Origin of the sequence: Streptacidiphilus jeojiense, from assembly GCF_000719095.1 — a bacterium.
Lineage (GTDB): Bacteria > Actinomycetota > Actinomycetes > Streptomycetales > Streptomycetaceae > Streptacidiphilus > Streptacidiphilus jeojiensis.
This window is the reverse complement of sequence record NZ_JOEH01000013.1, coordinates 57273-170548: the sequence shown is the minus strand read 5'-3', so window position 1 is coordinate 170548 and position 113276 is coordinate 57273. Positions and strand designations below refer to the sequence as shown.

The 113276-nt window shown below is 72.0% G+C and carries 97 protein-coding genes, 1 tRNA gene and 2 pseudogenes; 36 read left to right on the top strand and 64 right to left on the bottom strand.

What is annotated here, in order from left to right; all coding sequences use genetic code 11:
• Nucleotides 1–155: 155 nt before the first annotated feature.
• On the bottom strand, nt 156–1655 hold the full coding sequence (locus IF29_RS0119065; protein ID WP_030256234.1) for a DNA-binding protein NsdB: 1500 nt from the start codon (nt 1653–1655) through the stop codon (nt 156–158).
• A 428-nt stretch (nt 1656–2083) separates the two neighbouring features.
• Between IF29_RS0119065 and IF29_RS0119060 the strand changes: the two genes are divergently transcribed.
• Entirely contained in the window at nt 2084–3184 is a 1101-nt protein-coding gene (locus IF29_RS0119060) for an aminoglycoside phosphotransferase family protein (RefSeq protein ID WP_030256231.1), read from the top strand.
• Nucleotides 3185–3242: 58 nt separating this feature from the next.
• Here IF29_RS0119060 and IF29_RS0119055 read toward each other — a convergent pair whose 3' ends face one another.
• The 8 genes and pseudogenes from IF29_RS0119055 to IF29_RS0119025 form a co-directional block, all read right to left on the bottom strand.
• On the bottom strand, nt 3243–4469 hold the full coding sequence (locus IF29_RS0119055; RefSeq protein WP_084714534.1) for an acyl-CoA dehydrogenase family protein: 1227 nt from the start codon (nt 4467–4469) through the stop codon (nt 3243–3245).
• 86 nt (nt 4470–4555) lie between these two features.
• Nucleotides 4556–4636 (bottom strand): putative leader peptide, encoded by an 81-nt coding sequence (locus IF29_RS49030; protein WP_380523336.1) that lies wholly within the window; start codon nt 4634–4636, stop codon nt 4556–4558.
• A complete protein-coding gene (locus IF29_RS0119050) occupies nt 4633–5127 on the bottom strand; it encodes a hypothetical protein (RefSeq protein ID WP_030256225.1) in 495 nt (164 codons plus the stop codon). The genes IF29_RS49030 and IF29_RS0119050 overlap by 4 nt, the downstream gene beginning before the upstream one ends.
• Before the next feature lie 466 nt (nt 5128–5593).
• On the bottom strand, nt 5594–5836 hold the full coding sequence (locus tag IF29_RS0119045; protein ID WP_030256223.1) for a DUF397 domain-containing protein: 243 nt from the start codon (nt 5834–5836) through the stop codon (nt 5594–5596).
• 165 nt (nt 5837–6001) lie between these two features.
• Nucleotides 6002–7180, bottom strand: a complete 1179-nt coding sequence (locus tag IF29_RS0119040; RefSeq protein ID WP_030256221.1) for a thiolase domain-containing protein — start codon at nt 7178–7180, stop codon at nt 6002–6004.
• Nucleotides 7177–8289 carry a thiolase domain-containing protein gene (locus IF29_RS0119035; RefSeq protein WP_232242200.1) on the bottom strand — a complete coding sequence of 371 codons (1113 nt, stop codon included), beginning with the start codon at nt 8287–8289 and terminating at the stop codon, nt 7177–7179. The genes IF29_RS0119040 and IF29_RS0119035 overlap by 4 nt, the downstream gene beginning before the upstream one ends.
• Nucleotides 8289–9346 (bottom strand): annotated as a pseudogene (locus IF29_RS49025) (Zn-ribbon domain-containing OB-fold protein). The gene IF29_RS0119035 and the pseudogene IF29_RS49025 overlap by 1 nt, the downstream one beginning before the upstream one ends.
• A 14-nt stretch (nt 9347–9360) precedes the next feature.
• Nucleotides 9361–10167 carry a crotonase/enoyl-CoA hydratase family protein gene (locus IF29_RS0119025; RefSeq protein WP_030256216.1) on the bottom strand — a complete coding sequence of 269 codons (807 nt, stop codon included), beginning with the start codon at nt 10165–10167 and terminating at the stop codon, nt 9361–9363.
• A gap of 146 nt (nt 10168–10313) precedes the next feature.
• Between IF29_RS0119025 and IF29_RS0119020 the strand changes: the two genes are divergently transcribed.
• Entirely contained in the window at nt 10314–11930 is a 1617-nt protein-coding gene (locus tag IF29_RS0119020; protein WP_030256213.1) for an acyl-CoA synthetase, read from the top strand.
• Nucleotides 11931–12023: 93 nt separating this feature from the next.
• Here the strand turns inward: IF29_RS0119020 and IF29_RS43700 are convergent, their stop codons facing one another.
• A complete protein-coding gene (locus IF29_RS43700; RefSeq protein ID WP_051725500.1) occupies nt 12024–12419 on the bottom strand; it encodes a DUF3592 domain-containing protein in 396 nt (131 codons plus the stop codon).
• A 269-nt stretch (nt 12420–12688) separates the two neighbouring features.
• Here IF29_RS43700 and IF29_RS47715 point away from each other — a divergent pair, with 269 nt between their 5' ends.
• A complete protein-coding gene (locus tag IF29_RS47715; RefSeq protein ID WP_037595754.1) occupies nt 12689–13228 on the top strand; it encodes a DUF2087 domain-containing protein in 540 nt (179 codons plus the stop codon).
• Between the two features lie 57 nt (nt 13229–13285).
• Here IF29_RS47715 and IF29_RS0119000 read toward each other — a convergent pair whose 3' ends face one another.
• The 6 genes from IF29_RS0119000 to speB all read right to left on the bottom strand — a co-directional run bounded on the left by IF29_RS0119000 (nt 13286) and on the right by speB (nt 20091).
• Entirely contained in the window at nt 13286–14845 is a 1560-nt protein-coding gene (locus IF29_RS0119000; RefSeq protein WP_030256206.1) for an acyl-CoA synthetase, read from the bottom strand.
• Complete coding sequence (locus IF29_RS0118995) at nt 14842–15978, bottom strand: nitronate monooxygenase (RefSeq protein WP_030256203.1); 1137 nt, start codon at nt 15976–15978, stop codon at nt 14842–14844. Before IF29_RS0118995 ends, IF29_RS0119000 begins: the two co-directional genes overlap by 4 nt.
• Before the next feature lie 54 nt (nt 15979–16032).
• Nucleotides 16033–17046, bottom strand: coding sequence for a serine/threonine-protein kinase (locus tag IF29_RS44440; RefSeq protein WP_063757535.1), 1014 nt, complete (start codon nt 17044–17046; stop codon nt 16033–16035).
• Nucleotides 17047–17183: 137 nt separating this feature from the next.
• Nucleotides 17184–18653, bottom strand: a complete 1470-nt coding sequence (locus IF29_RS0118985; protein ID WP_063757534.1) for a purine-cytosine permease family protein — start codon at nt 18651–18653, stop codon at nt 17184–17186.
• 47 nt (nt 18654–18700) lie between these two features.
• Nucleotides 18701–19135: a nuclear transport factor 2 family protein gene (locus IF29_RS0118980; RefSeq protein ID WP_084714530.1), complete on the bottom strand. Its 435-nt coding sequence runs from the start codon at nt 19133–19135 to the stop codon at nt 18701–18703.
• Nucleotides 19132–20091, bottom strand: coding sequence for an agmatinase (gene speB / locus IF29_RS0118975; protein ID WP_030256193.1), 960 nt, complete (start codon nt 20089–20091; stop codon nt 19132–19134). The genes IF29_RS0118980 and speB overlap by 4 nt, the downstream gene beginning before the upstream one ends.
• A gap of 98 nt (nt 20092–20189) precedes the next feature.
• Here speB and IF29_RS0118970 point away from each other — a divergent pair, with 98 nt between their 5' ends.
• On the top strand, nt 20190–21653 hold the full coding sequence (locus IF29_RS0118970) for a PucR family transcriptional regulator (RefSeq protein WP_030256192.1): 1464 nt from the start codon (nt 20190–20192) through the stop codon (nt 21651–21653).
• 25 nt (nt 21654–21678) lie between these two features.
• Here the strand turns inward: IF29_RS0118970 and IF29_RS0118965 are convergent, their stop codons facing one another.
• Nucleotides 21679–22482 carry an SDR family NAD(P)-dependent oxidoreductase gene (locus IF29_RS0118965; RefSeq protein ID WP_030256190.1) on the bottom strand — a complete coding sequence of 268 codons (804 nt, stop codon included), beginning with the start codon at nt 22480–22482 and terminating at the stop codon, nt 21679–21681.
• Nucleotides 22483–22495: 13 nt separating this feature from the next.
• Nucleotides 22496–23059: a TetR/AcrR family transcriptional regulator gene (locus IF29_RS0118960; RefSeq protein WP_198037498.1), complete on the bottom strand. Its 564-nt coding sequence runs from the start codon at nt 23057–23059 to the stop codon at nt 22496–22498.
• A 184-nt stretch (nt 23060–23243) separates the two neighbouring features.
• Between IF29_RS0118960 and IF29_RS0118955 the strand changes: the two genes are divergently transcribed.
• Nucleotides 23244–25463 (top strand): MMPL family transporter, encoded by a 2220-nt coding sequence (locus IF29_RS0118955; protein ID WP_030256187.1) that lies wholly within the window; start codon nt 23244–23246, stop codon nt 25461–25463.
• A gap of 13 nt (nt 25464–25476) precedes the next feature.
• On the opposite strand, the gene IF29_RS0118950 is transcribed toward IF29_RS0118955, so the two are convergent.
• Both IF29_RS0118950 and IF29_RS0118945 read right to left on the bottom strand, forming a co-directional pair.
• Nucleotides 25477–26655, bottom strand: a complete 1179-nt coding sequence (locus IF29_RS0118950; protein WP_030256185.1) for an acyl-CoA dehydrogenase family protein — start codon at nt 26653–26655, stop codon at nt 25477–25479.
• A 132-nt stretch (nt 26656–26787) separates the two neighbouring features.
• Nucleotides 26788–27789: a ketopantoate reductase family protein gene (locus IF29_RS0118945; protein ID WP_030256184.1), complete on the bottom strand. Its 1002-nt coding sequence runs from the start codon at nt 27787–27789 to the stop codon at nt 26788–26790.
• Between the two features lie 151 nt (nt 27790–27940).
• Between IF29_RS0118945 and IF29_RS0118940 the strand changes: the two genes are divergently transcribed.
• Entirely contained in the window at nt 27941–28456 is a 516-nt protein-coding gene (locus tag IF29_RS0118940; protein ID WP_084714526.1) for a PTS sugar transporter subunit IIA domain-containing protein, read from the top strand.
• A gap of 77 nt (nt 28457–28533) precedes the next feature.
• On the opposite strand, the pseudogene IF29_RS0118935 reads toward IF29_RS0118940, so the two are convergent.
• Nucleotides 28534–29016 (bottom strand): annotated as a pseudogene (locus IF29_RS0118935) (NUDIX hydrolase); the annotation flags it as partial.
• 124 nt (nt 29017–29140) lie between these two features.
• Here IF29_RS0118935 and IF29_RS0118930 point away from each other — a divergent pair.
• Nucleotides 29141–30214: an O-antigen ligase family protein gene (locus tag IF29_RS0118930; protein ID WP_084714522.1), complete on the top strand. Its 1074-nt coding sequence runs from the start codon at nt 29141–29143 to the stop codon at nt 30212–30214.
• A 7-nt stretch (nt 30215–30221) separates the two neighbouring features.
• On the opposite strand, the gene IF29_RS0118925 is transcribed toward IF29_RS0118930, so the two are convergent.
• The gene (locus tag IF29_RS0118925; protein ID WP_030256178.1) at nt 30222–30806 is read right to left on the bottom strand and encodes a nucleosidase; all 585 of its coding nucleotides are present in this window, start codon (nt 30804–30806) and stop codon (nt 30222–30224) included.
• Between the two features lie 84 nt (nt 30807–30890).
• Between IF29_RS0118925 and IF29_RS0118920 the strand changes: the two genes are divergently transcribed.
• Complete coding sequence (locus tag IF29_RS0118920; protein WP_030256177.1) at nt 30891–31574, top strand: O-methyltransferase; 684 nt, start codon at nt 30891–30893, stop codon at nt 31572–31574.
• A 4-nt stretch (nt 31575–31578) separates the two neighbouring features.
• Here the strand turns inward: IF29_RS0118920 and IF29_RS0118915 are convergent, their stop codons facing one another.
• Nucleotides 31579–32496, bottom strand: a complete 918-nt coding sequence (locus IF29_RS0118915) for a spermidine synthase (protein WP_051725497.1) — start codon at nt 32494–32496, stop codon at nt 31579–31581.
• Between the two features lie 174 nt (nt 32497–32670).
• Between IF29_RS0118915 and IF29_RS0118910 the strand changes: the two genes are divergently transcribed.
• Nucleotides 32671–33618, top strand: coding sequence for a polysaccharide deacetylase family protein (locus IF29_RS0118910; protein ID WP_051725496.1), 948 nt, complete (start codon nt 32671–32673; stop codon nt 33616–33618).
• Between the two features lie 75 nt (nt 33619–33693).
• Here the strand turns inward: IF29_RS0118910 and IF29_RS0118905 are convergent, their stop codons facing one another.
• The gene (locus IF29_RS0118905) at nt 33694–34440 is read right to left on the bottom strand and encodes a glutamate racemase (RefSeq protein WP_030256174.1); all 747 of its coding nucleotides are present in this window, start codon (nt 34438–34440) and stop codon (nt 33694–33696) included.
• A 79-nt stretch (nt 34441–34519) separates the two neighbouring features.
• On the opposite strand from IF29_RS0118905, the gene IF29_RS0118900 reads away from it, so the two are divergent.
• A complete protein-coding gene (locus tag IF29_RS0118900) occupies nt 34520–35683 on the top strand; it encodes a glycosyltransferase (protein WP_030256173.1) in 1164 nt (387 codons plus the stop codon).
• A gap of 160 nt (nt 35684–35843) precedes the next feature.
• Here IF29_RS0118900 and mshC read toward each other — a convergent pair whose 3' ends face one another.
• The 12 genes from mshC to IF29_RS45060 form a co-directional block, all read right to left on the bottom strand.
• Nucleotides 35844–37070 (bottom strand): cysteine--1-D-myo-inosityl 2-amino-2-deoxy-alpha-D-glucopyranoside ligase, encoded by a 1227-nt coding sequence (mshC, locus tag IF29_RS0118895; protein ID WP_030256172.1) that lies wholly within the window; start codon nt 37068–37070, stop codon nt 35844–35846.
• Nucleotides 37071–37186: 116 nt separating this feature from the next.
• Complete coding sequence (locus tag IF29_RS0118890) at nt 37187–41350, bottom strand: beta-galactosidase (RefSeq protein WP_037595746.1); 4164 nt, start codon at nt 41348–41350, stop codon at nt 37187–37189.
• Between the two features lie 116 nt (nt 41351–41466).
• Entirely contained in the window at nt 41467–42342 is an 876-nt protein-coding gene (locus IF29_RS0118885; protein ID WP_084714520.1) for an SCO1664 family protein, read from the bottom strand.
• Nucleotides 42312–42896 carry a DUF3090 domain-containing protein gene (locus tag IF29_RS0118880; protein ID WP_030256169.1) on the bottom strand — a complete coding sequence of 195 codons (585 nt, stop codon included), beginning with the start codon at nt 42894–42896 and terminating at the stop codon, nt 42312–42314. Before IF29_RS0118880 ends, IF29_RS0118885 begins: the two co-directional genes overlap by 31 nt.
• Before the next feature lie 59 nt (nt 42897–42955).
• On the bottom strand, nt 42956–43657 hold the full coding sequence (locus IF29_RS0118875; protein WP_030256167.1) for a histidine phosphatase family protein: 702 nt from the start codon (nt 43655–43657) through the stop codon (nt 42956–42958).
• Nucleotides 43658–43687: 30 nt separating this feature from the next.
• A complete protein-coding gene (locus IF29_RS0118870) occupies nt 43688–44722 on the bottom strand; it encodes a GNAT family N-acetyltransferase (RefSeq protein WP_030256165.1) in 1035 nt (344 codons plus the stop codon).
• On the bottom strand, nt 44719–46656 hold the full coding sequence (locus IF29_RS0118865; RefSeq protein WP_030256162.1) for a DUF4910 domain-containing protein: 1938 nt from the start codon (nt 46654–46656) through the stop codon (nt 44719–44721). Before IF29_RS0118865 ends, IF29_RS0118870 begins: the two co-directional genes overlap by 4 nt.
• The gene (locus tag IF29_RS43695; RefSeq protein WP_051725495.1) at nt 46640–48490 is read right to left on the bottom strand and encodes an aminotransferase class I/II-fold pyridoxal phosphate-dependent enzyme; all 1851 of its coding nucleotides are present in this window, start codon (nt 48488–48490) and stop codon (nt 46640–46642) included. The genes IF29_RS0118865 and IF29_RS43695 overlap by 17 nt, the downstream gene beginning before the upstream one ends.
• The gene (locus IF29_RS0118855; RefSeq protein ID WP_030256157.1) at nt 48487–49707 is read right to left on the bottom strand and encodes a tRNA lysidine(34) synthetase; all 1221 of its coding nucleotides are present in this window, start codon (nt 49705–49707) and stop codon (nt 48487–48489) included. The genes IF29_RS43695 and IF29_RS0118855 overlap by 4 nt, the downstream gene beginning before the upstream one ends.
• On the bottom strand, nt 49704–50849 hold the full coding sequence (locus tag IF29_RS0118850; RefSeq protein WP_030256154.1) for an alkaline phosphatase family protein: 1146 nt from the start codon (nt 50847–50849) through the stop codon (nt 49704–49706). The genes IF29_RS0118855 and IF29_RS0118850 overlap by 4 nt, the downstream gene beginning before the upstream one ends.
• A gap of 71 nt (nt 50850–50920) precedes the next feature.
• Complete coding sequence (locus IF29_RS46120) at nt 50921–51082, bottom strand: hypothetical protein (RefSeq protein ID WP_157623821.1); 162 nt, start codon at nt 51080–51082, stop codon at nt 50921–50923.
• A 170-nt stretch (nt 51083–51252) separates the two neighbouring features.
• Nucleotides 51253–53025: a metallophosphoesterase family protein gene (locus tag IF29_RS45060; RefSeq protein ID WP_084714516.1), complete on the bottom strand. Its 1773-nt coding sequence runs from the start codon at nt 53023–53025 to the stop codon at nt 51253–51255.
• Between the two features lie 241 nt (nt 53026–53266).
• Between IF29_RS45060 and IF29_RS0118830 the strand changes: the two genes are divergently transcribed.
• Genes IF29_RS0118830 through IF29_RS0118815 form a run of 4 tightly spaced genes read left to right on the top strand, consistent with a single transcriptional unit; the run spans nt 53267 to nt 56989 of the window.
• The gene (locus tag IF29_RS0118830) at nt 53267–54451 is read left to right on the top strand and encodes a hypothetical protein (protein ID WP_157623820.1); all 1185 of its coding nucleotides are present in this window, start codon (nt 53267–53269) and stop codon (nt 54449–54451) included.
• The gene (locus IF29_RS0118825; protein WP_030256144.1) at nt 54451–55425 is read left to right on the top strand and encodes an ABC transporter ATP-binding protein; all 975 of its coding nucleotides are present in this window, start codon (nt 54451–54453) and stop codon (nt 55423–55425) included. The genes IF29_RS0118830 and IF29_RS0118825 overlap by 1 nt, the downstream gene beginning before the upstream one ends.
• Nucleotides 55422–56189 carry an ABC transporter permease gene (locus IF29_RS0118820; protein WP_030256141.1) on the top strand — a complete coding sequence of 256 codons (768 nt, stop codon included), beginning with the start codon at nt 55422–55424 and terminating at the stop codon, nt 56187–56189. Before IF29_RS0118825 ends, IF29_RS0118820 begins: the two co-directional genes overlap by 4 nt.
• Nucleotides 56186–56989, top strand: coding sequence for an ABC transporter permease (locus IF29_RS0118815; RefSeq protein WP_030256138.1), 804 nt, complete (start codon nt 56186–56188; stop codon nt 56987–56989). Before IF29_RS0118820 ends, IF29_RS0118815 begins: the two co-directional genes overlap by 4 nt.
• A 79-nt stretch (nt 56990–57068) precedes the next feature.
• Here the strand turns inward: IF29_RS0118815 and IF29_RS0118810 are convergent, their stop codons facing one another.
• Nucleotides 57069–58130, bottom strand: a complete 1062-nt coding sequence (locus IF29_RS0118810; RefSeq protein ID WP_030256135.1) for an LLM class F420-dependent oxidoreductase — start codon at nt 58128–58130, stop codon at nt 57069–57071.
• A 146-nt stretch (nt 58131–58276) separates the two neighbouring features.
• Between IF29_RS0118810 and IF29_RS0118805 the strand changes: the two genes are divergently transcribed.
• On the top strand, nt 58277–59257 hold the full coding sequence (locus IF29_RS0118805) for an aldo/keto reductase (protein WP_030256132.1): 981 nt from the start codon (nt 58277–58279) through the stop codon (nt 59255–59257).
• The gene (locus tag IF29_RS0118800; RefSeq protein ID WP_051725494.1) at nt 59254–61245 is read left to right on the top strand and encodes a helix-hairpin-helix domain-containing protein; all 1992 of its coding nucleotides are present in this window, start codon (nt 59254–59256) and stop codon (nt 61243–61245) included. The genes IF29_RS0118805 and IF29_RS0118800 overlap by 4 nt, the downstream gene beginning before the upstream one ends.
• Nucleotides 61246–61390: 145 nt before the next feature.
• Here the strand turns inward: IF29_RS0118800 and IF29_RS0118795 are convergent, their stop codons facing one another.
• Complete coding sequence (locus IF29_RS0118795) at nt 61391–62011, bottom strand: hypothetical protein (protein ID WP_030256126.1); 621 nt, start codon at nt 62009–62011, stop codon at nt 61391–61393.
• 293 nt (nt 62012–62304) lie between these two features.
• On the opposite strand from IF29_RS0118795, the gene IF29_RS42155 reads away from it, so the two are divergent.
• On the top strand, nt 62305–62514 hold the full coding sequence (locus IF29_RS42155) for a DUF5703 family protein (RefSeq protein ID WP_269084274.1): 210 nt from the start codon (nt 62305–62307) through the stop codon (nt 62512–62514).
• A gap of 92 nt (nt 62515–62606) precedes the next feature.
• Here IF29_RS42155 and IF29_RS0118785 read toward each other — a convergent pair whose 3' ends face one another.
• The 3 genes from IF29_RS0118785 to IF29_RS0118775 all read right to left on the bottom strand — a co-directional run bounded on the left by IF29_RS0118785 (nt 62607) and on the right by IF29_RS0118775 (nt 65427).
• Complete coding sequence (locus IF29_RS0118785) at nt 62607–63374, bottom strand: chaplin (protein WP_380523273.1); 768 nt, start codon at nt 63372–63374, stop codon at nt 62607–62609.
• 271 nt (nt 63375–63645) lie between these two features.
• On the bottom strand, nt 63646–63888 hold the full coding sequence (locus tag IF29_RS0118780) for a chaplin (RefSeq protein ID WP_030256119.1): 243 nt from the start codon (nt 63886–63888) through the stop codon (nt 63646–63648).
• 216 nt (nt 63889–64104) lie between these two features.
• A complete protein-coding gene (locus tag IF29_RS0118775; RefSeq protein WP_030256117.1) occupies nt 64105–65427 on the bottom strand; it encodes a M20/M25/M40 family metallo-hydrolase in 1323 nt (440 codons plus the stop codon).
• A gap of 228 nt (nt 65428–65655) precedes the next feature.
• Here IF29_RS0118775 and IF29_RS0118770 point away from each other — a divergent pair.
• Nucleotides 65656–65738: transfer RNA gene (locus IF29_RS0118770), tRNA-Leu, on the top strand.
• 77 nt (nt 65739–65815) lie between these two features.
• Here IF29_RS0118770 and IF29_RS47710 read toward each other — a convergent pair.
• The 3 genes from IF29_RS47710 to IF29_RS0118755 form a co-directional block, all read right to left on the bottom strand.
• A complete protein-coding gene (locus IF29_RS47710) occupies nt 65816–66202 on the bottom strand; it encodes a hypothetical protein (RefSeq protein ID WP_030256115.1) in 387 nt (128 codons plus the stop codon).
• Nucleotides 66203–66360: 158 nt separating this feature from the next.
• Nucleotides 66361–68649: a glycoside hydrolase family 3 C-terminal domain-containing protein gene (locus IF29_RS0118760; protein WP_030256112.1), complete on the bottom strand. Its 2289-nt coding sequence runs from the start codon at nt 68647–68649 to the stop codon at nt 66361–66363.
• Nucleotides 68650–68731: 82 nt separating this feature from the next.
• On the bottom strand, nt 68732–70093 hold the full coding sequence (locus tag IF29_RS0118755) for an MFS transporter (RefSeq protein WP_051725493.1): 1362 nt from the start codon (nt 70091–70093) through the stop codon (nt 68732–68734).
• 115 nt (nt 70094–70208) lie between these two features.
• Here IF29_RS0118755 and IF29_RS0118750 point away from each other — a divergent pair, with 115 nt between their 5' ends.
• Complete coding sequence (locus tag IF29_RS0118750) at nt 70209–70886, top strand: TetR/AcrR family transcriptional regulator C-terminal domain-containing protein (RefSeq protein WP_051725492.1); 678 nt, start codon at nt 70209–70211, stop codon at nt 70884–70886.
• A gap of 31 nt (nt 70887–70917) precedes the next feature.
• Here IF29_RS0118750 and IF29_RS0118745 read toward each other — a convergent pair whose 3' ends face one another.
• From IF29_RS0118745 to IF29_RS0118715, 8 genes are all read right to left on the bottom strand, one after another.
• Nucleotides 70918–72507 carry a GMC family oxidoreductase gene (locus IF29_RS0118745; protein ID WP_030256105.1) on the bottom strand — a complete coding sequence of 530 codons (1590 nt, stop codon included), beginning with the start codon at nt 72505–72507 and terminating at the stop codon, nt 70918–70920.
• Nucleotides 72508–72585: 78 nt separating this feature from the next.
• Nucleotides 72586–74184 (bottom strand): APC family permease, encoded by a 1599-nt coding sequence (locus tag IF29_RS0118740; RefSeq protein WP_037595737.1) that lies wholly within the window; start codon nt 74182–74184, stop codon nt 72586–72588.
• 144 nt (nt 74185–74328) lie between these two features.
• Nucleotides 74329–75798 carry an aldehyde dehydrogenase family protein gene (locus tag IF29_RS0118735; protein WP_030256100.1) on the bottom strand — a complete coding sequence of 490 codons (1470 nt, stop codon included), beginning with the start codon at nt 75796–75798 and terminating at the stop codon, nt 74329–74331.
• A 332-nt stretch (nt 75799–76130) separates the two neighbouring features.
• The gene (locus IF29_RS46115; RefSeq protein ID WP_157623819.1) at nt 76131–77192 is read right to left on the bottom strand and encodes a hypothetical protein; all 1062 of its coding nucleotides are present in this window, start codon (nt 77190–77192) and stop codon (nt 76131–76133) included.
• 26 nt (nt 77193–77218) lie between these two features.
• Nucleotides 77219–78586 carry a transglutaminase-like domain-containing protein gene (locus tag IF29_RS0118730; protein ID WP_157623818.1) on the bottom strand — a complete coding sequence of 456 codons (1368 nt, stop codon included), beginning with the start codon at nt 78584–78586 and terminating at the stop codon, nt 77219–77221.
• Nucleotides 78587–79111: 525 nt separating this feature from the next.
• Nucleotides 79112–79531 carry a PIN domain nuclease gene (locus tag IF29_RS0118725; RefSeq protein WP_030256096.1) on the bottom strand — a complete coding sequence of 140 codons (420 nt, stop codon included), beginning with the start codon at nt 79529–79531 and terminating at the stop codon, nt 79112–79114.
• The gene (locus IF29_RS0118720) at nt 79531–79782 is read right to left on the bottom strand and encodes a type II toxin-antitoxin system VapB family antitoxin (RefSeq protein ID WP_030256094.1); all 252 of its coding nucleotides are present in this window, start codon (nt 79780–79782) and stop codon (nt 79531–79533) included. Before IF29_RS0118720 ends, IF29_RS0118725 begins: the two co-directional genes overlap by 1 nt.
• 250 nt (nt 79783–80032) lie before the next feature.
• On the bottom strand, nt 80033–80773 hold the full coding sequence (locus tag IF29_RS0118715; RefSeq protein ID WP_030256092.1) for a VOC family protein: 741 nt from the start codon (nt 80771–80773) through the stop codon (nt 80033–80035).
• 93 nt (nt 80774–80866) lie between these two features.
• On the opposite strand from IF29_RS0118715, the gene IF29_RS0118710 reads away from it, so the two are divergent.
• The 9 genes from IF29_RS0118710 to IF29_RS42145 all read left to right on the top strand — a co-directional run bounded on the left by IF29_RS0118710 (nt 80867) and on the right by IF29_RS42145 (nt 92544).
• Nucleotides 80867–81310: an NUDIX hydrolase gene (locus IF29_RS0118710; RefSeq protein ID WP_051725491.1), complete on the top strand. Its 444-nt coding sequence runs from the start codon at nt 80867–80869 to the stop codon at nt 81308–81310.
• Nucleotides 81311–81504: 194 nt separating this feature from the next.
• Nucleotides 81505–82047 (top strand): Uma2 family endonuclease, encoded by a 543-nt coding sequence (locus IF29_RS0118705; RefSeq protein ID WP_063757532.1) that lies wholly within the window; start codon nt 81505–81507, stop codon nt 82045–82047.
• Nucleotides 82048–82426: 379 nt separating this feature from the next.
• Nucleotides 82427–83029: a Crp/Fnr family transcriptional regulator gene (locus IF29_RS0118700; protein WP_332262549.1), complete on the top strand. Its 603-nt coding sequence runs from the start codon at nt 82427–82429 to the stop codon at nt 83027–83029.
• Between the two features lie 201 nt (nt 83030–83230).
• Complete coding sequence (locus IF29_RS0118695) at nt 83231–84067, top strand: aromatic ring-opening dioxygenase LigA (protein WP_030256081.1); 837 nt, start codon at nt 83231–83233, stop codon at nt 84065–84067.
• Between the two features lie 5 nt (nt 84068–84072).
• Nucleotides 84073–86409 (top strand): hypothetical protein, encoded by a 2337-nt coding sequence (locus tag IF29_RS0118690; protein WP_157623817.1) that lies wholly within the window; start codon nt 84073–84075, stop codon nt 86407–86409.
• Between the two features lie 68 nt (nt 86410–86477).
• Nucleotides 86478–87644: a hypothetical protein gene (locus tag IF29_RS0118685; protein ID WP_030256075.1), complete on the top strand. Its 1167-nt coding sequence runs from the start codon at nt 86478–86480 to the stop codon at nt 87642–87644.
• A 520-nt stretch (nt 87645–88164) separates the two neighbouring features.
• Nucleotides 88165–89055, top strand: a complete 891-nt coding sequence (locus IF29_RS0118680; RefSeq protein ID WP_198037496.1) for a M48 family metalloprotease — start codon at nt 88165–88167, stop codon at nt 89053–89055.
• 187 nt (nt 89056–89242) lie between these two features.
• Nucleotides 89243–89629, top strand: coding sequence for a hypothetical protein (locus IF29_RS0118675; protein WP_051725489.1), 387 nt, complete (start codon nt 89243–89245; stop codon nt 89627–89629).
• Nucleotides 89630–89838: 209 nt separating this feature from the next.
• A complete protein-coding gene (locus tag IF29_RS42145) occupies nt 89839–92544 on the top strand; it encodes an ATP-binding protein (RefSeq protein WP_157623816.1) in 2706 nt (901 codons plus the stop codon).
• 25 nt (nt 92545–92569) lie between these two features.
• Here IF29_RS42145 and kstD read toward each other — a convergent pair whose 3' ends face one another.
• The 7 genes from kstD to IF29_RS0118635 all read right to left on the bottom strand — a co-directional run bounded on the left by kstD (nt 92570) and on the right by IF29_RS0118635 (nt 99529).
• Nucleotides 92570–94381: a 3-oxosteroid 1-dehydrogenase gene (gene kstD / locus IF29_RS0118665; RefSeq protein ID WP_051725487.1), complete on the bottom strand. Its 1812-nt coding sequence runs from the start codon at nt 94379–94381 to the stop codon at nt 92570–92572.
• Between the two features lie 90 nt (nt 94382–94471).
• Nucleotides 94472–95614, bottom strand: a complete 1143-nt coding sequence (locus IF29_RS0118660; protein ID WP_030256062.1) for a phosphotransferase enzyme family protein — start codon at nt 95612–95614, stop codon at nt 94472–94474.
• Nucleotides 95611–96483, bottom strand: coding sequence for an ABC transporter ATP-binding protein (locus tag IF29_RS0118655; RefSeq protein WP_232242198.1), 873 nt, complete (start codon nt 96481–96483; stop codon nt 95611–95613). The genes IF29_RS0118660 and IF29_RS0118655 overlap by 4 nt, the downstream gene beginning before the upstream one ends.
• Nucleotides 96480–97259, bottom strand: a complete 780-nt coding sequence (locus IF29_RS0118650) for an ABC transporter permease (RefSeq protein WP_198037495.1) — start codon at nt 97257–97259, stop codon at nt 96480–96482. Before IF29_RS0118650 ends, IF29_RS0118655 begins: the two co-directional genes overlap by 4 nt.
• A complete protein-coding gene (locus IF29_RS0118645; protein WP_030256056.1) occupies nt 97256–98311 on the bottom strand; it encodes an ABC transporter substrate-binding protein in 1056 nt (351 codons plus the stop codon). Before IF29_RS0118645 ends, IF29_RS0118650 begins: the two co-directional genes overlap by 4 nt.
• A gap of 116 nt (nt 98312–98427) precedes the next feature.
• Nucleotides 98428–98559 carry a putative leader peptide gene (locus tag IF29_RS48535; protein WP_269665012.1) on the bottom strand — a complete coding sequence of 44 codons (132 nt, stop codon included), beginning with the start codon at nt 98557–98559 and terminating at the stop codon, nt 98428–98430.
• Between the two features lie 4 nt (nt 98560–98563).
• Nucleotides 98564–99529: an ABC transporter substrate-binding protein gene (locus tag IF29_RS0118635; RefSeq protein ID WP_051725486.1), complete on the bottom strand. Its 966-nt coding sequence runs from the start codon at nt 99527–99529 to the stop codon at nt 98564–98566.
• Nucleotides 99530–99936: 407 nt separating this feature from the next.
• Here IF29_RS0118635 and IF29_RS0118630 point away from each other — a divergent pair, with 407 nt between their 5' ends.
• From IF29_RS0118630 to IF29_RS0118620, 3 genes are all read left to right on the top strand, one after another.
• Nucleotides 99937–100827 carry a sulfurtransferase gene (locus IF29_RS0118630; RefSeq protein WP_030256052.1) on the top strand — a complete coding sequence of 297 codons (891 nt, stop codon included), beginning with the start codon at nt 99937–99939 and terminating at the stop codon, nt 100825–100827.
• A gap of 92 nt (nt 100828–100919) precedes the next feature.
• Nucleotides 100920–102014: an ADP-ribosylglycohydrolase family protein gene (locus tag IF29_RS0118625; protein ID WP_030256050.1), complete on the top strand. Its 1095-nt coding sequence runs from the start codon at nt 100920–100922 to the stop codon at nt 102012–102014.
• A gap of 279 nt (nt 102015–102293) precedes the next feature.
• Nucleotides 102294–104291 (top strand): multicopper oxidase family protein, encoded by a 1998-nt coding sequence (locus IF29_RS0118620; RefSeq protein WP_084714508.1) that lies wholly within the window; start codon nt 102294–102296, stop codon nt 104289–104291.
• An 18-nt stretch (nt 104292–104309) separates the two neighbouring features.
• Here the strand turns inward: IF29_RS0118620 and IF29_RS0118615 are convergent, their stop codons facing one another.
• The 4 genes from IF29_RS0118615 to IF29_RS0118600 form a co-directional block, all read right to left on the bottom strand.
• Nucleotides 104310–105452, bottom strand: a complete 1143-nt coding sequence (locus IF29_RS0118615) for a cation diffusion facilitator family transporter (RefSeq protein ID WP_084714506.1) — start codon at nt 105450–105452, stop codon at nt 104310–104312.
• Between the two features lie 96 nt (nt 105453–105548).
• Nucleotides 105549–105911: a DUF1304 domain-containing protein gene (locus IF29_RS0118610; RefSeq protein ID WP_030256042.1), complete on the bottom strand. Its 363-nt coding sequence runs from the start codon at nt 105909–105911 to the stop codon at nt 105549–105551.
• A gap of 55 nt (nt 105912–105966) precedes the next feature.
• Nucleotides 105967–106785, bottom strand: a complete 819-nt coding sequence (locus IF29_RS0118605) for an SAM-dependent methyltransferase (RefSeq protein ID WP_198037494.1) — start codon at nt 106783–106785, stop codon at nt 105967–105969.
• 43 nt (nt 106786–106828) lie between these two features.
• Entirely contained in the window at nt 106829–107467 is a 639-nt protein-coding gene (locus IF29_RS0118600) for a GTP cyclohydrolase II (protein ID WP_030256037.1), read from the bottom strand.
• A 146-nt stretch (nt 107468–107613) separates the two neighbouring features.
• Between IF29_RS0118600 and IF29_RS0118595 the strand changes: the two genes are divergently transcribed.
• The 3 genes from IF29_RS0118595 (at nt 107614) to IF29_RS0118585 (ending at nt 111101) form a co-directional block, all read left to right on the top strand.
• A complete protein-coding gene (locus tag IF29_RS0118595) occupies nt 107614–108081 on the top strand; it encodes a MarR family winged helix-turn-helix transcriptional regulator (RefSeq protein WP_030256035.1) in 468 nt (155 codons plus the stop codon).
• A gap of 95 nt (nt 108082–108176) precedes the next feature.
• Nucleotides 108177–110141 (top strand): M13 family metallopeptidase, encoded by a 1965-nt coding sequence (locus IF29_RS0118590; protein ID WP_030256033.1) that lies wholly within the window; start codon nt 108177–108179, stop codon nt 110139–110141.
• Nucleotides 110142–110279: 138 nt separating this feature from the next.
• On the top strand, nt 110280–111101 hold the full coding sequence (locus IF29_RS0118585) for an SAM-dependent methyltransferase (RefSeq protein ID WP_030256031.1): 822 nt from the start codon (nt 110280–110282) through the stop codon (nt 111099–111101).
• 29 nt (nt 111102–111130) lie between these two features.
• Here the strand turns inward: IF29_RS0118585 and IF29_RS0118580 are convergent, their stop codons facing one another.
• Complete coding sequence (locus tag IF29_RS0118580; RefSeq protein WP_030256028.1) at nt 111131–111340, bottom strand: hypothetical protein; 210 nt, start codon at nt 111338–111340, stop codon at nt 111131–111133.
• A gap of 153 nt (nt 111341–111493) precedes the next feature.
• Here IF29_RS0118580 and IF29_RS0118575 point away from each other — a divergent pair, with 153 nt between their 5' ends.
• Nucleotides 111494–112000, top strand: coding sequence for a SigE family RNA polymerase sigma factor (locus tag IF29_RS0118575; protein ID WP_030256027.1), 507 nt, complete (start codon nt 111494–111496; stop codon nt 111998–112000).
• Between the two features lie 53 nt (nt 112001–112053).
• Complete coding sequence (locus tag IF29_RS0118570) at nt 112054–113214, top strand: hypothetical protein (RefSeq protein ID WP_030256025.1); 1161 nt, start codon at nt 112054–112056, stop codon at nt 113212–113214.
• The last annotated feature ends 62 nt before the right edge of the window (nt 113215–113276 follow it).

Sequence of the window (113276 nt, the reverse complement as noted above, 5' to 3'; positions counted from 1 at the left end):
GGCGGGGAATGCTCGGTTCCCGCCCGCAGGAGGCACGAAATCGTACCGTTCGAGTGCCTTCCTCTGCACCTTTCCCAGGCCCGGACGCACCTGGGAGAACCCTGACACCGACGCTGACATGGGGCTTTCGACGACCGTCCGGGCCACCGGCCCGGCTAGATCGACTGCGGACGGCTCCGCTCGGACACCGGTACGGCCTTGCGGATCTCCGCGCGCAGCTGCTTGACGTCGTCGATCTGCTCGTAGCGCCCGGTCAGCTCGTACATCCCCTTCAGCCGGTCCCAGGTGCGCAGCGAGGACATCTCCCGGGTGGAGGCGAGCGCCTCCTTGGCGTAGAAGGTGGCCTCCTCGGGACGGTCGGCGATGTAGCAGGCCGAGGCCATCGAGAGGTAGTCGAACAGTTTGGAGCGGTCCCGGCCCTCGCCGCGCAGTTCCAGCGCCTGCTTGGCGTGGTACTGCGCCAGTTGGGCGGCGCTGGGGTCGTGGGCGGCCAGGGTGCGGTAGCTCAGCGCCTCCATGCCGTGCAGGTCGGCGCGGTCGAAGAACTGCAGCCAGCTGGGGCCGGGGTCGTTCTGGTCCTGGGCGAAGAGGTCCTCGGCCTCGCCGAGGGTGCGCCTGGTGGCCTGCGAGTGGCCCATCGAGGCGTGCGCCCAGGCCTCCACGGTCCGCAGCATGGCCCTGGTCCTGGGCAGGTTGCGCTCGCCGCTGCCGGTCTCGGCGACCCGCATCAGGTCCAGCGCGTCGCCGGGGCGGTTCAGGTGCACCATCTGCCGGGCGGCCCGGGACAGCGCCTCGCCGGCCCGGGGCTTGTCGCCGGCCTCCCGGGCCGAGCGGGCGGCCATCACGAAGTAGCGCTGCGCGGTCGGCTCCAGGCCGACGTCGTGCGACATCCAGCCGGCCAGCACCGAGAGGTTGGCCGCCACCGCCCACAACCGCCGTGCCAGCGGCTCGGGGTGATGGAAGGTCAGCATCCCGCCGACCTCGTTGAGCTGGCCGACCACGGCCTTGCGCTGCAGTCCGCCGCCGCGCGAGGCGTCCCAGGCACGGAACACCGTGACCGAGGACTCCAGCGCCTCCACCTCGTCCAGGCCGACCGGGCCCGCCTCGTAGAAGTCGCTGGCCGGCAGGGCCGCGGCCATCGGGCTGCGCAGTATCGCGCCCGAGGTGGGGCCGTCGGCGGCCACGGCCGAGTCGGATCCGGCCATCCAGTCGTGGAGCGGGCCCGCGATGGCGGCTCCCGCCAGGAGCGCGGTGCTCGCGCTCATCATTCCGCGTCGGTTGAGCATGAGGTCCATTCCCGTGAACTCGGTGAGGTCCTCGGCTGTGCGCTCCGGCTGCGGGTACGGGGAGGGGACGTCCGACGCGGCCTGCGCCGCGCCGCCCGAACCTGTGTGCCGCTGTCGCTGGAACCCGAGGTCCTCAGTGGTGACAACACGTCCGAGCCGCTCGGTGAACAGCGCCGCCAGCACCCTCGGCACCGGGTCGCGCGGGATCTCCCCGCGTTCGATCCAGCGCCGGACCCGCGAGGTGTCGGTGGACAGCTGCTGCTGTCCGGCCGCCGCGCCGCGCCGGTTGACCAGTCGCGCCAGTTCCCCCTTCGACCATCCGGTCAGGGCGAACAGGTCTGCGAATCGGGTGTTGGTGCCTCTGCTCACGTCAAGCCCCCAGGTTCCTCGGCACTTTCGAGGCTATCCGGGCGTCATGTGCCAGGCGAGCATTCGCCAGGGTTCGCCAGGGTGCGCAACCTGATGCGCCATGAGGCGGCGGGTGTCATGTAGACATGCGCCACCCCAACCCCGCGACCACCGGGCAGAAGTTGCCCCGGTGACCGCGGAGCAAGGGAGTGGCGCAAGGGGTGGCGCGGACGGAAGTGCACCGCGCAGGGGCCGTATCGGGACCACGCACTCCCCAGGGTGCGCGGTCCACGGCGGTCCCGGTCCGGGGCCGACGCCCGTGCCGCCCCGCTCCTCCGCAGCAGCCCCGCAGTGCCGGAACGCCCGCAACGTCCCGGTACCAGAAGTGATCGCGGTGGGCCGTCCGGCCCGCCGGCGGCAGCCCGCCAGGAAGGGACCCGGAACCACCCATGTACTCACCCTCGATCTCCCCCGCCCCCGTAGGGCCCACCACCACCCGGGTCACCCAGCCGCCGCGCCACCGTCCGGCCCTCGGCTCCGATCCACGCACCCGTGACCGCGCCCTGGCACCCGTCGGGCCGCGCCGCATGGTGGCACCCCGTCCGGCCGCCGGTGGAGCGCCGAGGCTGGACAACCCGGCCGAGCAGTCACCGGCGCTGCGCGCCGCGCTGGCCGGCATCACGCGGATATGCCCCGCCTTCGTCCCCCGGCAGCTGCTGCGGGAGGACGAACAGCACGTCCTGGTGGTCGGCACCGCCGGGCGCACCCCGGTGGTCGCCAAGTGCCTGACCCCCACCCCCGCCGGACGCGAGGCCACCAGGTCCGGACGGGAGGCCGCGGAGCTGCTGCGGCACGAGGTCGCCGCCTACCGCACCTTCGTCCGGCACCGCCCGCCGGCCCGGCTGCCCAAGCTGGTCGCGGCCGACTCGGACCGCTGCGTGCTGCTGATGGAACGGGTACCGGGCCGGCCCGCCGCCTACGAGCGGCACCCCTGCAACACGCCCTCGCCGGGCGAGGTCCGGGCGATCCTCGGCGCGGTGCGCTCGCTCAACCTCTGGCGGCCGCCGGCCGGCTCCTTCCAGGCGCCGTTGGACTACCCCCGCGAGATCGCCCGCTACCACGCCCTGGGCCTGCTGACCGACCGGGACGCGGGCGACCTGCAGCACCTGCTGCACGGACTGGCGCACACCGCGCCGCAGTTCTGCCACGGGGACGCGCTGCTCACCAACGTGCTGCTGGCGCCCTCGGGCCCGGTGCTGGTCGACTGGGAGCAGGCCGGCTGGTACCTGCCCGGCTACGACCTGGCGGTGCTGTGGACCGTGCTCTCCGGGGACACCGCGGCGCGGCGGCAGATCAGCCAGGTGGCGCAGTCCTCCGGGACGCTGCCCAGGGACGCCTTCCTGGTGAACCTGATCCTGGTGCTGATGCGGGAGCTGCGGATGCACGACGTGCCCGGGGCCGGCGAGGAGCAGCGGATACTGATCCGCCGACTGCACGAGGACGCGGCGCTGGCGCGGCGCGCGGTCCGGGCCGCGGTGGGGACCCGCTGAGCCCGGACGGCCCGCCGAGCGGGGACGACCCGCTGAGCGGGGACCCGCTGAGGCGGCGTCAGCGGCCGCGCAGCGCCTGCCGGCCGGCCTCGGCCAGCAGCTCGTGCTCGCGCCGTCCGTGGCCCCTGGCGTGCAGCACATCACGGAAGTGCCGCTCCAGCGGGTGGGCCCGGCTCAGGCCGGCGCCGCCGCTGAGGGCCACGGCCTGCTCGACCACGGACACCGCCGCGCGGGTGGCGACGATCCGGCCGGCGGCGGTGCGCAGCGGCGCGTCGGGCACCCCCTCGTCGACCCCGCGCGCCAGGGCGAACAGCAGTTCCTCGGCGGCCGTCAGTTCGACCTCGATGGAGCCGACCGCGGCCTGCAGCTGGCCGTCGCCGTCGACCAGCACCGGGCGCAGCGCGCGGACCAGCCAGCTGCGGGCCGCGCGGGCGACCCCCAGGTAGACGGCGGGCAGGGCCAGGTCGGTCCAGGCGCGGTCCAGCGGGTCGTCGTCCGCGCCACCGGCGCCGAGGCGCACCACCGCGTCGTCGCCGACCTCCGCGGCCTCGAAGACGACGTCGTGGCTGGCGGTCGCCCGCAGCCCGAGCTGGTCCCAGGTCGGCTCGACCTGCACGCCCGGGGTGTCGCCCTGGACCAGGAAGACGCCCTCGCCGGGCTGCTCGCCCTCGGTGCGTGCGGTGACCACCATCCAGGCGAGGGCCTCGGCGCCGGCGACCCCGGGCTCACAGCCCGTCAACAGCCAGCCGTCCTCGCCGCGGCGGGCGGTCACGCCGACCGTCCCGGCGCTGCGCGCGGCGTCGTCGGCGCCGCCGCGGCCGAGCACCCCGCCCGGGCCGAGCACCCCGACCAGGGCGGGGCCGCGCACCGAGTCGGCGAGCAGGTCGGCGTAGACCGGCTCGGGCCAGGGCGAGGTACGGGTCTGCCGGGCGTGGACCAGCAGGGTGAACGCGGTGACCAGGGCCACCGCGGGGTCGCCCCGGCCGAGCTCGGTCAGCACCCGCACCGTGTCGGCGAGGCCGGCGCCGGGGCCGCCGTGGCGTTCGGCCACGGTCAGCGTCAGCAGCCCGGCGTCGTGCACCACCTCGATGCCCTGGTAGGGGAAGCCGGCGTCGCGGTCGTGCTCCTCGGCGCGGGCGGCGAGCAGGTCCACCACGCGCGGCAGTCCGGCGAAGGCCTGGGCCAGCGCGGGGTTCCCGGCCGCGGCGTCCCCCCGGCCGGGGCCGACGGGTCCGGCCGGGGCGGGGATCCCACCGGGGGTCGACTGTCTGGCTGCGGTGGTCACGCTGGCCTCCGTGCGGCGAGTGCTGCCTGTCGGTTACTGGACTTCCGGAACGAACGCGACGTACCGGCGGGGCCGGGACGGTCGGTTCAGCGACAGACGGCGCCGGCGAGCCGGAGCAGGTCGAGGTACCTGCGCCGGGTCAGCATCGGCCGCCGGGGCACGGTCATGCCTGGAACATCGCCGCGGGGAGTGGCTTGAGCAGCTTGTACAGATCGTCGGTGATCGGGCGGTCCCAGGTCGCCACGGTCACCTGGATGCCGTCGCTGCGCCCGAACTGCACGCAGGAGCAGCGGCTCTCCGAGAGCTTGACCTTCTTCACGATCAGCAGGTCGTCCCCGAGCATCACCGGGAAGTCCTCGATCTCGACCACGCCGACCGGCTCGTCGTTGCCGATGGCCGCGAACAGCTGCCGGACCTCGAAGGGCACACCGTCCTCGGGCTCCCGGGCCGGCGAGCCCTCGCACAGATTGCCGATCAGCATGGACGGGCCCCGGCCGCCGAGCAGGTCGTAGCGGAGGAAGATCCCCTGGCAGCTGCCGTCCTCCGGGTCGGCGAGCAGGGCCGCCCCGAAGTCACCGGGCCAGTCGCCCGGGTCCATCGCGAGAACGTCGAAGTCCGGACCTGCCGGTGTGCCGGAACGGCGGCGGAGGAAAGCCATGGGGATATCGTACGTGGCCTCCGGACCTGTGCCGACGGTCACCCGTCCGCACCCGACCGATGCCCTCCGGACCCGGGTTGCAGGCTGTGACGGCGGGCAACGTTCCGTTCATCCCGTGTTCTCGGGCGGCAGTTGACGAGCCCATCACGTTCCGATTACGGTCGGCGACATGGGGAGAGCAGTACGACGTGTCCACCGGGACGGTGTCGACCTGCAGCGTGTGGCATTCGCCTGGTACCACCGGTGATTCGGCGGTACCGGGCCGATCCGGTTCCCACCGAGCACGTCCGCGGGTCCTGACCACATGCCGAGACGGCGGTGGTTCCGTGGACGGGTCCGTCCGCTTCGCCGCGTGGGGGTGTGCGAGGCACGGACCAAAAGGATGCGCCGCGTCGGCCCCGTGGGGGTGGTCGGCGCGGCGCATCCCTGTCACTGACTCGGGGTCACTGATGTCAGGGTCACTGCTTCAGGTCAGGTCGAACTCACCGTCGCGTGCGCCCAGGACGAAGGCCCGCCACTCGGCCGGGGTGAAGATCAGCGCGGGGCCGTCCGGGCTCCGCCCGTCCCGCATGGCGATGTAGCCCTCCACAAAAGCGATCTGGACATCGCCGACCCCGTTGCTGCCGGACATCCACTCGGCCTCGCCCAGGTCGAGCTGCGGCTTCTTCCCGTCGGATCCCTCATCGAGCGGACTGCGCTGGGTGAGGATGCCCGCACCCGCACTGTCACCAAAGAATGAGTCGCTTGCCACGTCGTGATCCTCCCGTCTCGTGATGCCACTGTAACTTCCGGCGACGGGCCGGGAGGAGGCCTTTGACGCGATCCACTCGTGCGGATTGGTCCCTTTCCCGGCGGCGTGCGGCAAGGGATTCGATCAGCTGTCCGGACGCTCGCTCCCGACCAGCCACATGGAGAAGAACTGGGCACCGCCGCCGTAGGCATGACCGAGCGCCAGCCTGGCGCCGTCGATCTGGTGCTCGCCGGCCGCGCCGCGCACCTGGAGTGCGGCCTCGGCGAAGCGGATCATGCCGGAGGCGCCGATCGGGTTGCTGGAGAGCACCCCGCCGGACGGGTTGACCGGCAGGTCGCCGTCCATCTCGGTGACCTCCGCCTCGACCAGTTTCCAGCCCTCGCCCTGGTCGGCGAAGCCCAGGTTCTCCAGCCACATCGGCTCGTACCAGGAGAACGGTACGTACATCTCCACCACGTCGATCTGCCGGCGCGGGTCGACCACCCCGGCCTGGTGGTAGGTGTCCGCGGCGCAGTCCCGGCCGGCCTGCGGGCTGACGTAGTCCTTGCCGGCGAAGATGGTGGGCTCGCTGCGCATCGCCCCGCCGTGCATCCAGGCCGGGCGCCGGGGGGCGCGGGCCGCACCCTGCACGCCGGTGAGCACCATGGCGCAGGCGCCGTCCGAGGAGGGGCAGGTCTCCGAGTAGCGGATCGGGTCCCAGAGCATGGGCGCCGCACGGACCTTCTCCAGCGTCAGGTCCTTCTCGTGCAGGTGGGCGTAGGGGTTCTTCAGGGCGTTGCGCCGGTCCTTGAAGGCGACCAGCGAGCCGATGTGGTCCGGGGCCCCGGTCCGGCGCATGTAGGCGCGGACATGGGGGGCGAAGAAGCCGCCGGCGCCCGCGGTCAGCGGGGCCTGGAACGGGACCGGCAGGGACAGCCCCCACATCGCGTTGGACTCGGACTGCTTCTCGAACGCCACCGTGAGCACGGTGCCGTGCACCCTGGCCGCGACCAGGTTCGCGGCCACCAGCGCGGTCGAGCCGCCGACCGAGCCCGCGGTGTGCACCCGCAGCATCGGCTTGCCGACCGCGCCCAGCGCGTCGGCGAGGTACAGCTCGGGCATCATCACGCCCTCGAAGAAGTCCGGGGCCTTGCCGATGACCACGGCGTCGATGTCCGCCCAGGTCAGCTCGGCGTCCTCGAGGGCGCGCACGGCGGCCTCGCGAACCAGTCCGGCGATGGACACGTCCTGGCGGGCCGCCACGTGCTTGGTCTGGCCGATCCCGACGACGGCGACGGGCTCCTGACCGGTTGCCCTGCTCATGACTGCTCCCCCTCCAGTACGGCCACCAGGTTCTGCTGCAGGCAGGGCCCCGAGGTGGCGTGGGCCAGGGCCCGGCGGGACTCGCCGCGGTGGATCCGGGCGGCGGCCTCACCGATCCGGATCAGTCCGGCGGCCATCACCGGGTTGGCGGCCAGCGCGCCGCCCGACGGATTGACCTCGGTGGCGTCGGACAGGCCCAGCGCCCGGCGCAGGATCAGCTCCTGGACGCTGAACGGCGCATGGAGCTCGGCGGTGTCGACCGGGGCGTCGAAGGCCCCGGCCCGCGCGGCGGCGAGCCGGGTGGACGGCGAATCGGTGAGGTCGCGCACCCCGGGCTGGTGCGCCTCGATCCGGTGGTCGATGCCGCGGATCCAGGCCGGACGCGGATGCAGCGCCCTGGCGGTGTCGCCGACCGCCAGGATCACCGCGACCGCCCCGTCGCTGACCGGCGGGCAGTCGTGGCGCCGCAGCGGCCGTACCTCGTAGGGCTGCTCCAGCAGTTCCCCGACGTCGGCGCTGCCCCGCAGCTGCGCGTGCGGATTGGCCTCGGCGGCGCGCCGCGAGCGGACCGCGGTGGCGGCCAGCGCCCGCTCGTCGGTGAGCCCGGCGTCGATCGCGGCCTGGGTCTGCAGCGCGGCCAGCGCGATGGCGTCCGGCCACAGCGGGGCCAGGGTGTAGGGGTCGAGCTGACGGGTGAGCACATCGCGGACGCTGCCCGGCGAGGACTTGCCGTAGGAGTAGACCAGGGCGGTGTCGGCCTGCCCGGTGCGCAGTTTCACCCAGGCCTCGTACAGCGCCCAGGCGCCGTCCATCTCCACATGGGACTCGGAGATCGGCGGCCAGGCGCCCACCCCGTCGAGCGCCATGGTGAAGGAGAAGGCCCGGCCGGCCAGGTAGTCGCTGCTGCCGGAGCAGGTGAAGCCGATCCGGTCGGTTGTCAGTCCCGTCTGCTTGAGTACGTCCTGGAGGACCGGGAGCACCAGCTCGACCTCGGAGAGCCGGTCGGTGCTGCGCCGGTGCACGGTCTGGGCGAAGGCGACGACGGCCACGTCGCGCCGGCTGCCCTGACCGGCCTCAGCACCGGCCTCAGCGCCCTGAATGCTCGTCACTACATCCACCTCCGGTAGCTCTCGGGGTCGGCGTCGGGGTCGCCGGTGGGGCGGAAATGGCTGATGGCGGCAAGGCTGGGCTGGTCCGAGCGGGCCGCGGGTTCGCGCCAGACGGGTTCGACCCGCTGGCCGACGTGCACCTGGTCGTGCGGAATACCGCCGATCCTGGCGTGCAGTCCGACGTGCGCGCCGTCCAGCAGCACGTAGGCGTAGCAGTACGGGACCTCGACATCCAGGCCCTTGGCCGCGATGTTGACGATGCAGAAGGTGGTGACGGTGCCGATATGCGGCAGCTCGATCTGCTCGTTGGTGACGATGCCGCAGGTGGGGCAGACACCACGGGCCGGAATGTAGACGCGGGTGCAGGAGGGGCAGCGTTCGCCGAGCAGTCGCTGCTCGGTGAGCGCCTTCAGGAAGCGGGTCTGGGCGGAGCCCGGGCTGTAGGTGTAGTCGAGCCTGGCCGGGATGGTGACCCTGGTGACGGGTTCCGCCCCGGCCAGCGCGGGGACGGTGGCGAGCAGCTCTGCCGCGTTCATGCCTGGCCCTCCTCTGCGGTCGTTGTGGGAAGCGGCTCGAAGCAGGCGATGTCGGTGATCGCCCCGGTCCGCTGCTCGGCCCAGCGGACGGTCACCCGCAGCCCGGTGCGGACCGCGCGCGGGTCGCCGCTGTCCGGCGGCGGCGCGTCCAGGGCGTGCAGCAGCGCGGTGTCGGCGCCGTCCAGCCGCACCAGCGCCCAGGCGAAGGGACGGTCCAGCGGCTGGTACGGGCGGGGGTGCTGGTTCCAGGCCCAGGTGGTCACCGTGCCGGTGCCGTCGAGGGCCACCAGCTGGTGCAGTTCCTCGGCGGTGACCGGGTCGTACTCGGCGGGCGGGCACAGCACCCGGCCGTCGGAGCCGCGGATGCCCAGGACCACGCGTTCGCGCAGCCCGGTGAGGAAGGCCCCGATGACCGGACCGGTGGAACGGGTGAAGGGGAACTCGACGACCAGCGGAGCGCTGAGCACGTCCGCCTGCTTCACGTCGGATATCTGCACGTCGGACTTCTGCACGTCGGACATGGCGGTGCCTCTCCTCAGTGGCGGCGGTAGACGGGGGCGCGGTGCTCGGCGAAGGCCCGGGGGCCCTCCTTGGCGTCCTCGGTGGCGAAGATCGGCCAGCCGATCTCCAGTTCCCGGGCCAGTCCGGCCTCCTCGCCGAGGTCCGCGGTCTCGTAGACCGAGCGCTTGACGGCCTCGACGGCCAGCGGCGCCGCCTCGTTGACGGCCTCGGCCAGCTCCAGGGCGCGCTTGAGCGCGGTGCCGTCCGGGACGACGCTGCCGACCAGCCCGATGTCACGGGCCTCGGCCGCGGTGTAGCGGCGTCCGGTGAGCAGCATCTCCAGCGCATGGGTGCGTGGGATCTGGTGCTGCAGCCGGACCGTGGAACCGCCGATCGGGAACAGGCCGCGGCGCACCTCGAATAGGCCGAAGGTCGCCGACTCGGCGGCCACCCGGATGTCGGTGGCCTGCAGGATCTCGGTCCCGCCGGCCACGCAGACGCCCTCGACGGCGGCGATCACCGGCTTGCGCGGGCGGTAGTGCCGCAGCATCGCCTTCCAGTGCAGGTCCGGGTCGGCCTTGAGGCGGGCCCGGTACGGGTCGTCGTCATCGCCGAACCCGCCGCGCGCCAGGGCCTTGAGGTCCATGCCCGCGCAGAACGCGCCCCCCGCGCCGGTCAGCACGACCGAGCGGATCCCGTCGTCGGCGTCGGCCTCCAGCCAGGCGTCGTGCAGTCCGACCAGCATCGGGATCGAGAGCGCGTTCTTGGCCTCGGGCCGGTTCAGGGTGAGCACCAGGGTGGCCCCGTGCCGCTCCGTGCTGAGGTGTTCAGTGCCGGTCATGCCGGTGCCCTCCGCTTGTGATGCATCACTTTTGACACACCGTCAGATCTAGAACAGGTTGCAGTCTTTGTCCAGGGGCCGCAAGAGGTACGGGCAAGGGCGTCACCGCTCTGGAGTTCTCCACCTGCGGCTCCTACTCTCCGCGCATGGAATTCAACCTGGCCGATCTGTTCGAGCAAGCGGTTGACCACTTCCCCGGGCGCGAGGCGATCACCTGCGCCCGCGCCGACGGGCCGGGGGTGCAGCGGCGCACCTTCGCCGAACTCGACGAGCGCGCCAACCGCCTGGCCCACCACCTCCAGGAGTCGGGGGTCGGCCCCGGCGACCGGGTCGGCGTCTATGCGCTGAACCGGGCCGAGTGGGTGGAGTCGCTGCTCGCGATCTGCAAGATCCGGGCCGTCTGCGTCAACGTCAACTACCGCTACGTCGCCGACGAGCTGAGCTATCTGCTGGCCATGGCCGAGCCGGTGGCGATGATCTTCCACGAGCGGTTCGCGCCCCAGGTGGCCGCGGTGCTCCCGGGTCTGCCGAACCTGCGCCATCTGCTGCTGATCGACGACGGGGACGGGGACGGCCGCGCCGAGGCGCTGCCGACGGTCTCGTTCGAGAAGGCGATGGCCTCAGGCTCCCCCGAGCGCGACTTCGCCCCGCGCTCCGGCGACGACCACTACCTGCTGTTCACCGGGGGGACCACCGGTCTGCCCAAGGGCGTGGTCTGGCGCCAGGAGGACGTCTTCTTCGCCCTGGGCGGCGGCATCGACGTCACCAACGGCCACCGGATGGCGACGCCGGAGGAGATCGTCACCACCGCCTACGACAACCAGCTCACCTTCTTCCCGATCGCCCCGCTGATGCACGGCGCCACCCAGTGGGGCCTGATGCAGCAGCTGTTCCGCGGCAACCGGGCGGTCCTGCTGGACCGTTTCGACCCGGCCCGGGTCTGGCAGCTGACCGAGTCGGAGAAGATCAACCTCGTCATGATCACCGGCGACGCGATGGGCCGCCCGCTGATCGAGACCCTGGACGCGGCGGACGCCGGCTACGACCTCGGCTCCATGTTCGGCCTGGTCAGCAGCGCGGCCCTGTTCTCCGCCCCGGTGAAGCAGCGCTTCCTGGACCGCTTCCCCAACCTCTATCTGAGCGACGCCATCGGCTCCTCGGAGGGCGGCGCCGGAGGCATCAGCCAGTACCGGGGCGGCTCCGGCGACCAGGCCGGTGTCACCACCACCGCGATCCGCGACTCCGAGGTGCTGGACGACGACCTGAACCCGCTGCCCGCCGGGGTGGTCGGCCGGCTGGCCCGCCGCGGCAACGTCCCGCTCCGCTACCTCGGCGACCCGGTGAAGAGCGCCGAGGTGTTCCGCACCGCGCCCGACGGGACCCGCTACGCGGTCCCCGGCGACTGGGCGGTGCGCGAGGAGGACGGCCGGATCACCCTGCTGGGACGCGGCTCGTCCTGCATCAACTCGGGCGGGGAGAAGATCTTCCCGGAGGAGGTCGAGTCGGTGATCAAGGGCCATCCCGCCGTGTACGACACCGTGGTGGTCGGCGCCGCGGACGAGCGCTGGGGCGAGACCGTGGTCGCCCTGGTCCAACCCCGGCCGGGCACCGAGGAGCTGACGCTCCAGCAGCTCCAGGACCACTGCCGGGCCCATCTGGCCGGCTACAAGGTCCCGCGCAGGCTGCACCTGGTCCCCGAGGTGCAGCGCACCCCGACCGGCAAGCCGGACATGCGCTGGGCGCAGGGCCTGGTGGCGCCCTGACGTCATCCGCGGACCGCAGCCGGCTTGTCGCGCAGTTCCCCGCCCCCCTGGCCAGGTGCAACCTCCGCGCAGCGGGTCAGTCGGTGCGCTCGGTCACGGCCCCGCGGTCACATTCATGGCGAAGAAGCCGAACCCGAATCCGCCGGCCGCGAAGGCCAACCCGGCCACCGTGAAGATCGTGCTGACGACCAGCCCGATCACCAGACCGACCATGGCACCGGCACCACCCGAGCCGACGACAGCGGCCTTCTCCGGGTTCTCCGGGAGGTAGCGAACCGTGACGAAGTCCCCGGCCACCATCATCCGCGGCGCACCCATCGGCTCGAACCGGACCGCCTGTCCCTCCCGGGTGGTGAAGCCCAGGATCACATGCCGGGTGCTGCTGCCCTCCGAGTCCCTGGTGACATAGGTGTCCAGGCAGCGAGCCTCGGCCGGTATCCCGTAGGTGAGAGCCCGCTGCTGCGTGACCGCACGCCTGACGAGGCTCACCCCAGCGCGATCCCGACCAGCGCGAACAGCAGCCCGAAGAATCCGAACGCAAGCCCGAAGGCTCCCACTCCATCGCCCATGACGTCCCCCGTTTCCACGCCCACCGCCTGTCGGCGGCCGATCTGTGAGCAGAAGGATGTCCTACCGCTCCCGGCGGTTCCACATCGGCCCCGCATCGCCCCCGCTCGGACGCCTCGGGAAATTCGCTGGCCTCCCGGCGACCGACCCGCCTAGCGTGAGCAGGTCACCACTTGTTTAAGGACGATCCCATGACCCAGCTCGCCGCTCTCGCCCCGCTCGCCTCCGCCCTGTCGGATCCCGCCCGGCTGCGGCTGCACGCCCGGCTGGTCCTGGCCGGTTCGGCCGGGCTGGACCCCGAGGCGCTGCGCGCCGAGGACCCGGCGACGGCCAAGCAGCTCGGGCGCCTGCTGCAGGCCGGGCTGGCCGAGCTGAGCGAGGACGGGACCAGGGCCGTGGCCCGCGCGGACGCCTTCGGCGAAGCGCTGCGCCCGGCACCTGCGGCCACGGCCGCCGACGATGCCGACGAGGCGACGGCGCAGCTGTTCAAGGACGGACGGCTCACGACCATGCCGACCCGCCCGGCCCGACGTCAGGCGCTGCTGGAGTACCTCACCCGCCGCGTCTTCGAACCCGGCGTCGGCTACGGCGAGCCCGAGGTGAACATCGCCCTCCGGCAGTACTGGGACGACCCCTCCGCGCTCCGCCGCTACCTCGTCGACGCCGGGCTGCTGACCCGCAGTACCGACGGCCGCAGCTACCGCGTGGCGGCGGACTCCGCCGCGGCCTGACAGCCGCGCGCCGGGGCCCGACCGCCGGAGCCCGACCGCCGCGCGGTGGCCGTCCGCTCACACCTGCCGCGTCCTCCCCTCCCAGTACGGGTCCCGCAGCCGGCGCTTGTAGAGCTTGCCGTTGGGGTCGCGGGGCAGCTCCGCCACGAAGTCCACCGACTTGGGCCGCTTGTAGGCGGCGAGTTGGCGTTCGCAGTGGGCGAGGATGTCCGCGGCCAGGTCGGGGCCGGCCGTGAAGCCGTGGGCGGGTTCGATGACGGCCTTGACCTCCTCGCCCCAGTCGTCGTGGGGGATGCCGAAGGCGGCGGCGTCCGCGACGGCCGGGTGGGCGAGCAGGGCCGACTCGATCTCGGCGGGGTAGATGTTGACCCCGCCCGAGATGATCATGTCGATCTTGCGGTCGCGCAGGTAGAGGTAGCCGTCGGCGTCCAGCAGTCCCAGGTCCCCGACGGTGAAGAAGTCGCCGACCCGGTTCTTCCGGGTCTTGCCCTCGTCCTTGTGGTAGCTGAAGCCGCCGGTGCTCATCTTCATGTAGACGGTGCCCAGCTCCCCCGCCGGCACCGGCTTGCCGTCGTCGTCCAGGACCACGACCTCGCTGATCGGCCAGGGCCTGCCCACCGTCCCGGGCCGCTCCAGCCAGTCCCGGGCGGTGGCGAAGGTGCCGCCGCCCTCGCTGGCGGCGTAGTACTCCTCCACGCTCTCGCCCCACCACTCGATCATGGCCCGCTTGACGTGGTCCGGGCAGGGGGCCGCGCCGTGGATGGCGTGGCGCATGGAGGAGACGTCGTAGCGGGCCCGGGTCTCCGCGGGCAGGGCCAGCAGGCGGTGGAACTGGGTGGGCACCATATGGGTGTGGGTGACCCGGTGACGGTCGATCAGCCGCAGCATCTCCTCGGGCGTCCAACGGTCCATCAGCACCACCGTGTGGCCGATGTGCAGCGACGCGGCGGCGAACTGGAGCACGGCCGTGTGGTAGAGCGGCGAGCAGACCAGGTGCACGTTTCCGCCGCCCGGACGGATGCCGAAGATGCCGAGGAAGCCGCCGAGCGCGGTCTGCTCCGGCGGGCGTCCCGGCAGCGGGCGGCGGATGCCGCGCGGGCGTCCGGTCGTGCCCGAGGTGTAGTTCATCACCCAGCCCGCGGTCCGGTCCTCCGGCTCGTCCGCCGACTGCCCCTCCAGCAGGTCCGGGTACGGGCGGAAGCCGGGCAGCTCGCCCACCGCGTAGCGGCGCTCCTTGGGCAGCCCGGCCTCGTCGGCGGCGGCCGTGGCGGCCTCGGCGAAGCGCTCGTGGGCGATCAGCACCTTGGCGCCGCTGTCGGAGACGATCCAGGCGATCTCCGGGCCGACCAGGTGGTGGTTGACCGGGACCAGGTAGAAGCCGGCCTGGGTGGCGGCGAGGTGGGCGGTGAACAGCTCGATGCCGTTGGGCAGCACCACCGCGAAGGCGTCGCCGGCGCCGAGGCCGGCCTCGCGCAGTCCGTGGACCAGCCGGTTGGCGGCGGCGAGCAGCCGTCCCGCGGTCCACTCCTCGCCGTCGGGGGCGACCATCACCACCCGGTCCGGATCGGCGGCGGCCTGGGCCCAGAAGCCCACGGGGGACGATGAGGGAGTGCTCATGCTCCCGCCTCCCCGCTCGACCCGTTCCCCGCGATGTTCCCCGCGATGCGGTCCAGCCTGGCCACGGCCTGCTCGAAGCCGCGGGTGAGTTCGTCCATCACTGCCGCCACCGGCCGCTCCTCGGTCATCTGGCCCACGATCTGGCCCACCGGCGTGCCGATGAGCTCCGGCGTCTCGTATCCCTGGATCCGGCTGAGCGCATCGGCGACCAGCAGTCCCTGCAGCGGCATCGGCAGCGTCCCCGGACTCTCCGGACCGTCCCAGGCCTCGGTCCACTCGGTGCGCAGCTGGCGGGCCGGCTTGCCGGTCAGCGAGCGGGAGCGGACGGTGTCGCCGGAGCCGGCCGCCAGCAGCTTGGCCCGCAGCACCGGCGAGCGCAGCTCGGACTCGGCGACGGTGAGCCAGACCGAGCCGAGCCAGACTCCCTGCGCGCCCAGGGCGAGCCCGGCGGCCGCCTGCGCGCCGGTGCCGATGCCGCCGGCGGCGAGCACCGGCAGCGGGGCGACGGCCGCGGCGATCTCCGGGACCAGCACCATGGTGCCGATCTCACCGGTGTGCCCGCCGGCCTCGTGTCCCTGGGCGACGACGATGTCGATCCCCGCCTCGGCGTGGTGCCGGGCGTGCCGGGCGCTGCCGGCGAGTGCCGCGACCAGCACGCCCGCCGCATGGGCCTGGGCGATGACGTCCTCCGGAGGATGGCCGAGCGCGCTGGCGAGCAGCTTGATCGGGTGCTCCAGGGCCACGTCAACGTGGGAGCGGGCGACCTCCTCCATCCAGCCGGTGATCCGCCAGCCGGCCCGCTCCCCCTCCGCGAGCTCGGGGACGCCGTAGCGGGCCAGGGTCTCCCGGACGAAGGCGCGGTGCCCCTCGGGGATCATCGCCTCGACGTCGGCGACGGTGACGTTCTCGACCTTCTTCGCCGGCATGACCACGTCCACGCCGTACGGCAGTCCGCCGACGTGGGCGTCCATCCAGTCGAGGTCCTTGGCCAGTTCCTCCGCCTCGCCGTAGCGGACCGCGCCGAGGACGCCGAGGCCCCCGGCCCTGGTGATGGCCGCCGCGACCGCGGGGAAGGGCGTGAAGCCGAAGATGGCGTGCTCGATTCCGAGCCGTTCGCTGAGTTCCGTCCTCATGGGGGCAGCATGGCGCAGCGGTTCGCAGACTGGAAGAGATTATCTGACGCTCTGTCAGTTAATCCGGGAGCTCCGCGGATCGTCCCAGCGCCGGGTCAGCTCCACCACGGCGGGGTGCTCGCGGACCACCCGGGCCAGCGAGACCGGAATGGGCCCCATCTCCTCCGCCCACCAGGGCATCACCGGCCGCCGGGCCAGCGAGGGGGCCAGCCGGCGCAGCACCTCGTCCGCGTCCGCGGGCCGCTGCTCCGGATCCTTGGCGAGCAGGTCCAGGACCACCGCCTGCAGGCTCTCCGGGATCTCGTGACGCAGCTCGCGCGGCGGCCTGGGCGGGGTGTCGCGGTGGTCGAGCAGGATCACCAGCGGATCGCCGACCGCGAACGGCGGTGCGCCGACCAGCAGTTCGTAGAGCACGCAGCCGAAGGAGTAGAGGTCGCTGCGGTGGTCGACATCGGATCCCTCGATCTGCTCGGGCGACATGTAGTACGGCGTGCCGACCGGGAAGGCTCCGCCGCCGAGCCTGGCGGTCAGCCCGGCCTGTCCGGAGCCCAGCCGGGCGATGCCGAAGTCGCAGATCTTCACGGTGCCGTCGGCGCAGCGGACCAGGTTGCCGGGCTTGAGGTCGCGGTGGATCACGTCGCGGGCGTGGGTGTAGGCGAGGGCCGCGGAGATCTGCCGGGCGATCGACACCACCTCGTCGATCGGCAGCTGCCGCCCCGGCGCCTCGTCCAGCACCGCGCCAAGGTCGCTGCCGTCCAGCAGCTCCATCACCAGGTAGGGCACGCCCTCGTCCTGCCCGAAGTCGTGCACCACGGTGATCCCGGGGTGCTGCAGCCCGGCTGCGAGCCGCGCCTCCCTGCGGAAGCGCTCCTGGAGCAGCTCGGCCTGGCGCGGATTGCGGTGCGGTTCCTCGGCGCGCAGGCACTTGATCGCGACGTTGCGGCCCAACGCCTCGTCCTCGCCGCGCCAGACCTCACCCATCCCTCCGCGCCCGAGCAGGCCGATAAGGCGGTAGCGGCCCTGGATCAGGGTTCCTTCCTTCACCGCGCTCCCGCCCTCGACGTCCATCAGTCCACGCAGTCCACACCCTAACTCCGCAGGCAGTATGGACCCAGGGGATGACGGAACCGCGGCGGGGGTCCGGGACGGGACCCCCGCCGCGGTCGGGCGGTGCACAGGTACGACGGCAGGTTCGGCGCCGGGCCTCAGCTGTTGGCGAGTTCCTCCTCGCTCAGCACCATCGCCGCGCTCTCCCCGTCCCGGTCCAGCGAGCGGGCCAGCACCAGGTAGGCCAGGGCGGACACGGCGAGTCCGACCACCCAGGCGATGTCGGTCCCGGCGAGGTGCTCGGCGACCGGTCCGGTGTAGTGCCAGCCGCCGAGGTCGGGGAGGACCATGAAGGGGATCTCGGCGGCGAAGCCGATCGCGTAGGCGGTCAGCCCGCGCCAGGCCCAGGCGCCGTAGATGCCGGCCGGGTTGAACAGGTCGGCGATGGCGTAGTGGCCGCGGCGGACCACGAAGAAGTCCACCAGGTTGGTCGCCGTCCACGGCACCAGCAGATAGAGCATCAGGGTCAGCGCGGTGAAGACCGTGGACACCGCGTTCGCCGAGATGAGCGTGCCGACCAGGTACCAGGCCGCGGCCAGGCCGAGGATGGTGACCACCCGGGCCTTGCGGGTCGGCTTGATCGGACGGAAGGAGTCGATCCCGGTCAGCACGGTCAGCATGCCGCCGTAGGCGTTCATCCCCATGGTGGCGATCAGGCTCAGCGCGGAGAGCACCGCGGCGGCCGCGCCCAGTCCAGGGATGAAGTGGTCCCCGGCCTCGCGGAGCCCGACCAGCCCGTCGCTGGCCCCGAGCCTGATGGCCAGCCAGGCGCCCAGCGCGATCAGCCAGACCGCGGAGCCCGAGGCGCCGAAGAAGACGGACAGGATCAGCGAGCGGGCGGAGGTGGTCCGCGGCAGGTAGCGGGAGTAGTCCGAGACGTAGGGCGCGTAGGTGATGTTGTAGGCGGCCGCCGCGGAGAACTGGGCGAAGAAGGCGGCCCAGGTGAAGGCCAGGTGGGCGCTGGGCGCGTGGCCGCCGGCGTGCCCGGTCAGCACCCCCGCCGTGACCAGCAGCATCAGCGGCAGCGAGAGGTACAGCAGCCAGCGGAAGGCCAGGTGCACCCAGTCGTGGCCGTAGACCGCGAGCAGGACCGCCAGCACCGCGGTGGCCGCGGCCACCCAGCCGGGGCTCCAGCCGAAGACGCCGTCCAGCCCCTGGGAGAGCAGCACCTGGTCGGCGACGTTGAAGCCCAGGTAGGTGAAGAGGGTGCCGACCAGCACCAGGACGACGCCGCGGTAGCCGAACTGGGCCCGCGACTGGATCATCTGCGGCAGCCCCAGGGCCGGCCCTTGCGAGGCGTGGAAGGCCATGAACAGCGTGCCCACGGCGACGCCGAGCACCCCGGCCAGGATGGTCTGCCCGAGCGGCAGCCCGAGCGAGGGGCCGATGAAGCCCAGGGCGATGGTGAAGTACTGGAAGTTGCCCAGGAACCAGAGCGGGGCCTGGTGCCAGACCCGGCCGTGCCGCTCGGCGTCCGGGACCCAGTCGATGGACCGGACCTCGACGCCGAGTGCGGCGCCGGGTCTGCTCCCCGGCTCGGTCAGTGTGCTCGTTGCTGCTTCCGCCATGGTCGGCGCCTCCTGTAGGTCAACACGGGGATGTGCTGCGTACGGCCTCAGGCCGCTGCGGAGAGGTGCTCGTGCACGGCGAGCCAGCGGCCGGCCCGGAGGTGGAAGACGATGGTCTCCCGCTCGTGCACGCGTTCCTCGCCCGCGTGGGTGGCGATGAGGGTCTCGACGTGGTGGCTGAAGACCGCCGTGTCGCCGAGGACCTGGACCAGCGGCCGGGTGGAGGCGCAGGCCAGTACGTGGAAGCCGTCCTGCTCGACCCAGCTGCGCCACAGTTCGCGGTACTCGGCGGCCGAGGTCAGCCGCTGCGGCGTGGTGGGGAAGAGGAAGGTGGCTCCGGGGGTGAAGGAGTCGAAGTAGTCGTCGAGGCGGTTCCCGGCGAAGGCGGCCACCAGGGCGTCGGCCGCGGCCTGAACCTCGGCGGCGGCCCGCAGCTCGGCGGCGGCCTGTACCTCCGCGGCGGCCCGCGGCTCCGCGGTCATGCCTTGCCGCCCAGGGCCATCAGGCTCACCAGGTCGTAGGCGACGTGGGCCGCCGCCACCGAGGTGATCTCGGCGTGGTCGTAGGCCGGGGCGACCTCGACCACGTCCGCGCCGACCAGGTTGGTGCCGGCCAGGCCGCGCAGGATCTCCAGCAGCTCGCGGCTGGTCATCCCGCCGGCCTCGGGGGTGCCGGTGCCCGGGGCGTGGGCCGGGTCCAGCACGTCGATGTCGACGGAGACGTAGAGCGGCCGGTCGCCGATCCGCTGCCGCAGCGCGTCCACGGTCTCGTCCACGCCGCGGCGCATCACGTCCGCCGAGGTGACGATGCCGAAGCCGAGGCGGCGGTCGTCCTCCAGGTCGCGCTTGCCGTAGAGCGGGCCCCGGGTGCCGACGTGGCTGAGCGCCTCGGTGTCCAGGATCCCCTCCTCCACCGCGCGGCGGAACGGCGTGCCGTGGGTGTACTCGGCGCCGAAGTAGGTGTCCCAGGTGTCCAGGTGCGCGTCGAAGTGCAGCAGCGCCACCGGGCCGTGCCGACGGGCCGCGCTGCGCAGCAGCGGCAGCGCGATGGTGTGGTCGCCGCCGATGGTGACCAGCCGGGAGCCGGCGTCCTGCAGCTCCCCGGCGGCGTGCTCGATGGTCTCGACCGCCTCGCCGATGCTGAACGGGTTGCAGGCGATGTCGCCGGCGTCGGCCACCTGCTGGCTGGCGAACGGCGACACGTCCAGGCCCGGGTGGTAGGGACGCAGCAGCCGGCTGCCCTCCCGGACCGCGCTGGGGCCGAACCGGGCGCCCGGCCGGTAGGAGACCCCGCTGTCGAACGGCACCCCCACCACCGCGACGTCGCAGTGGTCGACCTGGTCGAGCCGCGGCAGCCGGGCGAAGGTGGCGGGACCGGCGAAGCGCGGGACGCGCGAGGCGTCGACGGGTCCAAGGGGGTGGAGGGGGTGGTCGGTCATGGGGCCGGCCTCCGTTCCGGTTCGGGGTGGCCCTCAGTGTGTGGTGGCTGGAATGCGACGAGCAATTGGCGCTGGCATGAAGTAGTAGGGTCGTCCTTGTGGCTGACCACAAACTGACCGTCGAGGACCTGCTCTCCTTCCCCGCGCTGCAGCTGCGGGTACTGGCCGGCGCGGCCGGGCTGCGGCGGTCGGTCTCCTGGGCCCATGTGAGCGACATCGAGGACCCCACGCCCTGGCTGCTGGGGGCCGAGGTGATCATGACCACCGGACTGGCCGTCCCGCGGCCCGCCGCACGTCAGCGGGCCTATCTGGAGCGCCTGGACGACGCCGGGGTGTCCGCGCTGGCGCTCTCCGCGCAGCTGCACGTACCGCCGCTGCACCGCGCCTTCCTCGACGCGGCGGAGGAGCGCGGCTTCCCGGTGCTGGAGGTGCCGCTCGCGGTCCCCTTCATCGCCGTGGCGCAGGAGGTCGCCGCCGCCGTGCAGGAGGGCGCCGGGCAGCGGCTGGGGGCGCAGCTGCAGGTGTTCGGGGCACTGCGCTGGCTGGCGACCGAGCGGCTGGAGACGGCCGAGCTGTTCCGCCGGCTGGAGCAGCTCTCCGGCTACCAGGTGTTCCTCTGCACCCCGCAGGGCCGTCCGCTGCTGCCCGGCGTGCCGGTGCCCGACCCCGAGGTGCTGCCCGACTCGGTGGACGCCCCGCCGACCATCCCCGGCGGCTTCGCGCTGCCGGTGCTCGCGCCCGGCGGCACGGCGGGCTTCCTGGTCGCCTTCGAGCGCAAGGGGGCCCGCCCGGCCGGCCTCGCCGTGGTCCAGCACATCGCCACGGTGGCCGCCCTGCAGCTGGCGATGGTCCGTCAGGAACGGGAGACGCTGCGCCGCGAGGGCGCCGAGACGCTGGCCGAACTGCTCCAGGACGTGCTGGACCCGGCCTCGGCCCGACGGCGGCTGCAGCGGCTGTCGCTGGACGGCGAGGACACCGTCCTGCTGGTGGTCCGTTCGGCCGACTCGGTCCGCGAGGACGACCTGCTGCGGGCCCTGGACGAGCTGCCGTACCTGCTGCTCAACCGGGGCGAGGAGCGCTATCTGCTGGGCTCCGCCGCGCTGGGGGCGGCGGTGGCCGGGATCCCGGGCGTCTCCGCGGGCATGAGCCGGCCCTTCCCGCCCGGGGAGTCGCTGCGGGTGGCCGAGCGGGAGGCGCTGTGGGCGGTGTCCAAGGCCGTCGAGTCGGGTCGCCCGCTGGTCCGCTACGGCAACGACACCACCGGACGCTGGCTGCCGGACGACCCGGCGGTGCTGAACGCCCTGGTCGAGCACGTCCTGGGCGAGGTGCTGCGCTACGACGCCGCGCACGCGGGCCAACTGCTGATCTCAGTGCGCACCTGGATGGAGCGCGACCGGCGCACCGACGCCGCGGCCGAGGCCCTGCACGTCCACCCCAACACACTGGCCTACCGGCTGCGCCGCTTCGGTGCCCTGACCGGACGTGACCTGGGTTCCACCGAGGCCTTCGCCGAGGTCTGGCTGGCCATCAGAGCCGCCGGCCAGCTGGGGCTGACGGACTGACGGACCGTCGCATGCGCTGCGGGGGTCAGTAGTGGATGGCTCCCCTGGTGCCACCGCCCACCGCGATGGCGTCCCCGTTGATCGCCACGCTCAGCGGCGAGCACAGAAAGGCGACGGTGTCGGCCACCTCGGCGGCGGTGACCAGGCGGCCGATGCTCACCGACGACTCCAGGCGCCGGACGATCTCCGCCTGCTCGACACCGGCCGCCGCGGCCATCGCGGCGAACTTCGCCGGACTGGCCTCGGTGATCGTCGTACCGGGGTGAACCACCGTCACATTGACGCCGTGCGGGCCCAGTTCGTCGGCCAGGTTCTTGGTCATGGCCGCCACCGCGACATTGCGGACCGAGCCGACCAGGTTCCCGGCCTGCCGCGCGTTGAGCCCGCTGACATTGACGATGCGGCCCCACCCCTGCGCCACCATCAGCGGCGCCGCGGCCCGCGCGCAGCGCAGATAGCCCAGCACCTTGGTCTCCACCTCCCGGCGCAGACCGTCGTCCTCCAGGTCCGCCAGCGCCGGCGGGGCGCCCGCCGCACTGGCCGGCGTCGCCGCCGCGTTGACCAGGATGTCCACCCCGCCGAACGCCTGCTGCGCATGCCGCACCAGCTCCCGCACCGATGCGTCGTCGGTGGTGTCGGTGACCACCGGCAGCACCCGGCCGCCGCCCTCCGACGCGAGCCGTTCGACCGCCTGGTCCAGCGCCTCCTTGCCTCTGGCGGCCAGCACCACGTCCGCGCCCTCGGCGGCCAGCGCCCGGGCCACGGCGAACCCGATGCCCCGGCTCGCGCCGGTCACCACGGCGCGCTTCCCGGCGAGTTGCAGATCCATGAGGACGGCCTTCCTAGCGCAGGATGCGGAGCATGGTGGTGCGCAGGGCTTCGCGCAGCTGTTCGTCGGTCAGATCGACCAGGTCCGGCAGGTGGTCGGCGATGGCGAAGGCCGCGGCGAAGGAGATCCGCTCGGCGGGGGTGGGCTGTTCGCCGTAGATCAGGGCGAGGGCGCGCCGGGCCAGCTGCGTGGTCTGCTCGTCCTTGTCGTGCCGCTTGGCGGCCGGGTCGCTGGAGGCCATCACCGCGTAGCTGCGGTTCTGCACCAGGAAGTCGACGACACCGGTCACCACGTGCTCGATCCGGGCGCGCCGCCCCCGCAGCGAGTCGGCCTCGTCCAGCAGCGCGGCGATGCGCTGGACCCCGGGCTTCATGACCGCGTGCAGCATGTCGCTCTTGGCCCGGAAGTGGTAGTAGACCGCGGCCTTCGTCAGCGCCATCTCGTCGGCGATCATCTGGATCGAGGTGGCGTCGTAGCCGTGCTCGGCGAACAGCCGCTGTGCGGTCTCCAGGATCTGCTGCCGGGTCCGCTCGGCCTGCAGCGCCCGGTTGGACATTCCCCTGACAGGCGTCGCCATCGATGTGCTCCTCGTCGTCTGCGGACCACCTCGCATCTTATCAAGACAGCCCGGAAAACCGGCTAGCCGATCGGCCGGTCAACCACCTGACGGCCGTCAAGTCATTCGCTTGACGCTCGGCAAGTGAGCGGCGTAGCGTCAGCGACGGACTGCGAGACCCGCACCGAGCAGTGGAGACCCGACCATGTCGACCTATTTGCACCGCCTCGCCCATTTCTCCTTCCGGCGCCGATGGCTGGTGCTGGGGGTGTGGCTGGCGGCCGCGATCGCGGCGATCGTGATCGCCCAGGCCAGCGGCGGAAAGACCAACGACGCCTTCACCATCCCGGGCACCGAGGCGCAGAACGCCTCCAACGTGCTGTCCGCCAAGCTGCCTGCGTTCAGCGGCGGCCAGAGCACCATCGTGTTCGCGACCGCCGACGGCAGGCTCACCGACCCGGCCGAGAAGGCCGCGGTCAAGACGGCGATGACGAAGCTCAAGGCCGTGCCCCAGGTCTCCAACGCCGTCGACCCCTACCTGGGGCACCTGGTCTCGGCCAACGGCAGGGTGGCGCTCGGACAGGTGCAGTGGTCCGTGCAGGCCACCGACGTCAAGGACGCCAACCTCGACGCCGTCAAGGCGGCGATGCGGCCGGTGCAGGCCGACGGCATCCAGGTCGAGTACAACGGCAGCGTCTATCCCGGCTGGCAGCAGAAGGTCTCCGAGACGCCCGAACTGGTCGGCCTGGTCATCGCCTTCTTCATCCTGATGATCACCTTCGGATCCTTCGCGGCCGCGGGCATGCCCATCCTGGGCGCGATCATCGGCGTCATCACCACCCTGATGGGCATCACCGCCGTCGCCTCGGTCATCACCATCGCCTCGGCGTCGACCACGGTGGCGCTGATGCTCGGCCTGTCCTGCGGCATCGACTACGGCCTGTTCATCCTGTCCCGGCACCGGGCCAACCTGCTGAACGGGATGACACCGGAGGAGTCGGTGCCGCTGGCCATGGGCACCGCCGGCAGTTCCGTGGTCTTCGCCGGACTCACCGTGATCATCGCGCTGAGCGGGCTGAGCGTGGTCGGCATCCCGTTCCTGACCGCGATGGGCCTGTCCGCCGCCGCCTCGGTGGCCATCGCGCTGCTGATCGCGCTGACCCTGCTGCCCGCCGTGCTGGGCTTCGCCGGGACCAGGGTCGCCAGGTTCACCCGGATCCCGCGGTTCGGCGCCCGCGCCGCCCGGGTGGCCCGCCGCGCCGCCGTCGACCCGGACACCACGGCCGGCGCCGGCTGGGCGCGTTTCGTGGTCCGGCACCGGGTGCTGGTGGTCGTCGGCGGGGTCGCCCTGCTCGGAGTCCTCGCGCTCCCCGCGGCCAAGATCCAGTTGGGCCTGCCCAGCGGCGCCTCGCAGGCGGCCGACAGCACCCAGCGCAAGGCCTACGACCTGACCACCGAGGGCTTCGGGGCCGGCTTCAACGGCGCGCTGCTGGTGGTGGCCCAGGACGTGGGCAGCCCCGCGGACACCCAGCAGATCGCGGCCACGCTCGCCAGGATGCCCGACGTCGCCCAGGTGACCCCGCTGGCGGCGCAGAACCGCACCTCGCTGATCCGGCTGGTGCCCGGGTCCGGCCCGAACGACGCGGCCACCGCGCACCTGGTGCACACCCTGCGCGACGACCGGGCCGCCATCGAGGGCAGCACCGGCACGCACATCCTGGTCGGCGGCACCACCGCCTCCAACATCGACGTCTCGTCAAAACTCTCCGGCGCCCTGCCGATCTTCCTGATCGTGGTGGTGGGCCTGGCCTTCGTCCTGCTGACCTTCGCGTTCCGCACCGTGCTGGTGCCGCTCAAGTCGATCCTCGGCTTCCTGCTCTCCATGGCCGCGGCGCTCGGCGCACAGGTCGCCACCTTCCAGTGGGGCTGGGGCAGGCAGCTGTTCGGCATCACCCCGTCCGAGACGATCAGCTTCCTGCCGATCATCATGCTGGCGATCGTCTTCGGACTGTCCAGCGACTACGAGGTGTTCGTCGTGTCGCGGATCAAGGAGGAGTTCAGCAGGCACGGCGACGCCCGCCACGCGGTCCAGCGCGGCACGGCGCTCTCCGCACGGGTCGTCACCGCGGCGGCGCTGATCATGTTCTCCATCTTCGTCGCCTTCATGGCCACCAAGGACCCCACCATCAAGGCGGTCGGCTTCAGCTTCGCCGTCGGCGTCTTCCTGGACGCCTTCGTGGTGCGGCTCACCCTGGTCCCCGCGGTCATGGCGATCGTCGGATCGAGGGTCTGGTACCACCCGCGGTGGTTCGCCCGCCACGTCCCCGACCCGGACATCGAGGGACAGCGGCTGGAACACCGGCTCGCCGACACCGAAACCGGCGCCGGCAGCACCGCCCACGCGCTGACCACCGAACGGACCTGACCCGCGGGCCGGCTCAGCGGCGGACGCGGGGCATGCCCAGGCCGATCCAGGAGATGATCTCGCGCTGGATCTCGTTGTTGCCGCCGCCGAAGGTGAAGATGACGGCGCTGCGGTAGCCGCGCTCCAGGTTGCCCTGGAGGACCGAGCCGGCCGAGCCCTCCTTCAGCGGGCCGGCCGCGCCGACCACCTCCATCAGCCAGGAGTAGGCGTCGCGGCGGGCCTCGCTGCCGTAGACCTTGACCGCCGAGGCGTCCTGCGGGGTCAGTGCGTTGCGCTGGAGGGCGTCCACCATCTGCCAGTTGAGCAGCTTCACGGCGTCCAGGCGGGTGTGCGTGCGGGCCAGCCGCTGACGCACCCAGGGGAGGTCGATGACCCGCTTGCCCTGGTCGAGCTCGGTCTCCATGGCCCACTGCTGGACCTCGGCCAGGGCGCGGTTGGCCATGGTGGCGTGGGCCGCAAGGGTGACCCGCTCGTGGTTGAGCTGATTGGTGATCAGCCGCCAGCCCTGGTTCTCGGCGCCGACCCGGTTGCCGACCGGGACCCTGATGTCCTGGTAGTAGCTGGCGGTGGTGTCGTGGCCGGCCAGGGTGCGGATGACGGTGGTGGAGTAGCCGGGGTCGGTGGTGTCGACCAGCAGGATGCTGATGCCCTGGTGCGCCGGGGCGTCCGGGTCGGTGCGGACGGCCAGCCAGACCCAGTCGGCGGTGTCGCCGTTGGTGGTCCAGATCTTCTGGCCGTTGACGACGTAGTGGTCGCCGTCGCGCACCGCCCGGGTCTTGAGCGCGGCCAGGTCGGTGCCCGCGTCCGGCTCGGAGTAGCCGATGGCAATGTCCAGTTCGCCGGCCAGGATGCGCGGCAGGAAGTACTCCTTCTGCGCGTCGGTGCCGAACTTCATGATCGAGGGTCCGACCGTGTTCAGCGCCATGATCGGCAGCGGGACGCCCGCCTGGGCCGCCTCGTCGAAGAAGACGAACTGGTCCACCGGGCTCATCCCGCGCCCGCCGTACTCCACCGGCCAGCCGACACCGAGCCAGCGGTCCGCACCCAGACGGCGGTTGACCTCGCGGTAGAAGCGCTTCTGCGCCTTCGGGTCGTTCAGCCTCCCGTGCGCCTCCGGCGGCATCAACTCGGCGAAGTACGCGCGCAGTTCGGTGCGCAGCCGCTGCTGCTCCGGGGTGTGGGCGAGGTGCATGGCGATCCCCTCGGGTGCTCGGGTCGGCACGGCGGCAGCGCCGTGGAAGCGGCGGTCGCTCCCGCCGGGCGCCACGCTAGAACACGTTCTAGAAGAAGGGAAGGCGTGCCGCCGACCTGGATTGACGACCCGTCAGCTCTCCTTGGCGATCAGCGCGGCCAGCTCCGCCGGGGTGGTCGAGCCGGGGCCCCGCCCGGCTCGGGCGGCCCGGTCGGCCAGCCGCTGCAGCACCCCGTTCACCGGCGTGGCCAGTCCGTGCACCCGTCCGAGCAGCACGATCTCGCCGTTGAGGTAGTCGGCCTCGATGCTGCCGGTGCCCCGGGCCAGGCTCTGCCAGGAGGAGCCGCCGCCGCGGTTCACCCCGGGGACCGGGCGGTAGCGCATCCGGTCACCGGCCACCTCGGCCCGCTCCTGGTCGGTGGCGTAGCCGATCCCGGCAGCGTCCAGCACCCGGGTGCCCTCGGCCATGGCGGCCTGGTGCAGTTCCAGTGCCTGGGCGCTCTCGATCGGTCCGGTGAGCGCCTCCAGGGCGTTGGACAGATTGGTGATCAGCTTTCCGTACTTCCAGCGCATCACGTCCTCGGAGACCGGCGCCAGCAACTTGCAGGCCTCCAGGTCGGCGGCGATCCGGCGGGCCGTGTCGTCGGCGCCGTGCGGGTAGCGGCCGATGTGCAGGATGCCGGTGAGCGGGGAGCCCTCGGCACCGATCACGCCGGGCTCCAGATGGGTGGCCGGCAGCCAGACGCACATCCCGTAGACCCGGCGGAAGCGGCGCAGCGCCTCCCGCTCGTTCTCGACCGCGTTCTGGGCGCAGACCAGCGGCAGCAGTTCCGCGGCCGTCCCGCCGCCGGCCACCGGGCGGTCCGCCCAGGCGTCCAGCGCGGCCCGGGTGTCCTGGCTCTTGACGGCCAGCAGCAGCACGTCGTCCGGCCGCAGGTCGACTCCGTCGGGGCCGTCGGCCGCCGGGACCGGCAGCACCGCGGTGCCGTCCGGGGTCAGCAGGGTCAACCCCTTCTCGGCGAGGGCGCGGTGGTGCGCGCCCCGCGCGACCAGTACGACCTCGCGCCCGCCCTCGAACAGCCGTCCACCGATGGCTCCGCCGACCGCACCCGCTCCGATGATGATGTAGCGCATGGGCCGACCCTTTCAGCTCAACCCTGCGGCGATCAAGGCCACCTGGTCGACGCCCCCGCATCCCGGGCCGCCGTAGCGCCGCGCGCCGTACCGGTTCGGCGGCCCGGACGTCCTAGCCTGGCGGGATCAGCACAAGCCGAGGAGCGGCGACATGGGTGGCGAGGCAGAGGTAGTGACGCTGCGGCCGGAGGACGAGCCGGAGGACACGGCCGTGCTGGAGACCGTGCCGAGACCGCTGCGGGTGCTGCCGCTGGCCGGGCTGGACCGGGTCGGGGTGGTGCTGGTGTCCCACAGCCGGGCGGTGGCCGAGGCCGTCGCGGCGATGGCCGCCGACCTGCTGGGCACCGGCGACCCGGCTCCGGTGGCCACCGCCGGCAGCGTGCCCGAGGACGGCCTGGGCACCGGCCCGGCCCTGGTGGCGGCTGCGGCCAGGGAGGTCGACCAGGGCATGGGCGTCGCCGTGATCGTCGACCTGGACGGATCCGTCGGCACCGTCCGCGGGGTGCTCGCGGCGGCGGAGGCGCACGGACTGCCCTTCCCGGTGCGGCTCGCTGACGCCCCGTTCGTGGAGGGCGCGGTCGCCGCGGTGGCCACCGCCTCGGCGGGCGGCGACCTGTCCGCGGTGATCGAGGCGGCCGAGGACTGCTACGTGGTGCGCAAGCTCTGACCGGCCGCCGTCGGGTCACCGGCCGCCGTCGGGTCACCGGCCGCCGTCGGGTCACCGGCCGCCGTCGGGTCACCGGCCGCCGTCGGGTCGAAGCTGAAGTACGCCTCCGCCGACCCGCTCAGGGCGATCCGCAGCCGCTTCCGCGCCCGCTCGTCGAACCCCTCCGGCAGGGCGTCCGGCTCGAACCAGCCGACCTCCAGTGACTCGTCGTCATTCACCCTGGCCTCGCCGCCCACCGCGCGGCAGAGGAAGGTCAGCTCCAGGTACTGCGCCTGGTCGCCGTTGTCGTGGACGATCAGCGGCGAGACCGTCACGCTGGTCAGCCGCTCGGGCACGGCGTGCACGCCGGTCTCCTCCAGGCACTCGCGCGCCACCGCGTCGGCGGGCTGCTCGCCCGGGTCCATGATGCCGGTGATCAGCGCCCAGCGGCCGGTGTCCGAACGGCGCCCCAGCAGCACCCTGCCCTGCCCGTCCAGGACCACGGCGGTGACCCCGGACATCCACAGCGGCTGCTGTCCGACCTTGCTGCGCAGCTCGCGCACGAACTCTGGAATAGCCATGGCCCGACCCTATCCGGCCGCCCGATCATCACCCACCCTTGTCATGACCAGCGAATATTTGTGCGAAGGGGCGTCATTCGGCCAGCTCCGGTCTACCGTGGACCGACGGGAAACGGGGGCCGGCATGGGGGCTGCGCGAACATCGACGATCGGCTCCCCCGACCTCGACGGTCCCTCAGGAGCCGCCTCGGACACGGCCGTGGACGTGATCGGCGCGCTGCTGCTGGCCGGCTGCGCCAGCTGGTCGCTCTACACCTCCAGCGGACGCGACGCCCATCCCGAGGGAGTCCTGCTGGGGCTGCTCGCGGTCGCCGCCGGCTACGCGGCCGGACGCATCGCCGGAGCCGTCGCGCCGGTCGGCTCGCCCGCGGTGATCGCGCTGGCGGTGGGCGTCCTGGCGCTGATCGCCCCCGGCGGGCTCTCCGGCGACCCGGCCGCTCCCCCGCTGCACGACGCCGACGCCAACGGCGCCCTGATCGCCCTGGCCGTCGGCGCGGCCTGCTGTGCGGCGCAGACCTCCAGAACGGTGCCGGCCGGATCGCGACGGCGCGCGCTGCGCCTGGTCCGCCCGGTGTTCGTGTTCGCGCTGCTCGCCTGCGCGTTGACGGCCGAGGCGGTGTCCACCGGCTCCACCGCGGCGGTGCTGGCCTGCCTGGGCATCCTGATCCTCGCCATCGCGGTCCGGACCGCCGCACGGCGGCTGCCAGCGCTGCTGCTGCTCGGGCTGTGCGCCGTGCTGGCCGCCTCCGCGCCGCTGCTGCTGGCCCGTTCAGGTGCCGACCTGACGGCCAGGAACGGCGGCCTGCCGCTCTCCCAGCAGCGGGCCGCACTCTGGCACGACGCGGTCCAGGAGGCCGGACGGGCTCCGCTGCGCGGTGTCGGCCCCGGCCGCTTCACCGAACTGAGCCCCGCCGCACAGGACTTCTCCACCCCTGGCGGCGCCTCATCGGCGGCGCTGGAGGTGGCGGCGGAACAGGGGGTGCCCGGGCTGTGCCTGCTGACCGCTTCCTACGGCTGGATGATGTGGACCCTGCGCCGCTCCCCGGGCTCCACCCCGACGGTGCTGACCGCCGCCGGAGCGCTGACCGCGCTGGCGGTGCAGGCTGCGATCAGCCCGGTGCTCAGCTTCCCCGGCATCACCGCGGGCGCGGGGCTGCTGGTCGGCATGGCCTCGGCCCGGCCGCTGGCCGAGCCCTGAGCCGTCGTCAGGGCTGCAGGTTCTCGCGGGCCCACTGCCCCAGCGCCTTGGCGCAGCCGTCCACCGACTGGCGCCAGGTGCGCGCCGCGCCCTCGCCGGCCTCGTCGCTGACGTGCTTGACCAGCCGGACCGGGACACCGGCCGCCAGCGCCGCGCTGGCCACCGCATAGCCCTCCATGTCGACCAGGTCGGCGCGTTCGGCGAGCCGCTTCCTGGCCTCCTCCTCGGCCACGAAGAGGTCCCCGGTGGCCAGCACCGGAAGGGCTGCCCGGCCGCCGTCCAGGGCCAGCGGGGGGCCGTAGGTCTCGCCGGTGAGCGTGTGCAGCATCGCGGAGTCGAGGTCGTGCTGGATCACCTCGCCGATCTCATGGGTCCCCTCCAGGCCCGGCCGCAGCGCGCCCGCCGTCCCCAGGTTGACCACCGCGGCCGGCAGCGGGCCGCGACCCAGCACGGTCGCCAGGGCGACGCCGGCGTTGACCTTTCCCATGCCGGTGAGCAGCACCGGCAACCGCTCGTCCAGGTAGGCCGCCTCCTCGGCGACGGCCACGACGAGCAGCGGGCGGGCGGGGTCGATCTCTCCGATGAGGCGCATGGCGTCCATGGTAGGGGGCCTCCGCGCCGGGTAGGTTGGCGATCGAACGGCATGTCAGCGGCGGTGTGACGGAAAGGCAGCAGGATGAGCGCGGACGCGACGGACCAGCGGACCTGGCAGCACGTGGACAGCTACATCGACCGGACCCTGGGGCTCGGCGACCCGGTGCTGGACGCCGCGCTGAAGGCCAGCGACGCCGCCGGGCTGCCGCAGATCGCGGTGTCGGCCTCGCAGGGCGAGTTCCTCAACCTGCTGGCGCGGCTGGTGGGGGCACGGCGGATCCTGGAGATCGGCACCCTCGGCGGCTACTCCACCATCTGCCTGGCCCGGGCCCTGCCGGCGGACGGCCGCCTGGTGACGCTGGAGTTCGACCCCAGGCACGCCGAGGTGGCCACGGCCAACATCGCCGCGGCCGGCCTGGCCGACCGGGTCGAGGTACGGGTCGGCCCGGCCCTGGAGAGCCTGCCGCTGCTGCAGCGGGAGCAGCCGGAGCCGTTCGACCTGGTCTTCATCGACGCCGACAAGGTCAACAGCGGCAACTACCTCCGCTGGGCGCTGGAGCTGGGCCGTCCGGGCACCCTGGTCGTGGTCGACAACGTGGTGCGCGAGGGGCATCTGGCGGACGTCGGCTCCGCGGATCCGGCGATCAGGGGCTCCCAGGAGGCGGTGGAACTGATCGCCGCTGAGCCGCGGCTCCGCGGCACCGTGCTGCAGACCGTGGGCGGCAAGGGGTACGACGGGTTCGCGCTGGCCCTCGTCGGCGAGTAGCCGGTCAGGACCCCAGGTTGAAGGCGCCGTCCGGCGGCGCCGGGGAGGGGGTCGCGGTCGCGTCGGTGACCGGCCGCGCCTTCCCCCTGAGCAGGTCGAGCCGGTCGCCGTGGACCACCCGGGCCGGGAAGGGGTCCGCGGCGGTGCGGCGGGCCAGGTCCGCGACCGGGAACGGCCGCCGGCCGGCCAGGATCACCAGATTGCCGTAGCGGCGCCCGCGCAGCACCGAGGGCTCGGCGACCAGGCACACCTCGGGGAACACCGCGGCGACGGTCGCCAGCTGCGAGCGGGCGAAGTCCAGCGGAGCGCCGTCGGCCAGGTTGGCGGCGTAGAGGCCGTCCGCGCGCAGCACCCGGGCCGCCTCCCGGACGAACTCCACCGAGGTGAGCTGCGCGGGGATGCGCGAGCCGCCGAACACGTCGGCGACCAGCAGGTCCGCCGAGCCGTCCGGGCTCGCGGCCAGGGCCGCGCGGGCGTCGGCGGCATGGACCTCGATCCTGACCTCGGCGCCGCCGGGGGACGGCGTCCACGGCAGTTGCTCGCGCACCAGGGCGATCAGCGCCGCGTCCAGCTCGACGACCCGCTGGTGCGAACCGGGGCGGGTGGCCGCCAGGTAGCGGGGCAGGGTGAGCGCCCCACCGCCGAGGTGCAGCACGTCCAGCGGCCGTCCCGGCAGGGCCGCCAGGTCGGCGGCGTGGGCCAGCCGCTGGACGTACTCGAACTCCAGGTGCAGCGGGTTGTCCAGGTCGACGTAGGACTGCGGCGCGTCGTCCATGGTGAGCAGCCAGCCCCGGGGCCGGTCGAGGTCGGGAAGCAGCCGCGCGGTGCCGAGGTCCACCTGGCGTTCGATCGGACGGGGATCGACGGGATCTGTGGGATCTCCGGGACCTGTGGGATCGGCGGGCTGGGCTTCGGCGGTCATGCGGCCATTGTCCCCGGTCGGAACCGCTGCTGATGTCGTCCGGAACCGATCGGAAACTTGTTCCGTGCCGACGTACAACCTTCACCCCGGGGTGTGGGTCTTCCATACGTTGGGTGACATAGCCGCGCCGGCCCTCCCTCTCCGGTGCAGCTCGGCGCGACGGAAGGGAAGTCCGTGCGAGAGCCGAACCTCACCATCCTGCCCAGGCCGGACGAGCGTCAGGGCCGCCTGGGCGCGGACCGGCCCCGTGGGCGCTCGGCGCGGCGGCTCGCCGTGCTAACCTTCCGCGACCTGGACGACCCGGGAGCGTTCCGGGCCCAGCTGGACCGGCTGCTGCGGATCGCCACCCCGGTGGCGCTCAGCCAGGTCCAGAACGCGCTGACCGGCGGCGCGCCGCTGCCTTCGCACGCGGTGCTGCTGACCTTCGAACACGGGCACCGCAGCGCGGCGACCACGGCACTGCCGCTGCTGGCCGCGCGGCGGGTCCCCGCCCTGGCCTTCGTCGTCGCCGGACTGGTCGACAGCGAGCGTCCGTACTGGTGGGACGAGGCGCGGTTCCTGGTCGCCGAGGGCGGGTACAGCCGCCGGCTGCCGGGCCGCTCGCCCGCCGGAGCGGTGGCCGCGATGGCGGCGCTGCCGGACCCGGACCGGCGCAGCTGCCTGGAGGAGCTGCGGGTGACGGCCCGTCGGACCGCGCCCGGCCGTGCGCAGCTCACCGCGGAGGACCTGCGGGCGCTGCGGGACGGCGGGGTCGCCATCGGCAACCACTCGCTGGGGCACGCCCGGCTGGACCGCTGTGACGACTACGTCGTCCGCGAGGAGGTCGTCGGCGGGCACCGGATCCTGACGGAGCTGCTCGGCGAGGAGCCGAGCGCGTTCGCGCATCCGCACGGGGTGGCCGATGGGCGCGCGGAGGCGCTGCTGCGGGGGTACGGGTACCGCAGTGCGTTCCTGGGCGACGATCAGCTGTTCGATCTGCGGGCGGTGGGGGCGGTTCGGCCGGATCCGCTGAGGATCAGTCGGCTCGGGGTGGATGCCGGGACTTCTCGGGGGATTTTTGACAGTGTGTTGGCTGGGTGGACACCGGGGTTGCGCAGGCTGCGGGGGGCGGTTGCGGTTTGACGGTGCATGGGTGCGGGTTGGCTTGGGGCTGGGCGCGCAGTTCCCCGCGCCCCTGAAAGCGCGCCTTCGGCGCTCTTACAGGGCGCGGCCTTCGGGGTAGGTGAGGGCCTCCGGGGGGAGTTCTTCCTTGCGGCCGGTGCGGAGGACCAGGAGGGTGCGGTTGCCCTCGGTGGCGACCGCTGCCGGGGCGGCGCGGCGGAGGGCCTGGCCGGCGACGGCCGGGGCGGAGCCGAAGAAGGTGGGGCCCGGGACGGCCGCGCGGATCGCGGTTTCCAGGAGCTCGTAGTGGGTGCAGCCGAGGACCAGGGAACGGGTGTCGGCCGGGGTCAGCGCTGCCGCCGCCGCGACGGCCTGCGCCACGGCGTCGGCGTCGGCCCGCTCCACCGCGTCGGCCAGTCCGGGGCAGGGGATCTCGGCGACCTCGACGCCCGCGGCGAACTCCCGGATCAGACCGCGCTGGTAGGCGCTTCCGGTGGTGGCCGGGGTGGCCCAGATCGCCACCGGGCCGCCGGCCGCCGCCGCGGGCTTGATCGCCGGGACGGTGCCGATGACCGGGATGTCCGGCTCCAGCTCCGCCCTGATCGCCTCCAGCGCGTGCACCGAGGCCGTGTTGCAGGCGACGATCAGCGCGTCCGGCTGCTGCTCCGCCGCCGCCCGGGCACAGGCCAGCGCGTGCTCGGTGATGCCGGCCGGGGTGCGCGGACCCCAGGGCATGCCGTCGGGGTCGGTGGAGAGCACCAGGTCCGCGTCCGGACGCAGTGCGCGCAGCGCGGCGGCGGCGCTCAGCAGGCCCAGACCGGAGTCGACGAGTGCGATCTTCATAGGACTCGACCTTAGTCGATGACCCACCGGTGAGGTACGCGCAGGCCGGTGCGGCATACTCGCGCAGGTGACCGTGGAAATGTGGGTGTCTGTGGCGTCCCTGCTGGCCTGGCTGTGGCTGACCTTCGGTCAGGGCGGCTTCTGGCACACCGGCGTGCGGCTGCCGCCGCGCCCGGAGCGTGCCGCCCGGCCCGGGGTGGCCATCGTGGTGCCGGCCCGGGACGAGGCCGAGGTGCTGCCGCTGAGCCTGCCCTCGCTGCTGGCCCAGGAGTACCCGGGGACCGCGCGGGTGATCCTGGTGGACGACGGGAGCACCGACGGCACCGGTGAGCTGGCCCGCAGACTCGGTGAGGCACCCGGTTCGCTGCCGCTGACCGTCACCTCCCCCGGCGAGCCGCCGCAGGGCTGGACCGGGAAGCTGTGGGCGCTGCGGCACGGCGTCGAACTGGCCGGGGACGTGGAGTACCTGCTGCTCACCGATGCCGACATCGCGCATGCGCCGGCCTCGCTGGACAGCCTGGTGGCGGCGGCCGAGGGGGCCTCCGGGGGCGGCTACGACCTGGTGTCGCAGATGGCGCGGCTGCGCACCGAGACCCGCTGGGAGCGGCTGATCGTCCCGGCCTTCGTCTACTTCTTCGCCCAGCTGTACCCGTTCCGGTGGAGCAACCGGCCCGGTTCGCGCACCGCGGCCGCCGCGGGCGGCTGCACACTGGTGCGGCGCGAGGCGCTGGAGCGGGCCGGCGGGGTCGCCGCGATCAGGGGCGCGGTGATCGACGACGTCAACCTGGCGAAGGCGGTGAAGCGCGGTGGCGGCCGGACCTGGCTGGGGCTGGCCGACCAGGTGGACAGTGTCCGCCCGTACCCGGAGTTCGGGCAGCTGTGGCGGATGGTCTCCCGCAGTGCCTTCGCCCAGCTGCGGCACTCGGTGCTGCTGCTGATCGGGACGGTGCTCGGGCTCGCCCTGGTCTACCTGGTGCCGCCGGTGCTCACGGTGGTCGGGCTGGCGGCCGGCGACTCGCGGCTGGCCTCGGTGGCGGGCGCGGCCTGGCTGCTGATGGCCTACACCTACGTCCCCATGCTGCGGTACTACCGGCAGCCGCCGGTCGCCGCGCTGCTGCTGCCGTTCACGGCGCTGCTGTACCTGCTGATGACGGTGGACTCGGCGGTCCAGCACTGGCGCGGGCGCGGGGCGGCCTGGAAGGGGCGGACCTATCCGGCGCCGTCGCGGAGCGAAGGGTTCTGAGGGAACTCGGCTGCAGGCCGTAGTGGGTTTGTCGCGCAGTTCCCCGCGCCCCTAGGGGGCTGCAACTGACCCACGGTGAGTAAGTTGCACCTACCCAGGGGCGCGGGGAACTGCGCGACAAACCAGCTACGGTCCGCAGCCAAAAGCAGTGAGGAAACCCCTAGAGGGCCACGCCCAGCAGCGCGTCCACCGTCCGGGAGACCACCCCGGGCGCGCCGGTGTCGTCGCCGCCGGAGGCCTCCTGCTTGGCGGCCCAGGCGTCGATGACGGCCAGGGCGCGCGGCGAGTTCAGGTCGTCCGCCAGGGCCTCGCGGACCTCGGCCAGGGTGGCCGCCGCGTCTGGCCCGTCCGGCCGGGACACCGCGGCGCGCCAGCGGGCCAGCCGCTCCTGGGCGCGCAGCAGGTCGGCGTCGGTCCACTCCCAGTCGGAGCGGTAGTGGTGCGCCAGCAGCGCGAGCCGGATCGCGGCGGGCTCCACGCCGTCCCGGCGCAGCTGGGAGACGAACACCAGGTTGCCGCGCGACTTGGACATCTTCTCGCCGTGCAGGCCGACCATGCCGGCGTGCACGTAGGCGCGGGCGAAGGGATGCGACTTGGTCAGCACCTGGGCGTGCGAGGCGCCCATCTCGTGGTGCGGGAAGGCCAGGTCGCTGCCGCCGCCCTGGACGTCGAACTCCATGCCCAGGTACTGCAGCGCGATGGCCACGCACTCGATGTGCCAGCCGGGCCGGCCGTGGCCGATCTCGGTGTCCCAGGCGGGCTCGTCCGGCCGGGCCGCGAGCCACAGCATGGGGTCAAGACGGTGCTTCTTGCCGGGGCGGTCCGGGTCGCCGCCGCGCTCGCCGAAGAAGCGCAGCATCTGCTCCTCGTCCAGCCGGGAGACCTCGCCGAAGTGCGGGTCGGACGCGACCGAGAAGTAGATGTCGCCGTCGAGGCGGTAGGCCGCGCCGGAGTCCAGCAGGTCCTTGATCAGCGGGACGATGGACGGGATGGCCTCGACCGCGCCGATGTAGTGCGCGGGCGGCAGCATCCGCAGCGCCGTCATGTCCTCGCGGAACAGCGCGGTCTCGCGCTCGGCCAGCTCGGTCCAGTCCTGGCCGGTGGCGGTGGCGCGCTCCAGCAGCGGGTCGTCCACGTCGGTGACGTTCTGGACGTACTCCACGTCGTGGCCGGCGTCCCGCCAGACCCGCTGGATCAGGTCGAAGGCGTTGTAGGTGGCCGCGTGGCCGAGGTGGGTGGCGTCGTAGGGCGTGATCCCGCAGACGTAGAGCCGGGCGGTCGGGCCCGGCTCGGAGGTCCGCACTTCGCCTGCGGAGGTGTCGAAGATGCGCAGGGGGCTCCCCTGACCGGGGAGCGCGGGGACGTCGGTGGCGGGCCAGGCATACATACGGATGACTCTAACCGGCCGGATGTGATCTTCGCACCAGTGCCTCCGGGAGGGCGTGCGGGAGGCGGGCAGCCGGTCCCCCGGTCGCCCGCCTACCTGCCCCGGACCTGGTCGGGTCAGCTGCAGACCACCTTGGCGTCGGCCCAGTCGGCGTGGTCGTTGCCGTTGCCGTCACCGCCGTCGCCGACCACCAGGTCCAGCAGCTGGGCGCCGGTGGTGTCGACGTCGATGGAGACCGTCGCACCGCCGCCCTTGAGCACCGGGGTGGTGACCAGGGTGCGGCCGTCGGCGAGGACGCTGAAGGTGACCGTTCCGGCAGTGCCGGCCTCGGCGTCCACGCCCACCGTGGCGGTGAAGCGGGTGCAGTGGCCGCCGAGGTAGATCCCGACGTCGCTGACCGCGTTGGTGCCCAGTCCGGAGGCGTAGACCTGGCCGCCGATGGTGATCGGCTTGCCGTCCCCGGCGGCCTGCTCGCCGTTGCTGGTGTTGCGTTCCACCGGGCCCCAGCCGTTGGAGGAGGTGAAGAACGGCAGCGCGCTGACGTCGGTGTCCGCGGTGGGTGCCACCGGCACCGCGCGCACGTTCCTGACGTCGTCGAGCTGCTGCGACCTGCCCTGCTGGTGGTAGTCGGCCACCGCCGTGAGCTGGGAGAACGCGGGCAGGGTGGCGGCCGGCGCGGTGACCGTCCAGCTGCCGGTGAGGGTGCTGCCGCCGGCGACCTTCTTCGCGCTGACCGTGCCGGTCGGCTGGGCGGTCCAGCCGCTCGGGAGGGTCAGCCCCAGCTCGACCGCGGTGGCCGCGGGCGCTCCGGTCGGCACCGCGAAGGTCGCGGTGACCGGGTAGCCGGCGCCCGGTGCCGCGGTGTCCGGGGCGTCCAGGGTGACGGTGGCCCGGTGGGCCTTGGGCTGGGCGTAGGTGGCGGCGTCGTAGCGGGGGCTGTCCACCGTCGCGGTCCGCAGCGAGGAGGCGGTGGTGCCGAGGTTCACCAGGGAGACGTCGCCCAGGCCCCCGGTGCTGCCGTCGGTGTTCCAGACCGCGATGGCGATGGTGTTGGCGCCGTCGGCCTTGAGGATGCCGTTGGGGATCGGGAAGACGTGCTGCGGACCCACGTCGTTGACGTAGCGGCCGAGCTGCCAGCCGTTGACGTAGATCAGCGCCCGGTAGTGCCGCGAGGCGTCGTCGGTGATCTGCAGGCCGACCGAGGTGTCCTGGCCCTTGGGCAGGTCCAGCGTCGCGGTGGTGCGGTACCAGGAGACCCCCGGGGTGGTGTCGCTGGTGGGCAGGCTGACGGTGGACCAGGAGCTGTCCTTGAAGCCGGGCAGGCTCCAGCCGGCCCGCTCGCCGTAGAGGCCGCCGGTGTTCAGGGCGCCGCGCACCGGGTCGACCAGGTCCTCGCCGCCGCTCGATCCCTGGATCCGCCAGCTGAGCGTGGTCAGCGGGGAGCCGGCGACGACCGCGCCGATCAGCCCGCGTGCCTCCTTGTTGCTGTTGGCCTCGCTGTAGTCCTCGTTGTGGCCCATGTTCTCGACCAGCACCGAGACCTCGTTGTCGGCGCCGGCCTTCAGCGCCCCGGCCGGGAAGGCGAAGGTCTGCGAGGTGGTGCCGCCGTTGTTGGGGCTGCTGCTGCCCAGGAAGGTGCCGTTGAGCCAGACGGAGTAGACGCCGGCCTTGCCGGTGATCGCCGACAGGGTGATCCCGGTCGCCGTGCTGGAGCCCTTGAAGCGGCCCCGGTACCAGACGTCGCCGTGGTGGAAGCCGTAGTCGTCGGCGAAGAGCACCGGCAGGGTCGCCGGGGTGGTGGTGCTGTTGGAGGTCGCCTTGTCGGCCACCTGCCAGCTGGAGTCGTCGAAGCCGGGCTGGGACTCCGGGGACTCCTGGGTGTGCTTCCAGTCGGTGAGCGTCGGCAGGGTCACCGCGGCGGCGCCGGGCAGGGTGCTCAGCTCGGAGCCGCTGCTGGTCGCCCTGGTCTGCAGCCGCTTGCCGTTCCAGGTGATGGTGCCGGTGACGGCCGGGTCGGCGAAGACCTCGACCGGTTGGGCCGAGGCGCTGTCCCCGGTCAGGTCGAGCTGCCCGCGTCCCTCGGTGCCGGCGGTCGCGGTCCGCAGCAGGTCGCTGCCGTAGACCAGGACCGGTCCTGACGACGTCTGCGCCTGCCAGAACTGCTCGGCGGTCTGGTCGGTGCCCAGCAGCAGGAGCAGCGGCCGGGCCCCGCCGGTGATCAGCACCCGGGCCAGTCCGTCGTGGACGTAGTTCAGCCGCAGGTCGCCGGTGCTCGCGTCCCAGGTGCTCTGCACGGTGCCGGAGAGGACCTGGACGGTGGGCTGCTGCTGGTAGTTGAGGACGGTCTCGCCGTCCTGACCCTGCCGTCCGTAGAGGACCGCGACGTCCCGGCCGCCGATCTCGGCCTGGGTCATGATCTCCGAGGTGGAGTACTGCAACTGGCTGGCACCGAGCTTGTAGTTGGCCACGATCGTCTTGGAGTCGCGCCCGGCGAAGGTCAGTTGGGTGCCCGGCTGCTGCGGGACGGTGGGGTAGTACCTGGCCCCGGGGGTGGGCAGGTCGACGGCGTCGACCGAGACGAAGGTGCCGGTGGCGGCGGCGTCCTTCTGGCCGGTCGCCACGATCTTCAGGGTGTGCGCCCCGTCGCTGAGGCCCGAGGCCGAGTACTGGATCTGCTGGTTGGCGGTGCTCGCCGCGTAGCCGTCGACGGTGGCGACCTTGGTGCCGTCCAGGTAGACGTCGGCCAGGCCGTGGTTGGCGGCCTTGGAGGCGATCCAGTGGATCGCGGTGCCGGTGAAGGGGATGCTGACGCTGTCGCCCGCGGTGCTGGTGAAGGACTCGGTGCGCTGGTACTCGCCACTGGTGTAGCTCTGCTCGGAGCCGACGTGCGACCAACTTCCGGAGTACTGCAGCTGGGTGGCGGTGTCGTCGTAGCTGTAGCCGGCGTGCGCGCCCAGGTCGATCGCGATGTGGGTGGAATCGGTGCTGGTCGCCGTGGAGTTGGCGTGCCGCAGCACATGGAACTGGGTGCCGTCGTCCGGGTTGATCCGGGCGGTGTCGACGATGGCCGCGTTGTCGGTCGGGGCCGCGGCCAGGCTGTCGGTCTTGGTGATCGGGGTGACGCTCTGCAGGAAGTAGCCGATCAGCTTGTCCTGCTGGTACTTGGCGGTGAGCTGGCGGTCCTCGGAGATGGCCGCGCCGTAGTCGTAGGAGGTGTACACCTGGGAGGGGTCGGCCTGCCAGCCCCAGGAGGTGCCGCCGTAGGTCATGTAGAAGCTCTGCATGGTGGCGCCGACGGCGATGTTGTTCTTGTAGAAGACACTGGCGAAGTCGGCGCCGGTCAGCTGGCCGCACTTGGCGTAGCCGGGGCCGCCCCAGGGGTCGAACGAGCCGCCCTGGAACTCCGCGGTGTACAGCGGCTTTCCGGCGACGTGGTCGTAGGAGATGTCCGGGACGCCCTTCCAGGACGTCGGGTTGGAGCAGTTGAAGCCCTGCGGGTAGGAGTCGGCCCCGTCGATGTCCAGGGCTCCGGCGCCGCTGTTGAAGGTGCCGTTGTTGTTGCCGGTCAGCGGCACGGTGATGCCGTCGGCGCGAGCCTTGTCCTCCAGGTGGGTCATGTAGGCGCGGCCGGCGGTGGAGCCGTCGTAGAACTCGTTCTCCACCTGATAGGCGATCACCGTGCCGGTGCCGTTGGTGAGTTGGTGCCGGGCCAGGATCGCGTCGATACGGCTGAGCCACTCGTCGGCGGCGGCCAGGTAGGTCGGGTCGGTGCTGCGGTCCTTGCCCGGCAGGGTGTTCAGCCAGGCCGGGAAGCCGCCGCTGTCGACCTCGGCGTTGATGTACGGGCCGGGGCGGGCGATGACGTAGATGCCGACCTGGGCGGCCAGGTCCAGCAGGTGGTCGACGTCGCGAACCCCGGAGAAGTCATAGACGCCCTGCTTGGGCGAGTGGTAGGCCCAGTCGAAGTAGATCGACACGGCGTTGAAGCCGGCCGCCTTCATCTTCTGCAGCACGTCCAGCCAGAGCGAGGGGCTGGGGAGGCGGCTGTAGTGGAACTCGCCGGACCAGACGTAGGTCCGCTTGCCGTCGATCATCAGCGAGTAGCCGTCGTAGCTGACGGTGTGCGGGGTGGGGGTCTTGGCGACGGCGGCCTGGACCGCGACGTCAGCGGTGGCCGCGGGGGCGGCGGCGTGGGCGGCGGCGGGGAGGCTGAGTCCTGCGGTGGCGGCCGCGATGGCTGCGGCCACCGCGACGAGGGTTCTGGAGGTGCGATGCGGCATCTACTGCTCCAGCAGAGGTCGAAGGTTCGCGGGTGGCAGAACGTTCCGAACTCAACGGAGTAGAGCAGTACCTCACAGAGAACGTCAATAAATCTTTCAGAATCACTCAGGAACCGTCAGATCGGCGGCCAGGGTACGGCCGGCCAGTCGCCGGAGGGGACCGGGTGCAGGCCGCTGGCCAGCAGTTCGGCGACGCGCTCGCGCAGGGCGTCGATCTCGGCGGCGGTGAGCAGCGGTGCGAGTTCCTCGGCGAGCGGCCCCTTGAGCCGGTCGGCCAGGCCCGTGAGCGCGGCGACGGCCTCCTGGTCCAGCGGCTCGCCGGCCCAACCCCAGAGCAGGGTACGGAGCTTGCCCGGAACCGCGAAGGTGACGCCGTGGTCGATGCCGTAGAGCCGGCCGTCGACCGCGGGCAGCAGATGGCCGCCCTTGCGGTCGGCGTTGTTGATGACCGCGTCCAGCACCGCCAGCCGGCGCAGCCGGGGGTCCTCGGCATGCACCAGCAGGGCCGTCCGGCCGCCGCCGACGTCCGCACGGCCGATGGCGCGCCAGCCCTCGGCCGGCTCCTGCGCGTCCTGCAGCGCCAGCAGCTGGGCGTCGGGGTCGGACTCCACCCAGATCTGGCACATGCCCTCGCCGAGCGGGCCGTCCCGCAGCACCGTGGGCGGCACCAGGCCCCAGCCGGTCGCGGCGGCGACCAGGTAGGCGGCGACCTCGCGGCCGGCCAGGGTGCCGTCGGGGAAGTCCCACAGCGGGCGTTCGCCGCGGACCGGCTTGTAGACGGCTACGGCCTGCTCCGCGCCGTCGCTGACGGTGCAGTAGAAGACGCCGTTGGAGGCCTCGGTGAGCTGCCCGTGGATCTGCAGCTCACCGCCGCGCAGCAGGGCAAGCGCGCGCTCGGGGTCGGCGGCGAGGGCGGCGGAGGCGACGGGGTCGGCGTCGGGCGCCTCCGCCTGCGGAGTGCTCAGCGCCGGTATCCGTTCTGACGGGGGCACACATGCCCCTGCGGGTCCAGCGGAAGGCTGCAGAACGGGCACGGCGGCCGGCCGGCCGAGACCAGTTCCAGCGCGCGCTTGGCGAACACCCTGGCCATGGCACCGCTGAGGCGGACCCGCAGCATCGGCGGCCCGTTCTCGTCGTCCTCGAACAGGTCCTGCTCGTCGGGGTCGCCGTCCAGCTCGCCCTCGGGGTCGACCTCGATCAGCGCCTGGGCCTCGACGATCAGCCGGTCGATGGACTCGTCCCAGGCCAGGGCCATGGTGCCGACGCGGAACTCCTCCACCACGGGCATGTCCAGCGGGGCGCTGTCGATCATCTCGGCGGGCGCGACCGCCGGTACGGCGGTGCTGCCGCCGCTGCGCCGGACCACCTCGTCCAGCAGCTCCTCGACCCGCTCGGCGAGCGCCGCCACCTGGGTCTTCTCCAGGAGCACGCTGGTCACCCGGCCGCGGGCGCTGGCCTGGAGGTAGAAGGCACGCTGACCGGGTTCGCCGACCGTACCGGCCACGAATCGCTCGGGCGGATCGTAGAAGAACACCTGGCGGGGCACGGCTTGCTCCAGATCTGGTCGTCGCTGTTCGATCCAACCCTACCTATCCGGCGCGGAGGTCACCTCACCCCGGTGTCGCCACCGACCACGGCGTCGCCGGCCGGGGCCGCCGGCTTGTCGGTGCTGGGCGCGAAACCGCTGAGGTCGCCGGTGTCGCCGAGGCGCAGCAGGAAGGGGCGGTGCGGGGTGTAGCGGATGACGGTGACCGAGCAGGGCTCGACCGAGATCCGCTGGAAGTTGTCCAGGTGCAGGCCCAGCGCGTCGGCGACGATGGTCTTGATCACGTCGCCGTGGCTGCAGGCCAGCCACACCGCGTCGGGGCCGTGCTCGTGCTCGACCTCGGCGTCCCACTCGCGGACGCTCTCCACCGCGCGGTGGCTGAGCTCGCGCAGGGACTCGCCCTCGGGTCCCGGGAACACCGCGGCGGAGGGGTGCGCCTGCACCGTCTTCCACAGCGGCTCGCCGGCCAGCTCGGCCAGCGGCCGTCCGGTCCAGTCGCCGTAGCGGCACTCGCCGAGCCGCTCGTCCAGCCGCTGGGTCAGCTCGGGGCGGGCCGCCAGCAGCGGGGCGAGGGTCTGCCGGCAGCGGTCCAGCGGGCTGCTGACCACCTGGCTGACCGGCACTGCGGCGAGCCGCTCGGCCAGGTGCTTGGCCTGCTGCTCACCGTGCGCGTCAAGATCCACACCGGGGGTCCAGCCGGCCAGGATCCCGGCGGAGTTGGCGGTGGAACGGCCGTGGCGGACGAGCAGCAGGGTCGGCATGAGCTCCAGCTTAGATCCTCCGGACCGGACCTAGCCGCAGGTCCCGGTCACGCAGGCGTAGAGGGTCAGTTCCCGCATGCCGTGCCGTTCCTTCATCGGCCGGTTGCTCCGGCCGCCTTCCACGCACTGCCGGCCGGACTCGATCGCGGTCCGGATCTCGGTCGCCCAGAGCAGGTAGTTCGGGCTGAAGCTGGCGACGGTCGCATGGCTGGTGCCGCCGACCCACATGTGCAGCCGTTCGGCGTCCAGCAGCACCACGGCGGCGGCCACGGTCCGGTCCCCGTGGTCGACCCGGACCACCCGGGCGTGTTCGCCCAGGCCCATGACGAAGTCGACGAACGCCTGCTCGGGGTACATGTCCGCGCTGCCGTACTTGGCGGCGGTCTCCCGGCTCAGCGTGCAGACGGTGCGCAGCAGCGCGGGGTGCGGCCGTTCGGTCGACGTGGTGACCCCCGCGTCGGCGGCCCGGCGCAGGTACTGGCGGATCGTCCGCCGGGTCCGGCTACCCAGCGTGACCAGGTAGGACTCGTAGCTCGGCAGCCCGTCCAGCGGCAGCTGGTAGCGGGCCACGATGGGGGCGATCCGCCACCCTCTGCGCCGGGCCGCGGCCAGGACCGGGTCCGGCCCGGCGACGTTGACCAGACCGGCGAGCGGAGCGCCGACCGCCTGCCGTTGCCCGGCCAGGGCGTCCAGGGTCGCGTCCAGCACCCGGTCCCGGCGCTCGGCGGGCAGCGGCACCATGGGGACCCGGGTGTCGTAGCAGTACCAGTTGTGCGCCAGCAGGGCCGGGCCGGGGCCGGCCGGCAGCCCGGCGCCGGCCAGGGCGCCGTAGGGGTCGCCGCGGTCCTGCAGGTAGCAGGGCAGTACCGCGACCGGGCGGCCGGACTCCCGCACCGTCAGATAGCGGACCGCTCCGAACGGGCTCAGCGGGCTGGCCTGGTAGGCCCGCAGGTAGGCGGGCGTGTAGTGGACCGGCGCGGCGGCGGCGCCGACCACCTCCGTCCAGGCCTCCAGGTCGACCTTGTCGAACTCCTCGGCGACCTCGATCTCCAGCCGGCCGTTCACTCCGTCGCCACCCCTGCCGTCATCTCCGCCCCTACCTCTGCCGCCGCTTCGGTCCCGGGCGTCGCCTCGACGGCCCAGCCGGATCGGACCATCGCCGCCAGGAAGCGCGGGCCGAAGGCCCGGCCGAGGACCAGGCCCGAGTCGAGCTCGGCCGTACGGACCACCTCCGCCGCGTCGGCGCGGCCGTCGATGCTCTGGGCCAGTGCCATGGCGCGGGCGTAGAAGCCGCCCCGGTCCCGCAGCGACTCGTCCAGGAACCAGCTGCGGTCCTGCTCGGTGACCGCCCCGATCAGCGCCCGCAGGTTGAACGGCCCGGACCAGCCCCGGACCAGGGCCGGGCCGGGCGGTTCCGGTTCGTGCCCGGGCCCGTTCGGCTGCGGCGCGCCGGGCAGCGCGGCCGACAGCGTGCTGTGCAGCTGCTCCAACCACCGGGCGTGGCCGTCCAGCAGGCCGGGGTCCGCGCCCAGCGGCAACAGGGTCCGCAGGGCGGCCTGGCCGTAGTGCCGACGGCGGGCCAGCCGGTCAGCCGCGTGGCGGTCGGCACCCGGCGGCAGGCAGGCCGTCATCCGCTCGGCCGTCCAGCGGCTGACCAGGCCGGCCAGCAGCTCTCCCGCACCCGTCACCGGCCCGAGCGCGTCCGCCCCGGCCACCACTGCCAGCGCGGCGGCGGCGACGGTGGCGGCCCGGCGCAGCTCGTCCGGGTCGACCTTGTCCAGGGTGTCCGCGCTGGAGTGGTTGAACCGGTCCGGCCAGTGGCCCAGCTGCACGGCGGGGCAGCCGATCGCCCGGTCGGCGAGGACGGCGTGGTCCGAGGCGCCGACGAAGGGCGTGGCCCGCCAGGCCCAGGTGTCGCAGCCGACGGCGCCGCTGTAGGAGCGGGCGGCGGGCGGCAGCGCCCGGACGCACGCCTCGACCAGCGCGTTGAGGAAGTGCGGCAGGTACTCGGGCCCGTGCTCGACGATCAGCGGACCGCCGCAGCGCCGCTGGTCCTCGCCGACCATGTCGAGATTGACCGCCGCCACCGGCAGCGGCCTGCCCAGTTCGACCTCCCGGTGGACATAGGCGGCCAGCCCGACGAACTCGGGCGCCCAGACGAACCGCACCGGAGAGCGCAGCGCACGGCGCGCCAGTACCTCTCCCGCCGCGAGCGAGGCCGCGACGCCGGAGGCGTTGTCATTGGCGCCGGGCGAGGGGTGGCACAGGTGGGCGCCGAGCAGCACGCCCGGTCCCTCCGCCCGCCCACCGGCGCCGGCCGGTGTCCGGGCGACCACCACCGGCATCCGACGCGGCGCGGTGTCGACGTCGACGAGCACCCTGACCGGCTCGCCGCGCCGCTGCGCCGTCCGCAGCCGCTCGATCTGAGCAACCGTCACACTGAAGCCGAACAGGGCTCCGCCGACCGGGAGTTCGACGCGACCCACCTGGTCGGGGCGATCCGGGTGGGTGACCACGCAGAAGCCCTTGGCACCTTCGTCCCGCAGCCGGGCGAAGAGACCGGGGCCGAGCCGCTCCGGCGAGTCCACCAGCACCACCGCGCCCACCGGCCAATTCCCTTGCTCCGCAAGGGCCAGCGGCGCGGCTGGTAGGTCGGCAGCCGCCGATCCGGCCGCCAGACCGTAGGGCTGGGCGGGGTAGGCGACCAGCGGCGCCCCGTCCCCGATCCACAGCCGCGCCGAACGCGGGGTCCAGGATCCCGGGGCGGTGAAGGTCCACCAGGAGGTCCTGCCGTCCGCGGGGAAGTCCAGCACCTCGACGTCGACCAGGCCGGCCCGTTCGGCCTCCGCGGCGACGTAGTCGGCGGCCGTGGCGATGTCGGCGGAGCCCTGGTAGCGGTCCCAGGCGACCAGTCGGGCCACCCGTCGCATCGCCCGGTCCGCGTCGATCTCCCGGTGGAGCTCGGCGACCAGCTGTTCGAGCCTATGCACGGTGCGCACCCTCGAACTCCGGCCGGGGATCGGCGTCGTGCTCGGGCAGCAGGGCGCGGAAGGCGGCCAGGCGGGCTTCCGACAGTGGCACGGCGATCTTCAGCAGTCGGCCGTCGATTACCTTGACCCGTATGCCCAGGCGCTCCACGACGGCCAGGGTCTCGGTGTCCGCGGGCGCCGTCACCCAGGGCAGCCTGGGGTCGCCCTCGGTCGGGTCCAGCCCGACCCTCCGCAGCGCCGCCGCCACGCCCGGCTTCACCTGGGCAATCCTGGCCCGCAGCCCGCCCAGGACGTCGCCCTGGGACAGCAGCCGCAGTGCCACCGCGAGCCCGTGGCTGTTGGCCGCCAGTGGCGGGGCGAACTCGCGCAGCCACCGCGTCAGTTCGGGTGCGGCAAGGGCGAAGCCGACCCGCAGTCCACCGCAGCAGTACGCCTTGGAGATGCTGCGCAGCACCACCAGGTTCCCGTGCTCCGCCACCAGGGGCGCGCAACTCGCTTCCGGACCCGTGTAGTTGGCGTAGGCCTCGTCCACCACCAGCACCGTGCCCCGGTCCCGGGCCGCCGCTGCCAGCTCCGCCACCGCCTCCCGGTCGGCGAGTTCGCCGGCCAGCGAGGGCCGGTCGAGCACCAGCATCGACGGCAGGCAGCGGTCCAGATCGGCGGTGAGCCGGTCCGGGGACGTCAGCACGGTCTCCGCGCCGAGGTCGGCCGCCCAGCGCGGCAGGTCGGGATGGCCACCGGCCAGGTGCAGCACCGGCCCCGGCGCGGCCAGCCCGGCCAGCGCCTGCAGCAGGCCGGTGGCCCCGGCCCCGGCGGTCACCATGTCCGGGGTCAGCTCCATGCCGAAGTGCTCGGCCAGGACCGGCGCGGACTGCTCGCCGGCGAAGGGGTCGGTCAGGTGGTAGGCCCGGGCATGGTCGGGACCGAGTCCCTGGAAGGCCGCCCGGACCGGCCCGTCGACGAACTCGGCCTCGTCCGGTGTCCAGCGCAGGTCGAGCCCGGCTTCCGCCCGGCTGTGGGACCAGAGGGCGATCGCCCCCGCTCCCCCGCCGGGCCCTGCCGTCCTGCGCGCGAGGAACTGCACATAGCGGGTGGCCGCGGTGACCTCCTGGCCGACCACGAACCCGGCGTCCGCCCGCTCGACCGTGAATCCGGCCCGGGTCAGCAGGTCGCCGACCTCGGCCGGCTGGTAGAGCCGCACGTCGTCGCTGAGCAGTTCGGTGGGCAGGCCGTCGCGCCGGACCTCGATCTGCCCGGCGCTGCGCCCGGTCAGCACCCGCAGGCTGCGGCGGAACTCGGCCCGCAGCCCCTCGGTCTCGAAGCTCGCCCGGGGTCGGTAGTCGGCCGTGATCGCCAGCAGATTGGAGTGGTCCAGCAGCAGGACCCCGTCCGGTGCCAGCACCCGGCGCACCCTCCGGAGCAGCCGCAACTGCTGGGCGTCGCTCCCCCAGCCGAACGACTGGACGCACAGGACAGCGTCGAACTCCCCCACTGGCCAAGGCAGTTCGCGGAGCAGGTCGAGCCGCAGCCAGTCCACCCGGACGCCCGCCGCCGCGGCGGCCTCGGCGGCCCGGTCCAGGGCCCAGGCCCCGACGTCGACCCCGGTCACCGTGAAGCCCCGGCCGGCCAGCCCGACCGCGTGCCGCCCGGTGCCGCAGCCCAGGTCGAGCACGCGGCGGCCGGGCGCGGAGCCGTCCAGGACGGCTGCCAGGTAGTCCACCTCCGCCGCGGTGCGCTCGGCGGTGTACTCGTGCCCGGCCACCGCCCAGAACGGCTCCGTGAAGAACTCCCGGTACCAGGGCCCGGACCCGGGCCCCGGCGCGGGCAGCTCCGGCCCGGTCATCCGGCGTCCGGCCGCAACGCCTCCTGCTTCTGCAGGAATCCGCAGACGTCGCACAGGCCCGCGGGATTGGCGACGCCCTCCATCAGCACATAGCGCCCGCCGCAGACCCGGCACAGGTCGTCGACCAGCGGCAACAGCGAACGCTGCACGTTCTCGAAGGCGTTGAAGACGTAGTAGTCGATGCCCGGCCACAGGTCGTAGAGGTGGTCGGCCATCGCGTAGGCCAGCGAGCGCTCGTCCGGTCCGGTGGTGAAGCGGCCCGGCGCCCCCTGCCGGTTCAGCTCCGGTGCGACCAGCTCCAGATAGAGGGTCAGTTCCTTCTTGGTGATCCGGTAGAGCGGGAAGACGTAGCGCATCCCGGCCAGTTCCCGGACCGGGATGCCGCCCATCCGGTACCCGGTGGTGAACCAGGTGACCATGCTGGCGACCAGGTCGTCCGCGTTGAAGCCGAAGGCGACGACCCCGGCCCCGGCACGCTCGGCCTCGCGCTCCAGCATCCGCCGGAGCACCTGGTGCCCGATCACCATGTTCATGTTGCGGTGCTCGCCGGCCACGACCCGGTTCATGATGTCGACGAAGGACTCACGCAGCTTGAAGAGCTCGGCGACCTCCTCGGCGGTGACGATCACATGGTCCACGCCGAGGCCCGCGCAGGCGTCCAGGGCGGCCTGGAAGGTGGCCGGCTCCTCCCAGTCGGGCAGGCCGGTGATGGTCACCGCGGTCATGTCGACCTGGGGCCAGCGCCCCCGGGTGCGCTCCAGCAGCTTGAGGTAGGCCACGCTGTCCCGGCCACCGGAGAGCCCGATGACGATGCGGTCCCCGGCGCGCATCGTGCCGCCGGACACGATGGACTGCACGAACGTCTCCTCGACGTACTCCACGAAGCTCTCGGCGGTCAGCTGCTCGGTCCGCCGCTCCAGGGTTCCTCCGTGGTCGAAGAGGATGCTCTTGGAGTAGACCGGGTCCGGTGCGGCGTAGACGTGGTCCTTGGGGCGGCGCAGCACGTCGAGGTCGTAGTGCCGCACCTGCCGCAGGTCGATGACGTCGTCGGCCCCGATGACTACGGAGGCCTCCGGCATCACCACGCCGTTCCGGTAGGCCAGCACGGCGTTGGCGGGGATGCCGTGGACCCTCATCACGTCCAGCAGGGTCTGCCCCGGTGCCGCGTGCAGGGTCTCCGAACCACCGGTCTTGTTGCGGAACACGACCGAGCTCACGCTGTCTCCTCATCAGAACTGGGACGGGGCCGGTCCGGCGGTGCTGCCGGTGGCGGGGAGGACGGGGTCTGTTCGGGCCACGGGTCGGCGCCCCAGGCGGCGAGCGGCACCAGCAGCTCGTCCTCGGAACGGGCGCCGTGCTCCCAGGCCAGGCCGGGGTCCGGGACGGGGAAGCAGGAGGAGGTGGCCACAGCCACCACCGCGCCGATGCGCTCCAGCACCACCGGCGTGGCCGCCAGCAGGCCCTGGGCGTCGAGGTCCTCGGGCGAGAGCACCAGCGCGTGCCCGGCGAGCGCCTGCCGGAGTTCCTCGGCGAGCCGCCGCCGGTGCCCGGGGCGCGGATACATCCAGCGGACCCGTCCGGCGCCGCCGGCCGGCAGCACGCAGTGGGCCGGACTGTCCATCCGGGCCCAGGCGTCGATCAGCTCGGCACGCGGGGTGACGGGGGTCTGGCCGTGGTCGGCGTGGGCGAGCACGCTCCAGCCCGCCTCGGCCCAACGGCAGGCCGCCAGGTCGAGCAGCCGGACCGCATCGCGCAGCCGCCGGTCGTAGCCGAAGCGGTGGATGTGGTCGTCGAGATTCACATAGGCCCAGACCAGGGACGGTGGCTCGGCCAGGAGTCGGGCGCCGACGTCCCGGACCGCACGCCGGACCACCTCGACGGGGTCGTCGGTCAGCGGGCCCGGCGCCGAGGGGACGACGTCGGCGCCGCGCAACAGCGCCTCGGCCCATTCCCCGCTCAGCCCCTCCAGTTCGGCCCCGACCACGACGGCCCGGTTCTGTTCCGACTCGGCGCACCGTTCGAAGAGCGTGGGCCCGCCCAGCACCAGCTTTGCCGTCCCCCGGCCCACGGCGGCGGCCGCGTCGCCGAAGCGGTAGCGGGATCCGGACACCAGATGCGTCACCGCGTCGGCCCCCGGGGCCCGGTAGACCATGCCGACGGCACCGTGCTCACCGGCTTCCAGACCGGTGACGGCGGTGAGCCAGGCCGTGGTCGAGGTGCTGGGGAAGGTCGACAGCAGCGGTCGGATCCGGGCGTGCACCAGGGTCTGCTCGGCCACCCCGTAGGACAGGCCGTCCAGCGCCAGCAGCACGACTCCGCGGGCTGCGGCGTCCCGGCAGCGGTCGACGATCCCGGGCACCGCGGCCAGGCCGACCGGTGCACCGGGCCGCCCGCCGACGCGCGCTGCCGCGCTCAGTGGTGGTTCGGTGCTCAGTAGTTCGGCACGCAGTCCGTGCAGGTGGTGCGGAACTTGGCGATGTGCACGGCCTGGCGCTCGGTGATCATCCGCTCGACCAGTCGGGGCAGCAGCAGGACCGGCGCGGTGCCCGTCCTGGTCGCGGTCTGCTGGGGAGCCTGCGGGGCAGTTTGCATGAATTCCTCCTGTAGAGAAGAGAGACAGTGCGACGGCCTTAGCAGGGACAGGTCAACATGACGGCGGCGTACCTGTCAATACCGTTCAGTTGCTGCCAGATGAACCTGATGCATCGCCAACTATCCTTGAGAGAAGGTCCTTTGACGGATATTTCGGACCTGCCCGGCGGTCAGTTCGCAAATAGCCTCGCCTCGGCGTCGGCAATGATCTCCTCGGGGGTGGGCGGGTCCAGCAGCGTCGACACATAGCGGTCGACGCCCGGATCGCCGGACCTGCGGGCACGCTCCACCGCCTCGGTCACGTCGTAGCGGGTGGACCGGTGGGCGATGCCGGGACCGAGCAGCGTCCAGTAGGCGGTGCCCGGCTCGCCGCTGTGGTAGGGCAGGCCGACACTGCCGGGTCCGACACTGCGCCGACCGGCCACCGTCCGGTCGAACTGCAGATGGGTGTGGCCGGTGACGATGAGCCCCACCCCGGCGCCGACCGAGGCGTCCGCGCTCCCGGCCAGCTCGGCGAACCGCTCCGCCGACGTCCCCGGCGTGACCAGTTCGTGGTCGCTGCGCGGCGAGCCGTGGCAGAAGAAGGCCGTGCCCAGTGTCTCGATCTCCACCACCAGGCCGAACGGCACGGCCGCGAGGAAGGCCATCGCCTCGGCGGAGTGCCGGTCCGGGATCCACCGCTCGCGCGGCCGGTCCGGAGCGGGCTGCCGCACTCCCGACGCGATCTCCCTGGCGTAGCGGTCGCCGTTGCCGCGCACGCACAGGGCCCGCTCGCCCAGTCCGGCGATCAGCTCGTAGGTCGCCTGCGGCTCCGGTCCCCAGGTCAGATCCCCGCACAGGACGACCAGGTCGGCCGCGCGCACCTCCGGCTCGGCCAGCACCGCCGCCAGTGCCGCGACGTTGCCGTGGGTGTCGGAGAGCACCGCGACCCGTTCCACCGGCCCGTACCGCCGGGGCGGCCCCTCCCAGTCCACGGGGCCGTACCGCACCGTGTCGACACCCGACGCGTCTGCCTTGCCGGCCGCCTTCCTGGCCCGGTGGCCGTTGCGCGCGCCCGGCGGCGGGCCGATCAGCGGCCGCCGTTCGGCCGGGAGTCCCTCGACCAGCTGCGCCGCGATCACGATCCGGTCCCAGCGCGGACGGGGATCGCCCGGGTCGCCCAGCGCGTCCAGCGCCGCCGACAGCTCGGGCCCGGAGAGCCGACCGGGCCGGCGCAGCGCCTCGGGGACCGGGGCCGCGCCGGGGTCCAGCGGATGGGCGGGGTGGGCGGCGTAGAGCCGCCGCGCGGCGTCCAGCACGTCCGCCCCGGCCCGCGGCGGCGGTTCCTCGGCCGCCAGCACCGCCAGCACCGCCTCGCGCACCGGCCGGGGCAGCAGCACCCCCAGTTCGCGGACCAGGTCAGCGGGATCGTCCGGCGCGTGCACGAAGTTGAGGCACAGCAGCTCGCAGCCGAGCACGGTGCGCAGCGTCGCCGCGCCCGCGCCCTGCTTCCCGCGGTCGCCGGACGAGCCCTTCAGCTCGGCCAGCAGACCGGGCGCCGTCTCCCCCGGTGCCGCAGTGCCCTCGTGGCGCAGGGCGACCAGCAGGCAGGGGCCCGACTCCAGGATCAGGTCCACCGTCCGCACCACCGCCAGCGGCGCCGCGTTGAGCTGGTAGCGCCACAGCTCCCGATGGATCCGCGGGTCCAGTTCGAGCACTGCGCAGCCGAGTACCTGGAAACCGTGGTCGGCCAGGAAGGCCAGCGCGGGTTCGATCCGGCGGCCGACCACGGCATCGGGTTTGAACATCACAAAACTGCTGCGGCAGAGCATCCGGTCGAGTTGTTCGTCGTCCCACTGTTCCAGCAGGGCCGCGGTCTCGCGGAAGTAGATGTCGTCGGGGTAGACGGAGCGACGCACCGGATCCCGGGTGAACGGCAGCTGCAACAGGTCGTCAACAGCCATGAGGGCTCCACATGGTGATGTGTTGTCATGTCCCCGAACGCGGGCTAAAGTAGGCTAACTTTCTCGACCGAGCAGATCAAGAAGGGAGTCCACATGGTCGCCGCGAAGAAGGTCCGTATCAGGACCAAGTCGGTCAGTTGACCGCTCGTCAGGGTGATCAGGACTCGCTGTTCCTGCTCCTCGCGGGTCCTGGTCGCACCCGAATCCTTCGTCGGCACCGACCTCTTGACGGACGGCGCTGATGGGCAGCAGAGGGGCGTTGGACGTATCGGTCGACTCGCTGCGCGACCTCCTCGGCTCCGCGGACCCGGCCTCGCCGACCACCCGTGACGCCCTGCTGCGGACCGCGCGCGGGGACGGGCACAAACTGGCCGCGACCCTGCTCAGCCTCTGGGCGGCGGAGGGCCAGGATCTCAGCACCGCCGAACAGGCCGAACTCTCCGCCTGCCGCGAGCGGATCGGCCGCTACCGTCGGGTCTGGGACGAACTCCGTTTGCTGGCACCCGAGTTGTTCCTGCTGAAGGGCATGACGGTCGCCGCGCTCTATCCGCCCGGCGTGCTCCGCTCGGCCGGCGACCTCGACGTGGTCTGCCAGAGCCACCGCGACTTCTGGCGCTCCGCCCGCCATCTCACCGATTCCGATTGGGAGTTGGAGGCGTTCACGGTCGGTCCCGCCGAGCCCGGGGCGGGCGTCCCGTACCACCTCTTCGCCGAGTTCCGCAGGCCCGGCACGGGCCCGGACGGCGAGCCCGATCCCGAGGCCGAGCCCTATGCCGTCGGCCTGGTGACCGCCGAGATCGTGACCGACATCCGGCGTCCTGCCAAGCAGTTGGCCCGTCCGGTGCGTTCGGCCCCGGCCGCCAGCGCGGTCGCCCTGGTCGCCGAGCGCTGGGAGCGCCCGTTCCGCTCCCGCGACCTGCTGGACCTGTCGCTGCTGCTCGCCGATCCGGATCCAGCCGACCTGGCACAGGTGCACGCGGACCTCGACCGGATCGGTCTGTGGCCGGAGTGGCGCGAGGCGGTACGGGCCATCCGCCAGCTGGGCCGACCGGTCCCCGCCGCCTTCCCCGGCACCCGGTCGGGAGCCGCCCGGGAACGCTTGCTGCGCGGGGCCCGTGCGCTGCGCCGGTGGGCCAATCCGGTCCGCGTACTGGCCTTCGCGGCGCAGGCCGGGGTCGAGGACCGGGCCGGCCGGTTCGCCGACGCGGCCTCCGACCTGGTGCAGCGTCAGGTCGGCGGACGCCGCCTGCTGGCCGCGGGCGTGCCGCTGTTCGGCGTGCCTCTGGACGGACCTCCGGTGCCGGAACCGCGGCTCGACGACATCGGCCGCCACCTGGTGGCCCGCACCCCGATCGGCTCGTTCCTGCTGGTCGCCGGAGCCGCCCGGCAGGAATGGCTGGACGAGCTCGAGAAGAAGGGATCCTGATGCCGGCCTTGAGTGGCAACCAGCTCGCCGTCGAGACGCACGACCTGCGCCGGGAGTACCGCGCCCGGCGCGGCGCCGGCGTCACCGCGCTCGACGGGGTCTCGATCGAGGTGGCACAGGGCGAGGTGCACGGGCTGCTCGGCCCGAACGGCGCCGGCAAGACCACGCTGATGAAGATCCTCTCGACCGTGCTGCTGCCGACCGCCGGCAGCGGCCGGGTCCTCGGCCACGACCTGGCGACCGAGTACCGCCGGATCCGCCCGCTGCTCGGCATCGTGTTCGGCGGCGAACGCGGTGTCTACCCGCGCTTGACCGCCCGGCAGAACCTGCGCTACTGGGCCGCCCTCTACGGCCTGTCGACCGCCGCCGGCCGCAGCCGTACCGAGGAACTGCTCGACGAGTTCGGGCTGGCCGAGCGGGCCGGCGACCGGGTGGAGACCTACTCGGTCGGCATGCGCCAGCGGCTGCACCTGGCCCGGGGTATGGTGGCCGACCCGCGGGTGCTCCTGCTGGACGAACCCACCAACGGCCTGGACCCGCTCGCCGCACGCCAGTTGCGCGAACTGATCGGCCGGCTGGCGGGCGAGGGCCGGACCGTCCTGCTGGCCACCCACGACCTCGACGAGGCCGAACTGCTCTGCGACCGGGTCACGATGATCAACAACGGCCGGGTGGTCGCCGCGGAGGCACCGAAGACGCTGGCACGGCTGCTCTCCCGGCAGGAGCGCATCCGGGTCCGCGCCGACCCGGCCCTGCTCGACCAGGTCCGGGCGCTGCCGGAGGTGACCGAGGTGGCCGCTGCGGACGACGGCGCCGCCGTGGTCTCGGTCGGCAGCCAGGAGGCGGTCGGGCGGGTGCTCGCCTTCGTGGTCGCGGCCGGCGTCACGGAGGTGCGCACCGAGCTGCCCAACCTGGAGGAGGTCTACCTGCGGCTGGTCCACCGCAACGACGAGCGCAGCGTGGTGGCCAGGTGAGCCTGCTCGCCGCGGCCGGACGCTTCCAGGGACAGCTGGTGCTGACCCACCGCGACTACCTGATCGACCTGGTCCGCACGCCGCTGCTGGCCGCCGTCTTCCTGCTGCTGGTCCGGCACAGCGGGCAGCCCCAGCTGATCGCCTACGGACTGGTCGCGCCGGTGCTGATGGCGGTGTGGAGCATGGCCATGCTGATCTCCGGCGAGGTGGTCGACTCGGACCGCCAGCTGGGCACGCTGGAGCTGGTGATCGCGGCGCCGGTCGACTTCGCCCGACTGGTCGTCAGCCGGGTCTGGGTGACCACCACGATCAGCCTGCTGACGGTGGTGGAGGTGTTCGCGGTCTCGGTCCTCGGCTTCGGGATCACGCCCGAGGTGGACCACCCGGTGGTCCTGGTGCTCGGGCTGCTCGCCACCGCGGCGGCCACCGCCGGCGCGGCCGGCCTGATGGCGGCGCTCTTCGTGGCCACCCGCACCGCCCGTACCTTCCAGAACACCCTGAGCTATCCGTTCCTGCTGCTGGGCGGGGTGTTCGTGCCGCTCGACCGGCTGCCGGCCTGGACCCACCCGCTCGGCCGGCTGATCTACCTGTCCTGGAGCGCCGACCTGCTCCGCGCCGCACTGGCCCCCGCGCCGGTCGCCGGGGCGGCCTGGCGGATCTGCGTCATCCTCGGCCTGGGACTGCTCGCCGCGCTCGTCGGCAGGCTGGTGCTCGGACGCGTCGTCCGGATGGTGCGCGAGACCGGAACGGTTGGACTGCGATGACCTCTGGAATCACCCGACGGGTCCGCGTGCTGCTCTGGGCGGCGCGGGCCGGGGCCGCCGACCACAGCGCGGTCTTCACCTGGAAGACCTGGCTCTTCGGCTGGTTCGTGCGGATGCTGGCCCAGGTGCTCTTCTTCGCCACCGCCGGCAACCTGCTCGGCCCCGGCCAGGCCCGCTACCTGCTGGTGGGCAACGCGGTGCTGATGGTGGCGCTGCACGGCCTGTTCGCCACCGCTTCGACGACCTGGGAGCTGGAGAACGGCACGCTGCCGCTGCTGGTCGCCTCGCCCAGCAGCCCCTCCCTGGTGCTGACCGGACGCAGCCTGTTCTGGCTGCCGGACGGCGTCGCCTGCGGCCTCGGCGCGTTCCTGCTGCTCGGCCCGGTGGTGCACCTGCCGATAGGCCTCTCCGCGGTGGCGCTGGTGACCTGCCTGCTCGTGCTCGTCGGCCTGACCACCTACGCCCTGGGGCTGTTCCTCGGCTCGCTGGTGCTGACCGCCACGGACCTGCGCAACGTGGTGTCCAACGCGGCCCTGGTGGTGATGATGGCGCTGAGCGGGGTCGAGGTCCCGGCGAGCGCGGTCGGCCCGGTCCTGGGCCGGATCGGCGCGGCCCTGCCGCTGACCCACGGGCTGCTGGCGATCCGCCGGGTCCTGGACGGGCGCGGCGGGGGGCAGGTGGCGCTGCTCGCGGCGCAGGAGGCCCTGGTCGGCGCCTGCTGGCTGGCGGCGGCCGTCGCCGTGCTGACCCTGCGGGCCCGGCGGAGCCGGCGCGACGGGGCCGCACTGTTCCTGACCTGACGCCTGACGGTACGTCAACGGTGGGTGCCTCCCCGGAGCCGGCCGGGGAGGCACCCGCTGTCGGGCCGATCGGGCCGATTCAGGCCAGTCCGGCCTGCTCCACGGCCTCGGCGGCGGTGCGCAGCGCCTCGACCCGCTCGCCCAGGGTGTAGCCGCCCGGGGAGAGGTTGAGGGTGGTGACCCCGGCGGCGGCGTAGGCCTGCAGCCGGTCGGCCAGCCGGTCCCGGGTGCCGATCAGGGTGGTGGAGTCGATCAGCTGCTGCGGCACCGCGGCGGCCGCGCCGGCGTAGTCCTTGACCAGGTACTTCTCCTGGATCTCGTCGGCGGCCTGCTCGTAGCCCATCCGCCGGGTGATCCGGTTGTAGAAGTTCTGCTCCTTGCTGCCCATGCCGCCCACGTAGAGCGCGGTGTACTGGCGGAACAGGTTGGCCGCCAGGACCAGGTCCTCGGGCTTGTCGCTGGCGCTGACCGCGATCGGGACGTTGGGGGCCACGTCGAAGCCGTCCAGGGTCTTGCCGACCTTGGCACGCCCGGCGGTCAGGTGCTCCAGCGACAGCCCGGCCTGCTCCGGGGCGAAGAAGATGCCCAGCCAGCCGTCCGCGATCTCACCGGTCAGCTCCAGGTTCTTGGGGCCGATGGCGGCGATGTAGAGCGGGATGTGCTCGCGCACCGGGTGCACGGTGAGCTTCAGCGCCTTGCCGGGGCCGCCGGGCAGCGGCAGGGTCCAGTTGGCGCCGTCGTGGACCACCCGCTCGCGGGCCATCGCCTTGCGGATGATCTCGACGTACTCGCGGGTGCGGGCCAGCGGCTTGTCGAACTTGACGCCGTACCAGCCCTCGGAGACCTGCGGCCCGGAGACGCCCAGGCCGAGCCGGAACCGGCCGTCGGAGAGGGTGTCCAGGGTGGCGGCGGTCATCGCGGTCATGGTGGGGGTGCGGGCCGGGATCTGGAAGATCGCCGAGCCGACGTCGATGCGCTCGGTCTTGGCGGCGACGTAGGCCAGGACGGTCGCGGCGTCGGAGCCGTAGGCCTCGGCGGCCCAGCAGACCGCGAAGCCGAGCCGGTCCGCCTCCTGGGCGACGGCGATGTTGTCGGCGTCGTTGCCGAGGCCCCAGTAGCCGAGATTGATGCCGAGTCGCACGGTGCTGCCTCCGAAGGGTGTGGGCGTCACCGTGACTGTATCCGGGGCGGCGGCCGGAAGCTACTGGCCAGTACGGCCAACTGCTCACCCTCCCTTGCTGTGGGCCTGCACCGCATCGCACGATCGGCCCACTACGCTCACCCCACATGGAACTGCGACATCTGGGCCGGACCGGGCTCCGCGTCTCCCGGCTCGGCCTCGGCACCATGACCTGGGGCGAGGACATGGACGAGATCGACGCCGCGGAGCAGCTGAAGGCCTTCGTCGAGGCCGGCGGCAACCTCGTCGACACCGCCGACGTCTACGCCGACGGCGGCTCGGAGTACCTGCTGTCGCGGCTGATCGAGCAGTTCGTCCCGCGCTCGGACCTGGTGCTGGCGACCAAGGCGGGCAGCGTCCCCGACCAGGACCGGCGCTTCGACGGCTCGCGCGGCCATCTGCTGGCCGCCCTGGACGCCTCGCTGGCCCGGCTCGGCACCGACTACGTGGACCTGTGGCAGGTGCACGCGTTCGACCCGGACACGCCCACCGACGAGACCCTGCACGCCCTCGACCTGGCGGTCTCCTCTGGGCGGGCGCGCTACGTGGGGGTGTCCAACTTCTGCGGCTGGCAGCTGGCCAAGGCCGCGACCTGGCAGCGCGCGGTACCCGGCCGCACGCCCCTGGCGGGTACCCAGATGGAGTACTCGCTGCTGCAGCGCGGAATAGAGCGCGAGGTGCTGCCCGCGGCCCTGGACAGCGGGATGGGCCTGCTGGCCGCCTCCCCGCTCGGCCGCGGCGTGCTCACCGGCAAGTACCGGCACGGGACGCCGGCCGACTCCCGCGGGGCCTCGCCGTACTACTCGGCCTTCGTCCAGCCCTACCTGGACGAGCGCGGGCGGCGGATCGTGGACGCGGTCGCCACCGCGGCCGACGGACTGGCGGCGACCCCGCTGCAGGTCGCGCTGGCCTGGGTGCGGGACCGCCCCGGCGTGGTCGCCCCGATCGTGGGCGCACGGACCGCGGCGCAGCTCAACGCGGCGTTGTCAGTGGAGTCCCTTACGCTCCCGGAGGAGATCTGCCGAGCCCTGGACGACATCTCGGCGCCGATCCACTTCTACCCCGACCACGACTGGAGCGCGCTGTGACCGACGAGCCGAACCGGACGCTGACGGAGGACGGCCCCGCGACGCCTCCGGCCGCGCTGCCCTCGACGGAGCAGCTCGCCGAGGCGATCCGGGCCATGGGCGGCTCGGGCGCGGCCGAGGCGTCCGGCTCCGCCGCCCCGGCGTCCGCGGCGGGAGCGGCGGGCACCGCCTCGCCCGACGCCGCCCGGGCCGAGGCGCTGAAGGCCACCGCCGAGGTGCTGGCCGCCGGCGGCGCACCCGCCGAGCTGGTCACCGCGGTGGTCGCCACCCTGGGCGAGGGCGCCCCGACCGCGCTGCGCGAGGACCCCTGGTCACTGCTGGCGGTCCCCGGCGTCCGCCCCGAGCACGCCGACGGCTTCGCCCGCGGGCTGCTCGGCGACGCCTGCGGCCCGGACGACCCGCGCCGCGCCGAGGCGCTGGCGGTCTGGCTGCTGGAGCGGGCCGCGCTGCGCGGCCACACCGCGGTCGAGCTGTCCGCCGTCGGCGACGGGCTGCGCAAGCAGGGCGTCCCCGACCCGGAGGGATCGCTGGCGGCGATGCTCGGCGAGGGCCAGGTGATGGCCTTCCAGGAGGAGATCCAGCAGCCCGGGGCCGCGCCGCGCGCCGAGGACGACGAGGACGAGCCCCCGGTACGGGTCCTGCTCGCCCTGGACCGGCTGGCCCTGGCCGAGGAGAGCCTGGCCGACGGCCTGGTACGGCTGGTGTCCACCTTCGAGGGCGACCCGGTCGTCGGGACCGCCCCGGCGGAGGACGCGAGCGAGGGCGGGGGCGACGGTGGCGAGGCCGCCGAGGAGCCCGACGACAGTGCCGACGTCCCCGCGCTGGACTGGTCCGGCGCGGCCGGGGCGGCCCCGTCGGCCTCGGCCGGCGCGCTGATCCGGGCGGTCGCCGAGGCCGGACTGGTGCTGCACACCGGGGGCGAGGCCGCCCGCGCCGAACCGGTCGCCCTGGTGCGCGCGGCGCGCGGCCTGGGGCTGCGGGCCTGGGTCGCCGCCGCGACCGCCGACGGACGGCGCCGCCTGGACGACGAGGCCGCGGTCACCCTCGCCGGGCTGCTGGCCGGTACCGAGGGCCCGGGCCGCGCCCCGGACGGGACGCTAGCGCTGGACCTGCTGGTCGTCTGCGACGCCCCGGCGCTGGACGTGGAGCTCGCGGCCACCCTGGTCGAGTCGGTCGCCGACGGCGCCCGGCTGGTGCTCAGCGGCGACCCGGCGGTGCTGTGGTCCGCGGGCCCGGGACGGGTGTTCGCCGACGTCCTGGCCGCCAAGGCCTGCCCCGCCGTCGCCTCGCGCACCCCCGACTTCGGCCCGATCGGCGAGCTGGCGTCCGGGATCGGCATCGGCGAGCTGCTCCCGGTCGAGGCGCCCGGCAAGGAGGTCGTGATCGTCACGGCCAAGGACGGCGCCGAGGCGGTGCACCGGGCCCTGCAGCTGGTCCACGACTCCATTCCGCGGGCCCTGGGCATCCCGGCTGAGCAGGTCAGGGTGGTGACACCGGGCCACGGCGGCCCGGCCGGCACCCGGGCCCTCAACGCGGCGCTCAAGCAGCGGTTCAACCCCGGTCCCGGCACCTTCGGCGGCTTCGACCCCGGCGACGCCGTGGTGCACTCCCCCGCCCCCGGCGTGGCCCGTCCCGGCACGCTGCGGGCCGGCGGGGCCGCCGGGCTGGTGCTGGACTGCGAGGGCGAGGAGGTGCGGGTGCCGCGCGAACAGGTCGCCGGAACCGTCCGCCACGGCTGGGCGCTGACCGCCCATCAGGCCACCGGGCGGCGCTGGCCCGGCGTGGTGGTGCTGCTCGCCCCCGAGGCGGCGCCCGAGCTGACCCGGCAGTGGGTGTACACGGCGTTCAGCCGGGCCGAGCAGCACCTCTCCGTGGTGCACGCGGTCGGCCCGGCCCTGCCCCAGGCCGTCGCCACGGTCCCGGCCCAGCCCCGGACCACCCGCCTCCGGGGGGTCCTCACCGAACAGGTGGCCGGGCTGGCGGAGTGACCTGCGGCGTGTGCCCGGCTGGGCGCGCAGTTCCCCGCGCCCCTGGGTAGGTGCCACTTTCCCGCTGTGGGTCGGTTGCAGCCTCCTGGGGGCGCGGGGAACTGCGCGCCCAGCCACCCACGACCCGCGCCCGAGAACCCGGCCCCTACCGCTCGGGATCCAACGGCTCCAGTTCGTCGTCGTAGACCTCACTGACGTCGAACCGGCAGATCAACAGATCCGGATCGGCGTCGTCGAACGGCTCGGAGAGCCAGTCCCCCGGCTCGGCCGGGTCCGCGGCGGTGACCCACAGCGTGGAGTCCCCCTCCTCCAGACCGAACTCCTCGGCCCGGGAGGCGATCTCGTCCGGCTCGTACTCGCCGAACAGCGCCCCGAGCGCCCCGCTCACGCTGGCGGACACCGGCCCCGGGTCCGCGGCCGTGGTGCCGTCGATCCGCAGCGCCGCGGCGCGCAGCCGCAGCGGGTCGGTGATCAGGTAGTCCCTGCGGATCAGCACGCTGATCGCCTCCGGGTCGTCCGGGTCCGCGTACTGCGACAGTTCGCTGTCGTGCGGGACCTCGAACGGGGTGACCTCGTCGTAGGCGTCGTAGAGGACTTCGTCATAGGCGTCCGCGGCCTCCGCGAGGGCCGCGTAGGCGGTGGCGACACCGGGGTCGTTCTCCCCGGTGCGGGCTTCGACGGCGGCCAGATGGCGGTCGATGGCGGCCTTGACCGCCTCGGCGGCGCTTCGTACCTCGGCGATGGTGGGCTGCGCGACATCAGGCATGGTGCTGACGCTATCCGCTGTTGGGCCCGTAGTGCACAGAAGTTATCCGGTCGCGCCCGATTCGGGCACCTGGATTTCCCGGGGAGCGCTCCCCGCGCGCCTTCCGGGGCGCTCACCCGTCCGTGCGAAGCCCGGTTCGGGCCCCTGTCCAGGCGGCAGCCTTCGTGGGACCCTGACCGGACCAGGTTCGGCACCGGGCTGAACCCCTGTCAGATCCGATCAGCCGTGTCAGCGGCCCGTCGTAGGCTTGACCCAGAGCGCTCTGCAGGAGGAAAGACTTGGCAGCACCAAAGATCGTCCAACAGCCCGAGTACGAGTTCCGCTCCATGCTCCTGCCCCGCGACGTCTCCCGGAACGAGGCCCGGCGCCTGCTGACGGAGCAGGCGGAGTACGGACACTGGGAGTTGGACCGACTGCGACTCTTCCCGGACGGCCGCCGCAAGGTGGTGCTCCGACGGAAGATCATCCGTCAGGTCCGCACCTGGTCGTTGCTCTCGGACTGAGGCAATAGCCGACATAACGGACAAGGGGTGGTACGCACCGACGGTGCGCACCACCCCTTCCTCGCTGCCGGAGTCCCTCGCTCCTGGAGCCGTCAGCGCTGCCCGGCGCGGGAGCGGCGGTAGAGCAGCAGCCCGCCCAGGGCCAGCGCGGCCCCGGTCGGCAGCATCAGCATGGTGTCGCCGGCGCCGGTGGAGGCGAGCACCGCCTGGGTGGGCGTGGCGGCGGCCGGGGCGGTCCGGCTGACCTTGGCCACCGTCTGCGGGGGCGGCGGGGAGCCGTGGTGCATGGGCGGGGTGACCGGCGGCGTCGCCGGCGGCGTGACCGGGGGCGGCGGCTGCGGGTGGGTCCGGACCGGCGGCGGGGTGCAGGAGCAGTGCTCCGGCGGAGTCCCCTTGCCGCCGCCGGGGTGCGACCCGGTCGGCGGGGTGGGCGTGTGGACGCCGCTGCCGCCGCCGTGGTTGGCGCAGCTGTTGCCGTGGGCGCTGTTGCCCGCGCCGACCACGTCGACGGAGTCGCCGCAGAGGTTCAGCGGCACCGACACGGGTGCCGCGACGGCGTTGCCCGAGCCGACGCCCGGGGAGTGGTGGGCACCGCCCTGGCTGGCGGCCCCGCCGCCGGAGCCCTTCGAGCCGCCCGGGCCCTTGGCGTGCCCGGCGCCGTTGCCGCAGTGGTTGCCCATGGCCGGGTTGAGCAGCCCGACCACGTTGATCGTGTCGCCGCACACGTTCACCGGGACGTCGACGGGCACCTGGACCGCGTTGCCCGATCCGACCCCGGGCGAGTCGGAGGCGGAGCCCGCGGCTCCGGCGTCCGCGTAGGCATAGCCTGCAGTTGATGCGAGGACGCTCCCGGTCGCCATGACCGTGAGAAGTCCGCGTCTGGCAGCTTGTCGCATGAATTGCCCTGCCCTCAGTTTGTCTGTGATTCCGTACGGGACGTTGGCCTGCATTGACGTGATGTTTCACGTAACGAGAGGCCGGGGCCCCGGTTCATGGCGGTTTACGCCTTTCACCAGTCCGGGTGAGACTTCACCACCCGATTGACGCCGTGCCGACGATGCGGCCCCGGGGGGCATGGCGCGCCTCCCGGGACCGCATGTGTGAGAAAAGTCCGGAATCAACCGGTGGATATCAGTTGTTCTCGCAGCTGTTGCCGAAGGCCGGGTTCAGCAGCCCGATGACGCTGATCGTGTTGCCGCAGACGTTCACCGGGATGTGGACCGGAACCTGGATGACGTTGCCGGAGAGAACGCCCGGGGAACCCCAGGCAGCGCCCTCGGCGGAGGCCCCTCCGTGGGCGGACGCGACCCCCGCGCCGGCGAGAACCAGGCCACCCGTGGCAGCAACAACCGCAGCGATCTTCTTGACCTGCATAATGTCCTCCTAGTCGACGTCGCAGCCCGTTCGGCGGGCTGCATATGAGTGAACGAGGCTGCGGCAAACGGGGTACTAGTCGGCTCGGCCATTCACCCGCAACGGTGATCCACTCAAACGCCCGATCGAAATACCGGCAGGCCCGGGTGCACGCGTACGGAAAAGACGAAGCCCGCCGCACCCGGAATCACCGGATACGGCGGGCTTCGACGGAATTCAGCAGGCGTCGATGAATCGGTCCAGCACCCGGACGCCGAACGTCAGCCCGTCCACCGGCACCCGCTCGTCGACCCCGTGGAACATCCCGGCGAAGTCCAGCTCCGGGGGCAGCCGCAACGGGGCGAAGCCGAAGCAGCGGATCCCCAGCTCGCTGAAGGACTTGGCGTCCGTGCCGCCGGAGAGGGTGTAGGGGACGGCGCGGGCGATCGGGTCCTCCGCGCTGAGCGCGCGCTGCATCGCCGCCACCAGCGGGCCGTCGAAGTCGGTCTCCACCGCCTTGTCCTCGTGCACCGTCTCGCGGCGGATCCGCGGCCCGAGGACGCGGTCCAGCTCCTCGTGGAACTCGTCCTTGAAACCGGGCAGGTAGCGGCCGTCGACGTGGGCCGTGGCCTGGCCGGGGATGACGTTCACCTTGTAGCCGGCGCCGAGCATGGTGGGCTGGGCGGTGTTGCGCAGGGTCGCGCCGATCAGCTTGGCGATGCCGCCGAGCCGCTCCAGCGTGGAGTCCATGTCCTCGGGGTCGAGCTCCACGCCGAGCGCGTCGGAGAGCTCGTCCAGGAAGTGCCGCACGCTCTTGGTGACCCGCACCGGGAACTGGTGCCGTCCGAGCCGGGCGACCGCCTCGCACAGCTCGGTGATCGCGTTGTCCTTGTTGGTCATCGAGCCGTGGCCCGCGGTGCCGTCCACGGTCAGGCGCATCCAGTGCATGCCCTTCTCCGCGGTCTCCACCAGGTAGAGGCGGAGGTTCTCGTTCACGGTGAAGGAGAAGCCGCCGACCTCGCCGATCGCCTCGGTGACGCCCTCGAAGAGACCGGGGTGCTTGTCCACCAGGTGGTGCGCGCCGAAGACGCCGCCGGCCTCCTCGTCGGCCAGGAAGGCCAGCACGATGTCGCGCGGGGGCTTGCGTCCGCTGCGGAGCCGGTCGCGGACGACCGCGAGGGTCATCGCGTCCATGTCCTTCATGTCCACCGCGCCGCGGCCCCAGACGCAGCCGTCCGCGATCTCCCCGGCGAAGGGGTGGTGGGTCCAGTCGTCCGCGTTGGCCGGCACCACGTCGGTGTGCCCGTGGATCAGCAGCGCCGGACGTGAGGGGTCCTCGCCCGCGATCCGGGCCACCGTGCTGGCCCGGCCCTTGGCGGACTCGAAGATCTCCGGCTCCAGGCCCACCTCGGCGAGCTTCTCGGCCACGTACTCGGCCGCCGCCCGCTCCCCCGGCCCGGATCCGTCGCCGTAGTTGCTGGTGTCGATCCGGATCAGCTCGCGGCAGAGGTCGGCGACCTCGCTCTCCCCGGTCACCCGCGTCGGATTGGTCTCGCTCACGCTGTCCAGCCTCTCTCCGTACGGCACCGGCGCCCCCTCCGCTCCACCCCGGGGGTCCACCGGCATGATCCCGCCATCCTCTCCCCTCCGCCCCCCGATCCCAACCCCCGCCCACGTCCCTGCCCGCATCTGCGCAGGTCGAGCGACCGGGAACGCGTTCGGAACCCCGGCTGATCTTTGCTATGGTTATCCACGTCAGCGCGACGGAGACGCCGCGATGACCACCCGGTCCGGGTGGCGGAATGGCAGACGCGCTAGCTTGAGGTGCTAGTGCCCTTCGGGGCGTGGGGGTTCAAGTCCCCCCTCGGACACAGAAGTGTTTCCAGCAGTATCCCCCAGTGGTGCGGACCGGGCTCAGGCCCGGTCCGCACCACTGTTTTCGCAGCTGTCAGGCGCGAGCGGGCTTGCGGTTGCGGCGGCCGGACAGCAGGCCGAAGCCGGCGCCGAGGGCGACCAGGCCCATTCCGCCGGCGGTCATGGCGCCCTGGGTACCCCCGACGGCGACGGCAGCGACCGCGGCCACGGCACCGTTGAAGAGGAACAGGAACCACAGCACCGGCCTGGTAGACAGGAACGCCTTGATCCGCGGCTTCTGCGCCAGCAGGGTGCCCATCAGCAGCGAGAGGGCGATGCCGCCCCAGGTGACCGCGGACTTCTCGGCACCGTCGAAGAACCGACCCGCGGACACCGTCGCGGCTATGGCGAAGACGAAGACGCCCCACATCAGGACGTCACGGGTCAGGGTCTTCAGACGGGCGGGCAGCGTGGTCGTCATGACGGGGGTCCGTCCTTTCACAGAGGGGGTCGGTCTCGGAACTCGATGCCTTGGTGCTGGTCACCGACTTGTTCCAGACTCTCCGACCGACCCCCCTCCCGTCGTCGTCCAGGTGCAGGCAGCTCGACTACTGCACCTCCCGTAGCACCGGCCGCCGCCTACCGGCCGTTCGGCACCGCGCCGACGGCGGCGTTGGCGCGGTCGAGGATGTCCTGTACCCGGGCGAGGCCCATGCCGCCGCCGAGGGAGGTCAGGAAGCGTTGGACGGGGGTCGAACCGATCATCTTGAGGATGTCCAGGCCCATCCCGGCCGCCTGGGAGTCGCCGAGCCCGCCGAAGGCGGCTCCGAACAGCTCGCCCAGCTCCGCGGCGGCGACCGGGTTGGCGAGCACCTCGGTGATGGAGGAGCCCGGGGTGAGCGGTACCGGGGCGTGGTCCCCGGTGAGGGCGAGCTGCCCGGTCAGCCGGATGTCCCGGCTGGAGGCGCCGACGCCGACGGTGTACTCGCCGCCCTCCACCACCCAGCGGTCCAGCGCGGTGTGCCAGTAGGCCAGGTCCTCGCGGCGCACCTGGACGGTGACCTCGCGTTCCTCGCCCGGCTCCAGCCAGACCGGGGCGAAGCCCTTCAGCTCCTGCTCGGGGCGCACCACGGTCGAGCCGGCCACGCCGGTGTACACCTGGACGATCTCCCGCCCGGCGCGGGAACCGGTGTTCGCGACCCGCAGGCGCACCGTGACGCCCTCGGCGCTCCCCTCCAGCACCAGGTCCGAGTAGCGGAAGGTGGCGTAGGAGAGTCCATGGCCGAAGGGGAAGGTGACCTCCAGCTTCCGTGCGTCGTACCAGCGGTAGCCCATGAACAGGCCCTCGCCGTACCGGACGTGGAGGTTCTCGCCGGGGAAGTTCAGAAAGGCCGGGGTGGACTCGATGCGCTCCGGGACGGTCTCGGCGAGCCGCCCGGAGGGGTTGACCCGCCCGAAGAGCACGTCCGCGACGGCCCCGCCGGCCGCCTGGCCGGACAGCCCGCAGTCGAGCACCGCCGCCGCGTGGTCGACCAGCGGGGCCAGGCGGAGCACCCCGCCGTGCGCCAGCACGACCACCGTGCGCGGCTGCACCCGGTGCACCGCCCGCAGCAACTCCAGCTGCTCCTGGGGAAGTTCGATGGAGGTGCGGTCAAAGCCCTCTGCCTCCTGCGAGCCGGCCAGCCCGAGGAAGATGACGGCGGTGCGGCTACGGGCGGCCAGCTCCACCGCCTCGCGCAGCAGCGCCGGGTCGTCGGGGGCTGCGTCGGTGGCCGCGTCGGTGGTGAACCCCGGTGCGTACTCCACCAGGGCCTCCCCGGCCAGCGCCCGGATCTCGTCCAGCGGGACGTCGATCCGGGTGGCGGTGACGTAGGAGCTGCCGCCGCCCTGGCAGCGCGGCTTGACCGCGAACTCGCCGATGACGGCGAGCGGGCCCTCGGCGTCGACCAGGGGCAGCACCGCGTCGTCGTTCTTCAGCAGTACCAGGCCCTGCGCCGCGGCTTCCCGGGCCAGCGCGTGGTGCTCGTCCACGTCCCAGCGGGTGTCGGGGCGTGCGGCCGCCTTCGCATGGCGGGCGAGGCGGGCCACCCGTTGGGCGGCCTGCTCGACCTGCCGGGCCGACAGGTACCCGGCCAGGACGGCGTGGACCAGTGCGCGGTCGTGCCTGCCGCGGTCGGCCGGCATCTCCAGGTCGAGCCCGGCCCGCACCGAGGCCACCCGGTCGTCGACCGCCCCCCAGTCGCTGAGCACCGCGCCCTCGAAGCCCCACTCGCCGCGCAGCACATCGGTGAGCAGCCAGCGGTCCTCGGCGGCGGGCACGCCGTTGATGCGGTTGTAGGAGCACATCACCGTCCACGGCTGGGCGTCGCGCACCACCCGCTGGAAGGCGCGCAGGTAGATCTCCCGCAGTGGCCTGGCGTCCACGTCGGAGCTGCTGCGGAAGCGCTCGTGCTCGGTGTTGTTGGCCGCGAAGTGCTTGAGCGAGGCGCCGACCCCCTGGCTCTGCAGGCCCTGCACATAGGCGCTCGCCAGCACGCCGGTCAGGTACGGGTCCTCGGAGTAGTACTCGAAGTTGCGGCCCGCACGCGGGTCGCGCTTCATGTTGACGCCGGGGCCGAGCAGCACCTGCACGCCGGCTGCCTGCGCCTCGGTGCCCAGGGCCCGGGCCACCCGGTGCACCAGCTCCGGGTTCCAGGTCTGGGCCATGACGGTGGCGCAGGGGAAGGCAGTGGCGGGCAGCGCAGGGCGCAGGCCGAGGTGGTCGGCGCCCTGGCTCATGTCCTGCATGCGCACCCCGGCGGAGCCGTCGACCAGGGTGATGGCCGGGACGTCGCCCACGGCCTTGGTGGAGGTGAAGCCGCCACCGCTGCCGAGCGCCGCCTGCTCCTCGGTGGTCAGCTGCAGGGGTTCGGTGTGCTGGGTCGTCATGCTGTCGCTTTCGCCGGTGAGGTGGGGAGTCAGGGAGCCCAGGGAGCTGGGGAGGCGGTGTGGAGCGGGAGGTGACGTCGGGTCAGCGGACGGAGCGGATGCGGAACACCGCGAACGCGCCGAGCAGCGAGAGCCCGATGCCGACCGGGAAGAGCCCGGCGTAGCCGAACACCGTGACGATCACTCCGCCCACGGTGGGGGCGAGGACCTGCGGCAGGCTGGCGGCGATGTTGACCACGCCCAGGTCCTTGGCGAAGCTCTCCTCGCTGGGCAGCACCTGCGTCATCAGGACCTGGTCCACCGAGCCGAAGGCGCCGAAGCCGAAGCCGACCACGATCGCCATCAGGTACATGGAGGTCAGGCTGGGCACCGCCCAGGGGATCACCAGTCCGGCCGCGACCAGCGCGGAGGAGATGAACACCAGGATCTTGCGCCGCCCGAGCCGGTCGCTGACCACGCCGCCGATGACGATGGCCGGGACGGTGGCCGCCAGCCCGATCAGGCCCAGCGCGGCCACCTGCGCCGTCGCCCCGGGGCCGAGGCCGATGTAGTCCTGCAGCAGGTAGAGGTTGTACCCGGTGACCGCGAAGTAGCCGGTGTAGAGCAGCAGTCGGCCCAGGAAGGCCCAGAAGTAGTCGGGGTGCCGGGTCGGGCTGATCCAGAAGGTGCGCAGGAACGCACGCGGGTTGAAGGGTTCGCGCTCCGTGCCGAGGTTGGAGGCGTCCCTGTTGAAGACCGCCAGCAGGGTCAGCATGACGATCGAGAAGCCGGCCAGCGCGCAGTAGCCCGCGCCGATGTGCTGCGCGAAGGAGGCGCCCAGCACCTGGCCGCCGACCGCGCCGATCATCGAGGCCAGCCCGCCGAGGGCGGAGAAGATCCCGCGCGCGCTCACCGGCACCCGGTCCGGCAGGATCGCGCTGAGCGGGGCCTGGACGAAGTTGTACGCGATCTGCACGCAGGTCCAGGCGATCGCCAGCTGCACGATCCCGTTGGCCAGGGCCATCCCGACCAGGCACAGCCCGCCGATCAGCGACCCGGCCACCAGCCACGGCGCGCGCCGTCCGAATCGCGAGCGGGTCCGGTCGCTGACCGCGCCGGCCAACGGCTGGGCCACCATCGCGGCGACCGCGCCGACGGTGGACACCGTCGCCAGCGCACCGACCTTGTCCCCTGGGTCGATGGCGTTCACCTGGAGCGGCAGCAGCACGGTGGGGATCGCGCCCCACAGCACGTACAGGCTGAGGTTGGCGGGGACCAGGCAGAGCAGCAGGCGGAGCAGCGGACCGCGCACCTTCACGCGCTCCCCTTCCCGGGCGGCGGGTGGAGCGGGGGTGAGCTGGGCGGTGGCGTGTGCGGCGGGTGCGGCGTGTGTGGCGGGTGCGGCGGCGAGTTGCGCGGCGTCCTGCACGGGGGGGAGCTGCGCCGGGGCGGCGGAGTCTGGCATGGGTCTTCCCTCGTCGTCGAAGGTCGGCGGAGCAGCGAGTATATTTTTCCTCGGCCGTGGAAAAATAAGTCGGGCAGCTAGGATCGGTCAAGGGTGTGAACGCTGTGGAGGGGATATGGACGACGTGAACAGGGCGGCCGGGGTACGTCGGCCGGGCCGGGGCAGGCCTGCGCGGATCAGCCGCGGGCAGATCGTCGCCGCCGCCCGGGGGCTACCGCCGGAGGGCGTCACCATGCAGGCGGTGGCCACCGCACTGGGCGTGGACCGCTCCACGCTGCACTACCACGTCCCCGACCGGGAGGCGTTGGTCGAGCTGGTCGCCTCGGACATCCTGCAACGCGAGTTCGCCGCCGCCGAACTCCCCGCGGCCGGCGACTGGCGCGAGACGCTACGTGTGTTCGGCCGTCACATCCGCGACGCGATGATCGCCGCCGGAGCCTTCAGCGCCTACTACCGACTCCCGGCCCACGGAGCCCCGGAAGCCCTCCAGCAGACCGAGCAGGCCCTCCGCGAACTGATCGACGCCGGCCTGAGCGAGACCGACGCGGGCCACGCCCTCGTGATGCTCAGTCAACTGGCCGCCGCCGCGGCCCGCGACGTCACCATGGCCGCCCGCAACGGCACCCACCCGCAGATCGCCGAGGTCACCCGGGCCCACGCGGCCGCACCCCCCGGCCAACTGGACGCTGCCCGCCGCTTCTTCGACACCTGGGCACCGGCCTCGGACGAACAGTTCGAGTTCAACCTCGACCTCCTCATCACCGGCGTGGAACAGCGGCTCACCCCCGCGTAGGCCCGTTCCGCACCGCGGTTGTCACGGGAGCTCACCGCCCGGCGGCGGCGTCCTCCTTGATCATGTCGGCGCACTTCTCGCCGATCATCATCGTGGTGATGCACGGGTTGACGGTGATCAGGTCCGGCATCGCCGAGCCGTCGGCGACTCGCAGGCCGCGGATGCCCTTGACCCGCAGCCGGGGGTCGAGCGGGGCGGTCGCGTCGTCGTCCGCGCCCATCTTCACCGTCGCCGAGGGGTGGTAGACGGTGTTGTGGGTCTTGGTGATGTAGTCGAGCAGTTCGTCGTCGGTACGGACGTCCGGCCCGGGCGCCAGCTCCGCGCCCGCCCAGCCGGACAGCGCCGCCTGGGCCGCGATCTCCCGGGCCAGCCGCAGGCCGTAGGTCATCACCCGGACGTCGTGCTCATCGGTGAAGTAGCGCGGGTCGACCCTGGGCTTGTCCCGGAAGTCGCGGGTGCGCAGCCGGACCGTGCCGCGGGAGCGGGACCGGGTCACGTTGGGCGTGAGGCAGAAGGCGTTCTCGCTGGTGGGGTAGGACCACCGGTAGGTGTTCATGTCGAAGGGCGTGGAGCCGTAGTGGAACATCAGGTCGGGCCGGTCCAGACCGGGCTCGGTGGCCGCGAAGATGCCGATCTCCCACCACTGGTTGGAGCGGGTCACCATCGGCTGCAGCGCGTTCCACATGATCACGCCCTCCGGGTGGTCCTGGAGGTTCTCCCCCACCCCGGGCGCGTCCAGGACCACGTCCACGCCGACCTCGCGCAGATGGCCGACCGGGCCGATGCCGGAGAGCATCAGCAGCTTGGGGGTGTCGATCGACCCGCAGCTGACCACGGTCTCCCTGCGGGCGCGGACGGTGCGGGTGTGCACCAGGTCGGGGTCGAGGTACTCGACGCCGGTGCAGCGCCGGTTCCCGTCGATGACCAGCCGCTTGGCCCGCAGCCCGGTGCGCACCTCCAGGTTCGGCCGCCGGCCCATGATCGGGTGCAGGTAGGCGACCGAGGAGGACTGGCGGATGTTGTCCGGGTCGGAGTTGATCTGGAACCAGCCCGCGCCGCGCACCACGGTCGTGCCGGTGTTGAACGAGACGGTGGGGATGGACGCCTGCGCGCAGGCCTCCAGCAGCGCGCTGCCGCAGGGGTCGTCGGGCCTGATGGTGCGGATCTGCACCGGGCCGCTGCGGCCGTGGTGGTCGCCGGGGGCGTCGTTGGTCTCCAGCCGCCGGTAGAGCGGGAAGACCTCGGCGGCGCTCCAGCCGGTGCAGCCGGCGGCGGCCCAGGCGTCCAGGTCCTCGGCCGGGGCCCAGAAGGCGATGCAGGAGTTGTGCGAGGAGCAGCCGCCGAGGACCCGGGCCCGGGCGTGCCGCATGAAGCTGTTGCCGTGCTCCTGCGGTTCGACCGGGTAGTCCCAGTCGTAGCCGGACTCCAGCAGGCCCATCCAGCGGTCCAGCCGCAGCACGTTGTCGTCGCCGACGTCGGACGGGCCGGCCTCCAGCAGGCACACGGTGACTGACGGGTCCTCACTCAGCCTGGCCGCGACGACGTTTCCGGCGGTGCCGCCGCCGACCACCACGTAGTCGAACTCGTCGAACTCGTCCGCCGTCTCCGTGTTGTCCTCCACCACAGCTCCTCCTCCGTCTCGATGTCAGGGTCTCGATGTCAGGGTTTCGATGTCAGGGCGCGATGCGGGGTCTCGATGTCAGGGCGCGCCGTGGGCCCCGGGGGGCTCCGGCAGTTCCCCGGCGGCGTGCTCGGCGACCACGCCGGTGTGCTTGCGCTGCACGAACCAGTAGTAGGCGAACCCGCCGACCCCCACGACGCCGACGAACAGCACCCCGCCCCAGCGCAGGTACCAGTGCTGGGGGTCGGTGGCGTTGTAGACCGAGGCCCGCGGCCAGAGCAGGTTGACGGTCATCAGGGCGCCCCAGAGCACCGCCAGGATGTTGATCGGCAGGCCGAAGCGGCCCAGCGAGAAGCGTCCGGGCGCCGGGGTCCACTCGCCGCGCAGCCGCTGCCGCAGCAGCGGCAGGGTGACCAGCAGGTAGGCGATGTAGATCAGGGCGATGGCGATGCTGGTGACCACCGAGAAGATCTGTGGCTGGTTGATGTTGACCACCAGGATGGCGATCGCCACCAGCCCGATCAGGCAGGTGGCCAGCACCGGTGTCTGGAACCGCGGGCTGAGCCGGGCCAGTTTCGAGCCGCCCGGCAGGTTGTTGTCGCGCGCCATCGCGAAGGCCAGCCGCAGCCCGGCGGTCTGCACGGACAGCGCGCACACGGTGATGGCGATGGCGACGCACCACAGCACCGCCTGGCCGGTGGTCTCGCCGAGGGCGGCCTTCACCACGTACTGCAGCCCCTCGGTGGAGAGTTCCTTGGCGTGCAGGTCGGGGGTGGCCAGCAGTGCGAAGAGCAGGATCAGGCCGCCGAGGATGAAGGACGCCACCAGGGCCCGCAGGATGGCGCGCGGCGCGTTGCGGGCCGGGTCGATGGACTCCTCGCCAAGCGAGGAGGCGGTGTCGAAGCCGTACATCACGTACGCCGAGGCGAGGGACGCGGTCAGGAAGGCGCCGAAGTAGCCGAGCGTCTGCCCCTGGCCGAAGCCGTTGGTCTGCACGATCACGCCGGGACCGCGGGTGATGTGGGCGGCCAGCAGCACCACCAGCACGACCGCGGCCACCAGCTCGACGGCCACGCCGGCCGAGTTGATGGTGGCCATCAGCTTGACCCCGAAGGCGTTCACCACGGTGGTGAAGACGATCAGGATGGTGCCGAGCAGCACGGCGTTGGCCGCGGCGTCGTACTTGCCGGTGCCGTCGCCGATCACCTGGAACACGCTGGAGATCTGAGGCAGCGTCAACTGGTAGGCGAGGGCCACCGCGGCCAGCGACACCATGGTCGCGACCGTCATCATCCAGCCCGCCAGCCAGCCGACGTGCGGACCGCCGGTCTGCTTGGACCAGTTGTAGACGGACCCGGCCACCGGGAAGCGGGCGGCGAGCTCGCAGAAGCACAGCGCCACCATCAGCTGTCCGACGAAGACCATCGGCCAGGACCACCAGTAGGCGGGGCCACCGAAACTGACGCCGAAGTAGAACAGCTGGAAGGTGCCGGTCAGGATGGAGATGTAGCTGATCCCGGCCGCGAAGGTGTGGAAGTTGCCGAGCGTGCGCTTCAGTCCGGGCTTGTAGCCCAGTGCGGCGAGCGCCTCGTCGTCGGAGTCGCCGCTCGCGGCTGGCCCGCTCGCGGCTGGCCCGCTCGGGGATGGCCCGGGGCGGGCGGGCGGAACGTCCGGCATGGCGCTTCTCCTCGTGGCGTGGCATGGCATGGCGTACGCGGGTCGGGTCGGGGCGGGTCGGGGGTCAGGACGGCTCGCGGGTCGGGGCGGCTCGCGGGTCGGGGCGGGTCGCGGGTCGGGGGGCGGGCGGGGCCCCGGGATCGGTCAGTCGAACCAGCGCTGCGGCTCGGCGGCGGTGTTCCGCCAGACGTGCTTGGCCTCGGTGTACTCGGCGAGGCCCGCCGGGCCCAGCTCGCGGCCGGTGCCGGACTGCTTCATGCCGCCCCACTCGGCCTGCGGCACATAGGGGTGGAAGTCGTTGATCCACACCGTGCCGACCCGCAGTGCGTCGGCGACCCGCCGGGCCCGGGCCTGGTCGGTCGTCCACACCGCGCCGGCCAGGCCGTAGACGGTGTCGTTGGCCAGTGCCAGCGCCTCGGCCTCGTCGCGGAACCGTTCCACCGTCAGCACCGGCCCGAAGGACTCGTCCTGCACCACCGACATGTCCGGGGTGCACTCGTCCAGGATGGTCGGCGGGTAGAAGAAGCCGTCGGCGAGGGCCGCGTCGTCCGGGCGCTCCCCGCCGAGCCGCAGTACCGCCCCCTCGGCGAGCCCGGCGGCGACGTACGCCTCGACCTTCTCCCGGTGCGCGGCCGAGATCAGCGGGCCGGTACGGGCCTCCGGGTCGAACGGCCCGCCCATCCGCACCCGCCGGGCCCGCGCGACCACCTCGTCCACGAAGCGGTCGTGCAGCGAGTCCTCGACCAGCAGCCGGGCCCCGGCCGAGCAGACCTGCCCGGAGTGCAGGAACACCGCCATCAGCGCGTAGTCGACGGCGGTGTCGAAGTCCGCGTCGGCGAAGACGATGTTGGGGTTCTTCCCGCCGAGTTCGAGGGCCACCTTCTTCACCGTGGGCGCGGCCGCCGCCATGATGCGGCGCCCGGTGGCCAGGCCCCCGGTGAAGGACACCAGGTCGACCCGGGGGTCCTCGGTCAGCGGCGCCCCGGCCTCCGCGCCGGTACCCAGCACCAGGTTGGCCGCGCCGTCCGGCAGCCCGGCCTCCTGGAGCAGCCGCATCAGCATGATCGCGGTGTGCGGCGTCAGCTCGCTGGGCTTGAGGACGAAGGTGTTGCCGGTGCCGAGCGCCGGGGCGACCTTCCAGGCGGTCTGCAGCAGCGGATAGTTCCACGGGGTGATCAGCGCGCAGACGCCGACGGGCTCATGGACGATCCGGCTGTCCACGGACGGGATACCGGTGTCGACCACCCGGTCCTGGCCGCCAGCGCCGACCAGGTTGCCGAAGTAGCGGAAGCAGTTGGCGATGTCGTCCATGTCGTACTCGGACTCCACCAGGCGCTTCCCGGTGTCGAGCGACTCCGCACGGGCGAACGCGTCCTTGTCCCGCACCAGCAGCTCGGCGACCCGCAGCAGCAGCGCGCTGCGCTCCGCGGCGGAGGTGCGCGGCCACGGCCCCCGGTCGAACGCCTCCCGCGCGGCGGCCACCGCGGCGGCCGCGTCCTCCGGCCCGCATTCGTCCACCCGGGCGACCAGACTGCCGTCCGCCGGGCACCGGATCTCCCGGCCGCGCCCCTGGACGGCCGACGTCCAGCGTCCTCCGATGAACACCTCGGGCATGTCGTTCCTCCAGGTCAGGCCGGACGGGACGGATCGCCCCCGACCCGACGGCACAGGCTCCGCAGGCCACCGGGACAGCAGTCACGTGACCTGCCACAGATAACACGCCGGAGCCGGTACCGCGCGGGACTGCAGGTGAATCCGGGCGCGTCAGGGCAACGTGATGAAGCGTGCCCCCCTGACTACGGGACCGCGCCGCAGTCGATCCGACCGTCGTCCTGGTCGGCGCACCCGACCTTCACGCCTGACGACCACCTCCTGCAGCGGCGCCGACAGATCCGCTACGTAGCCAGCAACATGTCCAGCGGCCAGCGCAGCCGCAACACGGTCCGTCAGGTGGTGTTTCTGGCCATGACTACTGTCGCAATGCTGATGAGGGCGGACCCGATCACCGCCAGGGTGATCCTAAGAGCCAGAGAAGACCCTCCCCCCAAGATCGCAGGCGCCGCCACAAGTATCGCTCCGCCGCTGCTCACCAGCACCCTGCTGGCAAGTCGCAGCCGAGAATGCTTGACCACTACAGGGAATCGAACGGTTACTGCCGGAGTGCTGCTTGCTTCCAGAGGGCCCAAACGAATCGTCGCGTGGGTGAGAGCGTCGTAGGATGCCGCGTTGGGCTGGAGCCAGAATTCTGTTGAATCGTACCTCAGCGCCACATCATGCTTGTCGTCCGATGAAACCCGAAGAAATCGCCCGTCCGTGGCGCAGGTGAGAGTTATATTGGTTGACTCGGTATATACCTCGGAATAGAAGCTGACAGGTAGCTTTGCCGGCTTCAAGTCGCTGAGATTGAGGCGTCCTTGCCGGTCGAACGTGTAGGAGCGGCCGCGCGTCGGATGCACAGGGTCATCGATCCTCATGAAATATGACGCATGAAACGTGGGGTGCTGCGCCAGTCTGCTGGCGACGGCCTGCCACAACTGCGCGGGCTCTCCTCTGCCCGACACGTTCAGGTCGGGAAATTTGAGGACCGCCGGATAGTAGCGGGAGTTCGATTCCTTTAGCTTGCCAATTGTGCGCCGACTTGCTTCAGATATTTCCGCGAAGCTTGCAGGATACTCATCGAGGTTCGCATAGTCGTTGACGCGGAGTTTGAAAATGAACATGTCAGCAACGCACTCCGCCTCTGCCACGGTGGCAAACCGAACCGGGAGCAGAAACGCGTTGGTCGCTGAATCATAGTCAGCAACGAATCCGAGCAGAACTCTCTGCCCGATCGCGGATCCGTTCGCCACCTTCTGCTGGAGCGGCGGTGCCACGTAGTCGGCTCCGTAACGAAACTGAATGACGGCTTCACGGGGCAGGGCGAGGGCGGTGAGAATATCCTCGGAATAGCGCCTTCGAAGGTTGGATGAAAGGAGCAGGATCAGGGGTCGCTCGCCTGCGTCAGACATGGGATCCTCCAGCTCGAGTGAGACTATCAAGAACCCACGGCTGATCCTGTACATTCTTTGAGGGTGTTGATTCCCCATTTGTCGCGCATCGAGTCCTCAAGATATGTAAAACGTCTCCAGACGCGATCCTTGGGAAGGTCGTCCACACCGAGCCTCACTTCCGGCTCGTATCGAATCCCGTTCGCTGCCAACCGCGAGTACGGCTCGCAGATAATAGTCTGATTGAAGCCATCCGCCTGATCACACGTGAGGTCGATGACCTGACGATCGGGATCGCTGGACGATCCAACCTCGATCCAGCAGTGATGCTCGACCGGAGAGATGGCAGGATCATCAAAGAAGAGGTTGCCATAACAGTAGGTCGCCTCGATCTCTTTCATGCGCAGCAGTTGTGCGAGCCAGACCGAGCTCACCCCGCACTGGCCCTTCGAGGACAACGGCTCCTTCGCATAGCTCGGATGGACAGTTCGCTTTGACCACGCAGTTTCGAGGCGCTTCCGGTATTCTGGAAGCCTGTCCATCAATTCCCCTCCGACTCTGTTGTGCGGAGCCCCGTCGAAATCGTGATCAGCTTCGTCGAGATGGTCCAACGTGTTCACTTGCTTGAGCTCTTTCCTTGCTTTGCGATCCACACCGATCACTGCAAGTAAGTTGCGGTAACCTGGCGCGGGTCGCACGATGGAATATTCAGTGCTTGAGTGGCGTCGGGTGACGTAGCGGCCGTGGTCATCGTAGAAGCATGCGACAGGGGCCGTGGCCACCGGAATGAAGTTGGTGGCCTGAAGGGCCGTCCCCGAGAATCCCAACATGGGATTGAAGGCAGTCACGATGAAACGGCAGCCCATATCCCGAAGATTGCGAGCGGCCCGCCCGAGCGTGAAACTCATCAAATTGAACGCCGTTCCGGACAGTCCCAGCGCTCGCGTGAGAACAAGCACATTGCTTCGACTGGCCGAGAGTCCATGACGGCGCAGAGACTGGATGATATATGGCCGGTCGCAGGGAGAGAACGCCAGATACGTGATCGGATGAGTCGCCCCCTGCAAGAAGCAACCCATTTCGACGAGGCTGTCCGCGCGCGGGCTCATCATGTAATGGAGCTTCGCCTGATAGAAATGCCCTATTCGCGGGGGGACGGTGCCGAACCGCATCCCGATGGTCCTGCCGTCCGGTCGCTGCAGCGAGTAGTCCCTGCGCGTGGTCTCCTGCCCGAGCAGCAGGGATGCATTGGCTCGAAGCGCGGCATCGGCCATGTAGCTGGACATGATGCTGCAGCGGGACAGCAGGATCGGCCGTACGGCGGCATAGAGATTCTCGGCGGCCCCAGTCGGAAAGTCCGCGAGAACCTTGGGCAGATGAAGCCTAAGTTGGATATCGAAGTCCTGACTGCTCACGCCACAGAATGCCGCGTCGCGTTCGACCGAGTCGGAGCTTGCCTCAGCGACCCGGTCGATAGCAGGGTCGCGCAACATGTCAACCAGCGACCGCCACGGTGCACTGGAGTGCTCGCCAGACCGACTCAGCCACGCAACCTCACGGTGGACTGGCCGATCATGACTCGAAGAGTGACGGCGCGGTGCGTCCGAGCGTGTGAAGCACCTGCTCAACTCCGTGTTCGAGCCGGCACCGTTCATGACCTGACTCCCCGTTACTCGTTGCCCGGACATGGGCCACCCATAGTAGGCAGTCGCATGTCGGCCCAGCTACCGATCGCCGATTCCAACATGCTTCGGGCAAGCCACAATTCACTCGATCGGGCCACCGGAAGCCGCCGCCTCGATGGCACGGTCCTTCTCAGGTGACGAGACCTCACGGTCGCGAGCAGTGACATGACTCGCCACAGATTGCACGCTGGGGCTGGGGTTGCGCGGGGCCTCTGGGTGCATTCCGGCGGCCAGGCGCCGGGCGTACCGGGTGCTCTACTGGTCGGCGGTGCCGGGTGGGACGACCCACTGATGCGGCTGGCCAGTGAGCCGGGCGATCATCTCGAAGTCACCGTCGTAGTGCAGAACGACTGACCGGTGTCTCTCTGCGGTTGCGGCGATGAGTAGGTCAGCCATCGAAAGCGCCCGGTGGTACCCGGCGTCGATCGCCATCTGCTGGACCTCCAGGGCCCGTTGCCACTGGTCGGCATCGCAGGAGAGGTAGTCGAAGGCGTTGAGGAAGCGCCGCAGGCGGGCGGCCTCTGCCTTGTCGCGGGCGCTGTAGAGCATCTCGAACTCGGTAGGTGCGCAGATCGCCAGCAGGGCGCGACGGTGCAGGGGGTCCACGACATCAGAGACCCGGGGCTGCGCTCGGCGCGCAAGCGCGGACTTGTCGATCAGGAACGGCTGCGGCATCAGCCAACGGTCTCCTTGCCCGGATCGCCCTTGATGAGGTTGCCTTGTTCGTCGCGCGGTCCGCTGGCGGCGATGATGTCGGAGAAGTCGAACTCCCCGCGATCCATCGCGTCGAAGAACTCCTGTCGACGCTGGTATTTCACCGCCTCACGGAGAGCGGCACGGACAGTGGCGACCTTCGTGGTGGTCCCGAACCGCGCCGCCGCTTCGGCGAGCATCTCGTCGTCGAGCTCCATCAGTATTTTGGACATGCCGACTCCCTTGCGGTGGATAGGGACAGCAACCAGAGTATATCAAAGCGAGCTGGGAAAATATATATGCCTGTTGCTGCTTCACCAGACGCGCCCGCAGCGGAAGGCCCACCCGTCCGAGCCCGGCCACCTCGAGCCCGAGGCCGTGCGCGGACATCTCCGCTCGGGCACTGAAGGACCCTGCGGACTGTGAAGCGCCCAGCAAGTGGGCCAGCCGCTCCCGTGCAGTCCCTGCCATCTGCCTGCCCTGTCACCTGGGATTGATCGTGCTGGCGGGGGCCAATACGCGGAACTCATGGCCGTCGGGATCGGCCAGTAGCACCCCGTCGGCCTCGCTGCGGTCGGTGCCGATCCGAGTCGCACCGAGGGAGACGAGGCGGTCGACCTCCGCCCGCTGATCCGCACGGGCAGGTAGGGCGAGATCGAAGCGCAGCCGGCTCCTCCCGGTCCTGGGCATCAGCGGCGGGCCACCCCAGGTGATCTTCGGACCGCCGTGCGGTGAGCGGATCGCGGTCTCCTGGTCCTGGTCCCAGACCAACGGCCAGTCCAGCGCCCGGCTCCAGAAGTACCCGACCTCCTGGGAGCCGTCGCAGGCAAGCGCTCCGATGAAACCGCAGTCGGCGAGGAACTTGTTGTCCGGCTCGATGACGCAGAACTCATTACCCTCCGGGTCGGCGAGCACCACATGGCCGTCCTCCGGGCGTTGGCCGACGTCGATGTGCTGGGCGCCGAGTCCGAGCGACGTCGAGACGGTCCGCTGCTGGTCGTCGAGGGACGTGCTGGTCAGGTCGAAGTGCATCCGGTTCCGGCCCATCTTGGGCTCCTGAGTCGGAAGGAAGCGAATCCGGAAGCCGGTGTCGTCGCTCGGCAGTAGCGTGGTGCCTTCGTCGGAGTCGTCCTCCAACTCCCAACCCAGGACGCCGGACCAGAAGCGCGCGAGACGGAGCGGCTCGTTCGCGTCAATGCAGAGCGCGTGGAGTTGAAAAGTCATGCCGCGGGATCTCCGATCGCAGAGGGGCAGTCATCCGGCGTACCCAGGGTGCCACCTTTCCGCTACGGGCCGGAGCTGGAACGATCAGGAGGTATGGCACACCATGACGGAGCAGCCGCCGCCTCGACCACCGGCGGGGCGGGCCCGCTGATCGTCGTCGCGGCCGCGGTTGTCCGAGCGCAACGTCTCCTGGTCGTGAGTAAGCAGGCGGCCCCTCATGTCTTCTACCTGCCTGGCGGGAAGCCCGAGGCAGGAGAGACCTCCGCGCAGGCGCTCGCCCGCGAACTGCAGGAGGAGTTGGGGGTCCAGCCCGTGCGGCCCTGCTTCCTGGCCGAGGTCGAAGCCATGGCAGCGCTGGAGCGCGTGCCCATGAAGATGACCGTCTTCACGGCAGGCATCGGCCGCCCACCCCGGCCGGCCGCTGAACTCGCGGACATGCGCTGGATCTCCGGGGCTGACCCCGGCGTGCAGCTCGCTCCCGCCGTCAGGGAGCACGTACTGCCCCTGCTGAGGCGGCGGGGGCTCATGGCTCCCTGAAGGACGGGACAGCTCGCCCCCGATCTGACGGCAGAGGCTCGGCACGCCACCGGGGCAGCGCCTACAGCGGTTCCTTACGGGCACACGCCGGCGCGAGAGCCCGCGCTCCGCCGTCTACCGGGCGAAATCCACGGGTCCGGCCGGGCTTCGATTACGCTGGTTCCCAGCCCAGTAGGTCAACCCACATCCACGAGGTGCTGCACTTCGCCCTTCTGGAGGAGGCGCGTAGATCCCTGCCGCAGGGTTTCAAAGCCGAGATCTCCGGCGGCATCATCGTGATGATGGTCAGCCGCTCCGGCATCCACCAGCGCAACCTGCTGATCGTCCGGCGCCAGTTCGACGCCCATGCGCCGAGGGACCTCCTGCCCAGCGAGAACACCGACCTAGTCTCGCCCAAGGTCGGCAAGAGCCGGAATCCCGACCTCACGTACCTCCCGGATTCGGTCCTGGAGACCTCGGACAACCAGGTGCCCGCCGAGACCGCTGCCATCGCGGTCGAACTGGTGTCGCCGTCCAACCCGGAGAACGACTGGGTGGGCAAGGTGCGGGACTACCCGTTGATGGGCATCCCGCTGTATCTGCTGATCGATGCCCGGCAGAAGACCGTGACGCTTTTCAGCAGGCCGGACGGCACGAGGTACCACCGTCGGGAGGACGTCGAGTTCGGCGAGGGGATCCGGATCCCGGAGCCGTTCGGCTTCGACCTCGACACCTCCGGGCTGCTGCCGTACAGCTGAGTCCGGGGCCGCATCCGGTTGCTGTGTGATTTCTGTTGTCCTCGTATGTATCGAACGCGCGTCTAAACCCGCAGTACATCGGGGAACCCGGCAAAGCGACGGCGCGAATTGATCAGGTTCGTAGTCGTTGTTCCACAATCCGCCCGTCGGGGGGATGGTTCATCAACTTGCTTTCTCCTCAATCGTGGTGATGCCATGGTCCCCATTCCGGTCGTGCCTGCAGCCAGATGGGTGGCCGAGCAGGGCTCGTGGATTCGGTGTCGGGCGCGGGTGGCCACTGGGGGTCGGGGTGCGAAGAACAGGTTTCGAGGATCAGGTCCCGTTTCTCTCCCGTTTGGAGTTCGAGGACCGAAAGTCCCTTCTGGAGCTCGGCTCGCAGATGCGATACGCGGTGCGCGAGGTACTTCTCCGGGAGCACGAGCCGTCAGCACACGTGCTGATCATGCTGACCGGCTGGACCAAGGTGACCGCGGCGGCAGCCAACGGATACGAGGCACTGCTCGCCCTGCGCGGACCTGGCGACATCGTGGGCGAGAGCGCGGCGCTGAGCGGTCGGTCGAGGTCCGCGACCGTGACGGCGCTCGGCCAGGTGGAGGCCGTGGCCATCGACCCCGCACGGTTCCTGGCAGTGCTGCACGAGCGACCGGCGATCGCCATGCGGCTGCTCGCGTTGACGACCGACCGCATCCGCGACAGCGACCGGCGGCGGATGGAGTTCGCCGCACTGAGTGTGCAGGAGCGCCTGGCATCGCTGCTCCTTGAGCTGAGTCGGACCCACGGCGTGGTGACGGCCGAGGGGCTGCGTCTCACCACCGGGCTCACCCAGCAGGAACTGGCCGGCTCCGTGGGCGCCTCCCGCGAGGCAGTCGCCAGGCTGCTCAAGACTCTGCGCGACCGCGGCGTCGTACTCACCGGACGGCGCGGCCTGGTCGTACTCCGGCCAGAGGTACTGCGGAGGATGGCGCACGAGGACGCGTCCTGAGCCCCGAGGGCCGTCCGGCGTCCCGTCTGCGCCATCCCGTCTGCCCCATCCCGTCCGGCGTCCCGTCTGCGCCATGCCGCTGTGTGCACATGGTCACATTCACTCTGTGCAATCCTCACTCGTCGTCAACACGCCGTGGGTGAGAGCCTTCCACCCACCAATCCGGTCCGTCGGATGCGCGAGTCGCTACGGAGTGATCCCATGATCGAACCAGTCAACCGGACCATGCTGCTGCTGGACATCGAGCGATTCACCCCGCGCGACGATGTCGTGCAGACCGTGCTCCGGCGCACTCTGAACTCCGTGGTCGACGAGACCCTCGCGGCGGCGGGCGTGGAGCGCACGAAGCAGTACCGGGAGGACCGCGGCGACGGGATGGTCGTCCTGATCAGCGCGGATGTCGCCAAGACCGCTCTGCTGCGGGCGCTCCTGACAACCACGCCGGAACTGCTGCACAACCACAACCGGTTGGCGGCCACTGGCGCGCAGATCCGCCTGCGCATGGTGCTGGCCGCCGGCGAGGTGGCCGAGGACCCGCACCCGGGCACGACAGGGGGACTCGTCGGCCACGACCTGAACCAGGCGTTCCGGCTGCTCGACTCCGCCGACCTGCGTGCCGCTCTCGCCGAGCGTTCCGGGCAGGACTGCGTACTGTGCGTGAGCGAGCCGGTGTACCAGGGAGTCGTACGGCACGGCCATCACGGCATCCGTCCCGGGCAGTTCCGGCGGGTTGACGTCCGGACGAAGGACGCGGTCCTGCCCGCCTGGTTCCATGGCACGGCAGCGGGGTGGGAGGCCGAGAGCGTTACCGCAGTCAACAACTCGATCCAGGAGACCGGGACGAGCAGCATCGGGGTCGGGAGCAGCGGGGCCGGGAGCGCAGACGACAGGGACCAGCAGACCTCTGGGCCGGTGTTCCACTTCGCCGGGGCACCCGTCATCCACGGCTCGGTCGTGGGCGGCGACCAGCACGGCGTCAGCGGCGGCCGGGTCAGCGGCAACGTCGTCCTCGGCGGCTCCTCCGCAGTGGACGAGTGACGGGCATGACGGATGACGCAGTGCAGCAGCCCGCCGCGGCGGGTCCCGCGGACGGCGCCGCCGCCGACCCGGTCGGGGCGGAGTCGCCGGTCGGCGCCAAGCCCGGCAACGGCGGATCGCCCCCGGACGGGAAGCCGCAACCGGACGCCGACGCCGAGCCGGGCGAGCAGCCTGCTGCCGGCGCGGAAGCGGATCCGGACGACCAGGATGACGGGGTGCCGCGCCATGCCTGGGACTCCCGCCGGGAGCTCTACCAGCACAGCCCCACCATCATCCTCGGCGCATCGGCACGCCTCGGCGGCTCACTCGTGGGCGGTGACCAGCACGGGGTGAGCGGAGGCGAGGTCACCGGCGATGTGATCCTCGGCGGTACGAAGGTCGAATACCACCTGGGCCAGGGTGAACCCGAAGGCGCTTCGGGGGAGATCCCCGCAGCGGAGGTCGAGGCTCTCTCCGAGCGGTTCGCGTACCCGGAACCCCAGGCGGAGGGGGTCTGGACCGACACCGCGGCCGATCCCTTCGGCGCGGCTCTCGAGCAGTTGCGTGAGCACCGGGTGGCCGTGCTCTCGGGCTCCGCGGCAACCGGTCGGCGCAGTGCCGCGCTGATGCTGCTGCGGACGGTCGGCGCGACCTCGTACCGCGCCTTGGACCCGGCACTGGCGCCGGGGCGACTCCCCGGAGTGCTGGACTCTGCCTGCGGCTACCTCCTCGACGGCTTCGACAGCCGCACCGAGCGTGCCCTGCGCGAGCCCCATGTCCGAGCGGCGGCCGAGAGACTGCGGGCCAACGGCGGCTTCCTGGTCATCGTCACCGGCCGGCACCTGGGCATCCCTGACGGCGTGCCGCACACCCTGTGGCGAGCACCGCTCGCCACCTCGCTGCTGCGCGCCCATCTCGGCCGGGAGGACCTCGCCGGGCACCCGGTCAAGGACCTGCTCGCGCTCGACCAGGTGCAGGAGGTGGTCGAGCACGATCGCCCCGTCCAGGAGCTCGCACGCTTCGCCCAGTGCGTCGGGGCGTACGCACGGGGTGAACTCCCGCTGTCCGCGCTGGCGGACTTCGGGCACTACTCCGCGGAGCGCCAGGTGCGCGAGTGGTTCGACGACAGCGAAGCAGGTCTGCACGAGAAGGCGTTCCTGCTCTCCCTCGCAGCCTTCGACGAGTCCCCCTTCCCGCTCATCGCCGAGTTCGGCGATGTCCTGCACCAACTGCTGCAGCGCGTCGAGGATCCGGAGGAGCCGGCCCGGATCCCGGTCTTCGGCGCATCCAGCGCCAAGCGCATCGCCTTCGCCGGCGCCCAGCAGTACCAGGAGACCGAGGTGACGGACTGGGGTCCGGTGCCGCAGACGAAGTTGAGATTCAGCTCACCGTTCACCGCCATCGCCCTGCTGCGCGAGGCATGGCTCGGCCAACCTTCCTCGCGCACCGCCCTGCTCGCCTGGCTGCGGCGCCTCGCGAACGACCCACGGCCGATCGTCCACACCCGCGCCGCGTCCACGGCGGCCGTCCTGCTGGCGGCCGATCTGCCCTCCGCGATGGCCCTGCTGGTCCGGCCGTGGGCCGGAGCCGTCCGCTACCGCAGCAGGCTGGTCGCCGCCAACGCGCTGGCCCTGGCCCACCATCTGGGCGCCCTCCATGTTCCGCGGATCCTTCGCTCCTGGATCACCGACTCCGACCACCGGCTGCGCTGGACTGCGGTCCGCACCTATGCATCGGTCGGTGACACCTTCGCCGCGGAGGCACTCGACGCGCTCACCGAGGCGGCGCGAGCAGTCGGGGCTCGCGGTGGACCGTCCCGGGCGTTCGCCGACGAACCGGATGAACTGGCCCAGGCCGCGGCATCGTTGCTGCTTGCCCAGGCAGAGGAGCCGGCGGGCGAGGAGCACCGTCGCGCGGCCCATCTCTGGGACCGCCTGGTCCCGTTGCTGCAGGCCCACTCCACCCGGGAATTCGTGCTGCACACGGTCATCCATGCCGGGGGTCCCACCGACGAGGCCGAGGGTGCCGGACGTCCGCTGCTCATCGACCTCTTCGCACGGGCCGACGCGACCCCCGGTACCGACGGCGCGCTGCTGCGTCAGGCCCAGGCCGCGCTGTGGCACGCGGCCCTCAACGACCCCGGGTCGACCTCGTCCGCGCTGGCAGTGGTCCGCGGCTGGGTGCGGCGCGCCGATGACGACGGTGACGCCGAGACGGCCCTGGCCGAACTGCTCTCGGCGGTGGCCGTGACCTCCGAGGACCGAAAGCGCCTGGCGTACCTGTTGGAGAACGTCCGCGCGGAATCCGGTGAGCAGGAGCAGCCGGCCGTCGCCGCCCGACTGCGCGCCGTGATCCTCGGCTGAGCGCTCGCGCCCGTGTGACCGCATACCCGACAACCACATCCGACCAGGAACGGACAGAGAGAAAACCCATGGTCAGCCGCCCACCCCAGTGGCAACAGGACGCCAACCGCGACTCACAGATCGTCGACCCGGTGGTGACGATCCAGGAACTGTCGCGCCTCAGGCCGCTGCGCAGCGCCCGCATCGACTACGCGTTGGTCTTCACCAGGCCCACGGGCGGCTTCGACGCCTACCTGCCGCCCCACCGCCCCAACCGCACCGACGTCGCCTCCCGCCGGTGGACCACCGTGTACGAGGTGGACATGGGCCTGCACACCGGCTCGTCCTCCTACGCACTGCCCAGCACCAACGACGCCTTCCTGTTCGAAGTGACCCTGGACTGGACGTGGCAGGTGCGGGACCCGGCGGCGTTCGTCGCCAGCGGCGAACGGGATGTTCCCGTGCTGGTCCAGCGGAACGTGGACGCTCTCATCCGTCCGCTGCTGCGCCGGTTCGGAATCGAGGAGAGCGGGATCGCGGAGCGCGAGGCCCAGCAGCGCATGCTGGACATCGGCCGACTGACGGCCGCTCAGGGGCTGGCTGTCTCCTGTGCCCTGCAGATCCGCCGCGACGAGGCGGCCATCGCTCACGAGCAGCAGCTGCGTGCCATCGACTACGAGCGGCAGAGGCTGGAGCCCCAGCACCAGCTCGACCTCCTCGCCGACGGGCTTGCCGCAGCGCGCGCACTCGCGGCAGGACGGCAGGAGCACGACCTCGCCTGGCAGCAGCAGCAGCTCGGGCATGTGCTTGAAGTGGATCGCGGCAGAAAGGGGCTCGAACTCCAGGAGATCGAGGCGAAGAAGATCGCCTTCTACACCTACTACCTGGAGCGCCAGGGACCGGCCGCGATGGCCTTCCATCTCTCCCAGCATCCCGAGGACGCCCGGCTGGTGATGGAGAACCTCCGCGCCGATCATCTGCGGACCATTCAGAACAAGCTCGACCTCGCCCTCCAGGCGCTCAAGGGAGGCCCCGGCGGCCTGGAGGAACATCAGCTGGACGAGCCGCGGCGGCTTGCGGCCAAGGCCATCCGCGACATCCTCGACGAACGGCTGGCACCGACCGCGGGGCCGGGGGAACCGGTTCGAGACGCGGTAGAGGGGGCCGGTACGGCCACCCCGGCCGACGAGGCCGGGCCCGCGTCGGCGGCTCCTGCGGACTCTGAGCCGACATTCGGGTACCGCCCCCAGTCCTGATGTGGATCGTCCCGAAGGGAATCGAGGTCTCATGTCCAACCTGTCCGCCCCACCACCACTTCCGTCCCCGTCAGGGGAGCCGGGAGCTCCCTCTGAGCCGAGTCCGTGGCCCGATGGGGCACCGCCGCCCTACCCGGGCGAGGAGCCACCCACCTACCCGGGCGGGGACGTACCCGTGTACCCCGGTGAGGACGTACCCGCCTACCCGGGCGAGGACGTACCCGTCTACCAGCATCAGGAGTCTGCTCACCCGGTCCAGGAGGCCGTCCACCCCGTCCGGACCCCGACCTGTCCGACCGGGGCGGGCACTGATCCTGGCGGATCAGCGACGCCCTGGTATCAGCAGGGTCCGCCGCCCCAGCCGCCGGGACCGCCGGTTCAGGAGCCGGCCCCCGGGCCGGCACCGCAGCTGCCGATCGGGCCGCCGAGATCCGCTCTTGACGACATGCACTTCCAGCAGGGCCGGATACTGCTGAAGGCCCATCAGCGAGGCGCCGATCGGGCTGCCGTCGGACAGCTCATGGCAGCGGTTCCCATGGGCCTGGTGAGCTTCGTGCTGATTGTCGGCATCTGCTCCATGTTCAGTGCCGGCTTCGCACTCGTGGTCGGTATCGCCTGGCTGCTCTCCGGGCTCATGGTCTTCCACCGCCCCGCCGAGGACGCCATCGCGCGCTACGCCCTGCGCATGCGTCGCCCGACAAGCGACGAAGCCGCGCGGCTGGAGCCGGTGTGGACCGAGGTGACCCGCCGCGGCGGTGTCCGCGGTGGCCACTACGAACTGTGGATCCAGGAGCGCGACGAGCTCAATGCGAACGCTGCCGCGGGCCACATCGTCGGGGTGACCACTCAGGCCATGCAGCAGCTGCCGAACAGCCAACTGGCCGCGGTGCTGTCGCACGAACTCGGACACCACGTCAGCGGGCACACCTGGACCCGCATGCTGGCGCACTGGTACGCCCTGCCCGCCCGTACGGCCTGGGGCCTGACCCGGGCAGGGCTGTCGCGCCTGTTCCGCGGCGGCAACGTGGCCTGCGGCGGCTGCCTGGCCCTGGTCCTCGGCTCCATCGCACTGACCGTGCTGGCGCGGGCCTGGTGGTTCGTCATCCCCCTGGCAGCCGCCCCGCTGCTGCTCGCGATGCTGAGCCGCAGGGCCGAACTCAGCGCGGACGCCTATGCGGCGTCACTCGGGTTCGCACCGCAACTGGTCGAGGTCCTGGCTCAGCGCGAGGCCGCGGCGGCATCCGGAGGCGCGGCGGCTCCAGCGGCCTGGGGATCGCTCCCGACCGGGCAGTGGGCCTCGCCCCAGGCCCGGACCCAGCCGAAGGCACAGCACCGGGGGCTGGCCGGACTGTTCGACATGCATCCCGACTACCACACCCGGCTGCACCGGCTGCGCCCCTTCATCGGTTAGCGCATCGATGCATGGACGATCCGGCATCGTCCGGGGTCGTCCGGGCCTGTCCGAGATCGTGGCCCCGGTGACCTGCCTGCGGCCATGCTGGCGAAGGCCGACAGCGGCCGATCCGCTTCGCCGGAAGCGGTGCGGCCACTGGCCAGCACATGGCATGTACACACCATCTCCAGGAACGGGACCAACCATGCGGAAGATCCTCGGCACCACCATCGCCGGACTGACCCTGGCCGCCTCCACCGTCGGCCTCGCCGCGGGAAGCGCGTCGGCCAGCACGTACATTCCGATCTCGGTCAGCACCAGCCACGGGGTCGGCGTGTACTCGCAGGCCAACTCGGGCTCCTCCAAGTACGACTACGACCTGTACGCCTCCAACCACGACAGCATCGTGGCCATCTGCTGGGTCGTCGGCCAGCAGGTCGGCAACGACGGTGACGTCTGGTACAAGACCAGCCAGGTCAACTACGGCGCCTACGGGTACACCGACTACTTCAACGCCCCGACCACCGCCTGGACGTTCGCCCCCTACGTGGACGGTGCGGCCGCGTTCCACAACGGCCTGAACCGCTGCTGACGATCCGGCACAGTCACCGTTCGCCCTCGACGATCGCGATCGTCGAGGGCGAACGGCATTCACGGCCGATCCCCATGGGGCCTCGCCCCCCGTCGTTCCATTGGGATGTGTCCGTACGATTCCGGATGACTCCGGATTGCCGGTCGCCTACTCTTGTCATGGGCATCACGCCCAAGGACACGGGGGGCGCACCAATGGGTCATTTCGGCATGCCCGGAATTCAGCAGGACTCGGCTCCGGAGGAGCCGGCGGGGAGTGTGGGGGAGTTCATTCTGGCGTTGCGGGCGTTGAAGGTCGGTGCCGGCAAGCCGTCGCTCCAGGAACTGCAGCGACGGAGCGGTGTGCCGCGGAGCACTCTCGCGGACGCGCTGAATCCGCGCCGCCGCGAGCTGCCGAAGCTGGAGGTCGTCCTCGCCCTGGTCCGGGCCTGCGGCGGTGGGGCGCCGGAGGAGCAGCGGTGGCGGGCCGCCTGGAAGCGGGTGGCGCAGGCAACCGACGGCGTGCGGATCCAGAGCGCTGGTACAGACCCTGACGCACCGTTGGAACCAACTGCACCGACCGCGCCGACCGCACCAGCGGCTTCCGGACGCAACTTCCTTCCTCCCGGTCCGGCGGACTTCACCGCCCGGGAGAAGGAGGTCCTGTCGATCATCGAGGCCGCCGGAACCACCGCGGAGGCCGGGCCCGCGCTGCTGGCCGTCGACGGAATGGCGGGCGTGGGGAAGACGGCACTGGCGGTCCATGCCGGCCACCGGCTGGCGCACCTCTTCCCGGACGGCCAGTACTACCTGGACCTGCACGCCCACACGGTGGGGCAGGACCCCGTCGACCCGGCAGCGGCGTTGGACACCCTGCTGCGCACCCACGGTCGCAGCGCCGACAGCATCCCGGCGGGGCTGGCGGAGCGGGCCGCCGCCTGGCGCGCCGAACTGGCGGACCACCGGGTCCTGCTGGTCATCGACAACGCGGCCTCGGCCGAACAGGTGCGCCCGCTGCTCCCCGGTTCCGGTGGCAGTCTCGTCCTGGTGACCAGCCGCAGGCGTCTGGTCAGCCTGGAAGGCGGGCGGAGCCTCTCCCTGGACCTGCTCTCGGCGGCCGACGCGGTGCTGCTGTTCCAGCGCGTCCTCGGCCCCCGCGCGGACGCCGAGCCGGAGGCGGTGGCGGCCATCGTGGAGCTCTGCGGCCGACTTCCGCTGGCCATACGCATCGCCGCCGCCCGGCTCAGGCACCGGTCCTCCTGGTCCGTGGCACTGCTGGTGGAACGCCTCAGCGACGAACGCCGACGGTTGGGCGAACTGGCGACCTCCGACCTGGCGGTCGCCGCGGCCTTCCAGACCTCCTTCAACCACCTGGCCTGGCAGGAACAGCGGGTCTTCGCGCAACTCGGCCTGGTGCCCGGGGCCGACGTCGACGCCCGGGCCGTGGCGGCCCTGGTCGGACTGCGGACCGACGACGCCGAACGGAGCCTGGAGGAACTGCTCGACGCCCACCTGGTCGAGCAGTTGCAGGCCGACCGCTACACCCTGCACGACCTCCTGCGGATCCACAGTGCCGCGCAGGCCGCGAGCCTTCCGGAAGCCGAACGCGAGAATGCGCTGCAGCAGTTGTTCGACCACTACCGGTACTCGGCGTCGATCGCGATGGACGCGATGTTCCCGCACGAACGCCACCGCCGTCCCGAGATCAAACCGCCCAATGGCGTGACCGAGGAATTCACCGACCGTACGGCCGCCGTCAATTGGCTGGACACCGAACGCTCCAACCTGGTCGCGGCGAGCGGACTGCCCGGACTCCCGCAGCACGCCATCGACCTGTCGGCGATCCTGGCCCGCTATCTGGAGCGCGGAGCCCACGGCAAGCAGGCGCTAGTGCTCCACGAACGGGCTCTGCGGCTGGCGCGCGCGGCGGGCGACGTGGTGGCCGAGGCCGGAGCGCTGCGCTTCATCGGCCTCACCCATCTGCAGCTCCGGGACTACCAGTCGGCGCTCGCCGCACTGGAGGAGGCGATGGCGGTCCTCCAGGAGCACGGCAGGAAGGACTCCCTGGCGGCCGTGCTCAACAACCTGGGCGCGGTGCACGGACTGCTCGGTCGGCTGGACCAGTCGTTGCACCACTTCGAGCAGGCGCTACGCCTGAGCAGGGCGGAGGGCGACGACTCCAACGAGGCGATCGCGGTCGGGAACCTGGGTCTGATCCACCGTCGGCAGGGGCGGCTGGAGGAGTCGCTGGCCCTCAACCGCGAGGCGCTCGAACTCCAGCGGCGGCTGGGCAACACCATCGGTCAGAGCATCTCCCTCGACAACCTGGGAGTGACCTGCCGTCATCTGGGCCGGCTCGACGAGGCACTCGAACACCACCGCCAGGCCCTGGTCCTCGATCGCGAGGGGAACGACCGGACCGGGGAACTGATCACCATCGACAACCTGGGGCTGATCCACTTCCTGATGGGCGACCACGCCGCCGCCCTGGCCCGCTTCGAGGAGGCCGTCACCCTCAGCGGGCAGTTGGAGGACCGCACCAGCGAGGGCATCGCCCTCGGCAACATCGGCAACGTCCGCAGGGAGCAGGGCCGGACCGAGGAGGCGCTCCAGCACCACCGGACGGCACTCGACCTGATCCGGGCACACGACGGCACGCTCAACCTGGCGGAGGCGCTCAACAACCTGGGCGAGACGCTGAGCGCGCTGCGCACGCCCGAACCCGCGCTGCCGCTGCACAACGAGGCCCTGGAGATCGCCGAGACCTGCGGCGATCCCATCGAGACGGCCCGCAGCCGTGATCTCCTCGGCCGGGTCCAGCACCAGCTGGGGGACCAGCGGGCCGCCCGCGAACTGCACGCCCTCGCCCGCGCGGCGTACCTGCGGATGGGGCTTCCGCAGGCTGCCGCACTGGCGGCCCGGGGGTGCTGCCCGTGATGCCGGCGGTGCGGCACCACGGGCCTCAGACGCCGGCCTGGTCGGCGATGTCGTTGGCGGCGACGTAGCCGAAGGTCATTGCGGGGCCGATGGTGGAGCCTGAGCCGGCATAGCTGTGGCCCATCACCGCGGCGCTGGCGTTGCCGGCGGCGTAGAGGCCGGGGATGGCGGTGCCGTCGGCGGTGAGGACGCGGGCGCGGGCGTCGGTGACCATGCCGCCCTTGGTGCCGAGGTCGCCGGGCACGATCTTGAAGGCGTAGAAGGGCGGCTCCCACAGCGGGGCCAGGCAGGAGTTGGGCACCACCGCGGGGTCGGTGTAGTAGTGGTCGTAGAAGCTGACGCCGCGGTGGAAGTCGGTGTCGTTGCCGGTCAGCGCGAAGCCGTTGAAGCGGCTGACGGTGGAGCGCAGGGCCGCGGCGGGGACGCCGATCTGACCCGCCAGCAGGTCGATGGTCCAGGCCTTGTACACCGCGTCCGCCTGGTACCAGGAGTCGGGGAAGGGGAGGGTCGGCGCGACGTCCCGGAACAGGTAGCGGTTGCGGTAGTTCTGGTCGACGATCAGCCAGGCCGGGATGTCCGGCGCGGTGGGGTTGCGCTGGTACATCACATGCACCACGTCGCTGTAGGGGGCGCCCTCGTTGACGAAGCGCGACCCGCCCGCGTTGATGATCAGGCCGCCCGGCAGGGTGCGCTCGGAGAGGCAGAAGTAGGCCTGGTCGGGCAGCGGGATGGCCGGTCCCCACCAGGCGTCGTCCATCAGGGCCAGCGCGGCGCCGGCCCGCTGCCCGGCCTGGATGCCGTCGCCGGTGTTCTCCTTGGCGCCGACGGTCCAGCTGGTGCCGATGGGCTGCTGCTGGTACTGGTTGCGCATGGCGGCGTTGTGCTCGAAGCCGCCGGAGCCGACGATGACCCCGTACCGTGCCTTGACCAGCCCCTGGGCGCCGTTCTGGGTCACCAGCGCGCCGGTGACGGCGCCGGACTCGACGTTCAGGTCGACCAGCGGGGTGTTCAGCCAGACCGGGACGTTCGCGGACAGCAGCCCGGCGCGCAGTCCGGCCGCCAGCGCCTGGCCCATGGTGAGCGGCTTCTGGCCGAGCAGGGCGGCCGCGGTCCCGCGGGCCAGGCACTCGGCGGCGACGGCCGCGCCCTTGGCGTTGACCAGGGACAGCGCCAGCCACTTGTAGTCGGCGCTGAAGACCACCAGCCCGGCCGGGGTGGCCAGATAGGGCGGGTTCAGATGGGCCAGCTCGGCGCCGAGGATGTTGCCGTCGATCTGGTCCGGCTCCATGGAGCGGCCGTTGGGCATCCCGCCGGGAAGCTCCGGATAGTAGTCGCTGTAGCCCTCCATCCAGCGGAACCGCAGCGGGCTGTTGGCCATGACGAAGGAGATCATGGCGGGCCCGTGCTGCAGGAAGGACTGCTGCCGGGCCAGCGGGACGTCGCTGCCGACCACCGCGGCCAGGTACTCCGCGGCCAGTGCGGGGGTGTCCGGGACGCCGGCGGCGAGGATCACCTCGTTGTTGGGTATCCAGACCCCCGCCCCGGACCGGGCCGCCGAGCCGCCGAAGGTGGGCGCCTTCTCCACCACGACCACGGACAGGCCCCGCTTGGCCGCCGTCAGCGCGGCGGTCATCCCGGACGCCCCGGAGCCGATCACGACGACGTCGTACTCGCCCAGCACCGGTACGTCCGCGTAGGCGGGGGTCGGCTCCAGCAGTCCCGACGCCAGGCCGGAGGCCAGCAGCACCCCGGCGCCGGCACCGGCCCCGCGCAGCACCTGACGCCGCGACGGACGGTGGCTCGCCGGGTCGTGGGCGGATTCCGCGTGCTCTGACATGGGAGGGCCTCCATCGGGCAGGGCGGGACGGGGCTGGCGCCCGGTCGACCTGACGCTGCGTCAGGAATGTGGCCCGATGACCGTGCAATGTCAAGTGCCGTGCGCGGAACGGCCTCCGGTGAGACGGCCCACCTGCTCCAGCAGCTTCGCGCCGTCCGGTGCGGCGAACCACTCGGCGTGGCCGACGAAGTACTCGTAGGCGAGAGCGGTGTTCTCCGCCGAGCCGGTGACGCCGTGGAAGTAGCCCAGCTCCGACAGCGCGAACTCGGCGTGGACCAGGGGCAGCAGCAGCGGCAGCGCCTCCGCCTCGGCCGGGGCCAGCGGGCGGACCGAGGTGTAGCCGTCCAGCAGCGCCTCCAGGTGCTCCCACTGGACCGGGAAGGAGGGCTGCAGCCACTGGACGGTGTTGCGCTCGATCGCGGTGGCGAGGTCGTGGACGGCGGTGGTGCGGTCGCTGAGGCCGAAGTCCAGCACCGTGGACACCTCGTCCTGCGGCCCCGAGGTGTCCCAGAGCAGGTTGGAGGCGTGCCAGTCGTTGTGGGTCCACAGCGGTTCGAGCGAGCCCAGCAGCGGCGCCAGCCGGCGGTGGAACGGCAGATGGACCCGGTGGACGTCGGCACGCCAGGGACGCTCGGCCAACGCCTCGGCCAGGGACGGCCGTTCGGCCTGGTAGCGCTCCAACTCCCGGACCGGGTCCGCGGCCGCGAACACGGTGAAGGAGGAGACCAGCGGCTGCACCCGGCGGCGCGGCGCGAGGTATCCGGCCGAGGCCAGGTGCAGCCGGCCCAGGGCGGCACCGGCGGCCCGGGCGTGGCCGGGCGAGGTGAAGGCCGACCAGGACAGCGCGTCCTGGTAGAGGTCGGTGCCGGTGCCGGCGGTGTGCACCTCGTAGACCCACTCGCCGAGGGCGACGGCTGAGGCGCCGTCACCTGTGGTCAGCACCTGCACCACCGGGGCGCCCCGGTCCCGGAGGTGGCGCAGGAAGGCGTGCTCCTCGGCGAGTCCGGCCACCGTCCGCACCGCGGAGTGGTGCCGCTTGACGAAAAGGATCCGCTCCCGGGCGACCAGCGCCGCGGCCGAGAGCGGACGGGGGCTGCGCCACAGGATCCGGGGCGCGGCGCCGTCGCCGCCCGGATAGCGGCCCAGCACCTCGGCCACCTCGGCCTCGGTCAGCGGCGGCCAGTCCGGGTCGACCGGGTCGGTGCCCATGCCGTGGGCCAGCAGCCGGCTCATCGGATGCCCGCCTCGGCCGGACGGTCCTGCGGCACGTCACGGTCCTGCGGCACGTGACGGTCAGGCAGCACGTCACGGTCCTGCAGCACGTCCAGGATGCGCCGTTCGGTCTCCGCGAAGGCGGGGTCGGCGAGGGCGTCCAGGCCCCGGGGGCGCGCCAGCGGCACCTCGATCGTCTGCACCACCCGGGCCGGTCGCGGCGACAGCACATGGACGGTGTCCGCGAGCATCACCGCCTCGCGGATGTCATGGGTGACCAGCACCACGGTCCACCCGTACCGCTGCCACATCTCGGCCAACCACAGCTGCATCTCCGTACGGGTGAGCGAGTCCAACGCGCCGAAGGGCTCGTCCAGCAACAGTACCGGCCGCTCCAGCACGACCGTGCGCAGCAGCGCCGCGCGCTGCCGCATGCCGCCGGAGAGCTGGAACGGGTAGGAGCCCTGGAAGCCGTCCAGGCCGAACGCCTCGAAGAGCCCGACGGCCCGCTTCCTGGCCTCCCGTCGGCGGGTGCCCTGGGCCTCCAGGCCGAGGGCGGTGTTGTCCAGCACGGTGCGCCAGGGGAACAGCAGGTCCTTCTGCGGCATGTACGCCACCTGGCGCGAGCGCAGGTCGGCGGGGGCGCCGTCGACCAGCACCGTGCCGGCGTCCGGTGCGTCCAGCCCGGAGACCAGGTTGAACAGGGTGCTCTTGCCGCTGCCGCTGGGGCCGATGACGGCGGCGAACTCGCCGGGCCGGACGGACAGGTCGAGGCCGCGGAGCACGTCCAGCGGACCGAAGGACTTGCTGACGCCCCGGACGTCCAACCGGGGCAGGTCGGGGCCGGGTGCGTCGGTACCGGGGTGCTCCCCGGCCCTGGTCGGGCTCACGATCGTCCCTCCTGCTTCATCGCCCGCTCCCAGGGCAGCACCAGCCGCTGGAGCAGGTAGGTGGCGCCGAACAGCGCGATGCTCAGCAGCGCGGTGACCGCGACCGCGGCGAACACCAGGTCCGTCCGGAACGCGCTCTTCTGTTCCTGCATGTAGATCCCCAGGCCGCTCTCCGCACCCGCGTACTCCGCGAAGACCGCGCCGATCACGGCGTAGGTGATGCTCACCCGCAGCCCGGCGAAGAAGTACGGCAGCGCGCTGGGCACCCGTACCAGCCGGAAGGTGCGCAGCCGTCCGGCGCCCAGCGACCGCAGCAGCCGCATCGCCTCGCGGTCGGTCGCCGCGAAGCCGGCCGCCAGGTTGGCGGCCAGCGGGAAGAACGTGGTCAGGGTGACCACCAGCATCTTCGGCAGCAGTCCGAAGCCGAACCAGATGATCAGCAGCGGGGCCACCGCCACGATCGGAATCGTCTGCGAGGCCACCAGCAGCGGGTAGAGGCCGCGGCGGGCGATGGCGGAGAAGTCCAGCAGTACCGCGACGGTCCAGGCCGCCAGGAACGAGAGGCCGAAGCCGAGCAGGGTCTCCTGGAGCGTGGGCAGGGTGTTGGCCCACAGGTCGGCCCGGTTCTCCCAGCCCTGCTCCCAGACCCGGGCGGGGCTGGGCAGGGTGGTCGGGTCGACGTGCGCGGCGCTGGTGTAGAACTGCCAGCCGGCCAGCAACAGTACCGCGACCAGCACCGGTGGCCAGGCCGCCGTCAGAGCCTGACGGGCCCTCACTTCTGGTCCGGGAGGTAGGCGTTGGTGTAGAAGGCGGAGACGTCGGGGGACGCGGTCAGCTGCTTGCCGTTGGCATCGGCCAGCAGGCCGGCGTTGAACTGGAAGTCCGTGTAGTCCTGCCAGGTCTTCGCGGTCTGGGTGCCGACGCTGCCGTCACTCGCGCGGTAGTACTCCTTGGCGAGCAGTTCCTCGCTCTCCTTGACCAGCGCGGTGTTGGTGAGCACGCTCTTGTTGGCCTTCACCAGCAGGTCCGCGGCCTGGTCCGGGTGGTCCAGCGCATAGGTGTAGCCCTTGACCACCACCGCCAGGAACTTCTTCGCCAGGGCCGGGTTCTTCTTCAGGAAGTAGTCGGAGGAGGCGATCAGCGCGGAGTAGGTGCCGGGGAAGCCGTAGTCGGACAGCTGGAAGTCCTTCAGCGGCTTGCCTTCGAGCTTGGCCTCCAGCCCCTCCCAGGTCGGCTCCGGCATCGCGAAGTCGGCCTTGCCGGCGTAGAGCGCCGCGTAGGCGGAGGTGCTCAGCACCACGGTCTTGAATTCGCCCTTGCCGCCGGCGTTCCGGATCACCTTCTGCAGCAGCGGCTTCTCGTACGGGGCGCCGAAGCCGGCGTAGGTCTTGCCGTCCAGGTCCTTGGGCGAGGTGATGTCGGTGCGGTCGGCCCGCACCGAGATGGTGACGTCGGTCTTCTGGGTGATCGCGAAGACCGAGACCACGTCCTGCCCCGCGGCCTGCGCGGTGCTGACGCCGTCCTGGTAGGAGATGCCGAAGTCGGCCTGGTGGGTGGCGAGCAGCGTCTCGGGGGCGGTGCTGCCGTACGGCAGGATCTTCAGGTCGATGCCCGCGGCCTTGAACCAGCCGAGCTGCTGGGCGACGTAGATACCGGTGTGGTTGGTGTTCGGCGTCCAGTCCAGGGCGAGGGTCACCCGGGTGGTGGCCGCGCCCGCGGCGTCGGCGGCGGCACCGGTGCCGGAACCCGCCTGCGAGGAGCAGCCGGTGGCGACGAACACGGCGGCCGTGGCGGGCAGGAGGGAGCGCAGGAGGGTACGGCGTCTCATGGTTCGGGGTCCTTGGGGTGCGGTACGGCGGGATGCGGGCGGCAGGGTGGCGGGGCGTCAGGACGTCGGGACGTCACGGCGTCAGGACGCGAGCGCGTCGGGGCGTCAGGGCGCTGTCAGTGCATCCGACACAGCGCGCTGCTGACCCGCATCAGGTCGACCGCCATCCGCCGGGTCAGCTCGCTGGCCTGGCAGGTCATGCCCCACTCCCGGTGCGGGAGCGGCGCCGCGCCGTCGGTTCCGGCCACCGGGTCACCGCGCCCCGGCGCCGAGCAGCGGCGCTCCGGTGAAGGACTTCTCCCAGTCGCGGGCGTGCGGGATCGCGCCGTGCTCGGCGAGCCAGTGGGCGTAGGGGCCCATCCTGGTCCCGTCGATGACGCCCCAACGGCCGTCCTGGTCGGTCCAGGTGGGGGCGATCAGGGCCAGCGAGCGGGCGATCAGCGGGCGCGGGAAGTACGGGATCACCCGCTCCAGCGACGCCAGGGTGCGCTGCTGGTCGGCGGCGGCCGAGGCGAAGCCGCGGGCGGTGGCGCCCAGGAACGCCTCGACCAGGGCCGGGTCCCGGGCGAGCAGGTCCTCGGAGGTGCCCAGCAGGTAGCTGTGGTAGCGCGGGGCGCCGATCTCGTCGACCGGCCAGGTCCGCCGCTGCTCCTCGGGCAGGTCGCCGCGGAGTGCGTCCCAGGCCCAGTAGTTGCCGAAGGTGGCGTCCGCCTCGCCGGCGGCGAGGTCGTCCACGGTCAGTTCGCGCGCGCCGGCGTCGACGGTGACCACCGCGTCCGGGTCGCCGCCGTCGGCGGCCACCAGGTGGCGGACCATCGCCACGCCGCGCGGCGTCGGATTGTAGGCGAGCCGGCGTCCGGCCAGCTCGGCCGGGCGGGTGATCCCGGTGCTCGCGACGGTCTGGATCGCTTCCAGCGCACGGTGGTTGACGGCGGCGACGGCGACCAGCGGCTGTCCCTGCGCACGCCGGGCCAGCAGCCGGTTGGGCGGGAAGACCCCGAAGCCGACCTCCTGCCGGGACAGGTACTCCAGGGTGTCGCCGCGCCCCGGGTCCTGGACCACCAGCTCGACGTCGAGCCCGGCCTCGCGGTACCAGCCGCGCTCACGGGCGACATAGAAGCCGGCCGAGTTCGGCCAGGGGTGGAAGTAGTCGAGCATCACGCGGACGGGTCGGACGGGTCGGACAGCTCGGTCGGGACGGACCGGGGGCAGGGACATGGGGGTACTCCGCAGGCGGCACACGGGCGGCAGGGCCCGGTGGGAGGGAACGCAGAAGGGGGGTGGGGAGGGGAGGCCGATCAGGTCAACAACAGGAGGAGGTCGCCGCGACTGCCGTCGGGGGACGCATCTGCTCAGGGACTGCTGCTGACATCGGTACTCCTACGCGGGCACTGAAGTGCTCAAGTGATGCGGTCGGCGTCCCCATGGGGTCCGCCGCGCACATGCACGACCGGACCCAGACGCCCTCTCAGCCCCATCGGGTTGGGGGCTCCCGCGTAGATGGTCGAAACCTTAACCGGAGGAGACCGATCCTGTGCAAGCCGCGTCCGTACAGCGAGACAAATATGTCCCGCTGTACGAGACGCCACGCGATGACCGCTGATCGGCGGGGCTAGCATCCCCCCATGGACGCTTCCCTCCCCGGCCCGCTCGTCGACGCCGCCTGGCTCGCCGCCCACCTGGGCGATCCCGACCTGGTGGTGCTGGACGCTACCGCGCTGCTGCCGTCACCGCGGTACGACGGCGACTACCAGGTGGGCAGCGGGCGACCGCAGTGGCTGGAACGGCACATCCCCGGGTCCCAGCATGCGGACCTGACCGCGGATCTGTCGGACCACGCGGCGCCGTACCACTTCGCGATGCCCTCCCCCGAGGCGCTGGCGGCGGCGCTGCGTCCGCTCGGTGTGGGCGACGGCACCGCCGTCGTGGCCTACGACAGCGGCGGCGGCATCTGGGCGGCCCGGCTGTGGTGGATGCTGCGGAGCCTGTCCGTCCCGGCCGCGGTCCTGGACGGCGGCTGGGAGGGGTGGACGGCCGCCGGGCACCCCACCGCCTCCGGCGAGCCGGCCCCGGCCCCCGACCGCGGCCCGCTCACCCCGCGCCCGCGCCCCGAGCTGTGGGCCGGTATCGACGACGTCGCCGCCGTCAGCAGCGGCGAACGTCCGGGCACGCTGGTCTGCGCGCTGCCGACCCCGGCCTTCGAGGGCACCGCCCCGACCCGCTACAGCCGCCGCGGCCACATCCCCGACAGCCGTAGCCTCCCGGGCCGCGGCCTGCTGGACGACTCCGGCCGCTTCCTGCCCCCGGCCCGCCTGGCGGCCCTGGTCGACCCGGTGCTCGACGCCGCGAGCCCCCGCACCGTCCTGTACTGCGGCGGCGGCATCGCCGCGGCCGGCGCCGCCCTCGCCCTCACCCTGCTCGGCCACGACGACGTCAGCATCTACGACGGCTCGCTGGAGCAGTGGTCGGCCGACCCGGCCCGGCCGCTGGCCCTGGGCGCGGCAGACCCGCACTGACCGCTCGTCGTCCGGCAAACCCGCTGGCCGGGTCGTCGCTCCGGCCGGTACGGTCACTGCCGGCACGAGAACTGACGATCGGGGAGACGGACATGACGGACCAGCGGCGACTCGACCGGATCCAGGGCTGCCTGCTGGGTGGAGCCATCGGCGACGCCCTGGGATGGCCGGTGGAGTTCCAGCGGCTCGACCGGATCCTCGACGACCACGGCCCCTCCGGGGTGACCCGTCTGGTACTGCGTGCCGGTTCCGGCCTGGCCGAGGTCACCGACGACACCCAGATGACGCTGTTCACCGCCGAGGGCCTGCTGCTCGCCGAGGGCCGGCTCGGCGGTGACACCGGCTCGGAGTCGGTCGTCGCGGCGGTCCATGCCGCCTACCAGCGCTGGTTTCTGACGCAGCGTCTGTCAGGTCCGTCCGCCGCCCTCGACGCAGAGGAGGGCTCCCTGCTGCGCGAGCCGTGGCTCTACGCCTCCCGGGCGCCGGGGAACGCCTGCATCTCCGGACTGGTCGAGAACCCGCAGCTGCCAAGGATCGTGACGACCGGTCAGGTCGGCGTCGTCAATCCCGACTCCAAGGGCTGCGGCACGGTGATGCGTTCGGCCCCGTTCGGACTGCTGGGCCTCGGGCCCGAACGGGCGTTCCGACTCGCAGCGGACTGTGCGCAGTTGACCCACGGCCACCCCACCGGCCAGCTGGCGGCCGGGGCCTTCGCCGCACTGGTCCAGCGGCTGGTCGACGGCGTCGACCCGGGCGAGGCGGTACGGCGGACCATCGCCCAGACGGCCGCCTGGCCCGACGCGCACCCCGGCGCCACGGAGACCGTCACCGCACTGGAGCGAGCGGTGCGCCTGGCCGAGAGCGGCGCTCCGGGCTTCGACCTGGTGGAGCAGGTCGGCCTGGGCTGGATCGCCGAGGAGTGCCTGGCCATCGCCGTGCACTGCCTACTGGCCGCCGCCCCCGGCCCGGACGCGACCAGCGAGGACCTGCGCCGTGCGCTGACCCTGTCGGTCACCCACTCCGGCGACAGCGACTCGACCGGCGCCGTCTGCGGCAACCTCCTGGGCGCCGCGCACGGCCTGGCGGCGCTGCCCGAGGACTGGGCGGTCCAGGTCGAGGGCCGGGCCACCGTTCTCGCGACCGGCGCGGCCCTGCACCTCCGCTCGGCCGCCGTTTCCGAGTCCTGATCCCGCACCGATTCAGGATTGTGCATATGCCAATCGAGGGCCTATGCACACAGTTACTGCACGGTTGACAAAAAGGTCGCGGAAACAAGAAATTATCAGCGCCACCGCTACTCATGTCGACCCCGAACCACTAGAGTCCGGCTTGCGTCGGCGCGTCAGCGCGCTGTGCCCCAACTTCACTGCCGGCCACAGTACTTGGCCCATCGGCATACAGCACATTCGTGCACATAGGTCTTGGCGCGCATTTCCCTGGCCCATGGTGGGCATTGGAGGATTGTCATGCCCAGTTCATATAATTCAGACCTCTCCGGCCCGAACGTCACCAGGCGGACGGTGATCCGTGCGACCGCTGCCGGTGCCGTGGTGGCCACCGTCGGCCTCGGCCGGGTCGCGCAGGGCGGCGCCCGGCCGACCGCGGCGTCCCTGGTCGCCGCGGTCACCTCGCCGAACCCGTTGCCCGGCGGCACCCTGGACCCGCTGTCGGTGCCCAAGTACCGGACCGAGCTGCCGAGACTGCCGGTCATGCCGTCCACCGGCACGACCAGCTTCGGCGGGGCCCAGGTGGACGTGTACTCGATCGCGGCCCGCCAGTTCAGCCAGCAGATCCTGCCCGGCTCCTACCCGAGGACCACGGTGTGGGGTTACGGCGTCCCCGGCGTCGCCGGCAGCTTCAACGCCCCGGGGCACACGATCGAGGCGCGGGTCGGCCGCCCGGTCCGGGTGACCTGGACCAACGGCCTGGTCGACAGCGGCGGCGACTGGCTGCCGCACCTGTTCACCGTCGACCCCACGCTGCACTGGGCCAACCCCGGCGGCGGCACCGCCGCCCGGGACACCCGGCCGACCTTCACCTCGACGCCCGATCCCTACACCGGACCGGTACCGCTGGTCACCCACCTGCACGGGGCGCACGTCACCCAGGAGAGCGACGGCTACCCCGAGGCCTGGACCCTGCCCGCGGCCGCGGACCTCCCGACCGGATACGCCGCCACCGGCAGCTACTACGACGCCTACAAGGCGCAGGCGGCCACCCGGTTCGGCGCGCAGTGGCAGCCCGGCTCCTCGACCTACCAGTACCAGAACGACCAACGCGCGGCCGCGCTCTGGTACCACGACCACGTCCTGGGGATGACCCGGCTCAACGTCCAGGCCGGCCTGGCCGGGATGTACCTGCTGCGCGGCGGCAGCACCGACCTCTCCCCCGGGGTGCTGCCCTCCGGTACCGCCGAGATCGCCCTGGTGATCCAGGACCGGTGCTTCAACAGCGACGGCTCGCTCTTCTTCCCGACCAGTCGGACCTTCTTCGGGGACACCACGGCCGGCGGTCCCTGGCTGCCCGTCACCGACGTTCCCCCGTACTGGAATCCGGAGTCGTTCGGCAACACCATCGTTGTCAACGGCGCCAGTTGGCCGGTCTGGCACGCCTCCCGCAAGCGCTACCGGTTGCGCCTGCTCAACTCCTGCAACGCCCGCACCCTGGTGCTCAAGGTCGTCACCGACCCGCTGGCCGACCGCCCCGCCACCGCCGCGCTGCCGATCTGGCAGATCGGTTCGGACGGCGGGTTCCTGCCCGCGGCCGCCCAGCTCAGCCAGGCGCTGATCGCCCCGGCGGAGCGGGCGGACCTGGTCCTCGACTTCTCCGCGGTGCCGTCGGGAACCACGCTCTACCTCATCAACGAGGGCCCCGACGTGCCCTATCACGGCGGGATCCCGGACACCGACTTCGCCGCCGCCGACCACTGGACCAGCGGACAGGTCATGCAGATCGTGGTCGGTGGCGCCGCGACCGACACCAGCGTCCCGCCCGCGCAGCTGCAGCTGCCGGCCGTCAAGGCGCTCGGCAGCGCGGGCCAGACCTTCACCGTCTCGCTCAACGAGGCCGACTCCACCGTCTTCGACGGCGCCCCGGTCATCGGCGCCCTGGGCTCCCTCAACGCGGACGGCACCGGCGCCCTGGAGATGTGGGACGACCCGGTCTCGGTGAAACCGGTCGTCGGCACGGTCGGCGCGTGGGACCTGGTCAACCTCACCGTGGACGGCCACCCCATCCACATCCACCAGACCCAGTTCCAGGTCGTCAGCCGCACCGCGGCCGACGGGACCGTACGCGGCCCGGAGTCCTGGGAGACCGGCTTCAAGGACACGGTCATCGCCTACCCGGGCGAGACCACCCGGCTGAAGGCCGCCTTCGACATACCCGGCCGGTACGTGTACCACTGCCACATCCTGGACCACGAGGACAACGAGATGATGCGGCCGTTCGACGTCCAGTCCTGACCCGCGCGGTCGCCCGGGTCAGGCGTGCGCGTGGTGCGCGTGGTGCGCGTCATGGGCGTGGTGGGTGTGCTCGGCGCCATGGGTGTGGCCGGCGCGATGGGCGTGGTCGGCGTGGTGCGCGAGTCGGGCGTGCGGGTCGGCGCCCTGGGTGAGCGGGTCGGTGTGGACCGTGGCCGCGGTGAGTCTCGGGACCGCGTGGATCAGCGCGTGCTCGGCCGAGACGGCCAGGTCGTGGGCCTGAAGCAGGGTCAGCTGCCGGTCCACGACGATGTCCGCCTCGGCGCGCAGGGCGTGGCCGATCCAGCGGAGCCGTACCTGGTCGACGTCACGGACGCCCTCGACCGCCCGCAGCGCCCGTTCGGCGGCGGCCACCTGCTCCGGGTCGACCGCGTCCATCAGCCGGCGGCAGACCTCGCGGGCGGCCCCGCGGAGCACCAGCACCAGGGCCGCGGTGATCAGCAGGCCGACCACCGGGTCGGCGGCCCGCCAGCCCAGGGCGGCCCCGCCGGTGCCGAGCAGGACGGCCAGCGAGGTGAAGCCGTCGGTCCGGGCGTGCAGGCCGTCGGCGACCAGCGCGGCCGAGCCGATCCTGCGGCCGGTGCGGATGCGGTAGCGGGCCACCCACTCGTTGCCGACGAAGCCCACCACCGCGGCGGCCGCCACCGCCCAGAGGTGGCCGACGTCCCTGGGGTGCAGCAGCCGGTCCAGCGCCTGGTAGCAGGCCAGCGCGCAGGAGGCGGCGATGGTGAGCACGATGGCGATCCCGGCCAGGTCCTCGGCTCGGCCGTAGCCGTAGGTGTAGCGACGGTTCGCGGCCCGACGGCCCACCAGGAAGGCCACCCCCAGCGGCAGCGCGGTCAGCGCGTCCGCCGCGTTGTGGACGGTGTCGCCCAGCAGCGCCACCGAACCCGACCAGACCACCACCAGGGCCTGGACCAGCGCGGTCAACCCCAGGACCAGCAGCGAGAGCCAGAGCGTGCGCATCCCGGCCCGCGAGGTTTCCAATGCCTGGTCGACCCGGTCCATCGGCTGATGGCTGTGCGGTCGGACCAGATGGCCGAGCCGGTGCCGGGCTCCGGCCCACCGTCCGCCGGCCCCGCCGCCGTGGGCGTGGCTGCCCTCGTGCTCATGTTCGTGTCCGTGCCGCGGTGTGCTCTCCATGCGGTCCACCGTGGCAGCTGGAACCCGTTGCAGCCACTCCCCACCTGGCGGCCCCGAGCAGCTGCGACGTCTGTGCAACTGCGGCCGGACGGCGCGTCAGCCGGCGATCAGCACCGCGGCCAGCGCCAGCGCCCCCGGCAGTGCCTGGACCAGCCAGATCCTGCGGTTGGCGGTCGCGCCGCCGTAGATCCCGGCGACCACCACGCAACTGGTGAAGAAGATCTGCGCGTCGTGACCGACCGGGTCGGACGCGATCAGCCCCCAGACCAGCCCCGCCGCGAGGAATCCGTTGTAGAGGCCCTGGTTGGCGGCCAGCGCTGCGGTGTCCTTGGCCATGTCGGCGTCGAAGCCGGAGAGTTCACGACCCTTGGGCCCCTGCCAGAGGAACATCTCCAGGACCAGGATGTAGGCGTGCAGCAGGGCGACCGCAGCCACCAGGATTCCCGCGACGATTCCCATGGCCGTACTCTCGCTGCTCACGCGCCCCTCGCGCAAACCCGGCGCCGGCCGGTGCTCAGCGCTTGAGCGCCACTCCGCCGTACAGCCCGATCCGGTCGTCCCCGGCCAGGACGTGCTGGTCCGGCCGCCACTGCGACAGCAGCACCAGGCCGGGGTCGACCGGCTCCAGGCCGTCGAAGAACGCGGCGATCTCCTTGCTGCTCCGCACGGCGGTCCGCACCGACGACCGGGCGTAGGTCTTCGCCGTCGCCCGGATCCCCTCCGGGTCGAGGTCCGCGGTCACCTGCGACAGCACCAGCACGCTGCCCGGGGCGACAGCGTCCATCAGCGTGCGCACCGCGCCGTACGGGTCGTCCTCGTCGACGACGAAGTGCAGGACCGCGACCAGCAGCACCGCGACCGGCCGGTCGAAGTCCAGGCGGCCGCGTACCTCCGGGTTTCCCAGGATCTCCGCCGGACGGCGGACGTCCCCGGCGACGATCGTCGCGCCTGACAGCTCCGGATCCCCGCGGTGGGCGCGGGCGTGGGCCAGCACCGTCGGATCGTTGTCGACGCCGACGATCCGGGCGTCCGGCCGCACCGACAGCGCGGTCTCGGCCGCGCTGCCGGGAGCGGGCAGGCCGATGCCCAGGTCCAGGAACTGGTCCAGGCCGGTCTCCGCCAGGTGCCGTACGGCGCGGGTCAGGAAGGCGCGGTTGACGCGGGCGAAGTCCCGGACCGGCATTGCCTCCAGGGCCTTCTCCGCAGCCGCGCGATCGGCCGGAGAGTGGTCCTTGCCGCCGAGCAGATACGAGTAGATGCGCGCCGGCGTGGCCACGGTCGGGTCGATCAAGTCACCACCCAGCGGCTCCGGGTCCGGCACGTCGTCCTCCACCCCTTCGGGCACTCCCCCGACGACCTGAGCGTAGCTCGGGGCGTCAGGCGATCCGCCCCGCCAGCAGGTCGTGTCCTGACGAGTGCTCAGTGCCGGTGAACTTGGCGCGCAGGTAGCGCAGGTTGTGGCCGGTGGCGAAGACACCGGTGGGGACCCGGTCGCGGACCGGGACGCCCAGCGCGCGCAGCTGCGCCGCCTTGTCCGGGTTGTTGGACAGCAGGTCCAGCTCCCGCACCCCGAGCGTGGCCAGCATCTGCGCGGCGGCGGTGTAGTCGCGGCCGTCCTCGGGCAGGCCGAGCGCGGCGTTGGCCTGGTAGGTGTCGAGCCCGCCGTCCTGCAGGGCGTAGGCGTCCAGCTTGTTGTAGAGGCCGATGCCGCGGCCCTCCTGGCGCAGGTAGAGCAGGTAGCCACCGGTCCTGGCGATGCGCTCGACGGCCTCGCGCAGCTGCGGTCCGCAGTCGCAGCGGGCCGAGCCGAACACGTCACCGGTGAGGCACTCCGAATGCAGCCGCACCAGCGGGACGGCCGCCGCGTCCGGGTCCCCGAGCCGGACGGCCAGGTGCTCCAGCCCGTCCGCCAGTCCGTGGAAGGTGACCAGCTCGGCGTCCACGCCGTAGCCGTCGCCGAAGCGCAACGGCACCCCGACCCGGGTGCGCACGGTGGCCGCAGGAATCTCGGACATGAAGGCTCCGCTCGTTGGACACAGTCGTTCAGATTCGAACCACTTGAACGCCCCGACAGTACCTTCTATTTCAAATTCGAACAACGAACTTTCGAGCGGGGGTGCGCCGCGATTCAAATTTGAACAACCAGGAGTAGAGTGGGCGCATGGAAGAACCCCGATGGCTGGACGATCGGGAGAAGGCCGCCTGGATCGGCTTCCTCTCGGCCACCAACCTGGTCGCGCGCAAGCTGGAGCAGCAGCTCAAGGACGATGCGGCGCTCTCCCACACCCAGTACGAGGTGATGGTCCAGCTGTCCGCGGCACCCGGTCGCGCGCTGCGGATGACCGAGCTCGCGGACCGGCTGGTCACCTCCAAGAGCGGGCTGACCTACCAGGTCACCCAGCTGGAGCGGGCCGGCCTGGTGGCCCGCCGCTCCTGCCCCAGTGACGTCCGCGGGGTGATCGCCGAGCTCACCGACCGGGGCATGGAGGTGCTGCGCGAAGCCGCACCGGGCCATGTGGCCGCCGTCCGCGAGGCGCTGATCGACGTGCTCACCGCCGAGCAGCTCGACAGCCTGGCCACCGGGCTCGGCGAGGTCTCCCGACGGCTGCGCGGGTCCGCTTCATCCTGAATGCACCCGTGCGCCCGCTGTGCGCGGGCCGTGCGCCGGTCACGTGTCAGCGCGAGCCCCGGCCGTCCGGTCCGGCGCTCGCATAAGCTGCACGGATGAGCATTCTTGATGGCGCCCGTGCGGGCATGAACCCCGACATCCGACCGCAGGACGACCTGTTCGGCCATGTCAACGGCCAGTGGCTGGAGACCGTGGAGATCCCGGCCGACCGGTCGAGCTGGGGTCCCTTCGTGCAGCTCGCCGACACGGCGGAGGAGCAGGTCAGACTGATCATCCAGGAGCTCGCCGCGGGTGTCGCGGCGGACCCCTCCGGAGCCGGCGAGAACGCCCGGAAGATCGCCGCGCTCTACACCTCCTTCATGGACGAGGCGGCCGCGGCCGAGCGCGGCACCGACCCGGTGCGGCCGCAGCTGCAGGCCGTCGCGGAGCTCGGCGACACCCGCGAGTTGGCGGCGTTCCTCGGCGGGTTCGAGCGGACCGGCGGCTCGGGGCTCTTCGGCCTCTACGTCAACACCGACGACCGGGACTCCGACCGCTACCTGGTCAACATCGTCCAGGGCGGGCTCGGACTGCCCGACGAGTCCTACTACCGCGACGAGAAGTTCGCCGAGGTCCGGACCAAGTACGTCGACTACCTGACCCGGATCCTCGGCTTCGCCGACTACCCGGACCCGGCCGCCGCGGCGCAGACGGTGCTGGCGATCGAGACCCGGCTGGCGTCGGGCCACTGGGAGCGCGCCGAGACGCGCGACGTGCAGAAGACCTACAACCTCACCGGCCTGGACGAACTCAAGGCGCTGGCGCCCGAGTTCGACTGGAGCGGCTACGCCGCGGCGCTGGGCGGCTCGGACCTGACCATCACCGAGACGGTGGTGCGGCAGCCCTCCTACCTGGCCCACCTCTCCACCGTGCTGGCCGAGGTGCCGATCGAGCAGTGGCGGGACTGGGCGACGGCCAGGGTGCTGCGCGCCGCCTCGCCGTACCTGGGCGACGCGTTCGTCCGCGCCGACTTCGAGTTCTACGGCAACGCCCTCAACGGCACCCCGGAGCTGCGGGCCCGCTGGAAGCGCGGGGTCGCCTTCGTCGAGGGCGCGATGGGCGAGGCGGTCGGCGAGGAGTACGTCGCACGGCACTTCCCGCCGACCTCCAAGGCGATGATGGACGAGCTGGTCGCCAACCTGCTGCAGGCCTACCGGGAGTCGATCTCCCGGCTGGAGTGGATGACCGAGGAGACCAAGAAGCGCGCCTACGAGAAGCTGGCCACCTTCCGGCCGAAGATCGGCTACCCGGACCGGTTCCGCGACTACTCCGCGCTGCAGGTGGGCCCGGACGACCTGCTCGGCAACGCCCATGCCGCCGCCGCCTTCGAGAGCGACCGCGAGCTCGCCAAGATCGGCGGCCCGGTCGACCGCGACGAGTGGTTCATGCTGCCGCAGACGGTCAACGCCTACTACAACCCGGGCACCAACGAGATCTGCTTCCCGGCCGGCATCCTGCAGGAGCCGTTCTTCTCCCCCGAGGGCGAGTCCGCCGAGAACTACGGCGGCATCGGCGCGGTGATCGGACACGAGATCGGGCACGGCTTCGACGACCAGGGTGCGCAGTACGACGGCGCCGGCAACCTCAACGACTGGTGGACGGCGGCCGACAAGGCGGCCTTTGAGGTCAAGTCCAAGGCGCTCATCACCCAGTACAACGGCTTCTCGCCGCGCGCCCTGCCCGGCCAGACCGTCAACGGCGCGCTGACGGTGGGTGAGAACATCGGCGACCTCGGCGGCCTGACCATCGCTCACAAGGCCTACCTAATCTCGCTCGACGGCGGGAGCGAGGACAAGGCAGCGGCCGACGCCTCGCAGACCCTGTTCATGAACTGGGCCTACTGCTGGCGCACCAAGCGCCGCAAGGAGCAGGAGGAGCAGTACCTCACCATCGACCCGCACTCGCCCCCGGAGTTCCGGGCGAACATCGTGCGCAACCTGGACGAGTTCCACCAGGCCTTCACCACCGCCGAGGGTGACGGGCTCTGGCTGGACCCGGCGGAGCGCGTACGGATCTGGTGAACCATCCGGCCCGGTCCCCCAGCGTGCCGCTGTGCGCACGGGGGATCGGGCCGGAATGTACCTGGTCCCAACATCCCTGGAACAGCTGTGCGTTAGTATCCCCGAGCAGCTGTCGTGAGCGGAGTGGGGCGAGGCGGTATGGCGGAGCACGAGGCGGTCTCCGAGTGGGAGAGGCTCGGCGTCGACACCTCCAAGCCGAGCGTGGCCCGCGTCTACGACGCGATCCTCGGCGGCAAGGACAACTTCGCCGTGGACCGGGCGGTGGCCGCCAAGCGGCTGGAACTCATCCCCGACGGCGGCCAGGGCGCCCGGATCAGCCGCGGGTTCCTCGCCAGGGGCGTGGCCCACATGGCGCGGGCGGGGATCACCCAGTTCCTGGACATCGGTTCCGGACTGCCCACCGCGCAGAACACCCACCAGGTCGCCCAGGCCGTCTCCCCCGGCGCCCGGGTGGTCTACGTCGACCACGATGCGATCGTGCTGGCACACGCCCGGGCGCTGCTCACCGAGACCCCCGACACCCGGGTGATGCTCGGTGACTTCCGCGCCCCGGCCGAGATCCTGGACAGCGCGACCGTCCAGGAGTTCCTGGACTGGAGCCGTCCGATCGGGCTGCTGCTGGTGGGCCTGGTGCACCACATAGCGGACGCCGAGGACCCGGCGGCGCTGGTCCGCACCTACGTGGACCGGCTTCCGGCCGGCAGCTACCTGCTGCTCAGTCACTTCAGCGACGCCAGCGCGGAGGCCCGCGCCCTGGAGCAGGCCTTCCAGCAGATGATGGGCAGCGGACGGATGCGCAGCCCCAAGGAGATCGAGGGCTTCTTCGACGGCCTGGAACTGGTCGACCCCGGCGTGGTCCCGGTGGTCAGCTGGCACCCGGACCAGGCGGTGCCCGAGCCGTCGACGCCCAGCACCCTGCTGGTCTACGGCGGCCTCGGCAGGCGCGCCCAAGCGGGCTGACGGAGGCGGGAACGGCTGACCGCCCCCGCCTACCGCGGGGTCGCCACCGGCGCGGTCGAACCCACCTGGGTGGACGTCGGCGACGCGCCCGATCCCGAACCGCCGTCCCCGTGGATGCCATGGGTGAGGATCCAGGCCAGCGCGGCAGCCGCCAACAGCATCCCGCCCGCCCCCGCCAGCCTCGGATCCATCAGCAGACTCCGCTGCGGCCCCCGGTCGTCGTCCTCGTCCTCGTCCATGCCCCGCCCCCTCCTCAAGCAACTGCGGCCGCGCCGACAGTACCCACGCCACCAACCGTGCGGAAGATTTTCCAGCCGGGGTGTAAGGGATCGGTGAGTCTCACGCGTCGGTGGAGTGAGGCTGACAGTGGCGACGAGAGGGCTTGTGGGGACATGGCGAACACCGTGGCGACATACCTGGATTTCGCCGCCGCCAGGGCCGGGGACCTCTACCGCTCTGCCTGCCTGCTGACCGGGGGCGACACACACCTCGCGGAGGACCTCGTCCAGGAGACCCTCGGACGGGTCTTCGTGCGGTGGAGACGGGTCTCCGGGGCAGACAACCCCGCCGCGTACGCGCAGACCATGCTGGTGCACACCTTCCTGTCCTGGCGTCGGTTGCGCCGCAGCCGGGAGCAGCCCACGGAGGTGCTCCCGGAAGCCGCGGCAGCCTCAGCCGGGGACACCGCCCTGCGGATCACACTGATGGACGCCTTGGCCCGGCTGTCCGCCCGGGACCGCGCAGTCCTGGTGCTCCGTTACTGGGAGGACCGCAGCATCGAGCAGACCGCGTCCGTGCTGAGGCTCTCCCCAGGCGCGGTCAGCACCCGCTCCACTCGTGCCCTGAGCCGACTCCGGTCCCAACTCGGTGACGACGTCAACCTCTTCGCCGAGCACTGAGCACATCCACTCGCCTGCCAACGGAACTCCGAATCACGAAACGGCGGATCCCCATGGACTTTGAGGACCGGTTCGGCCGGGCCCTGCGTGAGGCGGGGCAGCAGTACGCCATCGGGGCGGCAGAGCCGCTGCTCGAACGATCCCTGCGACGCGGCCGGACCCTGCGCGGTCGCCGGATCGCCTACGCCGTCGTGGGCAGTGCCACGGCCGTGGCGGTGGCCGTGGCGGGTACCGCACTGTCGTCACCCGCACCGTCGGCAGTCACCCGGCCGACGGTGGTATCACCGTCCGTATCCGGCGCGCAGATCGTCAGCCTGCTGGAGTCGATGCTGCCACCCGGCAAGGTCACCGCGACGCGGGGCACCGGTGTCGGCGGTGGGCGGCCCGCCTCCGTGACGCCCACCGCCGATCTCGTCTTCAACGACGGCCACGGGGCCGCGTGGTTGGCCATCACCTTCTCCCGGGCGTCGAAGAGCAAACTGCCGACCTGTAGCACCGGGGCCAAGTCCGCCACGGTGCTCAGTTGCTCCGAGAGCGTGCTCCCCAACGGCTCCACCGTCATGGCGTTGAAGGAGAACTTCGGCGGCTCGGTCCTGCTCTGGTCCGTGTGGCTGGTGACCCGGAACGGCGACCGAGCCGGGATCCAGGAGACCAACTCGGCTACTGGTAACCCCAGTTCGAAGGTCTCACGGGCGGCCCCGCCGCTCTCGACGGCGCAGTTGTCAGCGATCGTCGCCGACAGCGCATGGTCGCCGGTGTTCACTGCGCTCCGTGCACCGGCAGGGTCCGCCGGCCAACCGACTCAGGCCCAGGTGACGGCCATCGCCAGACAACTGCAACCGGCCGGAACCGAGTTCGTGGCGCAGAACGGCGCAACCACCTTCCTGGTGAGCAGGAACGGGGTCGTCAGCAATGACATGATCGGGACGCGCCTGTCGATCGCGGTTCAACGATGGCCCGCTCAGGCCAGGAGCGAGATCCGGCCCGACGCGTTCGCCTCCGCGACCCGTCTCCCCGACGGCACCCTGATGACCACCGACCAGTCGGCACCGACGTCCTCGATCCGGGTGTGGAGGATCAGTGTGCTGAAGCCGGACGGGACGCTCGTCGAGCTCAACGAGCAGGCCACCTCCCGAGTCGGGACCACGGTGCATCCCGCCCTCTCCATGGACGAGCTCAAGACCATTGCCCTGAGCCCTCTGTGGAGCCGGTGACCGCACCAGAACCGGCACGGTGCGCCCCTGACCCAGTACCCCTGACCCGCCGGATCCAGCGA

What these genes read in the sequence shown, in the direction of transcription:
- IF29_RS0119060 (WP_030256231.1), top strand. Translation starts at nt 2,084, where the DNA reads ATGTACTCACCCTCGATCTCCCCCGCCCCCGTAGGGCCCACCACCACC.
- IF29_RS49030 (WP_380523336.1), bottom strand. Translation starts at nt 4,636, where the DNA reads ATGACCGTGCCCCGGCGGCCGATGCTGACCCGGCGCAGGTACCTCGAC.
- IF29_RS0119050 (WP_030256225.1), bottom strand. Translation starts at nt 5,127, where the DNA reads ATGGCTTTCCTCCGCCGCCGTTCCGGCACACCGGCAGGTCCGGACTTC.
- IF29_RS0119040 (WP_030256221.1), bottom strand. Translation starts at nt 7,180, where the DNA reads ATGAGCAGGGCAACCGGTCAGGAGCCCGTCGCCGTCGTCGGGATCGGC.
- IF29_RS0119025 (WP_030256216.1), bottom strand. Translation starts at nt 10,167, where the DNA reads ATGACCGGCACTGAACACCTCAGCACGGAGCGGCACGGGGCCACCCTG.
- IF29_RS0119020 (WP_030256213.1), top strand. Translation starts at nt 10,314, where the DNA reads ATGGAATTCAACCTGGCCGATCTGTTCGAGCAAGCGGTTGACCACTTC.
- IF29_RS47715 (WP_037595754.1), top strand. Translation starts at nt 12,689, where the DNA reads ATGACCCAGCTCGCCGCTCTCGCCCCGCTCGCCTCCGCCCTGTCGGAT.
- IF29_RS0119000 (WP_030256206.1), bottom strand. Translation starts at nt 14,845, where the DNA reads ATGAGCACTCCCTCATCGTCCCCCGTGGGCTTCTGGGCCCAGGCCGCC.
- IF29_RS0118995 (WP_030256203.1), bottom strand. Translation starts at nt 15,978, where the DNA reads ATGAGGACGGAACTCAGCGAACGGCTCGGAATCGAGCACGCCATCTTC.
- IF29_RS44440 (WP_063757535.1), bottom strand. Translation starts at nt 17,046, where the DNA reads ATGGACGTCGAGGGCGGGAGCGCGGTGAAGGAAGGAACCCTGATCCAG.
- IF29_RS0118985 (WP_063757534.1), bottom strand. Translation starts at nt 18,653, where the DNA reads ATGGCGGAAGCAGCAACGAGCACACTGACCGAGCCGGGGAGCAGACCC.
- IF29_RS0118980 (WP_084714530.1), bottom strand. Translation starts at nt 19,135, where the DNA reads ATGACCGCGGAGCCGCGGGCCGCCGCGGAGGTACAGGCCGCCGCCGAG.
- speB (WP_030256193.1), bottom strand. Translation starts at nt 20,091, where the DNA reads ATGACCGACCACCCCCTCCACCCCCTTGGACCCGTCGACGCCTCGCGC.
- IF29_RS0118965 (WP_030256190.1), bottom strand. Translation starts at nt 22,482, where the DNA reads ATGGATCTGCAACTCGCCGGGAAGCGCGCCGTGGTGACCGGCGCGAGC.
- IF29_RS0118960 (WP_198037498.1), bottom strand. Translation starts at nt 23,059, where the DNA reads ATGGCGACGCCTGTCAGGGGAATGTCCAACCGGGCGCTGCAGGCCGAG.
- IF29_RS0118955 (WP_030256187.1), top strand. Translation starts at nt 23,244, where the DNA reads ATGTCGACCTATTTGCACCGCCTCGCCCATTTCTCCTTCCGGCGCCGA.
- IF29_RS0118950 (WP_030256185.1), bottom strand. Translation starts at nt 26,655, where the DNA reads ATGCACCTCGCCCACACCCCGGAGCAGCAGCGGCTGCGCACCGAACTG.
- IF29_RS0118945 (WP_030256184.1), bottom strand. Translation starts at nt 27,789, where the DNA reads ATGCGCTACATCATCATCGGAGCGGGTGCGGTCGGCGGAGCCATCGGT.
- IF29_RS0118940 (WP_084714526.1), top strand. Translation starts at nt 27,941, where the DNA reads ATGGGTGGCGAGGCAGAGGTAGTGACGCTGCGGCCGGAGGACGAGCCG.
- IF29_RS0118930 (WP_084714522.1), top strand. Translation starts at nt 29,141, where the DNA reads ATGGGGGCTGCGCGAACATCGACGATCGGCTCCCCCGACCTCGACGGT.
- IF29_RS0118925 (WP_030256178.1), bottom strand. Translation starts at nt 30,806, where the DNA reads ATGCGCCTCATCGGAGAGATCGACCCCGCCCGCCCGCTGCTCGTCGTG.
- IF29_RS0118920 (WP_030256177.1), top strand. Translation starts at nt 30,891, where the DNA reads ATGAGCGCGGACGCGACGGACCAGCGGACCTGGCAGCACGTGGACAGC.
- IF29_RS0118915 (WP_051725497.1), bottom strand. Translation starts at nt 32,496, where the DNA reads ATGACCGCCGAAGCCCAGCCCGCCGATCCCACAGGTCCCGGAGATCCC.
- IF29_RS0118905 (WP_030256174.1), bottom strand. Translation starts at nt 34,440, where the DNA reads ATGAAGATCGCACTCGTCGACTCCGGTCTGGGCCTGCTGAGCGCCGCC.
- IF29_RS0118900 (WP_030256173.1), top strand. Translation starts at nt 34,520, where the DNA reads ATGTGGGTGTCTGTGGCGTCCCTGCTGGCCTGGCTGTGGCTGACCTTC.
- mshC (WP_030256172.1), bottom strand. Translation starts at nt 37,070, where the DNA reads ATGTATGCCTGGCCCGCCACCGACGTCCCCGCGCTCCCCGGTCAGGGG.
- IF29_RS0118890 (WP_037595746.1), bottom strand. Translation starts at nt 41,350, where the DNA reads ATGCCGCATCGCACCTCCAGAACCCTCGTCGCGGTGGCCGCAGCCATC.
- IF29_RS0118875 (WP_030256167.1), bottom strand. Translation starts at nt 43,657, where the DNA reads ATGCCGACCCTGCTGCTCGTCCGCCACGGCCGTTCCACCGCCAACTCC.
- IF29_RS43695 (WP_051725495.1), bottom strand. Translation starts at nt 48,490, where the DNA reads ATGACCGGGCCGGAGCTGCCCGCGCCGGGGCCCGGGTCCGGGCCCTGG.
- IF29_RS46120 (WP_157623821.1), bottom strand. Translation starts at nt 51,082, where the DNA reads ATGCAAACTGCCCCGCAGGCTCCCCAGCAGACCGCGACCAGGACGGGC.
- IF29_RS45060 (WP_084714516.1), bottom strand. Translation starts at nt 53,025, where the DNA reads ATGGCTGTTGACGACCTGTTGCAGCTGCCGTTCACCCGGGATCCGGTG.
- IF29_RS0118830 (WP_157623820.1), top strand. Translation starts at nt 53,267, where the DNA reads ATGGGCAGCAGAGGGGCGTTGGACGTATCGGTCGACTCGCTGCGCGAC.
- IF29_RS0118825 (WP_030256144.1), top strand. Translation starts at nt 54,451, where the DNA reads ATGCCGGCCTTGAGTGGCAACCAGCTCGCCGTCGAGACGCACGACCTG.
- IF29_RS0118815 (WP_030256138.1), top strand. Translation starts at nt 56,186, where the DNA reads ATGACCTCTGGAATCACCCGACGGGTCCGCGTGCTGCTCTGGGCGGCG.
- IF29_RS0118805 (WP_030256132.1), top strand. Translation starts at nt 58,277, where the DNA reads ATGGAACTGCGACATCTGGGCCGGACCGGGCTCCGCGTCTCCCGGCTC.
- IF29_RS0118795 (WP_030256126.1), bottom strand. Translation starts at nt 62,011, where the DNA reads ATGCCTGATGTCGCGCAGCCCACCATCGCCGAGGTACGAAGCGCCGCC.
- IF29_RS0118785 (WP_380523273.1), bottom strand. Translation starts at nt 63,374, where the DNA reads ATGGCGACCGGGAGCGTCCTCGCATCAACTGCAGGCTATGCCTACGCG.
- IF29_RS0118780 (WP_030256119.1), bottom strand. Translation starts at nt 63,888, where the DNA reads ATGCAGGTCAAGAAGATCGCTGCGGTTGTTGCTGCCACGGGTGGCCTG.
- IF29_RS47710 (WP_030256115.1), bottom strand. Translation starts at nt 66,202, where the DNA reads ATGACGACCACGCTGCCCGCCCGTCTGAAGACCCTGACCCGTGACGTC.
- IF29_RS0118760 (WP_030256112.1), bottom strand. Translation starts at nt 68,649, where the DNA reads ATGACGACCCAGCACACCGAACCCCTGCAGCTGACCACCGAGGAGCAG.
- IF29_RS0118755 (WP_051725493.1), bottom strand. Translation starts at nt 70,093, where the DNA reads ATGCCAGACTCCGCCGCCCCGGCGCAGCTCCCCCCCGTGCAGGACGCC.
- IF29_RS0118750 (WP_051725492.1), top strand. Translation starts at nt 70,209, where the DNA reads ATGGACGACGTGAACAGGGCGGCCGGGGTACGTCGGCCGGGCCGGGGC.
- IF29_RS0118740 (WP_037595737.1), bottom strand. Translation starts at nt 74,184, where the DNA reads ATGCCGGACGTTCCGCCCGCCCGCCCCGGGCCATCCCCGAGCGGGCCA.
- IF29_RS0118735 (WP_030256100.1), bottom strand. Translation starts at nt 75,798, where the DNA reads ATGCCCGAGGTGTTCATCGGAGGACGCTGGACGTCGGCCGTCCAGGGG.
- IF29_RS46115 (WP_157623819.1), bottom strand. Translation starts at nt 77,192, where the DNA reads ATGTCTGACGCAGGCGAGCGACCCCTGATCCTGCTCCTTTCATCCAAC.
- IF29_RS0118725 (WP_030256096.1), bottom strand. Translation starts at nt 79,531, where the DNA reads ATGCCGCAGCCGTTCCTGATCGACAAGTCCGCGCTTGCGCGCCGAGCG.
- IF29_RS0118720 (WP_030256094.1), bottom strand. Translation starts at nt 79,782, where the DNA reads ATGTCCAAAATACTGATGGAGCTCGACGACGAGATGCTCGCCGAAGCG.
- IF29_RS0118715 (WP_030256092.1), bottom strand. Translation starts at nt 80,773, where the DNA reads ATGACTTTTCAACTCCACGCGCTCTGCATTGACGCGAACGAGCCGCTC.
- IF29_RS0118710 (WP_051725491.1), top strand. Translation starts at nt 80,867, where the DNA reads ATGGCACACCATGACGGAGCAGCCGCCGCCTCGACCACCGGCGGGGCG.
- IF29_RS0118700 (WP_332262549.1), top strand. Translation starts at nt 82,427, where the DNA reads ATGCGATACGCGGTGCGCGAGGTACTTCTCCGGGAGCACGAGCCGTCA.
- IF29_RS0118695 (WP_030256081.1), top strand. Translation starts at nt 83,231, where the DNA reads ATGATCGAACCAGTCAACCGGACCATGCTGCTGCTGGACATCGAGCGA.
- IF29_RS0118690 (WP_157623817.1), top strand. Translation starts at nt 84,073, where the DNA reads ATGACGGATGACGCAGTGCAGCAGCCCGCCGCGGCGGGTCCCGCGGAC.
- IF29_RS0118685 (WP_030256075.1), top strand. Translation starts at nt 86,478, where the DNA reads ATGGTCAGCCGCCCACCCCAGTGGCAACAGGACGCCAACCGCGACTCA.
- IF29_RS0118680 (WP_198037496.1), top strand. Translation starts at nt 88,165, where the DNA reads ATGGCAGCGGTTCCCATGGGCCTGGTGAGCTTCGTGCTGATTGTCGGC.
- IF29_RS0118675 (WP_051725489.1), top strand. Translation starts at nt 89,243, where the DNA reads ATGCGGAAGATCCTCGGCACCACCATCGCCGGACTGACCCTGGCCGCC.
- IF29_RS42145 (WP_157623816.1), top strand. Translation starts at nt 89,839, where the DNA reads ATGCCCGGAATTCAGCAGGACTCGGCTCCGGAGGAGCCGGCGGGGAGT.
- kstD (WP_051725487.1), bottom strand. Translation starts at nt 94,381, where the DNA reads ATGTCAGAGCACGCGGAATCCGCCCACGACCCGGCGAGCCACCGTCCG.
- IF29_RS0118660 (WP_030256062.1), bottom strand. Translation starts at nt 95,614, where the DNA reads ATGAGCCGGCTGCTGGCCCACGGCATGGGCACCGACCCGGTCGACCCG.
- IF29_RS0118645 (WP_030256056.1), bottom strand. Translation starts at nt 98,311, where the DNA reads ATGAGACGCCGTACCCTCCTGCGCTCCCTCCTGCCCGCCACGGCCGCC.
- IF29_RS0118635 (WP_051725486.1), bottom strand. Translation starts at nt 99,529, where the DNA reads ATGTCCCTGCCCCCGGTCCGTCCCGACCGAGCTGTCCGACCCGTCCGA.
- IF29_RS0118630 (WP_030256052.1), top strand. Translation starts at nt 99,937, where the DNA reads ATGGACGCTTCCCTCCCCGGCCCGCTCGTCGACGCCGCCTGGCTCGCC.
- IF29_RS0118625 (WP_030256050.1), top strand. Translation starts at nt 100,920, where the DNA reads ATGACGGACCAGCGGCGACTCGACCGGATCCAGGGCTGCCTGCTGGGT.
- IF29_RS0118620 (WP_084714508.1), top strand. Translation starts at nt 102,294, where the DNA reads ATGCCCAGTTCATATAATTCAGACCTCTCCGGCCCGAACGTCACCAGG.
- IF29_RS0118615 (WP_084714506.1), bottom strand. Translation starts at nt 105,452, where the DNA reads ATGGAGAGCACACCGCGGCACGGACACGAACATGAGCACGAGGGCAGC.
- IF29_RS0118610 (WP_030256042.1), bottom strand. Translation starts at nt 105,911, where the DNA reads ATGGGAATCGTCGCGGGAATCCTGGTGGCTGCGGTCGCCCTGCTGCAC.
- IF29_RS0118600 (WP_030256037.1), bottom strand. Translation starts at nt 107,467, where the DNA reads ATGTCCGAGATTCCTGCGGCCACCGTGCGCACCCGGGTCGGGGTGCCG.
- IF29_RS0118595 (WP_030256035.1), top strand. Translation starts at nt 107,614, where the DNA reads ATGGAAGAACCCCGATGGCTGGACGATCGGGAGAAGGCCGCCTGGATC.
- IF29_RS0118590 (WP_030256033.1), top strand. Translation starts at nt 108,177, where the DNA reads ATGAGCATTCTTGATGGCGCCCGTGCGGGCATGAACCCCGACATCCGA.
- IF29_RS0118585 (WP_030256031.1), top strand. Translation starts at nt 110,280, where the DNA reads ATGGCGGAGCACGAGGCGGTCTCCGAGTGGGAGAGGCTCGGCGTCGAC.
- IF29_RS0118580 (WP_030256028.1), bottom strand. Translation starts at nt 111,340, where the DNA reads ATGGACGAGGACGAGGACGACGACCGGGGGCCGCAGCGGAGTCTGCTG.
- IF29_RS0118575 (WP_030256027.1), top strand. Translation starts at nt 111,494, where the DNA reads ATGGCGAACACCGTGGCGACATACCTGGATTTCGCCGCCGCCAGGGCC.
- IF29_RS0118570 (WP_030256025.1), top strand. Translation starts at nt 112,054, where the DNA reads ATGGACTTTGAGGACCGGTTCGGCCGGGCCCTGCGTGAGGCGGGGCAG.